Raw genomic sequence first — 113,450 nt, forward strand, 5'->3', positions numbered from 1 at the left:
CAGGACCGCGCTTCAGAGCCGGCATGCTGGCATACCTCATCCCGACGATACCCATCCCGTTCAAAAGCGCGTCCGACAGGCTCGCTGCCATCGCCGGCGTGACGCGATGCATCTCGCCGCTGCGTCAGAAATTGTAGCGCACAGCGTCCTAGAGCATTTCCGCGTTTCTTCGAATCGCGGAAATGCTCTACCTCCTTGTTTTATCGCATTGTCTTCACGCGAACCGGTGTCCACTTCGCTCGACAATGCTCTAGCAGAGCCTTGTCGCAAGGATCCTGACGACTCATAGTTCAGTCGACGATTGTCGATCCGCTCGGAACAACTCGTGCGCCGCGTCCTGCCTTCCCTGCCTTCGCTGACGATCTTCGAGGCTTCGGCCCGTCATTCAAGCTTTACGCGCGCGGCGGAAGAGCTGAATCTTTCGCAAAGCGCGGTCAGCAAGCAGGTCCAATCACTTGAAACGTTCCTGGGGCTTCGCCTGTTTGAGCGGATTCGGCAACGCATTGTTCTGACTGAGGCTGGGCAACTCTATCTCGCCCGGATACGCGAGGCGCTCGAAATCATGGAATCGGCAACCATGGAAGCACTCGCCTTTCAAGGCGGGGGCGGACTTTTGAACATCGCCACGCTCCCAACCTTCGGTTCCCGCTGGCTGGCTCCAAGAATCGGTAGGTTCCAGGCTCTCTACCCCAACATCGCCCTGAGCCTGACAGTTCGGACTTGGCCCTTCGATCTTGTCGAAGAGAACATCGATATCGCGGTCTATTTTGGTGAGAAGCCGTGGCCCGGAGGTCCGTCCGATTTTTTGATGGAGGAAATGGTCATTCCCGTCTGCGCTCCTTCCCGGCTATCGCCCAAGGGGCCGCTCAGCACCGTTGCGGATCTGGGCCAGCTCGCTTTGCTCCACCATCGCGCGCGGCCGCGTGCCTGGAAGGATTGGCTGCAGATGGCCGGCGGGAATGAGGTCAACCCCTTTCACGGTGTTCGCTTCGAGCATTTCGAGATGATCATACAAGCCGCGGTCAGCGGAATGGGGATTGCTATCGTGCCTCGCTTCATGATCGAGGCAGAGCTGCTCGACGGCCGATTGATCACTCCGTTTCCGCAGACGATGAAAAGCGCGGAATCTTATTACCTCGTTTGCCCGGAGCGTAAGCGCAGCCTGCCGGCGGTCGAGGCCTTCCGTCGCTGGATCATCGATGAGATGCGGCTGTTCCGGCAGCGCTCGGGCAACGAGGTCGCGCCGGTCGCATGACGTGAACTGAAGTTCATTCCTCCAGGGAATGATTTGACGCGATCTTATCGTTTGGGTCGGCGCGCACCGCCACCGTAATATTCGGCAATCGCTCGCAACCTGATTGGTCTTTGCGCCATGGCTGCCGTTCATGCCCTCGCCTCTTCGACGTCAGCCGCGCCAGTCCGCCACGGAGCCGCAGCTTCGGTTCCTCCCGTCGGAGCCAACTGACTCATGTCTCCAATCGAAGTTACGCAGATTTTCCATGGTCAGGACGTGCCGGATGGGCTCTCGCCGGCAGCCGCGGAAAGATTGACGGGTTTCCTGTCTGCGCGCGCCGGGCTCGTTTTGGTCGCAAGACGTGACGCGGTCGTCGTCGGCCTGCTGGCTGGGCTTCGCCGCCGGACCTCTGCGATGCTGCGCGTCGTCTGGTTCTGGGTCGCTCGGCCGGAGGCCGACGGGGATGAGACCGAGGTGGGGCGCGCCTTGGTTGCGGCACTGGAAGAGATTTCATTCGGCAATGACGTGTTGACCTGGCGTGTTGCCGACACGACTGGGGACGGCGATGTGCCGTCGAATTTGCGAGGGCTGCTGGGTGTCGCGGCTGCGGCAGCGACACAGCGCTATTCCGAGCGCAGACTCCGCAATGAGACCGTACCTCCCAGGCCGATCGCGCCGCTCTACCCGCAATCGACCGGCTTCACATGCGGCCCCGCCTCGCTTGCCATGGCTTTCGCGGGTTTGGAACCGGAATGCGTCCCGGACCGCCAGCTCGAAATCGCATTGTGGCGGGAAGCCACGACGGTGATCGGCCTGAGCGGTCCCGGTGGATGCGATCCATACGGCCTCGCCCTTGCGGCCGCCGCACGCGGCTACGCATTGCGGCTGTTCATGAGCACCTCCGAGCCGATCTTACTCGATCGCGCGGATACCGAGGCCAAGCGTGCGCTGATGACTTTCGTCCAGGCCGACTTCAAAAGCCGCGTGCTCGGATCAGGCATCGCTGTCGAACATCGCGCCATCGAGGCTGCGGAATTGAAGGATGCAATCGATGCTGGTTTCATCGGTCTCGTCCTGATCGATCAAATGGAAACCCATGGCCGCTCGGCGCCCCACTGGATCGTCGTCCACGCCGTGCACGGGGAGCTGTTCCTGGTCAACGATCCCTGGATTGAGACTGCATCGCTGGAAACGGAGGTCGACGTGCTCGACCTCCCCATCCGCTCCTCAGTCCTCGAACGCATGTCCGGGTATGGCGAGCCGCAGTATCGCGCGACCTTGTTGATCGGGCCGCGAGCAGCCTGAGCCCTTCGCCTTGGCACGCGATTGTACCGCGTCCGAACGCGCTCAACCCTTTGACGTCGATTCGAAACAGAAGCAGGCGGAGAACAGATGAAACGACGGACCTTCATCGCTGGCGTCAGCGCTGCCGCGGCCGGCCTTGCTCTCCCGGCGCGGGTGCGATCGCAGTCGCAGACGACGCTGCGTTTCATCCCGCAGATTGATCTCGTCTACCTCGACCCTGTCTTCACGACCGCCTCGGTGACCCGCAATCACGGCTATCTCGTTTTCGACACGCTCTACGGCATGGATGGAAACTTCCGCATGTCGCCGCAGATGCTCGAAGGGCATAGCGTCGAGGAGGATGGCAAGGTCTGGAACCTGAGCTTGCGTGCGGGGCTGCTGTGGCACGATGGAGAGAAGGTTCTGGCGCGCGACTGCGTTGCAAGCATCAGACGATGGGCGCGGCGTGATGCCTTCGGGGGCACGCTGCTACAGGCAACGGACGAGCTTTCTGCCATCGACGACCGCACGATACGCTTCCGGCTGAAGCGACCCTTCCCCTTGTTGCCGGGGGCTCTCGGCAAGACGGCGGCGCTGATGTGCGCGATGATGCCGGAGCGGTTTGCGAATACGGACCCGCAGCAGCAGGTCACCGAGATGGTCGGGTCTGGCCCCTTCCGCTTCAAACCAGATGAACGTCTTCCGGGAGCGCGCAACGTCTATACTCGCTTCGAGGGCTACAGGCCGCGTGAAAGCGGTGCGCCCGACTGGACCGCAGGTCCCAAGGTCGCGCATTACGAGCGGATCGAGTGGCACACCATGCCCGATACCAGCACGGCAGCGTCCGCGCTGCAGACCGGCGAAAGGGACTGGTGGGAGTTTGCCAATCACGAGTACCTGCCGTTGCTGAAGCAGGCGCGTGGCGTCCAAACCAGGGTTCTCGATCCCACCGGCATCGTGACGATGTTACGGCTGAACCATCTGCAACCGCCCTTCAACAACCCCGCCATCAGGCGCGCGCTCTTTGGCGCGATTGATCAGGCGAGCTTCATGCAGGGCGTCGTCGGCGACGAAGCCGCCCTCTACCATACGCCGCTCGGCTTTTTTTGCCCGGGCACACCGATGGCCAGCAATGTCGGGCTCGATATCCTGTCCAGTCCGCGTGACCTTGCCAAGGTCCGCACCGCGCTGCGCGATGCGGGCTATGCTGGCGAGAAAGTGGTGCTGATGGTGCCGGGCGACTCGACTGCCTTGAAGGCGCTAGGCGATGTTGCAGCCGACATGTTCAAGCAGGTGGGCATCAATGTCGATTACCTGGCGCTCGATTGGGGGACGTTGCTCGCGCGGCGCAATCGAAAGGGGCCCGCGGACCAAGGCGGTTGGAACGCCTTTGTGACAAGCTGGACTGGAATGGATTGGCTCAATCCTTCGAGCCACGTCGCAATCCGCGGCAATGGCGAGGCCGGTTACGCCGGGTGGGTGTCCAGCCCGCAGCTGGAGGCGCAGCGCGAAGCCTGGTTTTCGGCGCCAGATCTCGCCGCGCAGCAGCGCCTTTGCCAGGAGATGCAGAGCCAGGCATTTGTCGATGCCCCGTACTATCCGCTCGGGCAGTACATCCAACCGACGGCCTACCGCACCAGCCTGACTGGAATCCTTAACGGCTTCCCGACTTTTTGGAACGTGCGGCCTGCCTGACAGGCCAACCACAGTCCCTAACGGCCTCTAGGCGGATGCCTGCGCTTCCGAGAAGGTAGCTGATCCGGGCCGGAGGTGCTGGCGATCAAGAGCCAGAGCGAGAAGGCTCCTGACGATATCGACAAGGGTACCTGGCTGGGGTGGGCGCTCCTCCGGGTCGAACGCAAGCCCGACGACGGCTCGGCCTCCTGCCGACGTCGTCACCGGCCAGAAATCGAAACGCGAGGCATCGAAGGGGTAGACGTCCGCGACGGAAATCTTGCCCGTGGTCAGCGACGATCGCGCCGCCTCGATCTCCACTTCGCTAGGGTCGATCTTGCCGCGTCTCTCGACCACGTCGACAGCGACGTCCGACACCAGCATCACGACGACAGGGACCCGGAAGAGTGCCTCAAGCGCATTGGCGGTGCTGGAGAAGATCGCCTTTAGATCGTCGGCTGCGATGATGTCTCTGCTGTAAGACTGCACGACCGCTGCCTGCCGCTTCGCAAGCGCCACATCGTCTGCCTTGTGTCGGGCGGTCGAGGCCACGGCGCTCGCGATCGCTCCGACGACGAAGAGCAGCCCGATCGCCCAGATATTCGCAGGGTCGTCGACGCGAAGCGAGAAGCGCGGCTCGGTCAGAAAGAAATTATAGGAAAGAGCCCCAAGAAGCGCCGAGCACAGCGATGGGCCCAGGCCGAAAGCAACGGCCGCGATGATCACGGGCACGACAAAGACGAGAGACAGATTCGGAATCGTCACCGCGCTGTCCAATCCGACGGCCACCACCGTTGCAATGGCGGTCATCACGAGTGCAACAAGATATCGAACGATGATCGGCAGGTCGAAGAGTTGCAAAGCCGGCAGCGGATCAGTGTCCGATAGAAGCTTGAACTCGCCCGAAGACTCCTGAGTGCTCATGGCAATGTCCCCTTATGCCGGTGCGCATGCTCGTCATACAGCGCCATCGTTGCTCGCGCGCTCGGCATTCGCTTAGCGCGGTGCCGCAGAATGAACCCACACGGCCAGGATGCCGGCCAGCAGAAGCAGTACGGCAAAGGACTGCAACAGGGCGCGCGCGATACCGTCGAGTGGTTTGTTGCGGCGTGTGGCTTGATATGCCGCCTCGCGCCGTCGCCTCAGGGAGGCTTCATAGGTGGCCATTTCGACCTCCGTCTTCGGCAGCGGATGATCGGCGATCTCTGCGTTAAATCGCTATGCAGGCCATCGTCCAGCTGCATAAAACCGATGTAAGGATCCCATGGCCAAACATTGCGCCCATCTAGAGATATGGATGGACGCTGTCGTGCCCAAGTGGCGGAATGGTGGCTGCCCGCACGACCGTCAATGGGCCGTTCGCGCTCGCCGCGGCATGACTGCCGGATCCGCAATCTCGCGATGTTGAAGCTCGCGATCGACAGCAAGCCACGCGGATGTGACCGCGTTCGCCTTCGCGTGGCCGATGCCGTTGGGCTGCGATGCCTTGCATGGACCGCCCGGGCAAACGCTGCCGCGAACGGCTTTGGGCCCTGCGGAGGAGCGTTTTCGGCGTCCCGCGGATGCTTTCAATGTCGGCGGCTTTTGACGCCTGAGTGGCGACGACACGCGGCCCTTGCCAGGCTTGATCCGCTTTCAAAGGCGGCTCGCCGCCGTCGGCGCACTCCGGCGATTTACCATCTGTTAACCATCCGCCGATACACCGGAGCTACCGAAAATTTACCAAGATGACCGCCGTGTTAACGAAACCCAGGCCGATCCGCCTCAAGGGGCGCTCCTACCTTGCGCTCACATTGACCCCCGAGCTGCCCATCGAGGACTGGCTCGTGCGGCTCGATGAGCTGGCTGCGCTGTCCGCCGGGTTTTTCCTGAGGCGGCCGGTGGTGCTCGATGTCGAAGGCATCGACCTCGACCGTACGCAGCTCCGCGAACTCGTCGGCGAGCTGTGCACGCGCAATGTGCGAATCATGGGTATTGAAGGCGCCCGCACCTCATTGCTCGGCGCGGATCTGCCGCCCGCGATATCCGGCGGGCGCTCGACATCGGATATCGAAGCGCCGGTCGCCGAGCCGATCAAGGAAGCGGCCGTGTCCGAGAGCATCATTCGCTCCGACCCGCTTCCGATCAAGACCACGCCTTCGATCATCGTGACCCAGCCCGTACGCTCCGGTCAGTCGCTGTTCTTTCCCGAGGGCGACGTGACCGTCATCGGGTCGGTCGCATCCGGCGCGGAAATCGTCGCGGGCGGTTCCATCCATATCTACGGCACGCTCCGGGGACGCGCGCTGGCCGGCACGATGGGCAACGCATCCGCGCGCATCTTCTGCAGCAAGCTCGAAGCGGAACTCCTAGCCATCGACGGCTTCTACAAGACGGCTGAGGACATGGGGCCGGAACTGCGCGGCAAGGCCGTCCAGATCTGGCTCGAAGGCGAAACATTCAAGGTCGGGTCGCTCACCTAGAGCATTGCGCGTCGATACAAACAGGAGAGGTCTATGGGTAAAGTCATCGTGGTCACATCCGGCAAAGGCGGCGTTGGCAAGACGACGTCCTCCGCGGCGTTGGGAGCGGCTCTTGCAAAAAGCGGCGACAAGGTCGTGGTCGTGGATTTCGATGTCGGCCTGCGCAATCTCGATCTCGTCATGGGCGCCGAAAGACGGGTCGTCTACGACCTCGTCAACGTGATCCAGGGCGAAGCCAAGCTGACGCAGGCGCTCATCCGCGACAAGCGGGTCGAGACGCTTTACCTGCTGCCGGCTTCGCAGACGCGCGACAAGGACAACCTCACGCCGGAGGGCGTCGAGAAGGTCGTCAATGCCCTGAAGAGCGTCTTCGACTGGGTCATCTGCGACAGCCCGGCCGGTATCGAGCGCGGAGCGACACTCGCGATGCGCCATGCCGACGTGGCCATCGTCGTGACCAATCCGGAGGTCTCCTCGGTGCGCGATTCCGACCGCATCATCGGCCTGCTCGATTCCAAGACGCTCAGGGCCGAGAACGGCGAGCATATGGAGAAGCATCTCCTGCTCACCCGCTACGACTCGGCCCGCGCCGAACGTGGCGACATGCTGAAGGTGGACGACGTCCTCGAGATCCTGTCGATCCCGCTGCTCGGCATCATCCCGGAAAGCATGGACGTGCTGCGCGCGTCGAATCTCGGCTCTCCCGTCACCCTGGCCGATGATCGCAGCGCGCCGTCGATCGCCTATTTCGAGGCGGCGCGCCGGCTGAAGGGTGAAAACCTGCCGATCATGATTCCGGGCGAAAAGCGCGGCTTCTTCGGCAAGATCTTCGGAAGGAAAGCGGCATGAATTTGCGTCGCCTGTTTTCCCGCACTCAGTCGGCCCCTGCCGCCCGCGAGCGCTTGAAGGTTCTCCTCGCCCATGAGCGCGCGGCGGTCGGTGATTCCGACCTTGTCTCCAAGCTGCGGGACGAAATCCTGCGCGCGATCTCGATGCATATGCAGATCGATCACGACAAGGTCACTGTGAAGATGGAGCGCGGCGCGCAATATTCGACGCTCGCCGTCGACGTCGAGATCCCGTTCGACGCGGCCAAGAAGGCGGCCTGACGGCCGCTTTCCCCTACGGTATGAAAGCCGGTAGAGGGACCTCCTCGCCTCGCAGTTTCGGGGATAGCCTCCGACAGCTGCGAGGCGTTTTGGCTCTGGGCGGAGCCTAAACGGTAAAGGCCGCCCTCAACCGTCGATCTGACGATCGCGCTTCATTGCAGCTTCTGGTTCAGAGCATCGCGCAGGCCGTCGCCGAGGATGTTGAAGCAGAGCACGACGACGAAAATGGCGAGACCCGGAAACAGGGTCAGGTGATCGGCGACGCCGAGATAGCTGCGCCCATCCGCCAGCATGGCGCCCCATTCGGAGCTTGGCGGTTGCGCCCCCAGCCCAATGAAAGACAGCGCCGCGCCGACGAGGATCGCCGAGCCGATGCGCAGGCTCATATAGACGATCACCGCCGGCAGGGCTCCGGGCAGGATATGGTGAAGGATCAGCCTGAACCTGGATACGCCGATGCTGCGGGCGGCCTGAACGTATTGGGTCTGCTTCAGCACCAACGTGCTGCCGCGCACGAGCCGGGCGAAAACCGGCACGCTGAACACGGCCACCGCCCAGATGACATTCCCCACTCCCGGCCCCAGCAGCGCCACCACGGCGATGGCCAGCAGGAGACCGGGAAATGCGAACAGCACGTCGCATAGCCGCATCAGCAGCGTGTCGACCCAGTCGCCGCTCCAACCGCTGACAAGCCCCATGATCGTACCGATGAAGCCGCCGGCAAAGGCCGAGATCAGGCCCACGGCCAGGGAGACACGGCCTCCCCAGATGATCCGGCTCAGGATGTCGCGGCCATAGGAGTCGGTGCCGGCAAGATGGGCCCATGTCGGCGCTTGCAGGAGCGCATCGTAGTCGGCGGCGGCCGGATCGTAAGGTGCAATATAGGGCGCAAACACGGCTGCGAAGACGATGAGCGCGATGATGGCAGCGGCCAGAAGCGCTGTGTGCCTGCGGCGAAAACGCCGCCAGAATTCCCGAGCGGGCGAGCGGATGGCAGACGTCGTCATGATCGCAACCGGATCGCCGGGTTCAAGACGCCGTAGAGGACGTCGACCACGAGGTTTATCAGCACGAACTCGGCGGAAAGGAGCAGGATCAGCGCCTGGATCACGGGGTAGTCGCGGAAGGAGATGCTGTCGACGAGCAGGCGGCCCAGGCCCGGCCAGGCGAACACCGTCTCGACCACGATCGCGCCGCCCAGCAGCGTTCCGAATTCCAGCCCTGTCAGGGTCACGACCGGGATCAAGGCGTTGCGCGCCGCGTGGCGCCAGATCACGCGGCGTTCGGTCAGGCCCTTGCTGCGCGCCGTGCGGACAAAATCTTCGCCGGCGACATCGACGAAGGCCGAACGCGTGAAGCGGGCAAGCACCGCAGCCACCCCGACGCCGAGCGTGAAGGAGGGCATGAGCAGCGAACGCCAGCCGTCATAGCCACCAGTGGGCAGCCAGCCGAGATGCACCGAAAACAGATCGATCAGCAGCAGCCCGAGCCAAAAGCCGGGAAAAGACAGGCCGCCGATCGCCACCAGCATGGCCGCCTGGTCCTGCCATCGCCCGCGTTTGACCCCGGCCCAGACGCCGAGCAGGCCCCCCGTCAGGGTTGCCCAGCCCATCGCTGCCAGAGTGAGCCACAGCGTCGGCAGGAAGCGCGCCCCGATAACCGCCATCACCGGCTCATGCGTGCGGCTGGAGACGCCGAAATCGCCGTGAAGCGTCGCTCCGGCGTAACGTAGATACTGCTCCCAGATCGGCCGGTCGAGCCCGAGCGCTGCGCGCGCGGATGCCACCTCCTGTTCCGTCGCATCCGCCCCCGCCACCAGGCGCGCCGGATCGCCCGGCAGCAGCCGGACGAAGCCGAATACGAACAGCGATACGGCAAACAGCACCGGCACCGCGCCGAGCAGCCGCTTCAGAACGAAGACGGGCATCGGCTCTCATCCTTTCCGCGGGTCAGTACGGCGCGCATCGCATCGTCCTCAATAGAGACCTCCCACGCGGTGCCGCGCGACATAATGGTCGGGCCCGACCTGAACCAGCGGTGCCACCTCCGGCACGTCGTCCAACGCCCGCAGCGGGCTTGGCACTTCGCTGTCGTCGATCGCGATCTCCTCGCGGCGCCGCGCAGGATCTGGCACCGGGACCGCGCTGAGCAGCCGCCGCGTATAGGCGTGCTGTGGCGAGGCGAGCACGGCCTGACGTGGTCCGATTTCGACGATCTGCCCGAGATACATCACCGCGACACGGTGGCTTATCCGCTCGACCACCGCCATGTCGTGGGAGATGAACAGGCAGGCGAGGCCGAGCTTTCGCTGCAAATCCATCAGCAGATTGACGATCTGCGCGCGGATCGACACGTCGAGCGCCGCGACCGCTTCGTCGGCGATGATCAATCGCGGCTCCGAGGCCAGCGCCCGCGCGATACCGACGCGCTGGCACTGGCCGCCCGAGAGCTCGTGAGGATAGCGCGAGACGAAGGCGCGCGGGAGGCCGACGAGCTCGAGCAGCTCTTCGACCCGGCGGATGACGGCCGTGCCCGCGAGGAGGCGATGGGTGCGTATCGGCTCCGCCACGGAGAAGCCGACCGTGAGGCGCGGATCGAGCGCGCTGAACGGATCCTGGAAGACATATTGGATGCCGCGTCGCAAAGCGCTGTCCGCGGCGCTATTCGCGGTCGCGGCGAGAACATCCTCGCCCCGGAACAGGATGCGCCCCGAGGACGGCTCTTCGAGGCGCACGATGCTGCGCCCGAGCGTGCTCTTGCCGCAGCCGCTCTCGCCGACCAGCGCGAGCGTCTCGCCGGGGCGGATATCGAGGCTCACCTGCTCGACGGCGTGGACCCGGGCCCGGACGCGGCCGAGCATGCCCCTGATGTCGAAGCGCGTGACGAGATCGCGCAGCTCAAGCACCGGCGCTGCGGCCGCCACGGTATCCTGCGGCCCGGTCGGCGCAGGCGGTTCCGGGAACGGCACCGGCAGGGCCTCTTCGTTGAGGCTGCCGAGCACCGGTACGGCCGCGAGCAGGCTGCGCGTATAGGGGTGGGAAGGCGTGGCGAAGAGCGCGCCGACCTCGCCCTCTTCGACACGTTCGCCGGCACGCATCACCACGACGCGGTCGGCGAGTTCGGCGACGACGCCCATGTCATGGGTGATGAACAGCAGGCCGGTGCCGAGGTCGCGCTGGAGTTCGCGCAGCAGGCGCAGCACCTGGGCCTGGACGGTCACGTCGAGAGCCGTCGTCGGCTCATCCGCGATGAGGAGCCGCGGCCGGCTCGCGAGCGCAATGGCGATCATCGCGCGCTGTCGCATGCCGCCCGAGATCTCGAACGGATAGGAGCGCAAGTGCCGGTTTGCATCGGGGATGCGGACACGCTCGAGCAGGCGCTGCGCCTCGGCGAGAGCTGCCGTCCAGTCGAGCTGGCGGTGCTGCACGATCGCCTCGGCGATCTGGTCGCCGATCCGCATGACCGGGTTGAGCGAACTCATCGGCTGCTGGAACACCATGGCGATCTCGGGGCCGCGCAGCCCCCGCATCGTCTCCGCATCTTCCTGCGCGAGATCGAAGACCGTGCCGCCATTATCGCGATAGAGAATGCGGCCCGTATCGATCCGGCCGGGCCCATAGTCGAGAAGCCGGGTGATCGCCAGCGAGGCGACGGACTTGCCGGAGCCTGATTCGCCCACCAGCGCCACGGTCTCGCCCGGCCTGACCGTCAGCCCAAGGCCGCGAACCACGGTTGTCCGGCCTCTGTCGGCGGGAAAGCTGACAGAGAGATCCTGGACGTCGAGCAGTTCCGGCTCGCCCATGGGGAGCAGCCCCTATTTCAGGTCTGCGTCCTCATAGGTCAGGGCCGTATCGGGCTGCTGGGTGAGACCTGTCAGCCGCTTGTCGCGGCCGGCCACCAGCGTGTTGACCGAGAGGAAGATCCAGGGCGCCTCTTGCCAGACCACTTTCTGGACTGCGTCATAAGCGATCTTGCGCTCCGCGGGATCGGCCGTGGACAGCCCCTTCAGCAGCGCCGCATCGACCGCGTCGTTCTTGAAATAGGCGAGGTTGTAGAGCGCCGGCGGATAGCTGCGGCTCGACAGCAGCGGCCGCAGTGCCCAGTCGGCGTCACCGGTCGAGGGTGCCCAGCTGCCGAAGAACATGCGCACCTCGGCTTCCTCCGGGGTCTTGGCGCCCCAGAGCCGCGTGGTCGCGACGCCGGCCTCGAGCGGATTGACCGCGACTTTCACGCCGACGAGGGCGAGCTGCTGCTGCAGGAACTGCGAGGCCCGGTTGTTCAGCGTGTTGCTGAAATTCCAGATCTCGGTCTCGAACCCGTTCGGATAGCCCGCTTCCGCCAGCAACTGCTTGGCCTTGGCGGGATCATAGGGCCAGACGCCTTGCTTGCTGTAGAAGGCGATGCCCGGCGCCACCGGCGCATCCATGGGGATGCCGAAGCCGTTATAGGCGACCTTGATGAAAGCCGTCTTGTCGATCGCATAGTTCAGGGCCTGACGGACGCGCGGATCGTCGAACGGCTTCTTGCGGGTGTTGAGAGCGACATACTGGATCACGATCGACGGCGTCTTGTCGATGGCAAGGCGGTCGTCGCGTTCGATGAGCTGCACCGTCTCAGGCGGCAAGGGGAACACGAACTGCGCTTCGCCCGAACGCAGCAGGGCCAGCCTTGCGCCGCTTTCGGGCACGCTGCGGATTGTGACGCCGTCGAGCCGCGGCAGGCCCTGGCGCCAGTATTGCGGGTTGCGCGCGGCTTTGAGCGTGTCCGGCGTCCAGCTGGTGAAGACAAAGGGGCCCGTGCCGACCGGGTGGCGCGAGATCTCGGCGCCGTATTGCGCGATGGCCTTGGGGCTCAGGATGGAGGCCCCGGTATGGGCGAGATAGTTGAGCAGCACGCCTGACGGCGCCTTCAGGACGAGACGGATGGTGAATTCGTCGACGACCTCGACCTTGTCGACGGCTTCCAGCAGGCTCTGGCGCTTGAGATGGTTGGCCGGGTCGCGCAGCCGGTCGTAGTTCAGCTTGACCGCAGCGGCATCGAAGGACGTGCCGTCGTGGAATTTGACGCCGCGCCGCAGATGGACGGTGTACTGGGTCGAGTCGCTGTTGACCTCGGTGCTCTCGGCCAGCACCGGGACAAGCTTCAGCTCGCGGTCGAAGCCATAGAGCCCTTGGAAGAAAAGCCGGCTGGCCGAGAGCGAGACCGAGTCATTGAGATCGGTCGGGTCGAGACCGAGGATATTGTCGCCGACGCCGACCGTGATCTGCCCGGCCGCAAGCGACGGGCTTGCAAGCCCCAGCGCGGCGGCAACGGCCAGGGACCGAAATGCAGTGCTGATATGAGCGAACGATATCGGCATGAAAGCGACTCCAGATCGTTCTTAAAAAAGAACAGCTGTGAGGTTTTACGATTTCGACGCAGCTGAAGTCCATGGCGGTACGCGCAATGGCGCTTCCAATTTTCAACATGCCGGAGAAAAATGTTCTTTATGTCGACCGAGGCGCGGGGACTAGGCCGCTGGGCGCGGGGAACCCCTCTCCTGCATCGAAGTAGGGTTTACCCGACTTCGACACTTTGAGTGCTGAACTCGGGCAGGCCCGAGTTCAGTGAGAGGGGCAGGGGTGAGGTGTCGGCCCCTGGACCAGTTGTGTGACGACCTTGCCGTCATTGCGAGCGCAGCGAAGCAATCCAGAAGACGTAGAGGGAGTCCTCCTGGATTGCTTCGCTGCGCTCGCAATGACGAGGGAGCAGCGGGCGGCTCACAGCCGAAACGTCAAACGGCCAACCCCTCACCCTGCCCTCTCGCTACGGGAGAGGGTTCTACGCCGAGGTTTCGGACTAGCTCCAATCCGCAGGCGGAAAGCTCGGGTTGCCGTAGGGATAATAGTCCGTCAGCGCGAGATTTTCGTAGGGCAGTGCCTGGAGATGCACGGTGCCCATGAAGGGTTGAGGCGGTTCGACCAGAAGGATCGTCGGGGCAAAGCCGCTATCGTCGAAGCCGCGGCGGAAATGCGCGCGCGACTTGATCGCGATCACATCGAATTCATCGGGCTTGAAGCCGAGCTGCCAGAGCTCCGACGGCTCCATGATCTGGACGAGATAGGGGCTCAGCACCACGACATTGCCCTTGCCGAAGCTCACGCAGATCCATTCATTGCCAGTGCCTCGTGCCGTCGTGGCGTGGCTGAGATAGCGTATCGTCCCGGCGATGCGGACGGGCTCGCCGGCCGATTCATCGAACAAGCCGCCGATCTCCGCATCGAACGCATCACCCGGCTTGGCGCCGGCGGCCAGCACCGAACGAATGATGTCGGGCGAGGCGATCGTGGCGATCAGGGTCCGTTCGAGCTTTTGCTCGATGATCTCCTGCAGCAGCCAGGTCGCGTAGCCCGAGCGGTCGCTGTAGTCGGCGAGCACGACGGGGGCTTTGCCTGCTGTCACAGCCTCGCGGGCCAATGCGACGCCCTGCTGCATCGTGTGGATTTTGACGGTGTTGAGCAGCGCCTCGCGCCGCCGCCAGGTCCATTCCGCCATGTCGCGGATGACGCGGTCGGCAAGCGCCGGGTCGTTATTGGTCAGGACCTGGAGCCCCATGCCGGCATCGGGCACGTCCGACCAGGGAAAGCCGAAGAACACATTGACGAAGACATCGGGCTCCCGCGCCTCCCAGATCAGCGCCCGCTGGATGAGGTCGGACCAGGGCGAGGCGCCGGTCCACATCACCACGGTCGGAGCGATGATCGGAATTCGAACCGTTCGATGCAGCGGTTTGAAGCTGCCGCGGATCGCCCTGACCAGCATGCGCGCCGCGCGCTCGCCCTGCAGGTGCATGTCGTAATGGGGGAAGTATTTGACGGTGAAGGCCATGTCGGCCTGCTGCAGAAACGCCTCGTCCTCATTGCCATGGGGGTCGAAGGTCGCAGAGATGAAGACTTGCCGGCCGACCACCTCGCGGACCCGCCGCGCTATATCGGCTTCGGGACGCGGCACGCCGCGCACCGCCAGTGCGCCGTGAAGCGCCAGATAGACGCCGTCGAGCCTCTGTTGCGCCTTCAGTTCCGTGATCATGATGCGCAGGAAATGCTCGTAGGCATCCCGGGTGATCCAGCCCGACCCGGTGCCGGTGCGCGGCCAGAGCGGGGAGGTGATGCCGATCAGCTCGACATCGCCATATTCGCGCGCGACCTGTACGAAGCCGCCCATATAGCCCTTTGGGTCGGTGGCGAGCAGCGCTTCGCCGCCGGCCGGCGAGCCTGGATAGATGAAATCCTCCCGCGTCGTGTCGTTGGGGAGGAAGGTGACGGTCTCATGGGCAAATTGCAGGACTGCGATACGCATAGGGAGCTGCCTCACGCCGGCTTCACGTCGTAGAACTGGGCGAACCCGTTGCGCATGCCGGTCAGCCCGCGATAGGCCGTTTTCTCGTAATAGGCGCCCAGCGGGATATAGGGCACGTCGGCGAAGAACTGTTTCTGGATCTCGGCGCAGATCGCCTTCTGGGCAGCAAGATCCTTGGCAACGAACCACTCGGCGCGCAGATCCTCCAGGCGCTGCGATTTCGGCCAGCCGAACCAGGCCTGGTCGCCATTGCCGCGAATGCCGAGCTGACTGGCCGGATCGAAATTGTTGGTACCGTTCAGATAGGTGAAGAAGATATTCCAGCCGCCCTTGTCGGTGGGCTGCCGGCTGGCGCGGCGCTGGACCACGGTGCCCCAGTCGCTCGAAACCAGATCCACGTTCATGCCGCATTTCTGCAGCGCATCGGCCGCCACCATCGCCAGCGCGTGGGTCGAGGGATAATCGGTCGGGTCGAGCATCACCACGCGCTCGCCCTTGTAGCCGGCCGCCGCGAGTTCGCGCTTGACCTTCTCGAAATCCCGCTTGCCGACCAGGACGTCCGTGCCGACCGTCGTCGCCAGCGGCGTGTCGGGGCTGAAGACGCCGACATGGTCCTTCCACATCGAGCGTTCGTCGCCGGCGACTGCCGTCATGTATTCGGTCTGGTCGATGGCGCCGAGCAGAGCCCGCCGGATGGCCGGATTATCGAACGGCGGATGCAGGCAGTTGAAGCGCAGGCAGCCGATGCCGCCAGCGGGATCGAGCCCTTCGATCTTGACCCCGGCCCGGCTCTTCAGCACGCCCAGCAGGTCCGGTGTCGGGTTCTGCCACCAGTCGATTTCGCCGGCGCTGAGCGCATTGGCCGCCGTTGAAGGGTCAGGCATGATGCGCCATTCGACGCGGTCGAAGAAGACGTGCTTGGGACCTGCGGTAAAGCTGGCGGAGCCGCCCGAGCGCGGAACATAGCCGCTGAACTTCTCATAGACCGTCAGCGCGCCGGAGACCCGCTCATCGGCCTTAAAGCGGAACGGGCCGCTGCCGACCATCTCGGTCACCTGCTTATTGGGATCGGTGACCGCGAAGCGTTCCGGCATGATGCAGGGCATCGAGGTCCCGGTCTTGCCGAGCGCTGCCGGCAGCAACGGGAAAGGCCGTTTCAGACGGAATTTCACGACGCGGTCCGATTCAGCCGACAGCTCATCGGTCGCATCCATTAAGGCGCGACCAAAGGCGTCGCGGGCGGCGAAGCGGCGCACGCTCGGCACGACATCCTGCGCCCGCACCGGCTCGCCGTCGTGGAAACGCAAGCCCTCGCGCAACGTCAGCCGCCACAGCTTGCCGTCATCCTCGACCGTATGGCCGGCCACCATCTGGGGCTCGAAATTATAGTCGCTGGTCTGCCCGTAGAGCGTATCGAAGATCAGATAGCCGTGGTTGCGCGTCACCGTCGCCGTCGTCCAGACCGGGTCGACAATCGCGACATCCGATTCAGGCACGAATTTCAGCAGCCTCGCCGGTTGTGCGATGCTGGGCTTGGCCAGCGCCGATACGGCGGCGCCAGCCGCGGCGCCAAGAAATGTCCGACGCCTCATGCCTGGAACCTTCCGTTTGAGCAGATGGAATGGTCGCGAATAGAGCGTCGCCGCGATGCCGGCCGATCCTAGAGCGCCGGAAATGACGGGCGCAAGCCATGCGCCGACTGGGACCCCCGTGAGCCGGGCATGGCTTGCGAGCCTCCCGCATCTCACGCGGTTTTGGGCCATTCCGGCTCGGTGGCTCGCTGCCAGTTTCGTGGACACCGAGATCGCTGCAGTCCTCGCTCCCAGGGGGGATGAAACCGAGGCGCTGCTTTATTCGCCGCTCGCTGTCGGCAGGTCGCTGCGCCCGGCCCATTCGTGCCAGGATCCGACGAAGACGCGGACATCCTCGAAGCCAGCTTGCCTGAGCGCGTAGAGTGCGGTCGCTGCCCGCGCGCCGCGATGGCAATAGGTCACGATGGGCTGATCCTTGCGCAAGCCCGCCTTGAGCGCGAGTGCGGCGACCTCCGCGGATGTGCGATAGGCACCACCCTCGACCAGATCCTCCCAGAAGATGTGATTGCAACCGGGAATGCGGCCGGCGCGAGCGCAGCAGGGGTGGACGAATTCGCCGGTGAACTCGCTGCGCCGGCGCACATCCAGCAGCATCGTGGATTGGCCAGCTTCCTCGATCGAGGCGATCAGCTCGCGCCGGAACGGGCGGCTCGGCGCAGCGCCTGCTTCTGCCGGGGCGATGATCGCAGCCGGGCCATGGCCGGGCTCGACTGCGAAGCCAGCGGCGCGCCAGGCCTTGATGCCGCCATCGAGGATCAGACCGCCTTCAAGCCCAAGGAACTCATGGAACCAGAGGCCGCGCGGCGAGATCATGCCGGTGTCCTCCTCGAAGAAGACGACGGTCTTCGCCGCAAACAGGTTCAAGCTCTCGAACGCCGCCTCGGTGGCCGCAGCGAGCGAGGCGATGCCGGCCTCGTCGCTTTGCGGGATGAAGTAGTCGTAGACGTTGAGATGCATCGCGCCGGGCAGGCTCGCCTCGCGCCAGGCTTCGATGCCGCGCACATCGACGAGGACGAGCCCGGCTTCGCCGAGCCGCGCCTGCAGCGCCTTGGCGTCGATCGTTACAGCCATGGCCAGTCGCTCCTGTCCTGATGCGTGTTGGGCGTTGAATTCGCAGCCCCCGCCGTGGCGGTGACGCGGGCGGCGAGCGCGATGTCGAAGATGTTGAGCCCAAAGCTCGAGAGATAGACGAGGCTGCCGGGCTTCGGCGTAAAGCCGCCGGCGAGCGCCGTGCCGAGATCGGCCGCGACGCGCTCCGCGGGGAAGCGGCCGGCGCGGTGCATCTGGAACAGGCTTTTGGCGCTCTTCAGCCGGAACTCGCCCCAGAGATCGACCACGACATGGTCGGCCTTGTCGATCGCCTCGAAGGAAACCTCGTGATAGCCGACCTGGACGACCAGCCGGCCGGGTGTCAGCGCGGCAGCGTCGAGGATCGGCTCCTTGGCATTGGTGCAGGTCAGGACGGCGTCGCTGCGCGCAGCCTCCTCCGCGCTCTCTGCCACCTCCACAGGGAAGGGCCAGTTCCGCGCCGCCAGCGCCTCGGCCCTGGAACGCGTCCGGTTCCAGATCAAGACGCGCCCCAGCCCCGGATGCAGCGCCGCCAGCATCTCCAGATGCGTGCGGGCATGGAAGCCGGCGCCGAGCACCGCAGCGCTGCGCAGCGGCACCGGCATCAAGCTCTCCAGCGCCAGCGCCGAGACTGCAGCGGTGCGCATCGCAGTCAGCAGCGCGCTCTCGACGATGCCGAGCGGCAGGCCGCTCCGGCGATCATTGACGATGGTAGAGGAGGTGATCATCGGCTGCCCGTCGCCGAGCGCTGGCCGATGGGCTGTCCATTTCACCCCTGCGACCTGAAAGCGACCGCCGAGCGAGGCGGGCAGGGCATAGGCCCGGCCGGGCACATCGGGGATGCCTAGCGCAACCGAGGTCTCGGCCGGCATCTCGGCCTCGCCCGCGCGCAGCAGCGCGAAGGCGTCGCGGACATCGGCCAGCGCGAGGCCGAAATCCGCACCGCCGGCCGCGATCACCGCCGCGCGATCGAGCACGGGCAGGCTCAGAGTCATGCTGGCAAGGCTTCCGGCGCCTCGGTCAGCACTTTGGCGAAGGGGTAGAGCGCCGGGCTGCCGCCGCAATGCACGAAGAGCACGTCGCTGCCGGCAGGGATCTTGCCGCTCGCCGCCAGCGCGAGCACGCCGTCCATCGCCTTGCCGGTATAGACCGGGTCGAGCAGCACGCCGTCGCTCTGGGCGACGCGGTTGATCGTGGCGATGCCGCCCGGGCTTGGCACACCATAGGCGGAACCGACAAAACCGTCCTCGATCCAGATATCGGCCGGCTTGAAATCCTGCGCCCAGCCGAGCAGCGCGGCGCAATCATTGGCCATGCCGGCGATGCGCTCCTGGAACCAGGCGGCGTCGCGGCTGACGCTGATGCCGACGATCCTGGTCTTGGGCCAGTACCGGCGGATGCCGACATAGAGGCCCGCCAGCGTGCCGCCGGAGCCGGTGGGCGCGGCGACGATGTCGGGCGGCTGGCGCCCGGCCGCGTCGAGCTGGCGCGACATCTCCTCGACCGCGCGGACATAACCGAGCGCGCCAAGCGGGTTCGCCCCGCCGAGCGGGATGACGTAAGCCGTCTTGCCGGCGGCTTCCGCCGCTTTCGCATGGGCGGCCATGCGCGGATCGACCTGGGTGAAATAAGCTGTCGGCTCCAAGAATTCGAGCGTTGCACCGAGGAGACGGTCGAGCAGGAGATTGCCCTGATATTCGGTCGGCGGGTTGCCGCGCAGCACCAGCACGGCTTCCATGCCGAAGCGCCGCGCCGCGGCCGCGACCATGCGAGCATGGTTGGATTGATGGCCGCCGGTGGTGATCAGCACGCTGGCCTTCTTGGCCAGCGCGTCGGCGAGCAGGAACTCGAGCTTGCGCACCTTGTTTCCGCCGCCGCCGAAGCCGGAATAGTCGTCCCGCTTCATCCTGAGCGTGATACCGGCTTCAGCCGAGAGGTTCGGCAAATCGTCGATCGGTGTCGGGAAGAAGCCGAGCTCGACGCGCGGGAAATCGTCGGGTGTCATCGCGAGATACTCCGGATGGTGATGGTGTAGTTCATGATCGGCCCTTGGCTGCGATCGCCGGCAGCCAGAGCAGCAGCGACTGGATGAAGCGGTCGATGCCGGAAAGTTCGACGAATTCGTCGGGGCCATGGGCGTTGCCGCCATGGCCGAGCCCGCCGATGATGAAGGCGTCGCTGACCCCTGCGAAAGCATAGGCCGGCGCTGCGCCGATGGCCCAGGGCCAGGATTGCGGGTTTGCGCCGAGCGCCCGGTAGCTCCCCGCGAGTTCGGCGAAGCCGAGCGCGGCGGGATCGAACCAGCAGCCGGGATAGGCGTCGTCGAGCGAAAGCACGGCTGGAGCGCAATCCCGGGCGAGGCGGGCGATCTCGCCGTCCGGGTCGAGCCCGGCCGGCAGGCGCATGTCGAAGCGCGCGCTCGCGCCTGTCGGGATGACGCTGCGCCCGCCCAACGGAGACGACGAGACCTCCGCCAGATTGAGATGAGCGGCCGTCAGCACATGCTCCAGCAATTCGCGCGGCGTGCCGTCGCGGGAGAAGCGGCTGGTCGCACGGAAGGAGAGTTCGGCCTGCGGATCGAAGGCGGCCGTGAGTTCGTCGAGCACGGGTAGGAGCGGTGCTGGCAGCACGACCTTGCCGCGCGAGCCGCTATCGAGGCCGGCGAGCGCCTTCACGAGTTCCCAGATCGGGTTGGCGATCCAGGGTGAGTTCGAGGCGTGGCAAGGCTTCACCGGCCCGCCCCAGGCGCCGCTTTCGACCGATATCCTGCCCTGAGCCAGGCCCTTGAAGCCGAAATAGATCCGCGGCGGCCCGCCGCCATATTCGCAGAAGGATGGGAACAGTGCTGTCGAAGCTCGGCGCACCGGCGTGTCCTGAGCGGTCAGGTAACGCCTGAGCGCAGCGCTGCCGGTCTCTTCCTGGCCTTCGAGCAGGATTTCGATATTGGCATCGAGGGCGGAGGTCGCGATGAGATGGCCAAGCGCCACCAGCATCGCTGCCATCGGCCCTTTGTTGTTCTCCGCCCCGCGCCCGACATAACGCGGCCCCATCGGCCCCTTGATCACGCCGCCGATGAAGGGATCGACGCTCCAGCCCTCGAGCGTGGCCGGCATCACGTCATACATGTTGTAGAGCAGGATGGTGACGGGCGCCCCGCGTTCGATCCGGGCATGGACGACCGGCGGATCGAGTTTCAGCCCGTCCGCGACGATGGTCGCACCGAGATCGTCGCGCAGATGGGCAATGAGGGTCTGCGCCATCACCTTCAACCCGGCCTCGTTGCCGGCGAAGGAGCGGATCGGCGTCCATTCCGCGAGCAAGTCGAGCGTGCGCGTGCGCAGGCCTGCGATCACATCGGGCCCGGTCACAGCCTGATCCTCGGATTCAGCAGCACATAGGCGATGTCGACCATGAGGTTCGCCAGCACGAACACCGTCGAGGCCAGCAGCACCACTGCCTGCACCAACGGGAAATCGCGGTTCTGGATCGCCTGCACCGCGAGCCGGCCGATGCCGGGCCAGGCGAAGATGATCTCGGTGACGAGCGCGCCGCCGAGCAGGGCGGCGAAATACATCGCCTGCACCGTGAGCACTGGGATCAGCGCGTTGCGCAGCGCATGGCCGATGATGACGCGGCCCGGCGACAGGCCCTTGGCGCGGGCGGTGCGGATATAGTCCTCGCCCATCACGTCGATCAGGCTCGCACGCACGAGGCGGGTCACCGCGCTGGTGTAATAGGCGCCGAGCGTCAGGGCCGGCAGGATGAGATGGCGCGCCTCGCCATAGCCGCCGGTCGGCAGCAGCCGCCATTTCATCGCAAAGAACAGGATCAGCACGAGGCCGAGCCAGAACACCGGCACGGCCTGGCCGGCCAGCGCCACGGTTCGCACCAGGAAGTCGACGAGACCGCCGGGCTTGATCGCGGCCAGCACGCCGAAGACGAAGCCGAGTGTCGTGCTCCAGGCCAGCGCCGCCACCGCGAGCAAGGCGGTCGCTGGCAGGCGCTCCAGCACCAGTTCCATTACAGGCCGCTGGAAGCGCAGCGAGATGCCGAAATCGCCGGTCAATGCCTTGCCGAGATAACGCAGATATTGGACCAGGACCGGATCGTCGAAGCCCATTGCCTTGCGGAAGGTGTCGATCTCGGCGCGGCTGGCATCGGGCGACATCATCAGCGCGGCCGGGTCGCCCGCCAGGAACAGGCAGAAGAACACGATCGCGGAGACGCCGAGCAGGACGACGGCCGATTGCAGCAGGCGGTTGCCGAGGAAGCGCAGCATGGCTCAGTCGACCCGCACTTGCGTCAGGCGGATGAGGCCGTCGCCGAGGAAATTGAAGCCGATCACCAGCGCCGCGATGACGAGGCCGGGATAGATCACCAGCCAGTCCGCGACCAAGAGATAGGAGCGCCCTTCGCCGATCAGGTTGCCGAGCGTCGGCACCGGCGGCTGCACGCCCAGGCCCAGGAAGCCGATCGAGGCTTCGAGCACGATCAGGCGAGGAAGATCGAGTGTCAGCAGCACGATCTGCGGCGTGACGATGTTGGGCAGGATATGGCGCAGCACGATGCGCAGGCGCGAGGCGCCGAGCGCGCGCGCCGCCTCGACATAATCGAGCTCGCGCACCTCCAGCGTGCGGGCGCGGGCGACGCGGGCGAAGATCGCCCAGCCGGTGACGCCGAGCACGATCACGACATTGGCGATGCTGGGGCCCAGCACCGCGATCACCAGCAGCACCAGCAGGATGAAGGGGATCGAGAGCTGGATGTCGACGAGCCGCATGATGACGATGTCGATCCAGCCGCCGGCATAGCCCGCCAACAGCCCGAGGCCGGTGCCGATCAGCGCCGAGATCAGCCCTGCGATCACGACGATACCGAGGGAAAGTTGCGTCCCGGCCATGATCCGCACCAGCAGGTCGCGGCCGAGCTGGTCGGTGCCGAGCGGGTGCCATTGCCCGGCGACGATGGTTCCGGGCGGCTTGAAGGTCGCGGTCAGCACGCCCTTGATCGGGTCGAGCGCCCAGAGCTGCGGGCCGAGCACGGCCAGCAGCAGGACGGCGATCAGGAGTATTGCGCCGACGCAGCCATCAATGCCGGCAAAAGAGCGTCTCAGCTCAGGTGTCACGGACCGAACTTCAGGTCGAACAAGGGCAGGCGAGCATCGGGGCGTCCCTTGAAGACGAGGTCCTTGCGCGCCGCATAGAGCGAGTCTTCCTGGTAGAGCGTCAGCAGCGGCACATCCTCGACCATCTTGTCCTGGATCTCCAACAGCACGGCTTTGCGCTTGTCGGCGTCGACGATCTTGCGGCTCTGGTCGAGCAGCGTATCGAGCGCCGGCATCGAGACGGTCGAATAGGGCTCGCCCGTGCGCAGGATGGCGAAGAGCGCGGCGTCGGCGTCGAGCGTCTGGGTCGAGCCCCAGGCCAGCATGTAGATCGGCGCCTGCTTGCCGGCCGGAACCTGCTGCGCATAGACCGACCATTCCGGCACTTCGAGCTCCGCCTTGACGCCGATGGCGGCGAATTGCTGCGCGATCGCCTGGCCGACCTCGGCCGAGGAGATGTAGCGGCGCGGCACCTGCATCTTGATCGAGAAACCGTCGGGATAGCCGGCTTCCGCCAGCAGCGCCTTGGCCTTGGCCGGATCGTAGGCCGGCGGCTCGATCGCCTTGTAGCCGAAATCGGCCGGGCTGGTCTGGCTGCCGGTCGCGGTACCCAGACCCTTGAGGATCTCCGCGACGATGGTCTTGCGGTCGATCGCCATCGAGAGCGCACGCCGGACCTTGACGTCGGAGAGCGGCTTCTCCGTCGATTTCAGGCCGAGATAGATCGTCAATCCGCCATTGCGGACCTGCTCGAGATTGAGCTCGGGGCTTGCCTTGACCAGTCCGACGAGCTCGGCCGGCACACCCTCGATCAACTGCACCTCGCCGGAGACCAGCGCCGCGATGCGGGCCGTCGCCTCCGGAATCGGCTTCCAGACGACACGCCCAATCGTGGGCTTGCCGCGCCAGTAATCGGGATTGGCGACCATGACGACCCGGTCGTCCTGGACGAATTCGGTGACCTTATAAGACCCGGTGCCGACCGGCTTGCGGGCGAAGACGTCCTTGCCGACCTCGGCGATGTATTTCGGCGGCACGATGTAGGCGGGGTAGCGGCTCATCCGTGTCGGCAGCAGGGGGTCGGGGCCGTTGGTGCGCACGCGTACGGTCAGCGGATCCACCACGTCGACGCCGACCACGGAACGGACATAGGAAATCGTCGGCGATTTGGCGTCGGGGTCGATCACGCGGTCGAAGGTGAATTTGACGGCGGTCGCGTCGAACGCCTCGCCATTGTGGAATTTCACGCCCGGCCGGAGCTTGAACTCCCAGGTCGTGTCGTCGATCGCGGCCCAAGACAGGGCAAGGCCCGGGATCAGCTTCATCTCCGTGTCGCGCAGGATCAGCGTGTCGAAGATATTGTCGACCAGCGTGCCCGCCTCGCGCAGGAAGCCGGGGTCGAGCGTTGCGGCGGAGGCCGCGCGCCCGATCACGAGCTCGTTGGGGGCAGCGAGGACGGGCGATGCGGCGGTTGCCGCCAGCAGGCCCAAGCCCAGCATTCCAGAGCCCAGCACTCCAGATAGGATCCGTCGCATGCCAATCCCCTTTTTTATGGCGGCCTTGTCGGCCGCATCAGAATTCCGTCGCGCTGCAGAATATATTCTGTAACATCGACCGCAAGAGATATTGCGTCTGAATTTGCGGCAGGCAGGAGAACGTTTGATGGGCAGATCAGCCGTGTTCTGGCAGGCCGTGACGAAGGCTCCGCGCCGCGCCACCAGGCGTTGCAGCCAGCCATTGCCAATCACGAAGCGCCGCGACATCTTCCGCGCTTCCGCCGACGGAGCCGCTTCGTGAGCCTTGACCAATTGCCGATCGCGCCCAAAGGCGGCCTGACCGGGCATGTCGAAAGAACGCTCAAGCAGGCGCTGATGGAAGGCAGCCTGAAACCCGGCGAAAGGCTGGTCGCGCGCGATCTCGCCGCCAGGCTCGGCACCAGCCCCACCCCGGTCCGCGAGGCGCTGCTGAAACTCGTCGCCAGCGGCGCGCTGGAGATGGCGCCGGCGCAGTCCTTTACCGTGCCGGCTCTCTCGCTCGAGGGTTATCGCGAGATCATCGACATCCGCATGGTGGTCGAGAGCCTCGCCGTCGAGCGCGCAACGCCATTGCTGACCGAGCAGGATCTTGTCGACCTGCGCGCGATCAACGAGCGCTTCAAGGATGCCCGGGCGCGCAACGCGGCGCGCGAGGCGCTGCATGAGAACAAGGAATTCCGCTTAATGCTCTATGAGCGCGCGGCGATGCCGGCGCTCTATGCGGTGATCGAGTCGCTCTGGCTCAAGATCGGGCCGAGCCTGAATTATCTCTTTCCGGTCGATTCCACCCGGCTGGGCGAGCCGCACAACCATGACCTGCTGCTGGAGGCGCTGGCCCGGCGCGACACCGAAAAGGCGGTCAGGCTGATCCGCAAGGCAATCGAGGACGGCGCGGCGGTGATCGGCGAACATTTCGCCGAAGATGAGCGGATTGGGGCGTCGGCTGCGGCAAGCCGTTCTCGCGCCGGCTGAGCCGAAACGACCCGCAAACGGGTGGAGCGTCGCTTTCGTCGATCGTCCAAGCGCGCCTCTGCGAAACGCTCCGGCGGGTCAGGCGGCAGCGTGTGATTTGTTGCTGGTGATGTTGTCAATCTATGGATTGATGCGATTGTAGTCCGAGATTAATTCGAAATAGCGAATAAAATTTTCGTATAGATTTAATAAATATACTTGTAGTTTTCACAGTATCGACTTGATGTTTGCTGATTCGTCAATTTAAGCTGCCTTCGTATCCGCAGGGGGTACGTATGGCCGGCGATGAATTATGGTAATTGCAGGGATATTGTTCCTGGTCGGCATATTGATTGGGCTATCGTACAGCTATATCGCAATTCTGGCGGCCAGCTTCGTGCTGGTGGTCGCCATGGTGCTGCTATGGCTGATATTGGGCAGCCTTACGCTGTTCAGCATCTTCGTCCTGATTGGCTATCTTGCCGCGCTTCAGAGCGGCTATCTCCTCGGAGCCTATCTCGGCACCAAGGACGATGCGTGATCACCAGAACCAGATGGCGCGGCCGGCGGCCACGCAGAGCGAAATCCAGAACAGGATCGTGAAGCTGATCCAAATCAGCACGGTGGAGAGCGATGGGCGAGGACGCCTGGACGCTGCACGGAGCATATCTGTTTCCCGATGAGCCAATTGGTTGATGCCATCGGAGAAGCAGCAAGATAGCCGCCGCATTGGTGCCTAGAGTATCTTCGGGCGAAGTGGACACCGGTTCGCGTGAAGACAATGCCTTAGAATAAGGAGGTAGAATATTTCCGTGTTTCGAAGAAACGCGGAAATATTCTTGTGATGAGGGGAGCGTCGGCGCTCCCCTCATCTGGGAATCATGTCGAAGAGGCTCCGTTACACCGCCTGCCTGACGAAATGGCCGGGCGCGACCTCGACCAGCGCCTGCGCCGGAGCGCGCCAGTCCAGCGAGCGGATCGGGCTTGGAATCTCGTCGATCGCGAGTTCGCGGCGCAGGGATCGCCGCGCCGGATCAGGCACCGGCACGGCCGAGAGCAGCTTGCGCGTATAGGGATGGCGCGGGTTGGCGAAGACGGCCTCGCGCGTGCCGAGCTCGACGATCTCGCCGAGATACATCACCGCGACGCGATGGCTCACCCGCTCGACCACCGCCATGTCATGCGAGATGAAGAGATAGGCGAGGCCGAACTCGGCCTGCAGGTCGAGCATCAGGTTGAGCACCTGCGCCTTGACGGAGACGTCGAGCGCCGAGACCGCCTCATCCGCCACGACCAGCTTGGGTGAGAGCGCGAGCGCACGCGCGATGGCGAGGCGCTGGCGCTGGCCGCCCGAGAACTCATGCGGGAAGCGCGTGCCCATGGCGGGCGAGAGGCCGACGCGGCGCATCAACTCCGCCACGCGCTCCCTGGCCTCCGCGCCCCTGGCGAGACCATGGACGACGATCGGCTCGGCGATGGCCGCGCCCACGCTCTTGCGCGGGTTCAGGCTGGCGAAGGGATCCTGGAAGATCATCTGCATGTCGCGGCGGACATTGAGCAGATCGCCCTTGCCGAAACCGGTCACGTCGCGGCCCTCAAAACGCACCGTGCCCGCCGTGGGCTCGATCAAGCGCAGGATCGAGCGCCCGGTCGTCGACTTGCCGCAGCCGGATTCGCCGACCAGCGCCAGCGTCTCGCCGCGCTGCAGCGTGAAGGAGACGTTCTCGACCGCATGGACCCGGCCGCGCAAACGTCCGAGCAGGCCGCCGCGAATGCCGAAGCGCGTCGTCAGGCCGGAGACCTCCAGCAGGGGCGCCTCTTCGGCCTTGACCGTGTCGGCCGCCTCGACCGGCTTGCCCCGCACCTCGCCATTATCGGGGTCGATATGGGGGAAGCGCAGCGGCCTGCCATGCCCCTCCATGTCTCCGAGCCTGGGCACGGCGGCGAGCAGCGCCTTGGTGTAGCCATGCACCGGCGCGTTGAAGACCTGAGGAGCGGGCGCATCCTCGAGTTTGCGCCCCTTCCACATCACCACGACGCGGTCAGCGATCTCGGCGACGACGCCCATGTCATGGGTGATGAAGAGGACCGACATGCCCTCCTCGTCCTGCAGCGTCTTGATCAGTTCGAGGATCTGCGCCTGGATCGTTACGTCGAGCGCCGTCGTCGGCTCGTCGGCGATCAGGAGCTTTGGCTTGCAGGCGAGCGCGGTCGCGATCATCACACGCTGACGCATGCCGCCGGACAACTGGTGCGGATAGTTGCCGAAGCGCGTCTTGGCGGAAGGGATGCGCACCTTCTCCAGCATGCGCAACGCTTCGGCTTCGGCGGCCGCCTTGTCGAGCCCGCGATGATAGCGCAGCGCCTCACAGATCTGGTAGCCGACGGTCAGAACCGGATTCAGGCTGGTCATCGGCTCCTGGAAGATCATCGCGACATCATTGCCGCGGACCTTGCGCATCTCTTCTTCCGAGAGCGCCAGCAGATCGCGACCTTCGAGCGCGATCTTGCCTTCGATGCGGCCATTCGCGGCCGAGACCAGCCGCATGATCGAGAGCGCGGTGACGGATTTGCCTGAGCCGGATTCACCGACGATCGCGACGGTTTCGCCCGGCGCGACGTCGAAGCTCAGATCTTCGATCGCCCAGCGCCATTGCCCGCCGACACGGAAGGCCGTCTGCAGATTCTGGACGGAGAGGACAGGCCGGCTCATCGTTCACCCTTCAGCTTGGGGTCGATGGCGTCGCGCAGACCGTCGCCGAGGATATTGAGGGCGAAGACGATGATCAGGATGGCCAGGCTTGGCGCCAGCACGAGCCAGTAGCTGTCGAGGATGTTCTCGAAACCCTCGCGGATCATGCCGCCCCAGGTCGCGGTCGGCGGCTTGACGCCGAGCCCGATGAAGGCGAGCGAGGCCTCGGTGCGGATCGCATTGGCGAGCCAGAGCGAGCCCATCACCAGGATCTCGGGGAAGATGTTGGGCAGGATATGGCCTGCCATGATCCGGGCGTCGGAGAAGGCGAGCGCTCTTCCGGCCTCGATATAGTCGCGCTCCTTCACCGAGATCGTCGGCGCGCGCGCAATGCGGGCGAAGGAGGGGATCGAGGTCAGCGCGATCGCGATGGTGATGTTCTCCATCGAGGGGCCGAGCATGGCAACCAGGATCAGGCCGAGGATGAGCGAGGGGAAGGCGAGCAGGATGTCCATCGTCTGCATCACGACGACATCGAACTTCCCGCCATACCAGCCGGCCAGGATGCCGATCAGCGACCCCAACACCAGTGCGATCACGGTCGAGGCGACGCCGATGACGAGCGAGATCCGCGCGCCGTAGAGCAGGCGGGAGAGGATGTCGCGGCCGAAATAATCGGTGCCGAGATAGTAGTCGTCATGCGGCGGCTGCAGCCGCGACAGGATGTTCTGCTCCAGCGGGTCGTGCGGCGCGATGATGGGCGCAAGCACGGCGGCCAGGATCACCGCGACGACGATGACGAGGCCGACCCAGGAGGTCTTGTTGGCGTTGAAGGCGCCGATGATGGCGGCGAGCCAGCGCAGCCGCGGCGGGGCGGCCTGGCCGGCATCATGGACCGAGGCGCTCATGACAGCTTCACCCTTGGATCAACGAAGGCATAGGTCAGGTCGGTGGCGATGTTCACCAGCACGACGATCAGCGTGTAGATCACCATCATGCCCTGCAGCATGGTGTAGTCGCGCTGGTTCAGCGCGCCGACGATGAGCTTGCCCAGGCCCGGCCGGTTGAAGACGATCTCGGTCAGCACCGAATTGCCGATCAGGATACCGAGATACAGGCCGACGATGGTGATGACCGGGATCAAGGCGTTGCGCAGCGCGTGCCGCCAGACGACGACACGCCAGGGCACGCCCTTGGCCCGCGCGCTGCGGACATAATCCTCCTGCATCACCTCGAGCATCGCCGAGCGCGCCACCCGGGTGATGTAGGCCGCCATGATCAATCCGAGATTGAGCGCCGGCAGCGCCATCGACTGGAACCAGGCGGAGGCCGAGCCGGAGCGGGCGCTGATCACCGGGAACCAGCGCAGCATGATCGCAAACAGGATCAGCAGGATGATGGCCGAGACGAAGGGCGGGAAGGACAAGCCGAGCAGCGAGGCGATGCGCGTCACATAATCGGGCATGCGGTTGCGGTTGATCGCGGCCCAGACGCCGAGCGGCACGCCGATGGCGACGCCGATCAGCATCGAGACCACGGTCAGCTCCAGCGTCCAGGGCAGGACGGAGAGGATCTCCTGGATCACCGGCCGGCCGGTGACGAGCGAGACGCCCCAGTCACCCCGGATCGCACCGCTGAGGAAGGTCCAGTATTGCTCGATGAGAGGTGCGTCGAGACCGAGCCGTGTCCGCATCGCCGCGATCGCGGTGGCGTCGGCCTGGTCGCCGAGGATGACCTGCGCCGGGTCGCCCGGCACGATCCGCACCACGACGAAAACGAGGGAGAGCACGGCCCAGAGCGTGACGACCGCAAAGCCGAGCCGTTTGACGAGAAAGGCGCCCATGATGCCGCCATGTTGGAGGAGAAGGAGCCCGCAGTAGCTGCCCGCTGCGCCTAAGCCAATTCCAGTACCCGCGTCATCCCGGGCGGAGCGTAGCGGAGACCCGGGGATCCATGCCGGAACGGCTCAGGCATGGATCCCGGATCGGCGCCGCTACGCGGCTTGTCCGGGATGACAGAGGTGGTTCATCTCACTTGGTGAAGTGCGTCGTCTCGAGCACCGGCGGGCCGAGATTGAGCGAGGCCTTGAGGTCGTAGCCGAGGTCGAGGCTGTCCTTATAGGCCCAGAGCTGCATCATCTCGTTGACCGGGATCGCGCAGACCTCCTTGATGATCTTCTCCTGCGCCATCTTCCAGAGCGCGAGCTGCTTGGCCTTGTCGGTTTCCGAGCGGGCCGCATCGATCTCGGCATCGGCGACCTTGCAGTGCGAGAAGTTCGTCACCGCCGTCGGCGTCTTCACGATCGCGCGCGAATGGAAGAACTGCGAGAGATAGACATCCGCGATAGGGAAGCGCGCCGCCTGGAAATGCACCACCTGCGACAGGTCCTGCCGGATCTGCTGGTGGAAGGTTGCGTGCTCCACGGGCTGGATCTCCAGCGTGATGCCGGCCCGCTTCAGGAGCGCCTGCGTCGCCTCGGTGAAGCTCAGCATCGAGGGCAGCGTCGTGTTGATCGCCTTGACCGTGACGCCGTTGGGGAAACCGGCCTCGGCCAGCAGGGCCTTCGACTTGGCGAGATCGAACGGGTAGAGCGGCGCCTTCTCGTCTGTGCCGAGATAGCCCGAAGGCACGACCGAGACGGCCGGCCGGGAGATGTTCTTGCCGCGGAACTGCCAGATCGCGTTGCGGTCGATCGCATAGGCGATGGCCTGGCGGACCTTGAGGTTGTCGAGCGGCGGCTGGCTCATATTGAGATGCAGCATCGACATCTCGGCCGGGCCCATGGCGACGACCTTGACCCCGGGCAGCGCGTTCATGCGGTCGACCCAGGCCTGTTCCTGCCGGCCGAGCATCATGTCGAGCTCGCCGGACTGGAAGGCGAGATCGCGCGAGGAATCGGACGGGATGAAGCGGTAGAGGATCTCGGTCAGCTTCGGCTTGCCGCGGAAATAGTTCGGGTTGGCGACGAGCTTGGCGTATTGCTGCGGCACATATTCCTGGAACATGAACGGGCCGGTGCCGACAGGCTTCTTGGCGAAGCCGTCCTTGCCCAGCTCCTCGGCGGCCTTCTTACAGACCATGTTGCCGCCATGGTAATTCATGACGATGCCGAGCAGGCTCGGAATAGCCTGCTTCAGCGTGATCTTGACCGTGTATTTGTCGGGCGCCTCGACCTTGTCGAAGGCGGCGTAGTCGGAGGAGAAGGCCGAAGAGTCCTTGTTGGCGGCGCGGGCCAGCGAATAGACCGCGTCCTCCGCGGTGAATTCGCCATAGCCGTGATGGCACTGCACGCCCTGGCGCAGCTTGAAGGTCCATTCCTTGCCGTCGGTCGAGGAAGTCCAGCTTTCCGCCAGATCAGGCTCCATGAATTCCGGCGAGAGTTCGCCCGGCTTGATCCGGACCAGGCCGTTGAACATCCATTGCAGCATCGCCTTGCCGGGCGTGCCGGAATTCAGATGCGGATCGAGCACGCCAGCATCGGTGCTCTGCATGCCGACGGTCAGCACCGTCTTCTGAGCCAGTGCGGGCGAGCCCAACAGGGCCCCCGCGAGCGCGGCGGCGATCACCAGTCCGGTTTTTTTCATCGTTATTCCCCTGCTTTTCTTGGGTATGCGATTTTCTTGGATATTCGATGCGTCCGGCGGTTTCGCCGATCCCTGTCCGCAATCTTCGGGCCAGAATCTTCGGGCCAAGATCTTCGGGCCAAGCCCGTCTAAAGCGTATCCTCCAGCCGGCAATTCACCAGCAACTCCGCGACTGATGCATTGTTAGGCAGAGCGAGGACAGTAGCAACCAGTTGCGCGAGATCGCCCGGTTGCGTCATGTCCTGGCGGTTCATCGCATTGCTTGCGGCCGTCATGTCGGTGGGCACGAAGGAGGGGCAGAGCGCGGTTGCCCGCACGCCCTTGTCCCAGGAGATTCGGCGCGCCGCATGGGTCAGCGCCACCATCGCATGCTTGGTCATGTTGTAGGCGACGGCGTCGTTGCGCACGCGCTTGCCCGACATCGAGGCGATGTTGACGATGCGCCCGGCCCCGCTCGCTTCCAGATGCGGCAGCGCGCAATGGATCAGGCTGAGCGGCCCCTTGCAATTCACGGCCCAGATCGCGTCGAGCACGGCCTCATCTGGTGCGCGCAAGGTAATGGCGCTGTGCATGCCGGCATTGTTGACGAGCCCGTCGATCCGGCCGAAGCGCGCAACCGCCGCATCAGTCCAGGCCCGATGCGTCGCCCAATCCTGAGCGTCATAGCGTGCGATATGGATGCGGGTTTCATCCCAATCGGCGCTCATCGCCTTGAGCGAAGCGAGATCGCGCCCGCCCAGGCTCAAGGCATAACCTTGCTCATAAAGCGCCTGCGCGACGGCGCGGCCAATGCCGCGATTGGCGCCGGAGATCAGGATCACGCGTTTGGTGGGGGCAAGCATCGGACAGTCCTCTAGCCTCTAGCCGTGCAGGGTCAGCACGGAATCTGGGGCGGTGGAGCCGGCGAAGCGGCCCAGCCTGAAGGGGCTGAGATCGAAGCGCGGCTGCCGCATCAGCGCAAGATCGGCAAGGATTTCGCCGGTGATCGGGCCGATGCCGAAGCCATGCCCGGAAAAGCCTGCCGCGACGACCAGCCCGTCGATCCCGGTATGGGCGTCGATCGCCGGGAGCGCGTCGGGCGTGAGATCGATCAGGCCGCCCCAGATCCGCGAGACTCCGGCATCCGCCATCGCCGGCAGAACCTGCGTCACCCGATCGATCAAGGTGGCGATGTCGGCTGCGCGCGGCGCCAGATTGTCGGCGCTCCAGGAGCCGGGCTCGTGCGGCCAGTCGCCGATGCCGGTGGTGACGCGCAGGCGCCCGTCAATCTCCTGCCGGCCGGCGGCGTCGGCATTGGCGACGCCGAAGACCTGCTCGAACAAGGGCGGCAGCGGCACGCTCTGCAGCACGCAGACCAACCTGATCCGCAGGGGCAGGTCGAGCCCGAGCGGCCGCAGCAGTTCGGGCGCATGGATGCCTGTCGCCAGGATGACGCGTCCAGCGGAGACGATCTCGCCATCGTTGGTCTCGACGCCGGTGATCGTATCGCCGGAGCGGATCAGCGCCCGCACGCCGATGCCGTCACGGATCACCGCGCCATGGCGCGCTGCCGCGGCGGCGAAGGCCCGCACCGCCGGGATCGGGTCGGCATGGCCGTCGCCCGGGCAGAAGGATGCGGCGAGGACTGACGGAGCAATCGCCGGTGCGATCGCCATGATCGCGGCATTGTCCGGCAGATAGTCGATCTCGAGTCCAAGCCCGCGCTGCTGGACGACAAGCTCGCGAATCACCTCGACCTCGGCTTCCGTCCGCGCCAGGCGCAGATTGCCGCGCCGGCGATAGCCGGTCGCGGCTCCAAGCTCCTCGTCGAGCCCGCTCCAGCGCGCCACCGCCGCCTTCGCCAGCGGCAATTCGGCCGGGTCGCGGCCCGATTGCCTGACGCCGCCAAGCGTCCAGCCGGAGGCCATCGCCGCGAGGCTGCGCGCCTCGAACAGCGTCACGGAATGGCCGGCGCGCGCGATCTCATAGGCCGCCGCCGCGCCGCTGATCCCGCCTCCGACGATGACGACGTCAGGCATCGGACCGAACCTCAGGAGAGGTCGACGCTGATGCGCTTTTCGGCCTCGTCGGGCTTGCGGCGCTTATAGGCGGTGACCTCGAACTCGACCTTGAGCTCGGGCTGGCCGAGCGGCGTGCAGGTTGTGGTGTTGGCGGGGTCGATGCCCCTGAACTTGCGCCCGACGACCTCGTTGACCTGTTCCATATCGGCGATATCAGGCACGAAGACCTTGATCGCGACGACATCCTTCAATGAAGCGTCGACGGCGGCGAGCGCGCCCTCGATATTGCTGAAGGCCTGCTCGGCCTGGCCCTTGGCATCGCCGGCGATGGCCCGGGTCTTGTAATTGCGGCCGGCGGTGTTGGAGACGAAGATCATGTCGCCGGCGACGACGACCCGCGAGTAGCTGTTCAAATCCTCATATTTGCTGCCGGATTTGACTTTGATGATCTCGCTCACGGGAGGCCTCCTTCAGGCATGGTGCGCCGGGCCAGACGGGTTTCGTCATGCGGCCGGCGATCGGTTGGCCGGCTCGGGAGGAGCGGCTTGGTGTATACCATTCAAGCCTTTGACTGCTGTCAAGACGATCAAGCGCGAGGCCAGGCGGCGCCGAGCCGTGTTCGATGAGACCGTTTTCGCCTGTAGCGGCCCGTCTTTGGCGGCGCGTGAAGCCGAAGCGCTCGGGAATGGCCTTCTCCGCGGCGCGGCTGGCTTGGTCGATTATTTCGTGATGGCATCCATGACGGAGAAGAATAGGCTGCCTGTGGTTGTCGGCTCCGGTCGATCGCCGTGATGCAATGGCACGCCCGATGCAGGGCGCGCCGCGCCAGTCGAGGGCCGCAATTGACAGTTTGGTATACACCAATCCATGCTGGCTTCAGGCTGATAAAAAAAGGGGATTTCCGATGACGATGATTTCGCGCCGTGCCCTCCTTGCCGCTGGGGCGAGCCTGCCGCTGGTCCGAGGCACCGCCTTTGCGCAAGCTTCAGGGAAGGTGCTGCGCTTTGGCCTGTCGAGCTTCCCGCCGAGCATGCAGCCCTGGGTCCATACCGGCACCGCCGCGTTGACGGTCAAGCTCCTGATCTTCCGCGGCCTGACCGGCTTCGACGAGAATGGCGAGGCCAGGCCCGAACTCGCGGAATCCTGGACGCAGGACGGACCGACCGGCTGGCTCTTCAAATTGCGCCAGGCCACCTTCCACAACGGCAAGCCGGTCACGGCCGAGGATGTGAAGTGGACGCTGGAGCAGGTCGCGGCGCCGAATTCCACAGCCTTCCTCAAAGCCGAGTTCGGCGGCGTCGAACGCATCGAGACTCCTGATCAGCACACCGTGCGCATCGTCATGAAGGAGCCCACCGCCACGCTGCCGATCTGGCTGGCGAGCCCGCATATGCCGATCATCGCCAAGGACTCGATCGAGGGCCGGACCGGTCTGGGCGTCGGCGCCGGGCCGTTCACGCTGAAAGACCAGGAACGCGGCGTCTCGATCGAGGTCGCGAAGTTCGACAAATACTACAAGCCCGGCTTGCCCAAGCTCGCCGGCGTGAAGCTCGTCGCCTATGCCGACGAGAACCTGCGTGTCGCGGCGCTGCAGGCCGGCGATATCGACCTGATCGAATATGTGCCCTGGCAGCATATGGGCGTGATCGAGAAGGATCCGCGCCTGACGCTCGTCGCCGCCGACGGCCCCTTCATGGGGCTGAACTTCAACGGCGGCAGCGGGCCGTTCAAGGATGTGCGCCTGCGCCAGGCGGTCGCCCATGCCATCCGCCGCGAGGAGATCGTCCAGGCGGCCTTCTTCGGGCGCGGCAGCAAGCTGGAGAGCATCCCGATCCCGCCCTCGAGCCCCTATTTCGACAAGGCTCGCTCGGAATTCTGGAGCTACAATCCCGACAAGGCCAAGAAGCTGATGGCTGATGCCGGGTTCGCCAAGGGCTTCTCCTGCACCCTGCTCTCGACGGCCCAGTACGGCATGCACAAATCCACCGCCGAGGTCGTGCAGGCCCATCTCGGCGAGATCGGCATCGATGTGAAGCTCAACCTGCCGGACTGGGCAGGGCGCGTCGATGCCGCCGGCAAGGGTCGCTACGAGTTCATGATCCAGGGCACGGCCGCCGACAACAACGATCCTGACGGCCTCGCGCCATTGATCGACGGCGAGCTGCCGGCGAACATGGCGCGCAGCTGGCAGATGCCGACGCCCGAAATCCACGCCCTCTTCGTCAAGGGCCGCTCGGAGTTCGATCCCGCCAAGCGCAAGGTGATCTATGCCGAGCTCGAGAGGGTCGCGCAGCAACAGGCGCCGCTGGTCGGCCTGGCCTGGCGCTCGCAGGGCTACGGCATGGTCAAGGGCGTGACCGGCTTCAAGAGCCTGCCCGGCGGCACGAACTTCTTCTCGGCCTATTCGATGGAAGAGACGTCGTTCTCCTGACGATTCCAGCCAAGCCGTCACGATCATTCTTGTGGTGGTCATGAAGACGAGGGCGCGGGGAACCCCTCTCCTGTAAGGAGAGGGGCAGGGGTGAGGTGTCGGCCCCTGGACCAGTCGAGCGCCAACCTTACAGCGAAGCAGCGGTGAGATCACGGCCAAAGCATCCGGGGGCCTACCCCTCACCCTGCCCTCTCCCTACGGGAGAGGGTTCCCCGCGCTGAACGGAGCTTCCTTCCCTTTCCGTAGGAAAGATTCCGGTCGTGTCCGACCATGACGCGCTTTGCTCACACCGCCCGCGTCGTCCGCTCCAACCGCGCGAAACGCTCCAGCCGGAACGGCTTGGCGTCGATCATCGACGTTCGACCCGCGACGAGATCGGCGATCAGCCGGCCCGCTCCCGGGCCGATGCCGAAGCCATGGCCGGAGAAGCCGCTGGCGATGAAGAAGCCGGGCAGGCGCGGCACTTCGCCGATCACCGGCACGGCGTCGGGCGTCGCATCGACGAAGCCGCCCCAGGCCTGTGCGACCTTCATGCCCTTGAAGGCGGGGAAAGCCGCGACGAGATTGGCCTGCGCTTCGCTCAGGATCGAGTCGTAAGGCGCCGGGTCGAGTACGCGGGTTTCTTCAAAGGGCGTCGTTTCGTCGAGCGACCAGCGCCGCGTCGTCTTCGCCTCCTCCAGGAAGCGCTGGCCGAGCCGGAGCTTCAATTCGTGCCGCTGCTTGACGAGGGAGGGCAGGAAATCGGTCATCAGGCGGAAGCTGTCTGGCACGATCTCGGCAACGCTCGCGCCGCGATGGGCGATGGTGTAGCCGCCGTCCTGGCGTTTGCGGAAGGCGAAGTCTGAGCCGCCGACGGCATGGGTCGGCGGCCCGTCCAAGGGTTCTGTACGCAGGACCGAGCCCAGCACCTTGAGCTGCGGGAAGTCGATGCCGAGGTTGCCGAGGAAGAGCCGCGACCAGGCGCCACCGGCGAGCACGACGCGCTGGCAGGCGATCGTGCCGCGCTCCGTCACCACGGCGCTGACCCGGCCGGCCTTGGTCTCGATGCCGCGCACGGCGCAGCGCGTCAGAACCTGCCCGCCGAGCCGCTGCAACGCCCGCGCCATGGCCGGCACCGCCTTTTGTGGTTCGGCGCGGGCATCGCTTGGCGTGAACAGGGCGCCCGCGAAAGCGCGCTTGCAGCCGGGCAGCACGCTCTCGATCTCACGCGAGCTCAGCAGGCGTGAATCGAGCTGATACTGCTTGGCATGGTCGAGCCAGGCCTCGTGCTCGGCGAGTTTGCCGGGCGTGTCGGCGACATAGACGATGCCCGAACGGGTGAAGCCGGTATCGCCGCCGACCAGCTTGTCCATCTCCGACCAGAGCCGCATGCTTTCCAGCCCGAGCGGAATTTCGCTGGCGTCGCGGCCCATGATGCGGACCCAGCCCCAGTTGCGCCCGGACTGTTCGTGGCCGACCTCACCCTTTTCGCAGACGGTGACGGAAACCCCCTCCTTGGCCAGGAAGATCGCCGTCATGATGCCGATGATGCCACCGCCGATGACGACGACATCGCTGCTCCCAGGCAATGTGGCGTCGGGGTCGATCGTCTCGATGGTGATGCCCATCAGATAGTCTCTCCGGTCGAAGGAAACGAGCCGGCTTCTCGGCGGGGGCGGGGCATGAGCGGCGGCATGGTCAGTCCTGCGGGGTCGGCGTGGAATTGCGGAAGACGACGTGGTGAGGGTGGTTCACCGATTTCATGTATTCGATCGGCGCGCCGCTGCCATCGCGCGCCACCAGCCTCAATACGAGGGTGGGCGAGCCGGGCTTGAGCGAGAGCAGGCGGGCTTCCATGTCGGTTGCGATGCCGACGCCGATCTCGCGATCGCGGGCGCTGGCCTCGACGCCGTAGCGGGCCTTCAGCAGCGCGTAGAGCGACTGCCCGGCGACGAGATCCTCCGCGACCAGCCCGGCGAAGCGCGCGGCCGGCAGATAGCTCGTCTCGATGCAGAACGGTTCGTCATTCACCGTGCGCAGCCGGCGGAACATGATGAGGTCGGCGCCAGCAGTGAGATCGAGCCGGCGCGCGATGCTCTCGGTCGCCGCCTCCTCGCCGAAATGCAGCAGCTTGTTGCCGGGACTGCCGCCGGAGTTGCGGATAATCCGGGTGATGCCGAGCGAGGAGCTGACCTCGATCGGGCGCGTGACCTGGACCAGAGGGACGCGCGTGCCGCTGGTGCCGTTGCGCTCCAGCACATTGCGCTCGACCAGCTTGTCGATCGCCTTGCGCACGGTCATGCGGTTGATGCGCAGCGTGTCGGCCAGAACGCGCTCGGACGGAATCCGGTCTCCCGGGCCGCAATCGGGCCCGTTGATGAGGTCGAGCAGGTAGTCTTGCACCTCGACATAGATCGGCTTGGCCCGCTTCACGGGTTCGCGCATGGCTGGCGTCTCTCGGATTCCCGTCGTCGCAGTTGAACTGGGATAGAGCATCGGCCCGAAAAGTGGAATCCGGCTTTCGGAAGAAGCCGATGCAAAATCAAAGAGCTACAGCATCAGACCGAATACGATATTCGGTCTGATGCTGTAGCGCCCGGTTTCCATCACTGGAAGCCGAAAAACGCGCCAGACCAACCCACGAGCCGACATATCCGTGCTGATTGGACTATGCTTGACAGCAATTGGTATAGCTGTTTGGTATATACCAATTCTCGCTTGTCAGGAAATGGCTTTCTCTCATGTCCATCGCTTACGACCGCATCCGCGTGCTGGACGGCCTTGTGCAGACGCAGGCTGCCGTGCCCGAGGCTTTCGCGCTCGGCCGCAAGCTCGCCGCCGGCGTCGACCGGATCTATCTCGTAGCCGCTGGCTCGGCCAACCGCGCCATGCTCGGCATCAAATACTGGCTCGAGCATTATTCGCCCGGCATCGAGGTGCGCCGCTACTTTCCGGCCGAGTTCATGGCGATCGACCCGCCCCGGCTCGATGGCCGCACCTTGGTGCTGCTCGCCTCGAAATCGGGCACGACGCCGGAGACGGTGGCCGCCGCGCGGTTCCTGAAGGACAAGCCCTGCCAGGTCGTGGCCTTCAGCCAATATGCCGACAAGCCGCTGGCGCAGGCCGTGCCGCAGCATTTCATCGTCGGTGACACCAGCGAATCCTTCATCGCCATGTTCATGCTGATGCAGGCTCTGGTCGGTGGCATCATGACGGAGAAGGACGGCTGGCCGCTCGGCGACAAGCTGCTCACCTCGCTCGATGCCTTGCCCGGCGCGATTGCCGACGCGGCCGAGCAGAACGAGGAGCGCGCCGCGGCCGATGCGGTGCTCTACGCCAAGGACCGGAATTTCTATCATGTCGCCTCGGGGCCGGGCTTCACCACGGCCTATGTCTTCGGCGTCTGCATTCTGATGGAGATGCTCTGGCTGCACAGCTACCCGATCGAGGCGGCCGAGTTCTTCCACGGCCCCTTCGAGATCGTCGACCGCTCGACGCCGCTGATCCTGATCACCGGTGAGGATCCGAGCCGCCCGCTGATGGAGCGCGTCTCGAGCTTCTGCGACACCTATGCCGAGCGCGTGATGAAATATGATTCCCGCGATTTCGCGATGAAAGGCATCGCGCCTGAAATCCGCCCGATCGTGGCACCCTATATCCTGCAATCGGCGCTGAAGCGCTTGTCGGTGCATCTCTCGGTGCTGCACAACCAGCCGCTGACGACCCGCCGCTATATGTGGAAAGTGGCTTACTGAGCGGAGCGCGGCGATGGCCCACAGGCTGCTCGGCCTCGGCGACAACACGGTCGACACCTATGTCGATCGGGGCCTGCAGTTCCCCGGCGGCAACGCCGTCAATGTCGCGGTGCTTGCCCGCAGGCTTGGCGCGCAGGCCGGCTATCTCGGCTGCATCGGCACGGACGAGGCCGGCATGCTGTTGATCGGGGCCTTGCGGCAGGAGGGCGTCGACACCGGGCAGTGCCGTGTCCTGCCCGGCGGCAATGCGCGCGCCTTCATCGGCCATGACGGCAATGACCGCCGCTTCCTGCGCTCGGAGCGCGGCGTGCGCGGGCAATGGGGCAGCTTCGGCGCCGCCGACCTCGCTTATGTCGCGGGCTTCGATCTCGTCCATTCCAGTGTCTATAGCGAGCTGGAGGCCGAGCTTGAGACGATACGGGGCGCCGCCCGCCTGCTGTCCTATGATTTCTCCGAGCGTTGGACCGACGCCAATCTGGCAGCGACGCTGCCGGCGCTCGATATCGCCTTCCTGTCCTTTCCCGGCGGCTCGGATGCGGAGTGCCGCGCATTGCTGGAGCGCTGCATCGGTCAGGGCGCGCGGATCGCGGTCGTGACCCGGGGCGCGCAGGGCTCGATGGCCTTGTCTGACGGAGCCTTCCACGCGCATGGCATCAGCGCGGCGCGCATCGTCGATACGTTGGGCGCTGGAGACGGCTTCATCGCCGCCTTCATCCTGCGCCTGCTGCATGGCGCGGGTCTGGCCGAGGCGCTTGCCGCCGGCGCCGATCACGCCGCTATGGTCTGCGGATATCAAGGGGGCTTCGGCCACGGCGCGGCATGGTCGGTGCCGCCCGGTTTGGCTATCGCATGACATCGAATTGAAGGCGGGAGTGGCTTCATGGCTTGGCGGATCGGGATCGATTCCGGGGGAACTTTTACCGACGTTTGTCTCTTCGACGACGCGACCGGCGAGGTGGCGGTCTGGAAAGTGCCCTCCACGCCGGATGATCCCTCCCGCGCCATCGCGCGCGGCACGCAGGAAGGCACCGAACGCGTCGGCGCCAAGCCGAGCGAAGTCGCCTATTTCGGCCATGGCACTACGGTCGGCACCAATGCCCTGATCCAGCATCGCGGCGTCAAGACCGGTCTCATCACCACCGAGGGCTTCCGCGATCTGATCGAGATCGGCCGCCAGAAGCGCCCCGATCTCTACGATCTCCAGGTCGACAAGGCACCGCCTCTGGTGACCCGCGATCTGCGCTTCGGTGTCTCGGAGCGCCTGCGCCATGACGGTTCGGTCGAGATTCCGCTTGATGAAGAGGGCGTGCGGGTCGCCGCCCGCGCCCTGAAAGCGGCCGGTGTCAAGGCGGTGGCGATCGGTTTCCTCTACGGCTTCGTGAATCCCGCCCATGAGCAGGCCGCCAAGCGCATCGTCGCCGAGGAGTTTCCGGAGGCCTTCATCTGTACCTCGCATGAGGTCGCGCCCGAGTTCCGCGAATATGAGCGCATCTCGACGGCGGTGGTGAACGCCTATCTCGGCCCGGTCATGCAGGGCTATATCCGCCGCCTTGCCGACCGGCTGATGGAGCTCGGCGTCACCACGACACCGCATCTGACGCAGTCCAATGGCGGCGTCATCGGCTTCGACATGGCCGCCCGCCTGCCGGTGCGCACCGTGCTGTCGGGACCCTCCACCGGCGTCGTCGCCGCGCAGGCTATCGGCCAGATGACCGGTATCGAAAACCTGATCACCTTCGACATGGGCGGTACATCCTCGGACGTCGCGCTATTGCGCGGCGGCGAGGCGAAGTTCGCCAGCGACGCGATCGTCCATGGTTACCCGATCAAGGCGCCGATGCTCGACATCCACACCGTCGGGGCCGGCGGCGGCTCGCTCGCCGCGATCGATTCCGGCGGGCTGCTCAAGGTCGGTCCGCGCAGCGCCGGCGCCGATCCCGGTCCGGTCTGCTATGGTCGCGGTGCGACCGAGCCCGCCGTCACCGACGCCAATGTCGTGCTGCAGACGCTGAACCCGACCCATCTGCTCGGCGGCCGCATGCCGATCCGGCAGGATCTCTCGAAACAGGCGATCGGCCGGCTCGCCGACCAGCTCGGCCTGGACGTGATGGCCACCGCCCAGGGCATCATCTCGGTCGTCACCGCCAACATGGCCAAGGCGATCCGCGTCGTCTCGGTCCAGCGCGGGCATGATCCGCGCGACTACGCGCTCGTCGCCTTCGGCGGCGCCGGTCCGCTGCACGCGGCGCGGCTCGCGCGCGAATTGGAGATGAAGCGCATCGTCGTGCCGCGCAATCCCGGCATCGGCTGCGCGCTCGGCCTGCTGCTGACCGACCTGCGCGCCAATTTCGCCACCACCCGCCTCGCCACATTGGGCGACGGCCTGGTTGGCGCGATGACAGAGGCCTATGCCGGCCTGGTCGCGCAGGGCGAGCACTGGTTCGCCGAGGAAAAAGTCGCGCCTAACGATCGCAAGCTCCGGCGCACGGCGGATCTGCGCTATCAGGGCCAGAATTACGAATTGTCGATCGACGTGCCGGAAGGCCCGATCTCGAGCGCGACCATTGCGGCCCTCGCCGATGGCTTCGCCGAGGCGCATAAGCGGCTCTACGGCTTCGTTGCCGAAGGCGAGGCGGTGCAGCTCGTGACCTACCGCGTCGAGGCGATCGGCTTCGTGCCTAAGGCCGAGTTCCGGCCGCAAGCCGATGCCGGGCCGGAGTCGGATCATGCGATCATCGGCAGCCGCGAGGTCTGGTTCCCCGAGGCCGGTGGTTTCGTGGCGTGCAAGATCTATGATCGCGACAAGCTGAAATCCGGCAATGTCATCGCCGGGCCGGCGATCATCGAGCAGATGGATTCGACCACCGTGCTGCTGCCGGGGATGATCGCGACCGTCGAGCCTTACCTCAACCTGATCCTGGAGACGCCGTGATGAACGTCACCGCCACCGTCACCGTCGATCCGATCACCGTCGAGGTCATCGGCTCCTCCTTTGCCTCGATCACCGAGGAAATGGGCGAGGCGCTCGTCAAGGCGAGCTATTCCACCAACATCAAGGAGCGCCGCGACTGCTCGACCGCGCTTTTCGACATCGCTGGCGACACGCTCTGCCAGGCCGAGCATATCCCGATGCATCTCGGCTCCTTCATCGGCATCATCCCGCATATCCTGAAGCGCCATCCCGTCGCCGAGATGAAGCCCGGCGACGTCTTCATCGGCAATGACGCCTATGAGGGCGGCGGCACCCATCTGCCCGACATCGTCCTGGCCGAGCCGATCTTCCATGACGGCACCATGGTCGCCTGGGCCGTCAACACGGCGCATCATTCCGATTTCGCCGATCGCGGCCACGCCCATATCTATCAGGAGGGCCTGCGCATCCCGCCGATCCGGCTTTATGACGGCGGCGTGCTGATGAAGGACGTGCAGGAGCTGATCCTGCTCAACTGCCAGGTTCCGCGCGAGCGCCTCTCCGATCTGCGCGCCCAGATGGCGGCGAACCGCCTCGGCGTCGAGCGCGTGCGCGCGCTCTGCGACAAATATGGCCGCACGACCGTGCTTTCGGCCGGCAAGGCCTTGCAGGATTATGCGGAGCGCAAGATGCGCGCCGGCATCGCCTCGATTCCCGATGGCGTCTATCGCTTCGCCGATCTCTTCGACAATCCCGAGGTCGAGCAGCCGATGGAGTTCTCGGTCGAGATCACGGTCGCGGGCGAGGAGATGAAGCTCGCTTTTGAGTCCCCGCCCCAGGCGCGCGCCGGCTTCAACATGGTCTACACCGCGCTGCTCTCGACGGTGTATTACGCGGTCAAGACCGTGGCCGATCCGACGATCCCGCCCAATGCCGGCCTTGCCCGGCCGCTGACCATCACGGCAACGGAAGGCACGGTGCTGAACTGCCTGCATCCGGCGGCGGTGAACGGGCGCATCGCGCCCTGCCAGCGCGTCGTCGACCTGATCCACGGCGCGCTTGCCCAGGCCGTGCCGGAACGCGTCATAGCCGCCTGCTCGGGCGCGGTCGCCTCCGCCACCTTCATGGGCGCGAGGCCTGGCAGCGGCGAGCTCTGGGTCTATCTGGAGACCATCGGCGGCGGCTCGGGCGCGCGTGCGACCAAGGACGGTCTCGACGGCGTCCATGTCCACATGACCAACACCTCGAACCTGCCGGTCGAGGCGCTGGAGGTCGAGTATCCCTTGACCCTGCTGCGCTACGAACTGGTCGACGGGTCCGGCGGCCAGGGCCGCCATCGCGGCGGCATGGGCCTGCGCCGCGTCTACCGCGCCGAGGCTCCCTGCCGCCTCAATGTCGACAATTCCCGCCTGAACTCGCGTCCCTGGGGCATCGCCGGCGGTGAATCCGGGCAGGGCGGTTCCTTTGCCTTCAGCGACGGGGTGGGTCCTTTCGTCAGGGGCGATGGCGCGCTGGAAGCGGGGCAGATCGTCGAGATCATCACGCCGGGCGCCGGCGGCTACGGTCCGCCCTCGGAACGCAGCGCGGAGGACAAGGCCCGCGACGTCGCCGAGGGGCGATTGCTGCCGGCTTAGAGCATTTTCGAGCGAAGTGGACCCCGGTTCGCGTGAAGAAAATGCGGTAAAACAAAGAGTTAGAGCATAATGTCGTCCGAAAACCGGTTCCCACTTTTCGGCATCATGCTCTGAGCGCGGTCACAGCCGCATGCCGCCATCGACGGCGATCTCGGCGCCGTTGATATAGGCGCCTTCGGGCGAGCACAGCAGCCGCGCGATCCCGGCGCAGTCCTGCGGCGCGCCGATCCGTCCGAGCGGGATGCGCTCCAGCGCGAGCGCCTCGCGACCGGGCTCGGCCAGGACCGCGCGATTGCGTTCCGTCCGGATGGCGCCGGGCTGGATGACGTTGCAGGTCACCTCCGGCGCGCGCAGCGTGCGGGCGAGGGTGAGGATCATGCTGGTCTGCGCCGCCTTGGTCGCGGCGTAGTAGATGCAGTCGGCATTGGCGCGCGCTTCCTGCACCGAGCCGATCGCGATGATGCGGCCGAAGCCGCGCACGACCATGCCGGGCAGGAAGCTGCGGATCAATCGCATGGTCGCGTGCAGGTTGACCTCGCTCTGGACCCGCAGGGCCTTGTCGCTGACCGCATCCCAGCTCTCGCGGATTTCCGCGGAGGCGCAGAGCACGAGAATGTCGGGCTCGTTTCCGCGCGCTTGGAGCTCCGTCAGCATGGCTGCGGGAGCCAGCGGTTCGGCGAGATCGGCGATCAAGCTGGAGGCCGAGGCTCCGCTGCCGAGAAGTGCGGCTGTCGCGGCCTGGGCCGCCTCCCGGTCGCGATCATGCAGGATCGCATGGGCGCCGGCTTCCGCCAGCGCGGTGGCGATCGCCAGCCCGATCCCGCGCGCTGCGCCCGTGACGAGGGCGACGCGTCCTGACAGCGTCTCGCCCATCAGCCGAGCAGCGGCTTCACGCGCTTGACCGCGTCATCCATCGCGGCTTGCGGCGGCTTGATGCCGAGAACGGCGGCCTGCGTCTCCTCCAAGAAGATGTCGTGGGCGCGGGCCTGCTCGTCGAAGGCGGGCAGATGGATGCGCGAGGCCTTGAGCGCGGCAGCCTCGTCGGCGGCATAGGGCATGGCGGCTTTCAGCTTCTCGTCGCTATAGGTCGAAACGCGCGTCGGGCCGTTGCCGTTCAGGGCCATGGCCAGGGTTCCGGCCTTGGACGACAGCGCCCGGATCAGCTCCCAGCTCAGCGGTTTCTGCTTCGCATTCTTCGGGATCACCAGCGACCAGAATTCGGTCGTCGGCGCATAGGCCACCTTGCCGGCCAGATCCGCGGCCATCGGCGGCAGCAGCGATTTGAAGCGCCCGCCATATTTGCCCTTGGCCGGGTCGTTATAGGTCACCAGCCGCGCGAAGGGGTTGATCGTCATCGCGGCGCGGCCCTGCTGCATCCAGGTCGTGATCTCTTCATTGTTCACGGTCGCGAAATTGCGCGGCAGCACACCGGCCTTGTAGAAATCGGCCAGCAGCGTCAGCGCCTTGACCATGCCCGGCTCATTGGCGACGAGCTTGCCGTCGGGGGTCATGTAGTCGCCGCCGAGACAGCGCGCGAGCGTCAGGAAGTTCGAGGCGAAGACGGCGGTGAAGGCGAGGCCGTTCACCTGCGTGCCGTCGTCGCGCTTGAAGGTCAGCTTGCGGACAAGCTCCGCCAATTCCTCGAAACTGGTCGGCAGCTTGCTGACGCCACGCTCCTCCAGGATCGCCTCGTTGTAGATCAGCGCGTTGGTGGCGTGGCGGATGGGGATGCCGTGCAGCGCCCCGTCGAGCTTCATCGGCGCGATCAGGCCCGGTGCGAAATCATCCATGGCCTCGATGGCTGAATCCTTCAGCAAGGCGTCGAGCGGCTCGAACAGCTTGAGATTGCGCGGTACGGCCCGCCCGTTGAGCAGATAGGCAACATCGATCGTGGTCTCGCCCAAAGTCGCCTCGCGCAGTAGCCGCTCATGGATGGCGTTGACGTCGCCGAAGGTGACCCAGTTGACGGTTGCGCCTGATTGCTTGCGCCAGGCTTCGGTTGCGTCACCGCCCGGCCCGGTCGTGGCGGAGGTCTGGTGGACGCGGTGGCCGAGTGCGGTGACGGTTTTTGCCTGGGCGCGGGCGATGCCTGGCAAGGCGAGTGACGCCGCGGCGCCGCCCGAGATCAGGCCGAATGCGCGGCGGGAGATGGATGTGGTCATGGCTTTCCTCCAAGGGTTTGGTTCGCGCTGTCTCGCGCGTTGTGATGTGTTCGATCTCAGGCGGGCAGCAGTGGCTGCACGCGCTTGACCAGCGAGGCCATCGCCTCCTCCGGCGTCTTCAGCCCGAGCACGGCGGCTTCCGCTTCTTCCTTGAACAGGTCGCCGGCACGTGCGGCTTCGTCGAAGGCGGGCATCGGCACGCGAGCCACCTTCAGCACCTTCAGCTCCTCGGCCGCATAGGGCACGGTGCCGGCGAAGCCTGCATCGGCATAGGTCGAGGCGCGCACCGGGCCATTGCCGTTGAGCGCTGCCTTCAGCGTCGCCTCCTTCGAGACCATGGCCTTGATGAAGCTCCAGGAGAGCTCCTTGCGCCTGGCGTTCCTGGGGATGACGAGACCCCAGAACTCGACCTTGGCCGGCGCGGCCTCGTATTTCCCGGCGAGCGTCTTCGAGGCCGGTACCGCGACCGTCTTGATCCTGCTAGGGAATTTCGACTTCTGCGGGTCGTTGTAGATGCGGTTGCGGCCCATGCTCTGCAGGCTCATCGCGGCGCGGCCGGTCTGCATCCAGACATTGACGTCTTCGGGCGAGAGCGTCGCGAAATTGCGCGGGAACGCCCCGCTTTCGAAGAGTGCGCGCAAGAGCTTGATCGCGTTCAGCATGGCCGGCTGGTCGGCGACGCATTTGAAGTCGGCGGTGATGAAATCGCCGTCCCAGGCGCGCGCGATGTCGATCACATTGGGATAGGTCACGCCTGGCATGCACAGGCCCGTCACCGCCGTGCCATCGCTGCGGCGATAGGTGCAGGCGCGGGCGATCTCGACCATCTCCTCGATCGTCGCCGGCGGCTTGCTGAAGCCCTTCTCGGCCAGAATCTCCTCATTGTAGTGCAGGCCCGAGGAGGCATGGCGGAAGGGGATGGCGAGCTGCTTTCCGCCGACCTTCATCCCCTCCATCAGCCCCGGGAAGATGTCGGGTGCATCCTCCAGCGGGTCGCGCTTCAGATAGTCGTCGAGCGGTTCGAACAGATTGGTGGCGCGCGGGATCGCCTGGGTGTTCAGGAGGAAACCGACATCGACCGAGGTCTCGCCGAGGCTCGCTTCGCGGAACAATCGTTCCTGCAGCGGCCCGGTGTCGAAGGTCGTCCACTGGATCGCGGTGCCGGTCTTCTGGCTCCAGTCTTTGGTGATGTCGCCGCCCTGCGCGCCGGTCGCGACCGTCTGCATGACGCGGTGGGCGAAGACGTTGAGCGGACCGGCCTGCGCCAAGGCGGGTGCAGCCATCGGCCCGGCGAAGCTCAGACCTGCGATGCCCAGGCCTGCGATGCCAACGAGCAGGTCTCTACGGTCGAGCCCTTGTCCTGCCGTCATGATATTCCTCCCGGGATGCCGCGATTTCCGCGATGGCGGCTTCAGCCGCTTCGAAATGCTTGTTCATGGCGGCCTGGGCCGCAGCAGCGTCGCCGATGGCGATGGCCTCGACGACGCGGACATGCCGCTCATAGGTCTGGCGCCAATCGGCCTTGGTGCGGGCCTCGCGCGAATTGAAGATCTCCATCACCTGCCGGATCACCGGTCGCAGGCCCCTGATCTGGAAATCGAGCAGGCGGTTGCCTGCTGATGCGGCAACGGCCTCGTGGAAATCGAGATCGGCCTCGATCCAGAGCGGCACGTCGCCGAGTGCGGTTTCCATGCGCTGCAGAATTTCGCGCAGGCGCTCGAGATCAGCCTCGCTGCGGCGCTCGGCGCTATGGGCGGCGATCGGCGGCTCGAGGATGCGGCGCAGTTCGACCGCTTCGATCAGCCCGGTCTTGCTGCCGCTGACGGCGAAACGGAAGAAGCGGTCGAGCGGGGCGGCGTTCAGCGCCTGCACGCGCGTGACCTTGCCCTGCTGGATATGGACGACACCCATCGCCGCGAGCTGGCGGATGGCCTCGCGTGCGATCGGCTTGCTGACGCCGAAGGAGGCGGCGATCCGCGATTCCGAGGGGAGCGCGTCACCCGGCTTCAAGCGCCCGTCATGGATCGCCTGGGTGATGCGCGCGATCAGCGCGTCGCCGAGCCGCGTCGGCACGACATCGGACCCGCCGAACGGGTCGTTGTCGATCGCGGCTGCAAGGGCGGCGTCGTTCATCATCGTCTCCATGAATTGATGATTGACAGATGCTGCTCATCTTTGCAACTGATCAACCTATCAGATAAGTTTAATGTCTCAGATAAGTTCAATGTCCTGGGGAGGACAGCGCCGCCATGACGGCAAACCGCATCACGCAGATCATCGCGCATCCCTTGCGCGCCACGCTTGCCAAGGTGCAGCGCACCTCGCAGGGCGACTATCCCGCCATCGAGCTCGTCGTCGTCGAGGTCGTGACCAGCGACGGCGTGGTGGGGTTCGGCGAGGCCTTGGCGCGGCGCGGCGCGGCCGGCTATGCGCGGCTGATCGAGGAGGTGCTCGGCCCCCGCCTGATCGGCAAGGCCCCCGCCGACCGGCGCGCGCATTGGAAGGTGATGCGTGCTGCGCTTTCTGGCCGCCCCGGCGGGCAGTTGGTCGAGGCGATCGCGGGCGTCGACATCGCGCTCTGGGACATCGCCGGCAAACAGGCCGGCCTGCCGATCCACAAGCTGCTCGGCGGTATCGGGCGCACGCAGGTCGCGGCCTATGCCTCCTCGATCAACTGGCTGGACGACGCGACGGTCGAGGCGGAGGTCACTGCCGCGCTGAAAGCCGGCTTCCGCGAGATCAAGGTCAAGCTCGGCCACCCGCTGAAGGATGCGATCGCCAGGGCGCGCTTCATCCGCAAGCTCGCGGGCGACGACATCGCCCTCTATGTCGATGCCAACTGGGCCTATGATGTCGATGACGCGCTGATCGTCGGCCGGGCGCTGGCCGATCTCGGCTATGGTTTCTTCGAGGAGCCGATCGCGCCGCATGATCGCGAGGGCTATCGTCGGCTCGCCCAGCATCTGCCGATCAGGCTCGCGGCGGGCGAAAGCGACTATGTCGCCTCCGAGGCGCTGATCATGCTGCAGGACCGTTCGCTGGGACTGATCCAGCCCGACGTGACGCGCTCGGGCGGCATCACCGAGACCTGGCGCATCGCCGAACTCGCCGCTGCCTTCAACACGGCCTACGCCCCTCATGTCGGCTGGTCGGGCGCGATCTGCGTCGCCGCCAGCCTCCAGCTCGCGGCCGCCGCCGAGAGCTTCCGCACCTTCGAATGCATGGTCTATGAGAACCCGCTGCGCGATGCCTTCACGCATCCTGTGGTGGGCGAGGGCTCTCAGCTCGCCGACGGCAAGCTCGCCGTGCCGCAGGGCCCGGGCCTCGGCATCGAGATCGATCGCGACGCGCTCCAGCGTTTCCGGATCGCCTGATGACCGCACGCACGCCCCTTTCGGCCATCGCGCTGGTCGGCCCCGTCCAGCTCATGGTCGGCGGCATCATCTTCCTGCCGGCGATCTACGTGTTCTGGCTCAGCCTGAATCAGTCCTCCTTCGGCCAGGCGGCAAGCTTCGTCGGCCTCGCCAACTACGCCAAGGTCCTGAGCGACCCCTATTTCTGGCGCGCGCTCGTCAACACGGTGATCGTCGTCGCCGTGGTCGTGCATATCGAATTGCTGCTTGGTCTCCTGATGGCGCTGTTCTTCGCCTCGGGCGTGCCGTTCCGCCCGATCCTGCTCGCCATCGTGCTCGCGCCCTATGCGGTCAGCGAGGTCTCGGCCGTGGTGATGTGGCGCTATCTGTTCGAGCCCGATGTCGGGATGATGAGCCAGATGCTCTCGTTCCTGGGCCTGCCGCCGATCGAATGGGCGGTAAAGCCGAGCCACGGCTTGTTCATGGTCTCGCTGCTCTCGATCTGGCTGCACCTGCCCTTCTCGTTCATTATCATCTACGCCGCCAGGCTCTCGATCCCGAGCGACCTCTACGAGGCCGGCGCGATCGACGGCGCCAGCAGCTGGACGGCGTTTCGCCGCATCACCTTGCCGCTCCTCATGCCGGCCCTGCTGATCGCGGCCTTGTTTCGCTACATCTTCGCCTTCCGGCTGTTCTCCGAGGTCTGGCTGATGACCGGCGGCGGGCCGGCACGCACCACGGAGGTGCTGGCGGTCTATCTCTATCTCGAGGCCTTTCGTTACAACGCCTTCGGCTCGGCTGCCGCCACGGGCTGGCTGCTCGTGCTCGCCTCGCTCCTGCTCGCGCTGTTCTATCTGCGCCGGCTCTACAGGGAGATGTTCGGCAAGCATGTCTAAGCCACCCTCCCTCCTTCGCGCGGCCCTGAAGCTGCTGGGCGTCCTTGTCATCGTCGCCTGGTCGGTCCTGCCGATCGCCCTGATCGCGATGTCCTCCTTCAAATCGGACCGCGATATCTTCTCGCTGACCTCGCGTTTCAGCTTCGCGCCGACATTGGCGAATTACGAACTGCTCTGGAGCCGCTGGGGCGACTTCTTCTTCGGGCTCTGGAACAGCTTCATCGTCACGGTTGGTGCAACCGTGCTCGCGGTCCTGGTCTCGTTGCTCGCCGGCTTCGCCTATTCGCGCCATGCCTCGAAGGGTCTGCAGGCCAGCGCCTTCTTCCTGATCTTCATCCGCTTGATCCCGCCGATCGTGATCACGCTGCCATTGTTTCCGGTGGTGAACTGGCTTGGGCTCAACGACACGCATCTGATCCTGATCGTGCTCTACGCCACCTTCTTCGTCTCGCTCGGCACCATCGTGATGCGCACCTTCATCGACCAGATCCCGCGCGAGCTCGACGAGGCGGCGATGATCGACGGCGCTTCGCAGATGCAGATCGTCTGGCGCGTCATCCTGCCGATGGCGGCCCAAGGCATGCTCGCGGTCGCGGTCTTCGTCATCGTCTATGCTTGGAACGAGTTCCTCTTCGCCTTCATCTTCACCACCACCAAGGCCAAGACCGCGCCTTTGGTGATCTCGGAGATGATCGGCGCGGTCGAGGGCGTCGAATGGGGCGTGCTCTTTGCCGCCTCGACCGTCCAGCTCCTGCCGGTACTCGCCTTCGTCATCCTCATGCAGAAGCATCTCGTCGCCGGCCTGACTGCCGGCGCGGTGAAGGGGTAGAAACCAATGACCTCACCCAATTCGCAGCTCGACGACATGCGCCGCGCCATCCGCGAGGCCGATCCCAGCCTGAGCCGCTTCGACCCGTTGCCGCGCATCATCTGCCTCGATGATTTCGACCGTGGCATGTGCGGCTGGACCCAGCTCGTCGGCAATTACGAGCACTCGCTCGATGCGATGCTGCCGGGCTACGCCCAGCACAGCCATGCCATGCTCTCGACCCTACCGAACTGGGATTTCGGCTCGCATGGCGGGGTCGACGGCTCCTATGCGCTGAAGATCGCGACGCGGCCGAAGACGGGTGCGCAGAACGTCGCGATCAAGCGCCTGACCTTTCGCAAGGCCGGCCCGATCCGGCTCGAGACCTATTTCACCTTCAAGCCCGAGGCGACCGAGCTCCAGCTCTCCGAGACCGACATCCGCTCCTTCGGCTTCCTCTATGACCTCCAGGTCGGCGACCAGCATGGTGCGGGCGGCAATCGCGTGATGCCACATCTGCGCTTCCTCAACGCCGAAAACGGCGTGCATCTGCAGAAATGGCAGTTCAAGCGCGAGACGACGCCGATCAAGCCGATCGGCACGGCCGGCAAGACGATCACGCATTACCATCTCGCCCCGACCGACTGGGAGGACCTGCCCGGCGGCGAGCAGCGGCTCTGCTACAACGAGATCCCGACCAAGGTGAACTGGCACTATCTGCGCTTCGACTTCGATCTCGCGACGATGCAGGCGACGCGCTTCCAGGTGAATGACCGCGTCTTCGACATGTCGACCTATGACTGCATCCGCATCCCGGCGATGAAGAACCTTTGGTGCATGCTGAACATCGGCTTCTTCGCAGAAACCGACACGGACAAGCGCGCCTTCGCCTATCTCGATTCCGTCTGCCTGTCGGGAGACTTCTGATGCTGCCCGAAAACCTCACCGCCATCGTCGCCCGCAACGAGATTTGGACGGGGATGAGCGCGACCGAACCCTATGAGGCCGGCTGGGCGAAGGAAGCGATCATCTTCGTGCGGGCGCTGAAGCCACCCAAGGGCAAACTCCCCAAGGCGCGCATCGAGATCTCGGCCGACGGCATGCATTGGGCCCCGGAAGGTTCGGAATTCGACCTGCCGGCGGCGGAAGACGCCGTCACCTTCCAGCGCGTCGCCCATTTCGGCAATTTTTTGCGTGTCGCGGCGTCCTTGCCTGCGGGGGCGCAGATCACCGTGCTGGTCAGCATGCACTTCAAGGCTTGAGGCCACCGTCGCTCACGGCAGGTTCTCGCGCAGGATGATCTCGGTGCGCGGGCTTGCCGTGCCATGCAGGGCCGGCCGCCCGGCGCGGAGATTGGCGAAGATCGCGACGCAATCCATCAGCGCCGCCTGCGGATTCTGGGTGATGACCGCGTCCATCGCGCCCTCGATGAGCAAGGCCCGCGTCTCCGCCGTCAGGCCATGGCCGACGAAGACGACCTCATGCTGCCGGCCGGCTTCCTTCAGCGCCCTGGCGATGCCTTCGGGACCGCCGCCGATATTGTAGATGCCGGCGAGATCGGGGTGCTGCGCCAGGAGGGTCTTGGTCTGGCGATAATTCCTGGCCTCGTCGTCATGGCCCTCGCGCAGGCCGACGACCTCGATTGCCGGGAAGAGCTCCTCGAACAGATGCAGGAAGCCCATCTCGCGCTCTTCATGGGCGCGGTAGCTCAGGCTGCCGGCGATCATCGCGACCTTGGCGGGCTTGGGCCCGATGAAGCGGGCGATGAGGTAGCCGGCCGAGCGCCCCGCCGAGCGGTTGTCGAGCCCGACATAGGCGACGCGCCGCGTCTTGGCGATGTCGGAGATCAGCGTCACCGTCGGCACGCCGCGCTCGGCCAGCCAATCGACCGCCTCGCGCACCGTCGGATGCTCCAGCGCCATGAAGGCTATGCCGTCGACGTCGCGACCGATGCGGCGCAGATGCTGGGCCAGCAATTCGGGCTTGAAGCTCTCGATATAGTCGACGCGCGCCCGCATGTTGAACGAGGCGAGCTGGTCCTGAGAGCTGCCGATCAAGCGCCCGAGCATGCCGAGGAAGCGGTTCGTACCGGCGGGGATCAGGAAGGCGAGACGCAAGGGCTTGAGCGCGCTTGCCGGCAGGGCACCATCCATGACGTAGCCGAGCTCGCCGGCCGCCTTCAGGACGCGCTGCACCGTGACCGCGCGCACGCCCGGGCGCTGATTCAAAACCCTGTCGACGGTCGCGCTCGAGACGCCGGCGAGCCGCGCCACATCGTCCATCCGCGCCATGAGGCGGCGGCGCGGCGGGCTCTCCGCGCCCTCGTCCATAGCGTTGTCATTCTGAGAGAGGGGCATTCAAATCCAATCAAAAACCATCAGAGAATGAGTTTGACGGACCTCATCGGCAATTCCTATCGTTTTGGCAAGAAGACGACGATCAATCAGGTCGCAAGGCGATCCAGGGAGGATACAATGACGTCATTGACCCGCCGCACGGTGCTGCGCACGCTTGCCGCCGCGCCGGCCATTCCTCTCATCGGCATGCCGCATATCGCGCGCGCCGCCGAGATCGAACTGAAATACGGCAATAACCTGCCGCTCAGCCATCCCTTGAACGTGCGCGCCGCCGAGGCCGCTGAACAGATCAAGGCGAAGACCAACGGCCGGGTCGAGATCAAGATCTTCCCCAACAACCAGCTTGGCGGCGACACCGACATGCTGAGCCAGGTCCGCAATGGCGGCATCACCTTCTTCACGCCGTCCGCGCTGGTGATCGCGACGCTGGTGCCTGTCGCTGCGATCAATGCGGTGGGCTTTGCCTTTGCCGATTACGACCAGGTCTGGAAGGCGATGGACGGCGCGCTCGGCGCCCATGTCCGCGCCGCGATCTCCAAGGTGAACCTCTTCGCCTTCGAGAAGATGTGGGACAACGGCTTCCGCCAGATGACGACGTCAGGCAAGCCGATCGAGACCGCCAAGGACATGGCGGGCCTGAAGATCCGTGTGCCGGTGAGCCCGCTCTCGATCGCGATGTTCAAGGCGCTGGAGGCCGCTCCCGCCAGCCTGCAGTTCAGCGAGGTCTATTCCTCGCTTCAGACCAAGATCGTCGACGCGCAGGAGAACCCGCTGCCGATCATCCAGGTCGCCAAGCTCTATGAGGTGCAGAAGAACTGCGCCATCAGCAACCATATCTGGGACGGCTTCTGGTTCATCGCCAATGGCCGCGCCTGGAACGCCCTGCCGGCCGACGTCAGGACGATCGTCAGCGACGCCATCAATGAGGCCGGCGTCAAGCAGCGCGCCGACATCAAGGGCCTCAACGAAACGGTCCAGGCCGATCTGCAGTCCAAGGGCCTCGCCTTCAACAAGACCAATCCCGACTCCTTCCGCGCCAAGCTGCGTGAGGCCGGCTTCTACAAGGATTGGCAGGGGCGCTTCGGGGACGAGGCCTGGGGGCTGCTCGAAGGCGCCGTCGGCAAGCTGGCCTGAGGCCGGCGCGTCGCGCGGTCGAGCCGATGGAGGATCCCGTCATGCATGGTCACGCGACGCTGTCGCCTGCGCCTGCCCCCGAGAACGGCATTGCGCATCTTGCCGGCAAGCTCGATCGCCTGGTCGGCGGCCTCGTCGAGGCCGTGGCGGCCGCGCTCGTCCTGATCGAGATCGTCATCCTCGGGGCGGGCGTGACGGCGCGCTATGTCTTCCACAAGCCCTTGATCTGGTCGGACGAACTGGCCTCGATCCTGTTCCTGTGGCTGTCGATGCTGGGCGCGGTCGTCGCGCTCCGGCGCGGCGAGCATATGCGCATGACCGGTCTCGTCAGCCGTGTCGGGCCAGGGGCGCGCAGCCTTCTGGAGGCGCTGGCGATCACCGCCTCGATCGCCTTCCTGCTGATGATTTTGCCCCATGCGCTGGAATATGCCGAGGAGGAGAGGTTCATCGTCACCCCGGCGCTGGAGATCACTAATGCCTGGCGCGCGGCGGCGATTCCCGTCGGCATGGGGTTGATGCTGCTGGCGGCGTGTTTCCGGCTGCTGCGTTTCGGCTCGCTCAAGCCCGTATTGCTGGCGCTGGGGCTGACGGTCGCTCTCGTGCTGCTGTTCTGGCTTGCCGGCCCCATGCTGAAGCCGCTGGGCAAGCTCAACCTCGTGGTCTTCTTCGTCGGGGTGGTGGCGCTCAACGTCTTCTCCGGCGTGCCGATCGCCTTCTCCTTTGCGCTTGCCACCTTCGGCTATCTCGCGCTCACCACCGCGACGCCATTGATCGTCATGGTCGGGCGGCTCGACGAAGGCATGAGCCATCTCATCCTGCTCGCCGTGCCGCTTTTCATCTTCCTGGGCGCGCTGATCGAGATGACCGGCATGGCCCGCGCCATGATCCAGTTCCTCGCTTCGCTGCTCGGCCATGTCCGCGGCGGTCTGTCCTATGTGCTGGTCGGGGCGATGTATCTCGTCTCGGGCATTTCGGGCTCGAAGATCGCCGACATGGCCGCGATCGCGCCGGTGCTCTTCCCGGAGATGCAGAAGCGCGGCGCCAAGCCCGGTGATCTCGTCGCCTTGCTCTCGGCGACGGGCGCGCAGACCGAGACGATCCCACCCTCGATCGTGCTGATCACCATCGGCTCCGTGACGGGTGTCTCGATCGCCGCGCTCTTCACCGGCGGCATGCTGCCCGGTGTCGTGCTCGGCGCCGCGCTCTGCTTCGTGATCTGGTGGCGCTATCGCGGCGAGGATCTCAGCCATGTCGCGCGCTACTCGAAGCGCGAGATCGGCAAGCTCGCTTTGGTCGCGCTGCCGGCCGTCTCGCTGCCTTTCGTCATTCGCGCCGCGGTCGTCGAGGGCGTGGCGACGGCGACCGAGGTCTCGACCATCGGCATCGCCTATTCCGTCGTGATGGGGCTTCTGGTCTACCGCCAGTTCGATTGGCGCCGGCTGCCGCGCATGCTGGTCGACACCGCCTCGCTGACGGGTGCGATCATCTTCATCGTCGGCTGCGCCACGGCCATGGCCTGGGGCCTGACCCAATCGGGTTTCTCGCAGGATCTGGCGAAGATCATGGCGGTCATGCCGGGCGGAACCTGGGGCTTCCTGGCGATCTCGATCGTCGCCTTCATCATCCTCGGGAGCGTGCTGGAGGGCATTCCGGCGATCGTGCTGTTCGGGCCGCTGCTGTTCCCGATCGCCAAGCAGGTCGGCGTCCACGAGGTCCATTACGCCATGGTGGTGATCTTCGCGATGGGCATCGGCCTCTTCGCGCCGCCCTTCGGCGTTGGCTATTACGGCGCCTGCGCGATCAGCAAGATCAATCCCGACGAGGGCCTGAAATACATCTGGGGCTACATGCTGGCCCTGCTGATCGGCCTCGTCGTGGTCGCCGCCGTGCCGTGGATCTCCACCGGCTTCCTGAAATTCTGACCCTTCACCGCTCTTCGAACGCGAGGCATTCCCATGAGCCGCTTCTTCGGCCAGATCCGCCAGGCTGGCTATGTCGTCCCCGATATCGAGGCGGCGATGGACTACTGGAGCCGTGTCCTCGGCGTCGGACCGTTTTTCTACAATCCGAAGGTTCCGATCAGGAATTACCGCTACAAGGGCGAGAGCTACGAGCCGCATAATTCGATCGCGCTGGCCAATTCCGGGCCGCTCCAGATCGAGCTGATCCAATGCCGCAACGACGTGCCCTCGATGTATCGCGACTTCACCCAAGCCGGGCATAGCGGTCTGCAGCATGTCGCCTACTGGACCGACAGCTACGACGCCGATCTCGAACGCCTGATCGCGCAGGGCTTCAAACCGGTGATGTCGGGCGAAGTCGGCGAGCGCGGCCGCTTCATCTATTTCGACACGCATTACCACCCCGGCACCGTGATCGAGCTGTCGGAGGTCGCCGGCCCCAAGGGCGAGATGTTCCGCCTGATCCGCGAGGCCTCGGAAGGCTGGGACGGCAAGGATCCCGTGCGTCCCTTCCCCGATCTCAGCAAGCTCTAAGGGCGGGCCGGCGAGACGGCGCTTTCCCCGTCATTGCGAGCGCGGCGAAGCAATCTCGCGTCCCGCAGGCGGTTCCCCGGATTGCTTATTCGGCCGCGCCTCCGTGTAATGGCGGCAGGCCGAGCGATGGCAGGCCGAGCGATGGCGGGCCGAACGATGGCAGGCCAAACAGTGGATCGACGAGATGACCAGCGAACGCTTCGAGGCGACCTATCTGATCGAGACTCCGCTCGATCCGATGAAGGTGGCGCAGGTGATGGCGGGCGAGCAGTCCAGCGGCACCTTCACCCGCGTCGCCGGCGAGACCGACGAATTGCGCGAGCGCGCGAGTGCCGTCGTCACCAAGGTCGAGGAGCTTGAAACGGTCGCCACGCCGAGCTTGCCCAATGCCTGGCTCGCCCGCAAAGGCGTCTCTGGCCCTTGGCGGCGGGCGCGTGTCGCGATCTCGTTTCCGGTCGACAATGTCGGCGCCAATCTGGCGACCCTGGCTGCGATCGTCGCCGGCAATCTCTTTGATCTCGGCGAGGTCACAGGCCTCAGGCTCGATACGATCACGCTGCCCGCCTCCTTCCGGGCCCGCTTCCCGCTGCCGAGCCAGGGCATTGCCGGGACGCGCCGGCTGACGGGTGTTCCGCAAGGCCCGCTGGTCGGCTCGATCATCAAGCCCAATGTCGGCTTGAGCGTGGAGGAGACGGCGGCGCTCGTCGCCAAGCTCTGCGAGGCGGGGCTCGATTTCATCAAGGATGACGAGATTTCGGCCGATCCCGTCCATGCGCCGCTGGCGCAGCGCGTGCCGGCGGTGATGGCAGCGGTGCGCCGCCATCAGGACCGCACCGGCAAGGCGGTGATGGTCGCCTTCAACATCACCGACGAGACCGACGCGATGCGCCGCCATGCCGATCTGGTGGCGCGCGAGGGTGGTACCTGCGTCATGATGAGCCTGAACTGGTGCGGGTTCTCGGCCATGGAGACGCTGCGCCGTTCGACCGATCTCGCCTTACACGGCCATCGCAACGGCTATGGCGCGCTCTCGCGCCATCCCATGCTCGGTATCTCCTTCCCCGCTTATCAGACGCTCTGGCGGCTTGCCGGCGTCGATCACATGCATGTCCATGGCCTGCAGGGAAAATTCGCCCAGGAGGACGAGGAGGTCGTCTCCTCCGCCAGGGATTGCGTGACGCCGTTGAGCGCGGGCATCGACGACCGCGTCATGCCGGCTTTCTCGTCAGGCCAATGGGCCGGGACGGCGCAGCCGACCTGGGATGCGATCGGCCATTCCGACCTGCTCTTCATGGCCGGTGGCGGCATCCTCGCTCATCCCGGCGGGCCAGCGGCCGGCGTGGTCAGCATCCGCCAGGCCTGGGATGCCGTAGCGACCGGCACTTCGCTGGCGGAGGCCGCCAGGACGCAGGGCGAATTGCGGCAGGCGCTCGATTTCTTCGGCAAGCTTGCTGGTTGAGGCCCTGATGGCAAACCCATCGCCGCTCTATGGCTGGTATGGCGACGATTTCACCGGCGCGACCGACACCTTGTCGGCGCTGGCGGAACAGGGACGGCGCGCGCTGCTCTTCTTGCGGATTCCAACGCCGGAGCAACTGAGCGCTGCCGGCCCGCTCGACGCCATCGGCATCGCCGGGGCGACCCGCTCGATGGAGCCCGTCGCGATGGCGGCAGAGCTCGACGAGGCCGGCCGCTTCTTCGCCGGGCAAGGCGTCGCGCTGCTGCACTACAAATGCTGCTCGACCTTCGACAGCGCCCCACATGTGGGCAGCATTGGCGCGGCGGTGAAGGCGCTGCGCCCGTATTTTCAGAATCCGTTCCTGCCGATCATCGGCGGTCAGCCCAATCTCGGCCGCTACTGCCTGTTCGGAAACCTCTTCGCCGCGGCCGGCATCGGCGGCGTGGTCCACAGGATCGACCGCCATCCGACGATGAGCGTCCACCCGGTCACGCCGATGGCGGAGGCGGATCTGCGCCGGCATCTCACGGCGCAGGGGTTGGAGCAGATCGCCCTGCTCGACTATCGCAACTGGGAGAGCGGGGCGGAGGATGCGCTTGCGGCCTGCCTTGCCACCGAGCCTGGCGCAGTCCTGCTCGATGTCGCCCGCGCCTCAGATCTCCCGGTCATCGGCAAGCTGATCGCGCAGCGGGCCGAGGCGCAGCCGATGCTTGCGGTCGGTCCGAGCTCCGTCGCCCAGGCGCTGGCTGGCCTGTGGGGTGTCCAGGAGGAGGCTGCGGATGCGAGCGCCGTTCCGGTGCGGCGCGATGGTCCCGTGCTGGCGCTGGTCGGCAGCCTTTCGCCGGTGACCCGGGCGCAGGTCGAGGTGGCGACGGGCTTTGCGAAACTGGCGATCGAGCCGCGCAGGCTCCTCGATGACGCAGCCTATGCCGAGGCGCTGCGGCAGGAGGCTCTCCGGCGACTGACGGAGGGCCATGTCATGCTGATCACCGAGCGTCCGTCGCAGGCTCCGGAGAATGCCGGCAGCGTCGCGGCGGCGACCGGCCTGCTGCTGCGCGACATCATTGCGCAAGCGCGCCTGTCCCGGCTCGTCGTCGCCGGCGGCGACACGTCGAGCCTCGCCGTCAAATCGCTCGACATCTGGGGGCTGTCCTATCGGGGGCCGCTGGCTTCGGGCGCGCCGCTCTGCCGGACTCATAGCGACGATCTTCGCCTGGACGATCTCGATATCGTCCTGAAGGGCGGCCAGATGGGACCGGTCGATTTCTTCGCGAGAGCGACCGCCGGCTGATCGCTGGAGCGTTTTCGAGCGAAGTGGTATCCGGCTCTAGGAAGCCTGCTCTTCCGCTGCCGCGGTTTCGTCCTGCTCATGCAGAACAGTGCGGTCGAGTTTCGGCGTCATCGTGTCAAGCAGCGGCAGGGCCGCTGCGCCAAGCGCGGCGGTGAGCCGCCCAGTCGCGCCGCGCTGCACGCGCGGCACGCTGCGGCCGGAGCGGTTCGAGACCGAGACGGCCATAGGCGACATCGCATCGATCAAGGCGTCGATGACGCCATCGGGCAAGCCGCCGCCCAGGATGATCGTCTCCGGGTCGAACAGGTTTTCCAGCATCACCAGCATCGGCGCGAGCAGCCGGGCCGCTTCCATGATCCAGTCCAGCACGGCGGGGTGCCCGGCCAGATGAAGCCGTGCGACCTCGTCGGGGCTGGTATCTGTGATCCCGGCAGCGCGCAGGGCCTCGCTCAGCGCATGGGTCGAGGCATAGCGTTCGAGGCAGCCCTGGCCGCCGCAGGCGCAGGCGAGCCCGTTCTGGACGACCGGGATATGGCCGATCTCACCGGCATTGCCGAAGGCGCCGCGATAGGGCTGCCCGCCGATGATGGTGCCGAGCCCCAGGCCCGCGCCGAAATAGATCAGGCAGAAATGCCTGAGGTTTCGCCCCAGCCCGTGCAGATGCTCACCAACGGCGGCGGCCGTCGCGTCGTTCTCGATCGTGACGGGTGTCTGCAGCGCCGATGACAGGAGCCGACCGGCATCGTGCCCGGCCCAACCCGGTAGCGGCAATGAGCCGACCGAGCTCATCCCCTCGATCTCGAACGGGCCTGGCATCACCACGCCGCAGCCGAGCAGGCGGCGCGGCAATCCCGTCCCGGTGCGGGCAAGGGCGAGCTCGGCAGCGGCGAGCGCCTGCACGGCCTCGAGCGCGGAATCGCTCAAGGGCACGATGCGCTGCGCCCGGACTTCGCCGGCGAGATCGACCAGGACGGTGGTGATGTGGTCGGCCGCGATCTCCATGCCGGCGGTCATGCCGCCATCGGCATTGACCGCGAGCTCCATCGGCGGCTGGCCGCGCGCCGTGCGCCGGCGCCCCAACTCGATCAGGAAACCTTCGCCGACCAACTCCGCGACGATGTTCGACACCGCCTGCGCCGTCAGCCGCGTCAGGGCGGCGATATCGGAGCGGCCGAGCCGGCCGTGCTGGCGCACCGTCTCCAGCACCACGCGGCGGTTATGGCTGCGCGTTCGCTCGGGATTGGTGCCGACGGCGACGCTGCGGGACGGGGAAGAGCGGCGGTGAGGCATGATGGGCCAGTGCTTCTTGAGATAGACAGGCTGCGCTTTCGATTAATCCAACTCAAGTGAATTAATCGATTGACAGGATGGTGGGGCCGGAGCGAGCATGACGGTCGCACGCCTTGAATGCCGAATTTGAGGGCAAGGGCACAGGCGTCGTCACGACAGGGGAGAGGATCATGCGCGGCTTTCGAGGAATGCTGTTGGGTCTGCTGGTTTCGTTCGGTGCGGTCACCGGCGCGGCGGCTCAGACCGTTGAGATCGAATACTGGCAATATGTCTTCGACGCCCGCATCAAGGCGATGAACGAGCTGATCAAACGGTTCGAGGCTGCCAATCCCAACATCAAGGTCAAGCACACGACCTTCCCCTATGCCGATTACCAGACCAAGATCGCGGCCGCCGTTCCCGCCGGACAGGGGCCGGACGTGGTGCAGCTGTTCTATGGCTGGCTCGACAATTTCGTCGCCGCCAAATTCATCCAGCCGCTGCCGCGCGACGCATTTCCGCCGGCGATGATCGAGAAGGAATTCTATCCGATCGTCTCCGCGATGAAGCGCGATGGCGAGTATTACGGCCTGCCGACCGCGGTGCGCTCGCTGGCGCTGTTCTACAACAAGAAGCTGTTCCAGGAGGCCGGGCTTGATCCCGCCAAGCCGCCAGCGACGATCGACGAACTTCTCGACATGGCCAAGAAGACGACCAAGCGGGACGCTGCCGGCAACATGCTCTCGGCCGGCATCACGCTCGATTTCCCCGGGCAGGATTATCATTGGTGGCGCGAGACGCTGCTGCGCCAGAATGGCGGCGCGCCTTATAGCGACGACAACCGGAAGGTCACTTATGACAGCGAGGCCGGCGCCAAGTCCCTGAACTGGTATGCCGATCTCCAGCGCGTCCACAAGGTCGGCCAGGTCGGCTTCATGGATGAAGGACAGGCCGCCTTCCGCGCCGGCCGCGCCGCAATGACCATCGACGGCTCGTTCCGGCTCGGCGGGTTCGGGGCGATCAAGGCCTTCGAATGGGGCGTCGCCGAACTGCCGGCAGGCGCTGACGGCAAGAAGGCGAACTTCGCCAGCTACTGGGTCAATGCCATCACTGCCAAGCCGACCGGCGAGAAGCTCGAAGCCGCCAAGAAGTTCATGGCCTTCGTCACCTCGCCCGAGGCGATGCAGCTCTGGCTCGAGACTGTCGGGGAACTGCCGGCCCGCAAGGCCGCGGCCGAGACCGAGAAAAACCTGAATCACCCGATCTACGGGCCCTTCCTCAAGGCGCTGAACTATTCCTATGCCACGGTCTTCGTCGACGAGATGGGCCAGCGCCAGGTCTCGCTCGACATGATCAACCGCGTACTGATCCAGAACCAGGACGCCAAGGCCTCGCTCGCTGAGGCGGCCAAGGCCGAACAGGCGATCCTCGACAAGTTCTACAAGAAGTAGGGCGAGTTTCCTCGGAACCGCATCGTCTTTCCGGACAAGTGGCCCTCGGGTCCGGCCTTCGGCCGGCCCAGGGACAGGCTCCGCCGAGCCGATCCGGAATCCATCTTAGAGATCCGGAACCCTCCGATGGATTCCGGGCCTCCGCTTCGCTCCGCCCGGAATGACGTGGCGGGGCGAGCCAAAACAGTTTCCCCGTAGAGTCAGATCTCGTCGCGATGAGCATGCCAATCCAACAGGAAACCTCCGGCGGCCGCTTTTGGGGCGGGCTCTCGCTGCGCCGGAAGCAGGTCGTCTGGGCCTGGACCTTCCTGGCCGTCCCGATTCTGTTCTATGCGCTGATCCGCTTCTATCCGACCGTCGAGGCGTTCTATCTGTCGACGACCAATTGGAACCTGTTCTCCAAGCCCGGCTTCGTCGGGCTGGCGAACTTCCAGCGGCTTTGGGCCGATGTCGTGTTCTGGCAGGTCTTCCGCAACACCGTGCTCTATCTCGCCATCGGCACGCCGGTGAGCCTGATCCTGGCCTTCACCATCGCCTATCACCTCGACCGCGTCCGCTTCCTGCACGGCTTCATCCGGGCGCTCTATTTCCTGCCCTTCCTGACGACGGCGGCCGCCATGGCCTGGGTCTGGCGCTGGTTCTATCAGCCGGTGCCGATCGGCATGATCAACGATCTGCTCTCAAGTTTCGGCCTGCCGCAGCAGCCCTTCCTGCGCTCGACCAGCCAGGCTCTGCCTTCGGTGCTGGCGCCGGCGATCTGGGCGGGCTTAGGCTTCCAGGTGGTGATCTTCCTCGCTGGCCTGCGCGCCATCCCCAACACCTATTACGAGGCGGCCCGCATCGACGGCGTCTCCAATCTGACGATCCTGCGCCGGATCACGATTCCCCTGCTGAAGCCGACGATCATCTTCCTGGTGGTGTTCTCCTCGATCGGCTTCCTGCGCATCTTCGACCAGGTTTACAACATGACGAGCGGCGATCCCGGCGGGCCTTTGAACGCCACCAAGCCGCTGGTGCTGATGATCTACCAGACCGCCTTCTCCTCCTTCGAGATGGGCTATGCGGCGGCGCAGACGGTGGTGCTTTTCCTCGTCCTGCTCGCCGTCTCCTTCCTGCAATTGCGCCTGCTGAGGGACCGCTGATGACCGCGCTGTCCCTCGCCCTGCCCAGCCGTTTCCAACCGGGCCGCATCGCCATCTGGCTGCTGCTGCTCGCGGGCGGCCTGGTGATGATCACGCCGCTGCTCTTCATGTTCTCGACCTCGCTGAAGGACGCCTCCGAGGTCTATGATCTCAGATTGGTGCCGGCCCATCCGACGCTCGACAACTATGTCACGGTGCTGTCCGACGGGCGCTTCCTGCGCTGGTTCGGCAATTCTCTGGGCATCGCCACGGCGGTGACGTTGTCGAACGTCTTTTTCGACAGCCTGGTCGGCTACACCCTGGCGAAATTCCGGTTCCGCGGGCGCTACATCGTCTTCCTGGCGATCCTCTCGACCCTGATGATCCCGACCGAGATGCTGGTCATTCCCTGGTACGTCATGGCCCGGAATTTCGGCTGGCTCGACACCTATTGGGGCATCATGTTCCCGGGTATGATGACGGCCTTCGGCACCTTCCTGATGAAGCAGTTCTTCGAGACGGTGCCCGACGACTTCCTCGAAGCCGCCCGCGTCGATGGGCTCAACGAATTTTCGATCTTCTGGCGCATCGCCATGCCGCTGGTGACGCCGGCGCTCTCGGCGCTCGCGATCTTCACCTTCCTGAGCAACTGGACGGCCTTCATCTGGCCGCTGATCGTGACGACCAGCAAGGAACTCTACACGCTGCCCGTCGGCCTCTCGAGCTTCGCCGTGGAGTCGCAGATCCAGTGGGAGCTGATCATGACGGGCGCGGCGCTCGCGACGCTGCCGACGCTGACGGTCTTCCTCGTGCTGCAGCGCTACATCGTGCGCGGCGTGGTGATGGCCGGTCTGAAGGGTTGATCCGATGAGTAAACATGCAGATCCGCGCCTGAGCGATACCTCCGTCTTCCCCGATCCGGTCTACAAGGAAACGGTGCTGCGCCCGCTTTTTGATGGGGCCAAGACGCATCATGTCGAGGGTTTCCGCGCCATCGATCGCGCTCATCTCGTCATGCTGATGGAGGCTGGCATCCTGCCGCGCGAGACCGCCGGCCGGATCGCCAGGGCGCTCGATGAGATCGACGCTGAGATCGACCCGGCCGCGCTGAGTTATACCGGCGAGGTCGAGGATTTCTTCTTCCTGATCGAAGCGGAGCTGCGCAAGCGGCTCAGCCCCGACGACACCGGCCGTCTGCACACCGGCCGCTCGCGCAACGACATCGACCATACCTTGTTCAAGCTGGCGCTGAAGCCGCGCCTCGACGGGCTTGCGATTAAGCTGCGCGCGCTGATCGCCGCGACGCTGATCTTGGCCGAGCGCGAGAAGGCGACGCTGATCGTCGCCTACACCCATGGTCAGCCGGCCCAGCCGACGACCTTCGGGCATTATCTGGCGGCGGCCATCGAGGTGATGCTGCGCGACCATGAGCGATTGATGCAGGCGCGCGACTTGCTCGACCTTTCGCCGATGGGCGCGGCCGCGATCACCACCTCCGGATTCCCGCTCGACCGGGCCCGCGTCGCGCATCTCCTGGGTTTCGCCGCACCGCTGGAAAACTCCTATGGCTGCATCGCCGCGATCGACTATGTCACCGCGACCTATAGCGCGGTCGAACTGGTCTTCCTGCATCTCGGCCGGTTGATCCAGGACCTGCAGGTCTGGACCGCCTTCGAGGTCGGCCAGCTCTATGTGCCCAACGCCTTCGTGCAGATCTCCTCGATCATGCCGCAGAAGCGCAATCCGGTGCCGATCGAACATCTGCGCCATCTCTCTTCGCAGGCGATGGCGCGCGCCCGGCTGGTCCGGGACGTCGTCCACAACACCCCTTTCACCGATATGAACGACGCGGAAGGCGAGACCAACGAGGCCGGCTACCAGGCCTTCGCCACGGGCGAGCGCGTGCTCGATCTGCTCGCCGCGCTGCTGCCATCGATGAGCGTCGACGGCCGCCGCGTCGCCGAGAACATCCGCCGCTCCTGCATCACCATCACCGAACTCGCCGATACGCTGGTGCGTCGCGAGGGGCTCTCCTTCCGCGCCGCGCATGAGATTGCAGCCAGCGTCGCGCGCGCCGTCGTCGCGCTCGACGGCGATCTACCGCGTGATGGCTATGCCCCCTTCCTTGAGGCCTTCCGCCATCACACCGGCCGTGAGCCGGCGCTGACGGCAGGCGATTTCGCGGGCGTGGTCTCACCGGAAAACTTCGTCGCGGTGCGTGAGCGCTTCGGCGGGCCGGGACCGCAGGCGCTGGGCAAGGCGCTGGCGGGCTATCGCACCAAACTCGATGCGGCCGATGGCGCTGCAGGCGACATCGCCAGGCGCGAACAAGCCGCGCGGCAGGAACTCGACGCGGCCTTCGCCGCTCTGATGGAAACGGCGTAATGGCGGGTATCGAACTTCAAGGGCTGGTCAAGCGCTATGGCGCGACGCAGGTCGTCCACGGCATCGACCTCACTGTCGCCGATGGCGAGTTCGTCGTCTTCGTCGGCCCCTCCGGCTGCGGCAAGTCGACGACCTTGCGCATGATCGCGGGGCTTGAGGACATCGACGGCGGGCAGATCAGCATCGGCGGCAAGGTCGTGAACCGGCTGGAGCCGAAGGATCGCAACATCGCGATGGTGTTCCAGAACTATGCGATCTATCCGCATATGAGCGTCGCCGAGAATATCGGCTTCGGCCTCCATACCGCCAAGCTCGACAAGGCCGAGAAGCGCAAGCGGGTCGAGCAGGTCGCCGGCATTCTCGGGCTGGAGCCGTTGCTGGAGCGCAGGCCCTCGGCCTTGTCCGGCGGCCAGCGCCAGCGCGTCGCCATCGGCCGCGCCATGGTGCGCGATCCCACGGTCTTCCTCTTCGACGAGCCGCTCTCGAACCTCGACGCGCAATTGCGCGCGCAGATGCGGCTGGAGATCAAGCGCCTGCACCAGCGGCTCGGCACCACCATCGTCTTCGTCACGCATGACCAGGTCGAGGCGATGACCCTGGCCGATCGCATCGTCGTGATGCGCGATGGCCGCATCCTTCAGGTCGGCGCGCCGATGGAGCTTTATGAGAAGCCCGCCGATGTCTTCACCGCCCGCTTCATCGGCTCTCCGACCATGAATGTCCTGCCCGGCCGGGTGGCGACCCAGGCCGGCATCGCGACGCTTGCCCTGGGCGAGAAGCCTGTCGTTTTGCCCGCCACCGCCGGAACAGTCCCTGCGGATGTCCTTGTCGGCGTCAGGCCGCAGCAATTGCGCGTTCTGGCGGGCGACGATCCGGCCGATCTCGTGCTCAGCGGCACCGTGGCGGTGATCGAGCCGCTCGGTTCCGAGACCTTCGTCCATGTCGAGTTCGGCGGCGGGTTGATCCTGGCCTCGGCTCCCGCCAAGTCGCCGCCTGCTGTCGGCGAGGCCGTGCGGCTTGGCGCAACTGTTGCCGCCCTGACGCTGTTCGATGCCGTAAGCGAGCGCGCGCTATGAAGGGCGGACGCAATCTCGTCCTCAGCATTGGCCGGCTCTATTGCGATCTCGTCTTCCGCGGGCTGGAGGCGCTGCCCAGGCTCGGCGAGGAGCGCTTTGCCAAGGAGGTTTCGGTCGTGCCTGGCGGTGGCGGCTTCATCACGGCGGCCCATCTGGCGTCGCTGGGCGAGCGGGCGGCGCTGCTCGCGCGCATTGGAACCGATCCCTTGTCGGAGGCTATCGCACCGGCTCTGCAGCAGAGCGGTGTCGATCTGCGCTGGCTCGAGCGGGCGCCCGATGCCGGGCCGCAACCCACCGTGGTGATGGTGCAAGCAGGCGAACGCGCCTTCCTGTCGCGCCGGGCCGGCAAGGCGCGGCCCACCACGCTCGAAGCCGCCCTGGCGAATGCCGAGGCGCGCCATCTGCATATCGCCGAATTCGCGACGCTCGCCGAGAGTCCGGAACTGGTCTCGCTCGCCAAGCTCGCAGGCCTCACCGTCTCGCTTGATCCGAGCTGGGACGACGCCCTGATCCACGATCCCGATCTGGTCCTGCGCTCGACCGGCACCGATATCTTCCTGCCCAACGCCTCCGAGGCCCGGGCGATTGCCGGTTGCGAGGATCTCGACCAGGCGGGCCGCCGGCTCGCCCGTCATTTCCCCGTCGTTGTCATCAAGGATGGTGCGGCCGGTGCGCGCCTGTTCCAGCGCGAGCAGAGTTTGAACCTGCCCGCGCCACAGGGCGGCCCGGTTCTCGACACGACCGGCGCGGGTGATGCTTTCAATGCCGGCTTCGTCGCGGCCTGGATCGCGGGCCGTCCACCGAGCCAGGCCCTTGCCGAGGGGATCGCGTGCGGGACGCTGTCTGTCCAGGGGGTGGGCGGCGCCGGTGTGCGGCTCGCTCGTGGCCGGGTCGCCGCTATCAGCAAGACGCTGCTCGAGGAGCATGGTCGCATCGATGCCTGAAGCACTTCTGACGAGCGAGGCCGCCGAGGCCGCCCTGGTCGCCGAAAGGCAGATCACGGGCAATGCCGTGGTCATGGCACAGCTTGGCGAGCGCTTGCGCCGGCAAAGACCCGCCTTCGTCGCGAGCTGTGCGCGCGGCTCGTCGGACCATGCCGCGACCTATGGCAAATATCTGATCGAGCGGACCTTGGGCTTGCCGGTGGCGTCGCTCGGCCCGAGCCTCGCCTCGGTCTATGGCGGCAAGCTCGATCTCTCCGGCGCGTTGTTCATCGCCGTCTCGCAATCCGGCCATAGCCCCGACGCCTTGCGCTTGACCGAGGCGGCCAAGCGCGGCGGCGCGCTGGTGGTGGGCTTCGTCAATGACGAGGCGTCGCCGCTGGCGGGTCTGGTCGATGTGCTGATTCCGTTGCGGGCGGGGCCGGAGAAAAGCGTCGCCGCGACGAAGAGCTTCCTCGCCACCTGCATCGCCTTCCTTCATCTCACGGCGGCCTGGAGCCAGGACGAGGCGCTCGTCTCTGCCTTGGAGCAGGCGCCGCGGCGGCTCACTGAGGCGGGCGATTGCGACTGGTCGCCCATGTTCTCGGGGCTGAAGGATGCCGCCAGCCTCTATGTGATCGGCCGAGGCCTCGGTCTCGGCATCGCACAGGAAATGGCGCTGAAGTTCAAGGAGACCTGCCGCATCCACGCCGAAGCCTTCAGCGCGGCTGAGGTGCTGCATGGCCCCTTGGCGCTGGTCGGCCCCGGCTTCCCGGCGATCGTGCTCGATCCTGCCGATGAGGGGCGCGACAGCACCTTGTCCGTCGCGGCGGCGCTCGCGCGCTTCGGCGCCGAGATCGCCTATGCCGGACATGGCTCGAATCTCGGCACAGCCCTGCCGATGCCGCCTGACGTCTCTGCCGCGCTCGCCCCGCTGGTCCAGGCGCGGGCTTTCTATGGCGGCATTGCCGCGCTTGCGGTCGCGCGCGGGCTCGATCCCGACAATCCCCCGCATCTCAACAAGGTGACCCGGACGCTCTGAGCCGGATTGGCCGCGCATGGAGCACTTCCGACGCAAGCCGACAAAACCGTCCAATCACGGCCGGGCCATTCGCGTTAGCTCGGGACCATCTCGAATGATGGAACAGCGGCTGATGTCCTCAGGAATTCTTCTTCTCAATCGGGCCGGCGATGCGCCGCTCGCCACGCCCTTCCGGTCGGCCGAGCTGGGCGCGAACGACCCCTTCGGCGCCGGGCGCGAGATCGCCTGGACGGGGCCTGACGCCATGGCTGCCGGCCGGGTGACTCTGGCAGGAGCCTATGAGAGCGCAGCGTTTCCGCATACCGAATTCGTCGTGGTCGTCGCCGGCCATCTGCGTCTTGCCGAGCCCGGCAAGGCCGCCCTGGAGCTTTCGCCCGGCCGCGGTGCCGTGATCGCGCGCGCAACCGCGTTGAAGGCCGAGGCTGCACCCGGCACGCGCCTTGTTTTCTGCGCTGCGACCGGCACATCTTCGGCGGTGCCGGGTCTGCAGGAGATCCTGGCGGACGCGCCGCTTTCGCCCTCCGCTGCACCGCCGGCCGAGGCGCTGGTCGGGCCGACGCCGCAGTGCCGCAGCTTCAACGCCTTCACCGACGAGGCCACGCGCTTCCGCGCCGGTACTTGGGATTCGACGCCCTATCGCCGGATTTTGCGCCCGCACCGCCTCAACGAGCTGATGCATGTGGTGGCGGGCAGCATCGATCTGACCGGGCCGGATGGAACCGTCACGCGCGTCGATCAAGGCGACAGCGTCTTTGTCGCCCATGGCGCGCCCTGCGCCTGGGACAGCAGCGTTCATGTCGCCAAATTCTATGTCGTGCAGGAGGTCGCCGGCTGAGCGTCAGCGCTCGCGCCGCGGTCCCGGCCCTGGAGTCCGTCATGTCCGACACTGTCCCTCAAGAGGCACTGGTCCTGCGCGAGGTTGCGCTGGCCGATGCTGTCGCCTGCCAGAGGCTGTCGCACGCCGTCGGCTGGCCGCATCGCGCCGAAGACTGGGAGATGTTGATCGATCTCGGCCATGGCGTCGTTGCGACGCAGGGTGAGGAGATCGTGGCGTCGGCGCTGTGGTGGCCCTATGGCGAGACCCACGCCACGCTCGGCTCGATCATCGTCTCGCCCGCGCAGCAGGGCGGCGGCATCGGCAAGCGCTTGATACGCGCGCTGCTCGAACAGACGCAGGGGCGCTCGCAACTGCTCAACGCCACGGTGGCGGGCGAGCCGCTTTACGCCAGGAACGGCTTCGTGCCCTGGGGCGGCGTGCTCCAGTATCATGGCGTCTCGCGCGCCGACGCCGCGCCGGTGCTGCAACCCGGCGAGACGCTGCGCCTCGGCGGCCCCGATGACCTGCTGCTGTTGGAGCGGTTCGATACGCAGGCGACGGGACTGCCGCGCAAACCGGCGCTCGAGGTGCTCCTCGCTTGCGGCGAATGCATCGTGCTGGAGCGAGACGGCGAGCCCGTTGGCTTCAGCGTCTTGCGCCGCTTCGGCCGGGGGCATGTCATCGGCCCGGTGGTCGCCGCCAATGGCGGCGATGCGCAAACCCTGATCGCGCATTGGCTGCATGAGCGACGCGGCCAGTTCCTGCGGATCGATGTTCCCTTGGATACCGGGCTGGAGGATTGGCTGACGCAGAGCGGCCTGAAACCTGCAGGCCCCGTGACCTCGATGGTGCGCGGCGAAAAACCGGTTCCGTCAGGTCCCGCACGGCTTTACGCGGTGATCAACCAGGCACTCGGCTGAATCTCGGCCAGCCGGGAGCGAAAGGATCAATGCGGATATGATGGCGCTTCACTCCAAATCCGACCAGCCGGACATCGTCGATGGCATGGTCGAATATGTCACCATGTCGGTGCTGGCGCTGCATCGCGACCTCGTGCCCTATATCGCCATGCAGCGCAGCCAGGGCTGGCAGCAGATGCGGATATTGCCGGCCTCGATCCGCCATGTCGGCGTTCTCGGGCTGGGCGCGCTTGGCGAGGCCGCTTGCCGCAAGCTCGCGGGCTTTGGCTTCCAGGTCGCGGGCTGGAGTGGTTCGCTGTACGAGATCGACGGCGTCGCCTGTTCTGCCGGTCCCGACGAGATGGCGGAATTTCTCGCCCGCAGCGAGATCCTGGTGTGCCTGCCGCCACCGGCCGGAGAGGTGCGCGTCGGGCTCGATGCCGCGCTTTTTGCAAAACTGCCGCGTGGCGCGCGGCTGCTGAGCGCGGGTGGCCGCGATCATCTCGATCAGGATGCGCTGCTTGCAGCGCTCGACGATGGCCAGATTTCGGCCGCTGTGCTCGATGTCTCCTCCGAGGCGCAGCTTCCAAAGGGCCATGTGCTCTGGAGCGACCCCCGCGTGCTGATCACCAGCCATATCACTGGCACGATTTAGCGGGCGACGCCGTGCTTGACGCCTTGCGGCGCTGTTGCGCCGGGGTAGCACTGCCTGGATCGGTCGATCGTCAGCCGCGATTGAGAGAGCTCGAAGCACGATCTGCTGTCGCCGCGAGCCAATAGCGCAGGGGATATCGCCGCGGCCCGCCACACCACGCCGACAGCATGGCGGCTTGCCTCTAGCCTTGTGACGAAGCGGCGTCAGCGCCGTGAGCAAGGAAAGCGGATCCATGCAAGAGCCCGTTCTTGATTTCGGCGAAAAGCTCCCGCCCGGGATCAACCCCGGAATCCGGCGTGCGCTTGTCCATATCGAGCGGAATTTCACCGACAGCGTCTATCTTGAGGACCTCGCCGTTCTCGCAGGCCTGAGCGTCTGTCGCTTCGTCACGGTGTTTCGCCGGCAGGTCGGCCTGACGCCGCATCGCTTCATCTGTCACCGGCGCATTCGCCATGCCAAGGCGCTGCTGCGCGAGGGCGTGCCGATGGCGCAGGCCGCATCCGAAGCCGGTTTCTTCGACCAGAGCCATCTCTCGCGCCATTTCAAGAGCATCTGCGGCGTGACGCCCGGGCGCTATCTGCGCGACCTCACGCAGCCCGAGAGGCCTCGGGCCGCGCGCGGCGGCTATGTCCAGGCCGTCGCGGTCTGACGCGCCCGATCCTTCGTTTTCCAGAGCATCCACTCATCAAGGCCTATGTCCATGACCGTCAATTCGCTCGAAGCCCTCGACCGCATGCATTGGGTCCACCCGGTGGCGAACTGGGCCGGTCATGAGAAGCGCGGCGTCACCATCATGAAGTCGGCCAAGGGCGCCTTCATCACCGATACGGACGGGCATGAATTGATCGACGGCTTCGCCGGCCTCTGGTGCGTCAATGTCGGCTACGGGCATGAGAGCATCGTCGAGGCGGCTGCGGCGCAGATGCGTGAACTGCCCTATGCGACCGGCTATTTCAGCTTCGGCAGCGAGCCGACGATCCTGCTCGCGGCCAAGCTCGCCGAGATCACGCCCGGCGACCTCAACCACATCTATTTCTCGCTGGGCGGGTCGGACGCGATCGATGCTGCGCTGCGCCTCATCCAGTTCTACTACAATGTCACCGGCCGGCCGACGAAGAAGGCGATCATCTCGTTGGAGCGCGGCTATCACGGCTCGAGCTCGACGGGCGCCGGCGTCACCGCGCTGCCAGCCTTCCACGCGAATTTCGATTTCCCCTCCCATGTCCGGCACTACGTCGCCGCTCCTTATGCCTATCGCAACCCGACCGGTTCCGACGATGCGGCGGTGATCGCAGCCAGCGTCGCCTCGCTGCGCGCCAAGGTCGAGGAGCTCGGAGCGGACAATGTCGCGGCCTTCTTCTGCGAGCCGGTCATAGGCTCCGGCGGCGTCATCGTGCCGCCGAAGGGTTGGCTCAAGGCGATGCGCGACACGGCGGCCGAACTCGACATCCTCTTCCTGGCCGACGAGGTCATCACCGGTTTTGGCCGCACCGGGCCGATGTTCGCCTGCGAGGCGGAAGGCGTGGTGCCGGACATGATGACGATGGCGAAGGGACTGACCTCAGGCTATGCGCCGCTGGGTGCGCTCGCGATCGGCGAGAAGGTTTACAACGGCATCAAGGACAATGCCCCCGACGGTGGGCCGGTCGGCCATGGTCAGACCTATTCCGGCCATCCCGTTTCGGCCGCCGTCGCCCTCGAAGTGCTGCGGCTCTATGACGAGGGCGGCATCCTCGCCAATGGCCAGCGCGTCGGAGCTTATTTCGAGAAGAAGCTGGCAACGCTCGCCGACCATCCCCTCGTCGGCGAGGTCCGGGCGCGCGGCCTGCTCGCCGGCATCGAGCTCGTCGCAGACAAGGCGAGCAAGGAGAAATTCTCCCGCGCGGCCAGGCTGCCGGAGCATCTCTTTGCGCGTGGTTACGCCAATGGCGTGATCTTCCGGGCCTTCGGCGACGACATCATCGGGCTCGCTCCGCCGTTGTGCTGCAGCGAGAGCGAGATCAACCTGATCGTGACGCGCCTGCGCCAGACGCTCGACGACATGCTCGCCATTCCCGAGGTCAAGGCGGAGCTGCGCTGAGCGTGGCGATGCCGGCATGATCCTCGCTTTGCCGAGGCCAGCGGAACCGTCTACGCTCTCCCGGCCGGTGAGACGAGACCCTCCGGCTTGAGGAGCGTGATGGTGAGGCTTTCGTCGTGACACCGGGCGTGCGGCTCGACCGCATCGACATGAAGATTCTGGTCGAACTCCAGAACAATGGCCGGATGACCAACGTCACCCTGGCCGATGCTGTGGGCTTGTCGCCAAGCCCCTGCCTGCTGCGGGTGAAGCGGCTGGAGCAGGCCGGTTTCATTTCCGGCTATGGCGCGACGATCAATCTGCAGAAGCTCGGCGAGACCATCACGGTCTTCACCGAGATCACGCTGGCCGACCATACCAAGGAGTATTTCATCCGCTTCGAGACCGCGCTGCGGCGGGTCGATGAGGTGGTGGAATGCCATCTGGTCAGCGGTGGCTATGACTATCTGGTCAAGTTCGTGACGCGCGGGCTGACGCATTACCAGTCACTGATCGAGACGCTGCTCGACCGTAATCTCGGCATCTCGAAATATTTCAGCTACATCGTCATCAAGACGCCGATCCAGAAATCGGGTTATCCGCTGCCGGTGCTGTTCGAGATCTGATCCCGTCGCATTCGGGCGCCTCGGCCTGAATGCGAAGAATGTGACCGATTCCAAGAGTTGAGAGCACTGCTCTTGCGAAAAATCGGTACCGATTTTCTCGCGCCAGACGCTGACCGCCTAGCGAGATCAGCCCAAGGCCTGGTTGACCAGCCCGAAGGTACGTGCCGCGCCCTGCGCACCGTGATTGCGCCCCCGAATCATCGTCGTCACGCTGTCGAAGATCGTCATGCCGCTGGCTTCGAGGAAGCCGCCGAACAAGCCTTGCTCCTGGGCGGTGTCGACGCGTAGGAAGGCGCCTTCATGTGCAGCCACATGCGGCCGCGTCAGCGCGATCGCCATCGCGTCGTCCTCGGCGACGATCGGCCCGACGACATGGCCGCGGCCGAAGCGCCGGCACAGCGCAAAGCCGACGGCTTCACCATTGCGCTCGACGATCGTCCCGGCCGACTGGGCCATCAGCGCCACGATCACCCGCGTCCGGTCAGCGCCATAGGCCATGCTATCCAGCCGGGCGATCGCGTCGCGGTCGGCTGCGGCGATGTCGCGCACCGCGATGCCGTCCTCGGTTGCAGGCTCCGTCAGTTGGGCCCGGCCCTGATGCTGGAAGATGCGGCCGACCGGCTCGAAGCCGAGCGAGCGATAGAGCCGATAGCCGGCCCGTGTCGCATTGAGACGCAGATCGCGTGCGCCGGACTGCTCGAAGATGGTGTCCATCAAGCGCCGCCCCGCGCCTTGCGCCTGCAGCCTGGGCGAGGTGATGACCATGCCGCAGGTGGCGAAATATTCGCCAAAGGGCCACCACATCGCCGAGCCGAGCGCGCGTCCGATTGCGTCGCAGGCGACGAAGCCGTGCCCGACCTCGAGCGCCAGGCGCCAATCCTCGGGGCGGTGCGGCCAGCCGACACCGATCGAAAGCTGATGCGCCTGCACCAGATCGGCCTCGGTCATCGCCCGGATATCGATATCGTAGTCGAGCTTGCGCTTGGCCGTTCTGTAAACCACCGCTGCTGGCCTCGTGCGAAATGGAACGCAAGTATAGGTCCGTCGCGAGCATTCGAGAATAGTAAAATTCATACAATACAGGGGCTTAACTTGGTGCAAGCTGAGACGGTGGGGCTGGATCTGATCCAGGGTCGACATTTGCCCTGAATTGGCTCGATACGCTTCACGCTCCCTGATAACTCATGCCGACGCGCGGACCCGAACGCTTATGAAACTGGAACCCTATTGGCTCGATTCGGCGCCGCGTTTCGATGCGGATACGGCTGGACCTCTCGCCGGCAAGGTCGATGTCGCCATCGTCGGCGGCGGCTTCACCGGCCTGTCGGCGGCGTTGGCGCTGGCGAAATCCGGCGCGAGCGTGGCTGTCCTGGAAGCAGGCCGCGTCATTGGCGAGGCTTCCGGCCGCAATGGCGGGCATTGCAATAACGGTACGGCGCATGATCTCGCTGGCCTCGCCGCGAGCCTCGGCCTTGAACGTGCGAGCGCGCTCTACCGCGCTTTTGATACCGCCGTCGACCAGGTCGAGGCGCTGGTCGCGGAGGAGGCGATCGATTGCGATTTCCGTCGCACCGGCAAGATCAAGCTTGCCGCCAAGCCCGAGCATTTCGCCAAGCTCGAGAAAAGCGCCGAATTGCTGCAGCGCACGGTCGAGCCCGATCTCGTCATCGTGCGGCCGGAAGAGACCAGGACCGAGATCGGCTCGGACGGCTTCTATGGCGGCCTCGTCTTTCCGCGCGGAGCCCATATGCATATGGGCCGCTTCGGCGCGGGCCTTGCGAATGCGGCGGCGCGGCGCGGTGCCGGCATCTTCGAGAATGCCCGCGTGACCGGCCTTCACCGCTTGAACGGCAGCGCGCATCGGGTCGTGACGACGCGCGGCGGGATCGAGGCCGGGCAGGTCCTGCTTGCGACCGGAGCCTCCCGAGAGGGCCCTTTCGCCTGGCTGCGGCGGCGCATCGTCCCGGTCGGCAGCTTCATCATCGCGACAGAGCCGCTCTCGGACAATCTCGCAGCCTCGATCATGCCGACGCGGCGCACCGCGACGACGACCAAGAATATCGGCAACTATTTCCGCCTGACGCCCGACAACCGGTTGATCTTCGGTGGGCGGGCGCGCTTTGCGCTGTCGAGCCCGAAATCGGACGCCAAGAGCGGCGCGATCCTGCAGGCGCGGATGCTGGAGCTTTTCCCCCAGCTCGCCGGCACACGCATCGATTATTGCTGGGGTGGGCTGGTCGACATGACCTCGGATCGCCTGCCGCGCGCCGGCGAGCGCGACGGCCTGTTCTACGCGCTGGGCTATAGCGGCCATGGCACGCAGATGTCGGTGCATATGGGGCAGATCATGGCGCGCGTCATGGGCGGCGACGCCAAGGCGAATCCGCTGGCCGGGCTCGACTGGCCCGCCGTGCCCGGTCATTTCGGCCCGCCCTGGTTTTTACCCTTTGTTGGCGCCTACTACCGCTATCAGGACTGGCGGCACTGAGCCTGTCCCGAAACTCTACTCCGGCGGCCGTCTGACGCAGCTTTCTGCGTTTCCGGTGCTCACGGACAGGGAGCCGATCATCGCTGTTGGGACTGGCGCCACTGACGCCGCCGCTTCATCCGTCATTGCGAGGAGCGTAGCGACGAAGCAATCCAGGGGACGTAGAGCGTTGCCCCCTGGATTGCTTCGCTTGCGCTCGCAATGACGGCTAGGCAGCCGCCTTCTTCTGCCCACTCATCGCCAGCAGCACGAGCACGAAGGAGGCCGCCGTCAGCAAGGTTGAGATCGAGGCGATGGTCGGGTCGATCTCGTCGCGCAGCGCGGTGAACATCCTTCGCGTCAGCGTCTGATACTGCCCGCCCGAGACGAAGAGCGAGATGATCGTCTCGTCGATCGCCGAGATGAAGGCGAAGATGCCGCCGGCGAAGACGCTGGCCTTGATCTGCGGCAGCGTCACGGTGAGGAAGGCGCGCAGGCGGTTCATGCCGAGGCTGCGCGCCACCATCTCCTGCGCTGGATCGAAGCTCTGCAGCCCGGCGACCACCGAGGTGATGACATAGGGCAGGCCGAGCATGACATTGGCGAGAACGAGCCCGGGCAGCGTCGCGATCAGGCCGACCTTCGCATAGACGAAGAAGATGCCGATCGCGATGATGATGATCGGCACGATCAGCGGCAGCATCAACACCATGTGGAGCGAGCGCATAAGCCGGCTTTGCGAATTGCTGATGGCATAGGCGGCGGCTACGCCGAGCGGCGTCGCGAGCGCGACCGTCAGCGCCGCGATCGTCAGGCTCACCTTGGTCGCCTGCATCCAGGCCGGGTTGCCGAAATACTCCTCATACCAGCGCAGCGAGAAGGACGGCGGCGGGAAGGTCAGGAAGCGCGTGCCGGAGAACGACATCGGCACGATGATCGCGAGCGGCACGATCAGATAGGTCAGCACCAGCCCGACGAAGAGGCCGAAGGCGAGACGCGGGAGGAGGGGATGTTTCATTTCTGCCCCAGCATCTTGTCGAGCGGGATGATGCGTCCGACCAACATGAAGATCGCCAGCACGCAGACGAGCAGCACGACGCCGATCGCGCTCGCGGCGCCCCATTGATTGTAGAGCTCGACATTCCGGCTCACGACCATCGAGATCATGATCGTCCGGCCGCCGCCGAGCAGCTCAGGCGTGATGTAGAAGCCGAGCGTCAGTACGAAGACCAGCGTCAGCCCGGCGATGACGCCAGGCAGGGACAAGGGCAGGAACACGCGCAGGAAGCTATGGAGCGGCCCGCCGCCGAGGCTGGCTCCGGCCAGCATCAGCTCGCGCGGGATCTTCTGCATGGTCGAGTAGAGCGGCAGCACCATGAAGGGCAGCAGGATATGGACGGTCGCGATCACCGTGCCGAGCTCGTTATGCACCAGCGCCAGCGGGTCGCTGATCAATCCGAACCGTTCCAGTACCTGATTGGCCACGCCCGTGCGCTGCAGCAGCACGAGCCAGGCATAGGCGCGCACCAGGACGCTGGTCCAGAACGGCAGGATCACGAAGGACAGGATCAGCATGTCCCAGGGCCGCCTGGCATGGGCGGCGGCATAGGCGACGGGATAGCCGAGGATGAGCGTCAGCACCGTGACCGTGAACGCGATGCGGAAGGTCAGCAGAAAGCTGCGCCAATAGATGTCCTCGCTGAAGATGCGCTTGTAGTGCTCCAGCGTGAAGCCGCCATCATAGAAGGACTGGCCCATCAGCCAGCCCACGGGCAGCACGACGAGCGCCACGATCACGATCACGGCCGGCGAGGCGAGCAGGAGCATCAGCCCCTGTTCGCGGCGCTGGTAGCGAAGGGATGGGTCGATCGCGCTCATCTCGTCTCTTCCGTCATGCTCGGGCTCGACCTGAGCATCATTTCAAGAGGGTCTCGGGTCCGCGCCTGGCGCGGACCCGAGAATGACGTTCCTCACTTCTGGGTGAAGGCGAGCCAGCGCTTTTCCGCCGCTTCGCCGGCGGCCGAGGTCCACCAGGCATAGGACATCAGCGCCTGGGCCTTGGCGTTCGCCGGGGCACTCGGCAGCTCCGCGACGCGCGCCGCCGGGATCACGCCGGTGTCATAGGCTTTCGGGTTGGCTGGGCCGTAATCGATCTGCATCGGCAGATTGGCCTGGTGAACCGGGTCGACCGCCTCGTTCAGGAACTTGATCGCGGTCGGCAGGTTCGGCGCACCCTTGAGCACGCAGAGCGAGGTGCTTTGCAGGATGCCCTGGTTATAGGTGTAGGTGACCTTGGCGCCTTCCTTGACTAGCGCGCTGATGCGGCCGTTCCAGGCCATCACCATGTCGACCTCGCCATCGTTGAGGAGCTGGGCCGACTGTGCGCCCGAGGTCCACCAGACGGTGATGTTGGGCTTGATCTCCTCGAGCTTCTTGAAGGCGCGGTCGACATCGAGCGGGTAGAGCTTGTCGGGCGCGACGCCGTCGGCCATCAGCGCGGCTTCGAGCGTGGCGAGCGGGTGGTTGCGCAGCGAGCGCCGGCCGGGGAACTTCTTCACATCCCAGAAATCGGCCCAGGTCTTGGGCGCGGTGGCCGCATCCGGGTACTTCTTCAGGCTGTAGCCCATCACGCTGGAATAGAACTCGTAGGCGACCGAATAGTCGCTGCGATATTCCGCCGGCATCGCTGCTGCGTTCGGGATCTTGCTGAAGTCGAGCTTCTCGACGATGCCCTGCTCGCCGCCGCGCAGGCAGAAATTGGTGGCGACGTCGACGACATCCCAGGTCGGCTTACCCGTGGCGACCTGCGAGCGCATGATCGGCCAGGCGTCGGGCACGCTGTCCTGGTTGATGGTGATGCCGAGCTTCTTGGCGGCGGGGTCGAGGATCGCGATCGTCTGTGCCTTCTGATAGGCGCCGCCCTGCGAGACGAAGAGCATCTGCTCGGCGGCGAATGCCGGGACCGTGCTCATCAGCGCCATGGCGAGACCTGCAGTAGCGCAGGCAAGCCGGGTGTTCACGCGTCGTTTGGCCAAATCGTGCTTAAGCATGTCTAGTCCCCTGTTTTTGGATCGGATCTTCGAGCTACCGTCCGATCGCGTCTAGAAACTGATACCAGCCGGCAACCATGCGGACGGCCGGTTCTCGAAGCGGGTAGAAGGGAACGCGCCGCATACGGGCAGCGTCGAGCAGCCCGACATCGGGCGCCTCGCCACGCGCGAAGGCTGCAAGGTAGCGCCCCATCAGGCTCGACATCGCGACGCCCGCGCCATTGTAGCCCATGGCGAACAGCACGCGATCGTCGAGGCGCCCGACATGGGGCACCGAGTCGAGCGTCATCGCGACCAGCCCGGACCAGCGATAGGCCAGGGGCACCTCCGAAAGCTGCGGGAAGATGCCGGTCATCGCCTTGTGCAGGGCGCGGAAGGCGGTGGGAGAATCCTTCTTCCCGAAGGCGCCGCGTCCGCCAAAAATCACCCGGTCGTCGACCATGCGGAACCAGCGCATCATCCGCTTGGTCTCGGTATAGGTCCGCCGAGTCGGCATCACGCTCGCCGCCAGATTGGGCGAGAGCTTTTCGGTTGCGATGATGGCGCTGCGGAACGGGATCAGCGTGGTGCGGAACGCGGCCGTCGCCGGAGTCAGGTCGGAATAGCTGTTGGTGGCGATGATCGCCTGCCGCGCCCGCACGGTCCCGCCTGGCGTCTCGACCAGCACGCCGCTGCCCTCGCGCCGCAGCCGCAAGGCCGGCGTTTCGGCATGGATCGCGATGCCGCGCTTGGTGACGCCGCTGGCAAGGCCATGCAGGTAGTTCAGCGGGTGGATGCCGCCGGAGCCGGCATTGAGCACGCCGCCGACGAAGCCGTCCGAGCCGGTCTCCTCGCGCACCTGATCGGCGCTGAGCACCGACATGGTGGTGTCGCCGAGTTCGGCCTTCAGCCATTGCGCCTCGGTGATGGCGTAGTTCAGGGTCTCGTGGTTATGCGCCGCCTTGACCTGGCCCGAGCGTGTCAGCGCCGCGTTCTCGATGCCGAATTCATCGACGAGCTCGGAGACCATATCGGTCGCCTCAAGCGCGATATCATACATGCGCCGCGCCATGTCCCGGCCATAAGCGGCGGCAATGGCGGGGAAGGAGATGCGGAACTTCGCGGTGATGACGCCGCCATTGCGCCCGCTCGCGCCCCAGCCCGGCCGGTTGGCCTCCAGCACGATCGGCTGGAGGCCGCTTTGCGCCAGGTGATGCGCTGCCGACAGTCCCGTATAGCCCGCGCCGATGATGACGACATCGGCCTGCGTGTCGCCCTGCAAAGGCGGCAGGTCGCGCAATGGCGCAGCCGTTGCCTGCCAGAGCGACGGCGCGGGGTCGAGGGCTTGCCAGGGCGCTCGGCTGGACACTGGCACTTACGCCTTCTCAGCCTCGACCGCGTCGGCGAGCGCCGCCAGGGTCGGGAAATGATAGTCGGGCCTGGTCAATTCCGGCACGGCCGGCGTGCCGCCGAAACCCTTCTGGCCCTGGCGCCGCTCGATCCAGCAGGTCTTGTAGCCGAGCGATTTCGCGACGCCGATGTCGTGATACTGGCTCTGGGCTACATGCAGGATCTCCTCCTGCTTGTAGCCGAAGGCAGACTGGCGGCCGCGGTTGAAGGCGAAGAACAGCGGATCGGGCTTGGGGTGGACCGCCTCGTCGGCGGTGACGCTGTCGTGGAACGGGTTGCCGAGCGTGTGCGAATAGAAGGTGAAGGTCGAGCGGTCGGCATTGGTCATCGCGACCAGCCGGTAGTGCTTGCGCAGCCGCGCCAGCGCCTGGACGGAATCCGGGAAGGCCGGATGCTGCAGAATGGCGTATTGGAAGGAGTCGGCGGAGGCCTCGTCGGCAGGCAGGCCGAGTTCCTTGGCAAGGTGGATGTAGACGAGCTTCATCACCTCGCTGGAGCGCTCGTAGTTGAGCTCGCGCCCCCTAAGATAGGGCGCGAAGATCTCGTCGTCGCTCAGCTTCGCCGCCGCTGGCCCGCCGATGCGGCGCACGGCATTGAGAACGCCGCTTTCGAAGTCGATCAGCGTGCCGACGACATCGAATGTGAGAACCTTGAAATCACTGAGCGCCATGGCGTCGACTTCTCTTGGATAGTTGGAAGGATTTGGACAGTTGCAAAGACTTGGGCAGTTGGAAGGATAAAGGACTCGATCAGCCGTCCGTTTTCGGGACGATGATCGTGTCTTGCGGATGCAGGCTGACCGCGAGGCGCTCGCCGATCGGAGGAATGCGGCGGGCGGCCTCGTAATGGCTGGGCTGGCGCAGGCTTAAGGAGGCGCCGTCATCGAGCGCGAGAAAGACGCGCAGGCTCTCGCCCTGGAAGACGACATCGGTCACGCGGGCCGAGAAGCGGTTGCGCTCAGGCGCGCCGGCGCCATCCTCGATCAAAAGCTTCTCGGTCTGGATCGCCAGCACGAGATCACCTGTAGGCGCGATCGGGCGGCTGGTCTTGAGCACTGCGCCTGCGAGCGCGACGCTTGAGGCATCGACCCGCTTGACCGGCAGCAAGGTCGCCTCGCCGATGAAGCTCGCGACGAAGGCGTTGGCCGGGTGGTCGTGCAGGCGGGCCGGCGCATCGATCTGGACGAGCTTGCCGTCCTTCAGGATGGCGACGCGGTCGCTCATCGTCAGCGCCTCGCGCTGGTCATGCGTGACATAGATGATGGTGGCGCCGAGCCGCTTGTGGAGCTGGCGCAATTCGATCTGCATGGTCTCGCGCAATTGCTTGTCGAGGGCCGACAAGGGCTCGTCCATCAGGATCAGGCGCGGCTCGAAGATCATGGCGCGTGCGAGCGCGACGCGCTGGCGCTGGCCGCCCGAGAGCTGGGCGATGCCGCGCTCCTCATAGCCGGCGAGGTCGACCATCGCGAGCGCGCCCTTGACGCGCTCGGCATAGGTCGATTTCGGCAGGCGCCGCGCCCGCAGCGGAAAGGCGACGTTCTCGCCGACGCTCATATGCGGAAACAGCGCGTAGTTCTGGAAGACGATGCCGATGTCGCGCTTGTGCGGCGGGGTGAAGGTGACGTCGCGCCCGCCGAAATGGATCGACCCGCCTGAAGGCTGGATGAAGCCGCCGAGGATGCCGAGCAAGGTGGTCTTGCCTGAGCCGGAAGGGCCGAGCAACGAGACGAATTCATGGGGTGCGACATCGAGCGACACGTCGTCGAGCGCCCGCACCGATCCGTAGATCTTGCTTGCGGACCGGATCTCGACGCGCTCGCCGCCCAATTCAGCCATTTCGAACTCTCCCGTCATCAATACAGCGGCTGCTGGCATGCGCGGACAAGGACGGATTTCAGGCCACGCCATAAGGATGGCTTATGACCTGGCCGTGCCGTCCCGAGCATGCCGTCACGCGGCGCGGGCTTCTGTGAACCCGTCGCCACAAGCTGCATTCGACCCGCTCATGAAAGGGGTTTCGGCGAGAGACGGCAATTGCCAAATAATCAGGAAGATCATAACCTCATGTAATGTCTGATCTGCGCCGCATGGTGTCGTCTAGCAACGCGCTCTTCGTGTTCGAGGCGGCGGCCCGCGGCGGCAGCTTCACGCGCGCGGCGGATGAGTTGAACGTCACCCAGCCGGCCGTGAGCCGCATGCTGGCGCGCTTCGAAAGTTATCTCGGCGTCCAGCTGTTCGAGCGCGGCGGCAAGGGCGCGGTCCTGACGCCGGAAGGGGAGACGCTCTACCGTCGCGTCTCCGATGGTTTCCGCAGCATCGAGGTGGGATTGCGCGAGATCGAGCAATTGCGCGCGGGCAAGGAGACGGTGACGCTTTCGGTCTCGTCGGCCTTCACCACGCATTGGCTGATGCCGCGCATGGACCGCTTCCAGAAGCGCTTTCCGGCTGCTGATCTGCGTTTCCAGATGATCGCCGGCTCGCTGCGCGGCCCGGTCGAGAATGTCGATCTCGGCATGCGCTTCGCCGCAGCCGACGAGGTCGTCCAGCCCGGCTCGCTCGTCATCCGGGAAGTCATGCTGCCGGTCTGCAGCCCAGGCTATTGCCGGCCGCAATCGGCTGGGCCGGGCGCCGCCGAGGATGGCAACACCATCATCCAGCTGACCGACAGCCCGTTGGACTGGCCGAGCCAGTATCCACCCTTCGCCACGGGCCGCTCCGGCCCGGTCAAGACGCTGAGTTTCTCCGATTATGCAGTGGTCGTGCAGGCGGCGCTGCTCGGGCAGGGCATCGCCTTCGGCTGGAGCACGGTTGTGTCGCATGCGCTGATCTCGGGCGCGCTGACGCCGGCTTCCGACCGGCTGACGGCGGGAACGCGTGTCTGCGTGCTGGTCACGCCGCCCAACCGTCCCGCCCGGCCGATCGTGAAGGAGATCCGCGACTGGATCATCGCCGAGTTGCGTGCCGAGATCGAGGCGATCGACAAGCTTCACTCCACCCTCGGCCTGCTGCGGGCGAGCTATTAGGGCCGATCAGTGTCACACTCCTACGCCCAGTTCCCGGGGGACTTCGAGGCACTGTCCTCGTGAGATCATACGCGGGGAACCCTTCTCCCGGATGGGAGAAGGGCAGGGATGAGGGCCCGCCGCTGATTATTGAGGCGCAACGGAGCCGCAGCGCCTTCTACTGAAAGGGCACACCCTCACCCCTGCCCCTCTCCCATCCGGGAGAGGGGTTCCCCGCGACTATCTTGGCAAGGAAAGGCTCATGGCACGAGATGCTCGCCACGAGCCCGAGCATGGCGGATGAGGGAAAGAAGGCGCGGCGCTGACGAGAGCCTCACGCCCCGATATCGATCAGCACCGTCTTGTGTCGCAGATTGGCCTCGACAGCCTGCCGGCCGAGATCCTTGCCGATGCCGGAGCTCTTATAGCCGCCGGTCGGCAGGATGAAGTCGAGCGTCCGGCTATAGCGATTGATCCAGACCGTGCCGGCCTTGAGCTGGCGCACGGCCCGCAGGCCTCGGCCGAGATCGGCGGTGTAGACGCCGGCCGCCAGCCCGTATTCGGGATGGTCGGCGAGCTCGAAGCCCTCTTCCTCCGTCTCGAAGCTCTGGATGGTGAGCACCGGGCCGAAGATTTCCTCGCGCACGGCGGCATTCTCGGTCGTGACACCTGCGAGCAGGGTCGGCTGGTAGAACGCGCCGCCATGCCCCTCGATCCGGCTGCCGCCCAGCAGCAATTCGGCGCCTTGCTCGCGGCTGCGCGCCAGGATGGTGTCGATCCGGCGCGCCTGCAATTCCGAGATGATCGGCGCGAAGCCGGTCGAGGATTTCCAGGTCGGGCCAGGCGCGATGCGCGCGAGCCGGCTTTTCAACGCCGCCACCAGTGCGTCAGCGACCTGCCGCTGCACGATCAGGCGCGAACCCGCGACGCAGGCCTGCCCGGCATTGGCGAGCAATGAGCCGGCTATGCAGTCGGCCGCTTTGTCGAGATCGGCATCTGCAAAGACCAGCTGCGGGCTCTTGCCGCCGAGCTCCAGCGTCACCGGCTTGATGCCGCTTTCGGCCGCGGCCTTCATGATCGCGATGCCGGTGCGGGTCGAGCCGGTGAAGGAGAGCTTTGCGATGCCGGGATGGCGGCTCAGCGCATCGCCGGTGACCGCCCCGGTGCCCTGCACGACATTGAAGATGCCGGCGGGAATGCCGGCCTCGATGGCGAGCTGCGCCAGCCGCACGGTCGAGAAGGGCGTCAGCTCGGAGGGCTTCAGCACGATGGCGTTGCCCGCCGCCAGCGCCGGGCCGACCTTCCAGGACGCCATGCTGAGGGGAAAATTCCACGGCGTGATCGCGCCGACGACGCCATAGGGCTCGGAGACGATCATGCCGAAATGGTCGGTTCGCGTCGCCGCGACCTCGCCACCGAGCTTGTCGGCATATTCGGAGAAGAAGCGGATACCTTCCGCGGTGCCCATCACGTCTCCGGTCACGGCCTGGGCGATCGGCCGGGTCGAGCCCAGCGCCTCCAGCTGCCCCAGCTCCTCGGCCTTCGCCTCGATCAATTCGGCCCAGCGCTGCATGGCGCGCGCCCGCTCGCGCGGCGGCCGTGTCGCCCAGCCGCTGCGCTTCACCGCTTCGGTCGCGTCCTTGACCGCACGATCGACCGTCTCGACCGACGCGATCGGCAGTTCGGCATAATCCACCGCGTCGGATGGTCTTGCGACGCTCAATCGCTCGCCGGGCTCATCGACGACGGCGCCGGCGATGAAATGGCCCTTGGCGAAGGCGACGCTGTCGGGATTGAAATCGCGCATGCGCGTCAAAGCCCGAGCAGGCCGGGCAGGCCGCCAATATCCTTGATCTCGTGATAGCCGTAGAAATCGATGCCCGGCTCATGGCCGCGATTCACGAAGACCCGCTGGCCGATCTTCATGTCGTAGGCGGTCATCAGATCGTAACGCAGGCTCGACGAGCAATGCATGACGTCGGCCGGCCCACAGCCCAGCATGTCGAACATGTATTCGAAAGCCCGCTGCAGCGGCTTGTAGGCTTGCGCCTCCTGCGCCGTATAGGCGGCATGAAAGGGCGCGCCGAGCTTGGCCATGGAATAAGGGATAAGGTCCGTCATCGAATTCGAGAGGACGACGAGCGGAATTTCCTTGGCGACCTTGGCGAGGCCGGCCGGCACGTCGGGATGTGGAATCCAGCTCGGAATCTCGTCATAGATCCGCTGGGCATCGGTCGGGTCGAACGTCACGTTCCAGGCCTTGCAGCTGCGCTCGACCGCGTTGTGGACGACTTCGTCGAACGGCTTCCAGGCGCCCAGGACCTCGTCGAGACGATAGCCTCGGAAACTCTCGTAGAACCCGTCCATCACTTCGGGCGTCAGCCTGGAGCTGTAGACCCGCCGCGCGGCCGGCCCCATCTGGAAATCGATCAGCGTGCCGTAGCAGTCGAAGGTGATGAATTTCGGCCGAGCGGTGCTCATTGCGTCTCTCGTCTTCGGATGTGGCCGCGACGGCCCAATCCGCCACGTTGCGCCTAAGACTAGGGCGCATGCGCGGGCACGGAGATGGAATCGCGTCCGGCCCAACGAAGATTCTGCCGATCAGATGGCTCGGTTCGGCATGGATTGCCGCAGCGGGCGAAAGGATGCGAGGTCAAGCCGGCGGGCTCTGATACGCTCCTGCCATCGCCGCTCGACCGAGCGCATATGACCTGATGGCGGGGCTCAATGACTGTCGAATCCGTACTGGCCGATCTCGTGGCCTTTCCGTCGATCTGCCGCACGCCGAACGGCGCGATCGTCGAGCATGTCCGCAGCTTTCTTGCCGGCTACGGCGTCGAGAGCGCGGTCCTGCCCGGGCCGGAGGGAGACCGCTCGAACCTCTTCGCCACGATCGGGCCGCGGGTTCCCGGCGGCATTATCCTGTCGGCCCATCTTGATGTCGTGCCCGCGGCTCCCGAGGGCTGGCTCGGCGATCCCTTCAGCTTGCGGCGCGATGGCGAGCGATTGATCGGGCGCGGCGCTGTCGACATGAAGGGCTTCGTCGCCTGCGTGCTGGCGAGCGTGCCCGATCTCGTCTCGCGCAAGCTGGCACGCCCGGTCCATATCGCCTTGTCCTATGACGAGGAGGTCGGCTGCGTCGGCGTGCGCCATCTCATCGCGCGCCTGCCGGAGCTCTGTCCGCAGCCGGCCGGCTGCATCGTCGGCGAGCCGAGCGGCTTGCACCCGGTGTTGCGGCACAAGGGCAAAATCGCCCAGCGCGTCACGGTCGATGGCAAGGCCGGCCACTCCTCCCGCACCGACCTCGGCGACAACGCAATCCATTACGCCGCGCAATTGATCGCGGCCGTGCAGGACGAGGCGTTGCGGCATGCCGTGGCAGGCCCGTTCGCGCCCGCCTTCGCGCCGCCCTATTCGACGATCCAGGTCGGCACCATCCATGGCGGCACCGGCATCAATATCGTGCCGGCGCAATGCGTCTTCGAGATCGAGGCGCGCGCCATCGCCGGCCAGGAGCCGGCCAGCCTGCTGGCTTTCCTGCCGGGGGAGGCCGAGCGCATTCGCGCGGCAGCCGAGCAGACCGGCCATCGCGTCGCCTTCGGCTTCGAGACGATGAGCGATTATCCGCCGCTCGATCTCGACGAGGCCGATCCGCTGGTCGCGCTGACCGAGGCGGCGTCAGGGATGCCGCGCCAGCAAGCGGTCAGCTTCGGCACCGAGGCCGGGCTCTATCAGGCGGCGGGCATCGCTGCGATCGTGTGCGGGCCGGGCGACGTCAATCGCGCCCACAAGCCGGAGGAATACATCACCGACGGCGAACTCGCGGGCGCGATGGCGATGATCGCGAGGGTTGCCGATACGCTGGCTGCCTGACGGACCCTGCGCTTTCGAGCGATGCCGCTTGGAGAAAACCGAGTAGAAGACTGCTGCAGATCATCAGCAGGGAGCAGCGCATGCCAGACCGCAAGCGTGTCGAGGCCTTCGTCGCCGCCGTCGTCAGCGGCGATCATGTCGGCGCCATCCGGGACTTCTACTGCGAGGACGCCTCCATGCAGGAGAACGCGACCGAGCCGCGCCGGGGACGAGATGTTCTGATGGCCCATGAGGCCAAGGCCTTGGCCCGATTGCAGCGAATGCACACCCACCCCGCCCGCGCCGTCCTCGTCGATGGCGACAGGGTGGTGATCAACTGGGTGTTCGACGCGACCGACCAGAGCGGAGTGACCAGGCGGCTCGAGGAACTCGCCATCCAGCGCTGGCGGGGCGACCGCATCGCCGAGGAGCGCTTCTTCTACGATACGGCCACGGCCTGGCGCGTGGTTGAGCCGGGTTAGGCAATACTGCCTTGCCTCGGAATCGAGCATAGACGGCAGGCTCTAGAATTCGCCGACCTCACCCTTCGAGCCGTCGATCAGCCGCGAATGCCGGAAGGGGCTGGGATCGACGATCGGCGTGTCTCCGACTGCGAGGTCGGCGGCGAGATGGCCGATGCCGGGTCCGAGTCCGAAGCCATGTCCGCTACAGCCGGCTGCGAGCACAAAGCCCTTCAGCCCGGCGACGGGCGAGATCACTGGCACGGCGTCGGGCGTCGAATCGACATAACCGCTCCAGCTTTCGCGGATGCCGACATCCTTGAGCGCGGGATAGAGCGCGCGAGCCCGCGCCATCGTCAATGCAATGGCGCTGCGGCTGGGCGCGGGATCGAGCACGCGGATGCGTTCGAACGGCGTTTCCTTGTCGAAGGCCCAGTTCCCCATCATGGCTTCGGGCCCTTTGAAGAAGGAGGGGCCGATTCCGAATTCCAGCGCCTTCAGGCGCCGGACGAACATCGGCATGAAGTCGCGGGCATAGCGCAGGCCTTGCGGCGTCACATCGAGCGTCGCCTTGCCGCTGATCGCGATCGTATAGCTGCCGTCGAGCCGGCGGGTCAGCGCGCAGTCGGGCGTATAGAGTGCGTCGAGCAGTTGCGGCGCAATCTCCGTCCGCAAAATTGACTGCCGGGCGCTCGCCTGGGGGAAGCGAAGACCGTGGCGGCGGCAGAAGGCCGAAGCCCAGGCGCCGCCGGAGAGAATGACGGAGCGGGTCCGGATCGATCCCTTCTCGGTGATCACGCCCGTGACGGCGCCATTCGTGATGTCGAGCCCGCGCGCCGCGCAATCCTGATGGATCGTCGCGCCGTTCAGTCTTGCGCCATGGGCGAGCACGGGAGCCGCCAGGGCTGGTTCGGCCTTGCCATCGCTGACCGAATGCACGCCGCCGAGCCAGGACCGGCCGGTGCCGCTGGTCATGGCGCTGGCCTCGGCTCCTGACAGCATGCGCGTGTCGATGCCTAATTGCCGGGCCGTTCCGCGCCATTTCTCCCATTGCGCGATCTGGTCGGCATCGTTGCTGGCATAGACCAGCCCAGTGCGGCGGAAGCCGATATCGCGACCGATCTCGCCGTTAAAGCGCTCCCATAATTCCATGGCGCGCATGGCGAGCGGCAATTCGCGCGCATCGCGGTTCTGTTGCCGGCACCAGCCCCAGTTGCGGCTCGATTGTTCGGCGCCGACGATGCCTTTCTCCAGCAGCGCGACGGAATGGCCGCGCTTCGCCAGGTAATAGGCTGCGGCGCTGCCGACGATGCCGGCGCCGATGACCACGACATCGACCTCGGTCGGCAGGCGCTCGTCGCTGGCGACGCGTTCGATTGTCGGTGACATCAATCCAAGGCTCCGGGGGGCAGTCTCGTCGCGACGTTAGCGCGCGAACTGCTGCCGGCATTGGATCATCTTTGCGCCTGCGTCGGTCTCAATGCCGCAGGGCGGCCTCGATCCCGGCCGCGATCGAAAACAAGGCGTGGTCGCCGCCGGTCTCGCCCGTCAGCATCAATCCGACCGGCGCTTGTCCGGGCTCGTGGCAGGGCAGGCTGATCGAGCAGCGGTCGAGGAAATTGCCGAGGCTCGGATTGCGCAGGAGGAGTGCGTTGAGCCGGAAATACTCGGCATCCTCGACTAGCTCGTCGAGGCGCGGCGCTATGATCGGGCAGGTCGGCATCACCAACGCGTCATACTCGGCCGTCTGCGCATCCATCGCCGCAATGATAGCGCGCCGTGCCTGAACCAGATTGACATAGTCGGCGGCCAGCATCTGCGCGCCGGTCGCGATCCGGCTGCTCACGCGTGGATCATAGAGATCGCCCTTGCTTGCCAGCAAGGCACGGTGCCAGGCAAAGGCTTCGGGCGCCGCGAAGCCGCCCTTGGCGGTGACCATTGCCTGGCCGATCTCGGCAAGCGGCGCGAAATCGACTTCGACGATCCGCGCCCCGAGCCCGCTCAGCCGTGCGATCGCCTTGTCGAAGGCGGCGGAAACCGCTGCATCCATGCCGTCGCGCACGATCTGGGTCGGGATCGCCAGGCGCAGGCCCGACACAGGCCGCGTTGCGGGCAAGGCAGGCGTCTCGCCCGCCAGCACACCGTCGACGCTGGCGCAGCAGCCGACGCTGGCGCCGAGCGGCCCGAGCGAATCCAGGCTGCCCGATAGCGGGATGACGCCGTCGAGCGGCACCCGCCGCGCGGTCGGCTTGTAGCCGACGATGCCGCACAGCGCGGCTGGAATGCGGCAGGAGCCGCCGGTGTCGCTGCCGAGTGCGACAATCGCCATCCCATCCGCAACCGCCACGCCCGAGCCCGACGAACTGCCGCCGGGAATGCGGCGCGAGGCGCGGTCCCAGGGGCTGAGCGGCGTGCCGTAATGCGGGTTTGCGCCGATGCCGGAATAGGCGAATTCGGTCATGTTGGCGCGGCCGATGGGGATGAACCCGGCTGCCAGCATGCGCGCGATCGTCGGCGCATGGGCTTTCGCCGGCGCGCTGTCGGCGAGCGCGCGCGAGCCGGCCATGCTGCGTTCGCCGGCGACGTCGTAGAGATCCTTCACCGCGAAGGGGATGCCGGCGAAGGAGCTGGCAGCCCGGCCGGCGCGCCGCAGCGCGTCATGCGCGTCGGCGGAGCTGCGGGCTGCGTCCGCCGAGACGCAGATGAAGGCGCGTGCGCCCTCACCAGCGGGATCGGCGATCCTCTCCAGGCATTCCTCCACGAGGGCGCGGGCGGTGAGCGTCTCGTTTGCCAGTGCCTTGGCGGTGTCCTGCAGAGTGCGCATCTCGTCGATCTCCTTCGCCCACCCTCGCAGCACGATCTGCGTCAGACCAGGGCCTGCACCTGGATTTCGACGAGAATCGCCTCGGCTGCAAGCCGGGACTCGACGGTGGCGCGCGCCGGAGGAGCCTCGGGATCGACCCACGCGTCCCAGGCCGCGTTCATTTCATTGAACGCGCCGATATCCTTCAGCCAGATATTGGCGGTGACGATCTTCGATTTGCTGGTGCCGGCCAGCGCCAGGAAATGGTCGATCTGCGCCAGGATGTCGGCAGTCTGTTCCTTGGCGCCGCCGCTGCGATCCTTGGCCGTGATGCCGGAGAGGAAGGCGAAGCCGTTGGCGACGACGACGCGGCTCAGCCGGGCGCTCTTCTCGTGACGGGTGATCATGTCGAGGGATATCCGAGTTGTGGCGCGGTCCGGATGGGTCTGCGCCAAAGGGAAAAAGGGGGCTCTGACGCTGCTTACATCAATCCGGGTTCGCCGAGATCGCTGCCATCGACGAGGCGGCTATAGCGATAGGGATGGGGATCGACGATCGGCGCGTCGCCCGCGATGATGTCGGCCGCGAGCCGGCCGGCCGCCGGGCCGACGCCGAAGCCATGGCCGCTGAAGCCGGCCGAGACATGCAGGCCCGGCAATTTGTCGATGGCCGAGATCACCGGCACCCAGTCGGGCGTGAAGTCGATCAGGCCGCCATATTTGTGCGCAATCTTCACATCGGCGAGCTGCGGATAGATCTCGCCGATGCGCTTCAGCGCGAAGCTGATCAGCTTTTCCTGCGGCGGCGGGTCATAGGTTCGCATCTTCTCGAAGGGCGAGATGCTGTCATTGCTCCAGCGCATCAGGGCCTCGGGGCCCGAAAAGAAGGTCTTGTCGGCGCGGATGGTCAGCAGCCTGTGGCGTTTCTTGAAGGTGGCCCAGAACGGCTTGGCGTACATCATCCCCTGCGGGCTGAGTCGAAGCAGCCCGCGCCCGCTGATGCCGATCGTGTAGCCGCCGTCGAGCCGGCGCCTGAAGGTGACGTCCGGCGTCGAGATGCCACCTACGGTGACCTCCGGCGCCGGCGCGGTGAAGAACGAGGTCGACTGCACGCCGGCCAATGGCATGTCGATGCCATGGTGCCGACAGAACATCGAGGTCCAGACGCCGCCAGCGACGAGCACGGTGCTGGTCCGGATCGTGCCCTTCTCGGTGACGACCGCCGAGACGCGGCCCGCCGAGGTCTCGAGCCCGCGCGCCGCGCAATCCTGGTGGATGGTCACGCCGAGTCTGCGGGCCGCTTCCGCGAAGGCTGGGGTGGCGAGCGCCGGCTCGGCCTTGCCGTCGGTCGGCGAATGGATGCCGCCGATCCAGTTCTCGGTCGAGCCCGGCGACATCGCCTTGGCCTCGGCTGCGGAGAGCACGCGGCTATGCATCTGCATCTCGCGTGCCTTGTCGCTCCAGTTGGACCAGGCGTCGAGATCGGATTGCTTGGTCGTCACATAGACCAGGCCGGTGCGCCGGAAGCCCGTATCCGCGCCCAGCTCCTCATTGAGCCCGTTCCACATCTCGACGGCGCGCTGGGCCAGCGGCAATTCGCGCAGGTCGCGATTCTGCTGGCGGCACCAGCCCCAGTTCCGGCTCGATTGCTCGCCCGCGACATAGCCCTTCTCGACCACCGCGACGGAATGGCCCTTCTTGGCGAGATGATAGGCGGTGGTGATGCCGGCGATGCCGCCGCCGATCACGACGACATCGGCTGAACTCGGCAGCGTCTCATCGCTGCGAATGCGCGTGACCGGAGGCGACATGAGCTGGCTTTCCTTGGCGGTGGCGTAGTTCGGGGGAAGGGTTGGGTTCTAAATCGGGCTCTAGAGATGCGTGTCGAGGACGCTCATGATCCAGAGCAGCTTGGCGTCCGCATCCGAGCGGTTGGCGATGTGGTGCGGGGCATCGCTCTTGAACTGGAAGCTGTCGCCCTCGGCAAGCCTGGCCATGCGCTCGCCGACGGTCAGCTCGATGCATCCCGACATGACATAGCCGCCCTTTTGCCCGGTGCCGATGAGCACGTCCTCGCTGTTTCCGCCGGGCGGCAGCGTCACGATCATGAAGCGCAGATTCTCGTCATTGCGGGGCGAGAGCAGTTCCTTCACCAGCCGCGTCTCGCCGACGACGATGCGCGGCCGCTGTGCGCCGCGTCGCACGAAGGGTGGGTCTTCGGTCGGTTGCGGCTCGCGATGCTCCAGGAACTCCCAGAGATTCACGCCGAGCGCGGCCCTGATGCGCTGCAGCGTCTTCATCGACGGGTTGGAGTTGCCGCGTTCGATCTGGCTGATGATGCCGGCTGAGACGCCGGCCTTTGCCGCAAGATCGAGAATGGTGAGATTGCGCTCGCCGCGCAGGTTGCGCAGCCTCTCGCCAATCTGCTTGGCGCCGCCCTCGGGGGGAGACATCGCCTCGATCACCTTGATGTCGCGTGCGCTATTCGCGGGCATGGTGCTCATATTTCCATCTTAATGAATGAGATTCATATGGGATTGCGCGCAGCCATGCAATCGGCCGCAGAGCCTCAAGCCTCGAAAATCTCGTTCTTTCAACGGCATTGATACAAAAATTGCTTCAAGCCGTTCGACGTGGCGTTTTCCGCCAGGAGTAGGCGTCTCGCTTCACATCTGCGGTTCGTGCAATTGGCTTGACGTGAAAATCAATAAAATGAATATTTCAATCCGTGCGCGGATCGCCGTCCGCAGCAACAGGGGGCCATGCGATGACAGATCGCCGTGAAGCTGAGCCGTCCAAGGGCGGGGCCGTCTCCCGCCGCGCAATGCTGCTGGGTGTTTCTGTCCTGGCGCTCGCGCCCTGGGGCTCGCAACTCCAGGCACAGCCAGCGCCGAAGCCGAAGGGGCCGCCATCCGCGCCAAAGGGACAGGCGGTCATCGGCTATTCGCAGGAGATCACCGTCCTGCACCCGCTGATGCCGGCGAATGAGGTCGATCAGGGCGTCTGGTGGAATCTGTTCAGCCCGCTATGGGCGCTGGATCAGGCTGGCAAATTTGTCCCCGTATTGGCCAAGGACGTGCCGACCGTGGCCAATGGCGGGATTTCCGCTGATGGATTGGTCTGGAAGGTGACACTGCGCGAGGGTGTCAAATGGCATGACGGCCGGGATTTCTCGGCTGAAGACGTCCGGTTCACCTTCGATCTCATCCGGAATCCGCAGTTTCGTACGCGCAGCCGCTCCGGCTTCAGTCTCATCGAGGACGTCAAGACGGAAGGCAACACGATCAGCTGGCGGATGAAGGAGCCTTTTGCGCCGTTCCTGTCCTTCCTCGCCTGGACCTTCATCGTGCCCAGGCATCTGCTCGATGGTGCGGCCGATCCGAATGCGACGCCCTTCCATGCCAACCCCGTCGGCACGGGCCCGTTCAAGTTCGTCGAGCGCAAGACCGGAAGCCATGTCTTGCTCGCGGCCAACACGGCCTATTTCGGCGAAGGGCCTTATCTGGAGCGGCTGGTTTTCCGTTATGTGCCCGACCTCAACGCGATGTACACGCAGTTCCGGACGGGCGAGATCGACTATATCGGCCTCCAGGGCATTCCGCCGAACCACTACGCCGAGGCAAGCACGCTCAAGAACGTCGTCGTGCATCTCTGCCCAAGGGCTTCCGTCGAGAACCTCACGCTCAATCTCGCCCATCCCGCCCTGAAGGAGAAGGCGGTCCGGCAGGCGCTCTATCTCGCCATGGACAAGAAGGCGATCGTCGAGGCGCTTTATTACGGGCTTCCCCTTCCGGCTTCGAGCTTCATGCCGCCGCAGAGCTGGGCCTTTAACGACGCGCTTCCGCGCCATGTCCACGATCCTGCCAAGGCCAGGGCCATTCTCGACGCGGCCGGCTGGAAGCCCGGCCCCGACGGCGTGCGCGTAAAGGCCGGGGTGCGTCTCGCCTTCACCAACTCGACCACGACCGGGAATCCGACGCGCGAACAGGCCCAGCAGCTGCTGGTGCAGGACTGGGCCCAGATCGGCGCCGAGATGACCATCAAGAACATGCCGGCCGCGGTGCTCTGGGCGAAGTTCTGGGCGGAGTCTCAGTTCGACAGCCTGATGACCAATACGACCTATACGGTCGCCTCCGATCCCGACGTGATACATCGCTTCGGCGGTAACGCGATCCCGCTCAAAGCCGGTACGGGCTCCAATGTCAGCCAGTACGAAAACCCCAAGGTCGACGGCTTGCTGGCGAAAGGCATCGCCATGACCGATATGGCCCAGCGGGCCGAGATTTATCGGGAGGCGCAGGCGCTGATCCTCGACGATCTGCCGATGCTGCCGATCTTCCAATCTGTTCAGGTCGAGGGCACCAAGCTCGGGCTCACGGGCTTCGCCAACAACGTCAACGTGCTCTCCAACACCTGGAATGCCGGCAGTTGGTACTGGGCTTGAGACTGCGTCGGGAAAGGCTCCGGTGAGAAGCCGAGCCGGCGCAGAAGCCTATGCCGTCGATGGCGGTCGAATCGGCAGATTCTATCCGGCCTGCGGCCGCGATCAGTATCCGAATGAGGGCGCTGCAAGCCTAACCTAGGGGGAAGGTTGCAAGATCGGCCAACCAAAAGATCGGCCAACCATGAGCGACCCGCCAGACGAAGCGGGAGCGCGTGGCCAAGCGGTCGAACTGATCTGGATCGGGCCGGGGTGCGCGTCGCGCCGGTTCGGATTGTCTCCCGCCTTCGGCAAAACAAAGAACAGAGGGGTTTCTCGATGACCAAGCATTCCAACGAGACGGGCAGATCGGCTTTCCCGATGCCTGCCTTGCATCGCCGCGAAGTTCTCGCGCTCGGCGCGGGCGGCCTGCTCGCCGCCTCCGGCTTCAGTGCCCGCGCCCAGACCAAGGCCGCTCCGCCGCCGCCAGCCAAGCCGACCGGACAGGTCGTCGTCGGCCTGTCGCAGGAGCCGACCGCCTTCAACCCGCTGATGCCCGGCATCGAGGTCGACGAGACCGTCTGGATGCAGGTCTTCAACACGATGTGGCTGGCCGATCCGCAGGGCAATCTGATGCCCGACCTCGCGGTCGAGATCCCCAGCGAGGCGAATGGCGGCATCTCGGATGGCGGTCTGGCCTGGAAGGTCAAGCTGCGTCCCGGCGTCACCTGGCATGACGGCACGCCCTTCACCGCCGAGGACGTGAAATACACCCTCGAACTGATCAATGCGCCGGGCTTCAAGAGCCGTACCCGCGTCGGCCATGCCCTGGTCAAGGACATCAAGGTCACCGGGCCCCTGGAGATCGCCTGGCGCATGGAAAAGGCCTATGCGCCTTATCTCGCGCTGCTCTCCAACACCTATATCGTGCCCAAGCATTTGCTGGAGAAGGCGGCCGATCCCAATACGGCCCCCTTCAACGGCGCGCCTGTCGGCACCGGCCCGTTCAAATGGGGCACGCGCCAGCCGGGCGACAACATCACCCTGGTCGCCAATGAGAAGTACCACGGCAAGGGGCCCTATCTGGAGAAGGCCGTCCTCAAATACGTGCCCGACCAGACCGCGCTCTACGCCCAGTTTCGCACCGGCCAGGTCGATCTGATCATCGGCACCGGCATCCCCGCGAATTTCTACGAGGAAGCCAAGAAGCTGCCGGGCCGCAAGGTCGTGATGATCCCGAACGCCTCGCTCGAGATCCTGATGCCGAACCTCGAGAACCCGGTCCTGGCCGAGAAGGCGGTGCGCCAGGCGCTCTATGCCTCGATCAATAAGCAGGCGATCATCGACATCATCTACTACGGCACCCACAAGCCGACCGAATCCTTCGCGCCGCAGGAATCCTGGGCCTACAACCCGAACCTGCCGAAGCAGCAATACGACCTCGCCAAGGCCAACAAGATCCTCGACGAGGCCGGCTGGAAGCGCTCGGGCTCGGGCGTGCGCATGAAGAACGGTGTGCCGCTCGAATTTGCGGTCTCGACCACGACTGGTGCCGCGCTGCGCGAGCAGTGCCAGCAATTGATGATGCAGGACTGGCAGCAGGTCGGCGTCAAGATGACGATCAACAACATGCCGGCGGCCGTGATCTGGGGCGATTTCTACACCCGCTCGAAATTCCAGTCGCTTCTGGTCGGCACCGCCTTCCGCACCGTGATCGATCCCGATCCGGCCTCGCGCTTCGCGTCTGATGCGATCCCGGCCAAGAACGGCAGCGGCGCCAACCAGATGCAGTGGCAGAACGCCGAGGTCGACAAGCTGCTCAAGGCCGGCCAGGAGACCTTCGACCAGGCCAAGCGCAAGGAGATCTACTGGAAGCTGCAGGAGGTCGCCCGCGAGGAGCTGCCGATCCTGCCGATCTTCCAGTACGCTCCGATCGAGGGCTACAAGGAAGGCCTCATTGGCTTCGAGCCCAACATCAATGCCCGCCAGAACACCTGGAACATGGGCGTCTGGTACTGGGCGCGCTGAGACCATGACGCGCTCCGCCCGGAACCACGCACCATGAGCACGTTCCTCGTGCAAAGGCTGATGCAGGCGCTGGTCCTGCTGCTCATCGTCTCGATGATCGGCTTCGCCATCCTACATCTGGCTCCGGGCGGGCCGCTCTCGCAATTCGCGGCGAGCGGCGAGATGACCCAGGCCGATCTCGACCGCATCGCCGAGCAGCTCGGCCTCAACCGGCCCTTGCCGGTGCAATATCTCGAATGGCTCTGGCGCATGCTGCGTGGCGATTGGGGCCTGTCCTATCGCGACCAGCAGCCGGTGCTCCACATCATCGCCTCCCATATCGGGGCGACACTGGAATTGATGCTGACCTCGACGCTGCTCGCCATGCTGCTCGGCGCCTGGATCGGTATTCTGGGCGCGATCAAGCGCTATTCGCTGTTCGACAGCCTGGCGACGATCGGCGCGATGATCGCACTCTCGATCCCGACCTTCTGGTTCGGCCTGGTCGTGATCTACGTCTTCTCGGTCGGGCTCGGCTGGCTGCCTTCGGGCAATCGCTACACCATCGGTGACGGCTCCTTCCTCAACCAGATCCACCATCTGATCGGGCCCTGCATCGTGCTGGCCCTGGTCTCGACCGCGGTCTGGAGCCGCTATATGCGCTCGTCGATGCTGGAGGTGGTCAACCAGGACTATATCCGCACCGCCCGCGCCAAGGGGCTGCCCGAACGCAGCGTCCTGCTGCGCCACGCCTTCCGCAACGCGCTCCTGCCGATGATCACCATCACCGGCCTGCATGTGCCGACCCTGCTCAGCGGGGCGCTGGTGACGGAGACCGTCTTCACCTGGCCGGGCATGGGCCGGCTCTTCCTCGATTCGATCAGCTATCGCGACTATCCCGTCGTGATGGGCATCCTGATGTTCACCGCCGTGCTCGTCCTGCTCGGCAGCCTGATCGCGGATCTGCTCTACGGCATTGCCGATCCCCGCATCGCGAGGAACGGCTGATGAGCAACTCCGAACTGATCAGCACCGCGGAGCCCAGGCTGGCCCCGCCGCCGAGCTTCTGGAACAGCCCGGGCTTCCGCCGCTTCCGCCGCCACAAGCTTGCGGTCTTCGGCGCGACGGCGATCGTCGTGATGACGCTCGCCTGCATCATCGGGCCGATGCTGCTGCCCTATAACGACACCTTCATCGACATCCGCCAGCGCTTCGCGCCGCCCTTCTCCGGGCCGCATGTGCTGGGTACCGACCCACTGGGGCGCGACATCCTCGCGCGCCTGCTGATGGCGGGCCGCATCTCGCTCGCGGTCGGCTTCTCCGCGATGGTGATCAGCATGGCGATCGGCATCTGCGTCGGCATGGTTGCCGGCTTCTATGAAGGCGTGATCGGCGCCACGCTGATGCGCTTCGTCGACGCGATGCTGTGCTTTCCCTCGATCTTCCTGCTGCTTGCCATCTCGGCGCTGATCTCACCCTCGGTTCCCTCGATCGTGATGCTGATCGCGATGACCTCCTGGATGGAGGTGGCGCGCGTCGTCGAGGCCCAGATGCGCTCGCTGCGCACGCGCGATTTTGCCGTGGCCGCCGTCTCGATGGGGTCCAGCAATGCGCGCATCATGTTTCGCGAATTGCTGCCGAACGCGGTCGCGCCGATCGTCGTGGCTGCGACGCTGAACGTCGCCCATGCGATCCTGGCGGAAAGCTACATCTCCTTCCTGGGCTACGGCATCCAGCCGCCGACGCCGAGCTGGGGCAACATGCTGGAGGGCGCGCAGAGCTACCTCACCAGCGCGCCCTGGCTCGCGATCTTGCCGGGAGCCGCGATCACGCTCGCCGTCACCAGCTTCAACTTCGTCGGCGACGGCTTGCGCGATGCGCTCGATCCGCGCCTGGATTTGCCATGACGCGACCTGCCATGAGCGGCAGCATTGCGGCGCTTTGGCGCTATCCGGTCAGTTCGATGGCGGGCGAGCGGCTGGAGGTCGCCCCGCTCGACGCGTCCGGCGTCGTCGGCGATCGGCTCTGGGGCGTCGTCGATGCGTCCAGCGAGCGCATCGCCTCGCCCGGCCGCGAGAAGCATTTCATCGAAGTTCCCCGCGGCTATGCCCGCTGGACGGCTCTGGATGGCGCTGCTATCTCGGCTGACGGCACCTCCTGGGCAAAGCCGGATGATGCGGAGGTCATCGAGAGGCTGTCCTTACTCTTCGGCTTCCCAGCGCAGCTGAAGCCGTTCGTCCGGCGCGGGCAGGAGGGCTTTCGGCCTCGCTACGAGCATGCGCCGATCCATCTCCTGAGCACCGCTGCGATGCGAAGCCTGGAGCGCGAGATGCCGGGAAGCATCGTCGACGAGCGCCGCTTCCGGCCCAACATCGTCGTCGATTGGCCCGACGATCAGGAGCCGATTCCGGAGAATGGCTGGCTCGGCCGCGAAATCCGCATCGGCGATGTCGTCCTGAAGGGAAGCATCCCCTGTGGGCGCTGCGGCTTCATCACCATCGCGCAGGACGGCATCCCGCTCGATGTCGAGCTGCTGCGCACGGTGGTGAAGCGTCACAACCGCAATTTCGGAATCTACTGCGACGTCCTGGTCCCCGGCGAGATCAAGCCCGGTGATGCCGTGACGGTTGCTCCTGTCAGCGCCTGAAGGCGCCACGTTCCCAAGGGCAGCTAATCATGAGCCGTATCGTCATCATCGGGGCCGGCATCGTTGGCCTGTCGGTTGCTCGCGCTGCCCTCAAGCGTGGCCATGAGGTCATTGTCCTGGAGCAGGGGCCCGCGCCCAACCCGCGGGCGGCCTCCTTCGATAACCACCGCATGATCCGCTATCCCTATGGTTCGGCCGCTGGCTACACGCGCATGGTCACCGAGGCTTTTTTGGCCTGGGACCGGCTCTGGTCGGATCTTGGTACGGTGCATTTCGAGAATACAGGCGCGATCGCGATCTCGTTGGAGGCCGGCGACTACGCGCAGAAGACCCTCGACACTTTCAAAGCTGTCGGGCTGCCCCATGAGGTGCTCTCCCGCGACGGTGTCGAGGCCCTCTGTCCCCATCTGAGCTTGCCCGCTCATGCCTGGGGCGTGGTCTCCTTCCCCGGCGGGCCGCTCTTCGCCGGCCGTATCGTGACCGAGCTGGCGCAATGGGTGCGCGACCATGGCGGGATCATCGAGCATGATTGCCGCGTCGCGCGGGTCGATCTGGAGGCAGGCATCGCTGTCCGCGCCGACGGCTCGGAGGTCGCTGGCGATCTGCTTCTGGTCGCGGCCGGGGCCTGGCTGCCGGAGCTGCTGCCGGAGCGTTATGGCAAGGCCTCGGTCTATCGGCAGGGGCTCTGCTATGTCGAGCCGCCGGCACAGTACGAGCAAAGCTGGCGTGACGCCCCGGCGATCGCGGCGATCGGCGACCACACCGGCTATACGCTGCCCGATCGTCGCGGCGCCGGCCTCAAGATCGGCTATTCCGCGCATCGCCGCTTGGCGCGCCCCGAGACGGACGGCTTCGGCTCAGATCTGGAGAGCGAGAGCCGTGCTATTCTCGGCGCTTTCAAGCCTTATCTTCGCGATTTCGAGGCTTACAGGCCGACGCGCATCCAGGTTGGCTATTACGTGCTCGACGCCACGCGGCGCTTCGAGGTTGCGCAGACCGGGCGCGGCCTCGTCGTCACCAACTGCGACGGCCAGATGTTCAAATTCGGCCCGCTCCTCGGCGAGCGCATCCTGGGCATGTTCGCGGGCGAAGAGAGCGCAAACGATCTCGCCCATTGGGCGGCGGGGTATTGAACGGCCTCGGGAATGCGGCCCTCTCCTCAGAGGCTGGCCGATAACGATGCCGCCGTTTTCAAAAGCTTGAAAATTGGGGAAAAACGCGCCGTCATCCCGGACAAGCGGCGAAGCCGCGCCGATCCGGGATCCATTCCGGAGCACTTGCGAGTGAGGTTCCGGAATGGATCCCGGGTCTCCTTGCAGTCGCCCGGGATGACGGCGCGTTTCGGGACAAAATTCCAACGGACCGAAATCGTTGCTGACGTTTTCGGCCCGCCCCATCAGGGTGAAGGCACGCAATTGATCAATCGAGGCGGGGCCTACTCCGCCGCGAGCGCGATCTCCGGCACCTGCGGATAATCGCGCCGGACGCTGCCGAAGGCGCTCGTGACGTCGGCTTGCGAGCCGGCCTCGCGCATCGCCGCAAAGATCTTCGTCTTGGTGAAGAAGCGCCAATGCACCGGCAGGGCCGCGAGCAGGCGAGTCAGGGCCGCGTAGTTCCCGTCGTGCCAGACGCGCTCGAAGGCGTCTCGCTCCGGGCCGAAATGGAAATGTCCGCCATGCGCGTTCTGCTTCATCTCGGCCCTGAGTGCCGCCGTCGCCTCGGCATCGACCGCTCCGTCCCGGATCGCGACGCCATAGCGGTCTTTCGCCGCCGCCACGCTGACATAGCCGCGTGCGACGTCGAGCAGCACGCGCTCGGGTTCGCGCTCCAGCGGTGACCCACGGCCGCCGCCGCCCGGCGAATGGATATGGATGATGTCGCCGGGCTCGGTGACGGCGATGTCGGTGTTGCCGAGCACGCGCTCATTGGCGGCGCCGGGGTTGATGATGAAGTTCGAGGGCTCGGCCGAAAGCCCGCCCAGCGTGCCCCAGGGCCGGAAGATCGAGCGGTCGCGGTTGCGCGCGGTGATGCGGGTGTTGGGCGCGAAGACCTTAAACTCCATCACGGTCGCAAGCCCGCCGCGCCAGCGTCCGGCGCCACCGGAATCGGGCAGCAGGCCATAGCGGACGAACTGGATCGGCACCTCCGTCTCGGTGATCTCGATCGGCGTGTTCTTGAGATAGGCGGCGTCGGCGCCCGAGCCGTTGGGGCCATCGCGATGCGGCATGCCACCGCCGCCGCCGACCACCGGATTGATCGCGGCGATGATGCTGCGATGCGTCTTTTCGTCGGTCGTCATCACATTGACGATCGAGCTCGAGCCCGCCGGCGCGGCCGGCATGCGCTCGGGGATGGCGAGGCTGAAGGCGCCGAAGATCAGGCTGCGCACCCGTCCGCAGGTCAGGCTGCGCATGCCCACCGCCGCCGGGAAGGACGGGTTCAGCACCGTGCCCTCGGGCGCGATGCAGGTGAAGGGGCGCGTCAGGCCGGAATTGAGCAGGAGCTGTGGGTTGAGCGTGTAGAGCACGTAATAGACGCCCACGAGCAACAAGGTGTGGCGCGGGTCGCTGCCGGTGGGAACATTGAGCGAGGAGCCGAGCTGCGGGTCGGAGCCGGTGAAATCGAGCACCGCCTCATCACCCTTGATCGTCATCGTCAGCGCGAGCCGGCAGGGATTGCCGTCAACGCTGTCCTCATCGGCATAGTCGGAGAAGAAGTACTCGCCATCGGGGATCGAGCGCAGGATCTCGCGGGCCTGGTGCTCGGCATAGTCCATCAGCCCGTCGAGCCCCTCCATGAAGCCCTTGGCGCCGAATTTCGCGATCATCGCCTGGATCTTGCGCTCGCCAGTGTTGAGCGCGCCGGCCAGCGCCTTGAGGTCGCCCATGTTGAGGTCGGGCTTGCGCACATTCATCATCATGATGCGCAGCACCTTCTCGTCGAAGACGCCATCGCGCATCAATGTCATCGGCGGGAAACGGATGCCCTCCTGGTGGATCTCGGTCAGCGAGCGCGACAGGCTGGCGGGCACCGCGCCGCCCATATCGGTGTTGTGGACATGGCCGCCGACGAAACAGACGATCTCTCCCTCATGGAAGATCGGCTTCCAGAGATGCGTGTCGGGGGCGTGCGTCGCGAGATAGCCGCTATAGGGATCGTTGGTGAAGGCGATGTCGCCCGGCCGGTATTCGTCAACGAGGTCGATGGCGCGGTTGTAGTTCATGCCCGGATACCAGGTCGCGCCCAGATCCATCGGCACGGCGACGACGCGGCCGGTCTTGTCCATCACCATCACGGTGAAGTCCTCGGTCTCCTTGACGAAGGTCGAGTGCGCCGTGCGGTAGAGCGTGTAGGCCATGTTCTCGGCCGCGGCCCGACAATGGTTCGCCAGAACCTGCAATGTCACCTTGTCGACCATGCTCAAGCCTCCGTCCGCAAGGTGAGGTGAAGGTTCAGCCAGCCATCGACATGGGCCTCGAAGCCGGCGGGAATGCAGATGGTGGTGTCGTCCTGCGCCACGATGGCGGGGCCGGAAAAGCGGTGCCCATGGCGCAGTGCGTTGCGGTGATAGAGCGCAACCTCCTGGCTTGCCCCGTCGAGCCAGACCGGAATCATCCGTTCAGCTGCGACGGTCCCGGGTGCGGCCTCCGGTACGGCGGTGAGACCTGGCCGCTCGGTCGTGCCGCTGACGACGAGGCGCAGATTGACGATCTGGACCTCGCCGGCCTCGTCGTTGAAATCGTAGATCGCCAGATGCTGGCGGTGGAAGGCGGCGTCGATCGCGGCGATGTCGCCCTCCGCCAGCCAGGCCTCGCAGAGCGGCACCTCGATCTCGAAGGACTGGCCGTGATAGCGCATATCGGCCGAGAGGGTCTCGATGACCTGGCCGGTGAAGCCTTGCTCGTCCCTGATCCAGATCGAGCCGTCGGCCTTGAGCCGGGCAAGCGCTTCCCTGAGACGCGGCAAGGATTCGGCCGCGGAGGGCGCGAAGATCGTCTGGATGAAGTCGCCCTTCACATCGGCGATCAGGCCGCCGAGCGCGCTGACCACGCCCGGTCGTTGCGGCACCATCACATGCGGGATGCCGAGCTCTCGTGCCAGGAAGCAGCCCAGCATCGGGCCGGCGCCGCCAAACGGCATCAGCGTGAATTCGCGCAGATCGACGCCGTAGCGCGCGACGAGCTTGTTGACCTCGACGAACATCTCCGAGACCGCGACCGCAATGATCGCCTCCGCCGTCGCTTGCGAGGCGAGGCCCAAGAGCCCGGCGAGTTCGCCGATGACGGCCTCGGCGCGGTCGCGCCGCATGCCGATCTGGTCATAAGCGATCGGCGTATGGCCGAGGAAACCGCAACTGGCCATCGCGTCGGTGACGGTCGCGCGCGTGCCGCCGCGGCCATAGCAGGCCGGGCCCGGCGTCGAGCCGGCGCTTTCCGGCCCGACCTTGAGCACGCCGAAGGCGTCGGCCCAGGCGATCGAGCCGCCGCCGCTACCGATGGATGTGACGGAGACGCTGGGCACGAAGAGCGGGAAGTCGCCGACGGTCTCGCCGGTGCCGAATTGCGGCTTGCCGTCGATGATCAAGGCGAGGTCGGCGCTGGTGCCGCCGATATCGAGCGTCAGCACATTGGCGATGCCGGCCTGCTCGGCGAGATAAGCCGCGCCGATGACGCCCGACGCCGTGCCCGAGAGCAGCATGTTGACGCAGGCGCGCTTGCCGGTCTGCGCATTCATCAGCCCGCCATTGGATTTGGTCAGCATCGGCCCGGCGGGCACGCCGCGCGAGGCGAGAGCTGCCTCGAGCGCGCCGAGATAGCCCGCGACGCGCGGATGGACATAGCCGTTCAGGATCGCGGTCGTGCTGCGCTCATATTCGCGGATCACCGGCCAGACCTCGCTGGAGGTGAAGACGAAGAGTTCCGGCGCAAGCTCCGCGATCAGCGCCTTGGCCTGCGCCTCATGAGCGGGATTGCGATAGGCGTGCAGGAAGGAGATGACGACCCCGTCCACGCCCTTGCTACGGATCGTCGCGATGACATCGGCCAGCGCCGCGCGGTCGAGCTCCTCGGCGATCGCGCCATTGGCGAGCTGGCGCTGCCTGACGCCATGGATCAGGTCGCGCGGGATCAATTGCTCGGGCCTGGCGCAGAACAGCGAATACATCTCCGGCATGCGCAGCCGGGCGAGCTCGATCACGTCCTCGAAGCCGGCGGTGGTGATCAGAGCGAGCCGGCTGCCCTTGCGCTGAATGATGGTGTTGATGCCGACCGTGGTGCCGTGGACGAAGGAGATGACCTCCTCGGGCGCCACGCCATGGCGCTCCTGCAGGAGGCTCAAGCCGTCGAGCAGCTCCTTGCCGGGCTCGTTCGGCGTGGTCAGGACCTTGATGGTCTCGAACCGGTTGGTGCCGGTCTCCATTGCGCAGAAATCGATGAAGGTGCCGCCGATGTCGACGCCGATACGCCAGCTCATGAATCCGCCCGCTCGCGAGAATGCAATTGGCAATCTGAGGCCAGGAGGCGGCCCCGTCCAAGAGCAAAATGCGACAGGCGGATAAGCCTGGCTTATGGAATCAGGGTTCGTGCCGTTCGAGGCCGAGGCTTTTGCAGGCACTGCGCAGATGGGCCCGCAGCAATTCGTGGTTGCGCGAAAGCGGCCGGCGCGAACTCGTCAGCAGGCAAAGCGGCAAGGCGACATTCGGCCGGAAGGGGCGGGTCACCAGTCCCGGAAAGCTGTGCCAGGGCAAAAGCCCGTCGACGATCGCAATGCCCAGCCCCTGCTGCACGAAGGCAAGCGCGATGATCGAGACGTCGATTTCCATCTCCGGCTGGAAGCTGACGCCCTCGCGCCCCAGCGCGGCCCGCAGCAACTGCCCGGGAAGGGATTCGGCGCGGTAGGAGATGAGTGTCTCGCCACGCAGATCGGCCGGGCCGATCGCCTCGCGGGAGGCGAGAGGGTGGGCCGAGGGCAAGACGCAGACGATCCGGGTGTGGCCGATGATCTCCGTGTCGATCAGAGGGAACGATTGATCGGTCATCGCGATGCCGAGGCCGGCCTGGCCGCGATCCAGCATCGCTACGATCACCTCGGCCGGCACGACATAGGACAGGATGCGGATATCGGCATGGGCCGCCCGGAAATGGCGCAAGGCTTCCGGCACCAGCGCAAGCGAGGGCGGCGCGGAGGCTGCGAGCCGCACCACGCCGGATTTACCCTGGCGCAGGTCGCCGGCACGCTGCCTCAGCCCTTCCAAATCGCTGAAGAGCCGGTCGACTTCCGGGTAGAGTTCTTCCGCCTCCGGCGTCGGGATCAATCGGCCCTTGACCCGTAGGAACAGCTTGAAGCCGAGCTCGTCCTCGGTGTGCAGCAGGATCTGGCTCAAGGCTGGCTGCGAGACGTTGAGCGCCTCGGCCGCGCTGGTCAGCGTGCCGCAGCGCATCACCATGCGAAAGACTTCGAGTTGCCGCGCGCGCATCCGCCTCATTCCATAATGGGGCCTTATAGCATGAGCCTTGCGCCGGGATTGGATGAATCGATCGTGCGGGAGCCTCCAAGAGTGATTAGCCTGCGAAGGCTCCAGGGCGAATCGGGGCGGTCATCGACACGGAAAGGCTGATCCCGACATGCGGCTTGGCGTCATCGCGGATGTTCACGGTAACCTCCCGGCCCTGGAGGCGGTGATGGAGCGGCTCGCCGGCCTGGAGCTCGATGCGGTCGTCAATCTCGGCGATTGCGCGTCGAGCCCGCTCTGGCCGGCCGAGTCCGTCGCGCTGCTACGCAAGAGCGGTTTTCACCATGTTCGGGGCAATCACGACCGGGTGCTCGGCGCGCCCAGCCCCGCAGGGCTTGGCCTCTCCGACGCCTATGCCTGGTCGCAGCTCGATCAGGAGGCGCGGGATTGGCTGGTCGCGCTGCCCTTCAGCCTGTCCGTTGCGGGCGCATTGTGCATCCACGCCAGCCCGCAGGACGACAACACCTATCTGCTCGAGAGCGTCGTGGCGGGCCGCCTGCTGCCGGCATCCCTGGAGGAGGTCGAGGGCAGGCTGGAGGGGAACGCTTCGCGACTGATCCTATGCGCCCACAGCCATCTGCCGCGTCTGCTGCGGCTGGGGGGCGGCGCCACTATCGTCAATCCCGGCAGTGTCGGCTGCCCGGCCTATGATGATCCCGACGCGCCCGCCCATGTCTCGGAAAGCGGCTCGCCCCATGCCCGTTTCGCGCTTGTGACCGTGGAGGGTGACAGGGTCGAAGTCGCGTTCCAGGCGATTGCCTATGACTGGGACGCAGCCGCCCGCCGCGCACGGGCGAATGGCCGCGAGGAATGGGCGCAGGCCCTGCTCAAGGGCTGGATGAGCTAAGGCGCTCGGCCACGTCATTCGCCGGCCCCACATGCCGACGGGGCTTGCCATCCCCATGATTGGGGCATATACCCGCATCATGAAGGTTGATTGTTATTGCACCGTCCTAAGATCCGCCACCCGGCGGATGGCGGCGTTCTATGACGAGGCGATGGCGCCCTTGGGCATCAACATCGCCCAGTTCAGCTTGCTGCGCTCGATCGCGCGTCTGGAGCCCGTCATCCTGACCGAGCTCGGCCGGCGGATGGAGCTCGATCGTTCGACGATCGGGCGCAATGTCCGTGTGCTCGAGCGGATGGATCTGGTGAAGCTCGGCAGCGGCAAGGATCGGCGCGAGGCGACGGTGACGCTGGCCGAGGCAGGGCGTCGGGTTCTGCAGGAGGCCGCGCCGCTTTGGGAGGCGGCGCAAGCGGCCCTCGAAGCGCGGATGGGTGCCAAGGCCACGCAGGACTTACGCGAGATCCTGAATCGGATCTGATTTTCTCGACAATTTGCGGGTAGATACCCACAACAGGAGACTGCCATGGCGTCCTTCGCCGATAGTTTGACCCGGACCTCGGCGCTCGCGAAGCTGCTGGCACGACGCGGAATCCATTATGGCTGGGTCGTCGCCGCCGTGACCTTTCTGACCATGTTGGTGACGGCCGGCGCGGTTGGCGCTCCCGGCGTGTTGATTACCCCGCTGCAGCGCGAATTCGGCTGGGCGACCTCCGACATCTCCTCGGCCCTGGCGGTTCGCCTGATGCTGTTTGGTTTGATGGGTCCATTTGCGGCAGCCTTCATGAACCGCTTCGGCTTGCGCAGGGTCGCGAGCGTTGCGCTTACGCTGATCGGCAGCGGCATCCTCGGCTCCTTCTTCATGACGCAGCTTTGGCACCTCGTGCTGCTCTGGGGCATCGTCGTCGGGCTTGGCACCGGGCTCACCGCCATGGTGCTCGGCGCGACGGTCGCGACGCGCTGGTTCTCGCATCGGCGGGGCCTCGTGCTCGGCCTGTTGACGGCGAGCACGGCGACGGGCCAGCTCGTCTTCCTGCCATTGCTCGCGAGCCTGACCGAGCAGGTCGGCTGGCGCAGCGCGCTCGTCTTCGTCCTGGCCATGCTGGTCGTCGCGGTCGTCGCCGTGCTCGCCTTGATGCGCGATCGCCCCTCCGATATCGGGCTCGCCCCCTATGGCGCCGACGCAATCGTGCCGGCCCCGGCTCAGGCTACGAGTTTCGGCGCCATGCTGATGTCGCCGCTGGTGGCGCTCAGGGACGCTTCGCGCACGCACACCTTCTGGGTTCTGTTCGGCACCTTCTTCGTCTGCGGGGCCAGCACCAATGGTCTCGTCCAGACCCATTTCGTCTCGCTATGCGGGGACTACGGCATGGCGGCGGTGACGGCGGCCGGCGTGCTCGCGATGATCGGCATCTTCGATTTCATCGGCACGGTCGGTTCTGGCTGGCTTTCGGACCGCTTCGACAGCCGCTGGCTGCTGTTCTGGTATTACGGCCTGCGCGGGCTTTCGCTGCTCTATCTGCCCTTCACCGATTTCTCCTTCTACGGTTTGTCGCTCTTTGCCGTCTTCTATGGGTTGGACTGGGTCGCGACCGTGCCGCCGACGATCAAGATCGCGGCCGACCGCTTCGGCGAGAAGTCCAATCTGGTCTTCGGCTGGATTTTTGCCGGGCACCAGATCGGTGCGGCCTTCGCCGCCTATGGCGCCGGCTTCAGCCGGACGGTCTATCAGAGCTATCTGCCGGCCTTCTTCATCGCCGGTGCGCTTTGCCTGTTTGCTGCCGCCTTCGTGGTGACGCTGCGGGGCACGGCGATGCCGCGCCTGAAGCCCGTCGCGGCCTGATGTCATCAAACCTGTCGCAGGAGCCAGCCCATGACGAGCCTCCCCTATCGTACCGCGCTGATCGTCGGGGCCGGCCCCGGCATCAGCGCCTCGCTCGCCCGCAAGCTGTCGGCCAATGGCGTGCAGGTCGCGCTGGCCGCGCGCAATGTCGAGAAGCTTGCGCCTTTGGCGACGCAGACCGGCGCTTCGGTCTTCGCGGCCGACGCTTCGGACCCAGCCGGCGTTGCGCGGCTTTTCAACGAGGTCGAGGCCGGGCTCGGTGAGCCCGATGTCGTGATCTACAATGCCAGCATGGCCGTGCGCGGGCCGCTTGCCGAGCTTGACCCCGCGACGGTGGCGCAATCGCTGTCGGTCAATGCCCTGGGCGCCTTCCTGGTCGTGCAGCAGGCGGCGCGGCGGATGCTGCCGCGGGAGCGGGGGGCGATCCTGCTCACCGGCGCCACGGCCGGGATCAAGGGCTTTGCCCGCTCCGCTCCTTTCGCCATGGGCAAGTTCGCGCTGCGCGGCCTTGCCCAGAGCGCAGCGCGCGAGCTTGGGCCGAAAGGCATCCATGTCGCGCATTTCGTCATCGATGGCGGCGTGCGCAGCGCCAGGCGGCCGGATACGTCCGATAATACACTCGACCCGGATGCCATCGCGCAGAGCTATCTCGATGTGCTGCGCCAGCCGAGGAACGCCTGGACGATGGAGGTCGATCTCAGGCCATGGGCCGAGACCTTCTGAGGCCGGATCGTTTTTCCGCGACCCGTTCCGTCATTGCGAGCGCAGCGAAGCAATCCAGGAGCCGTCGAGCGAGCCCTTCTGGATTGCTTCGCTGCGCTCGCAATGACGGTCGAGCCGAACGGGAAAACGCTCTAACCTGCCGCGCGGGCCTCGCTATGCGGCAGGCTGGATTTGCGCTGGATCAGGTCGTTCTTGCCGAAAAGCTCGGCCAGCCAGTCGACGAAGACGCGCACCTTGTTGCTGAGGTGGCGGTTCGGCGGATAGACGATGTGCAGGGGCTTCGGTGCCGAGCACCAGCTCGAGAGCAATGGCACGAGCCGCCCAGCCGTAACATGCTCTTGCACCATGAAGCTCGGTGCCTGGATGACGCCGAGCCCCGCCACCGCCGAGGCGACATAGCCGGCGCCTTCGTTGAGCGAAACGATATAGCGCCCCCGGACCTCGATACTCTCCTTGGCGTCGACATAGGTGAAGGGCACGGTGCGGCTGGTGCCGGCGCTGCGGTAGCCGACGATGTAGTGGTCGGCTTCGAGCTCGCTGGGATGGCGTGGCGTGCCGTGGCGGGCGATGTAGTCGGGCGCGGCGCAGGTGATCAGGTACATCTCTCCGATGCGTCGTGCGATCAGGCTCTGATCCTGGATCTCGCCGGCACGGATGGCGCAGTCGAGATTTTCGGCGACGAGGTCTGCCGGGCGGTCGCTCAGGCCGAGATCGAGCTGGATCTCCGGATAGCGCGCATGGAAGCCGGGCAGTGCGGGTATCAGCACTGCCATCGCCAGCGAGGTGCTGCAATCCACGCGCAACCGCCCGCTCGGCCGAGCCTGCGACAGCGCCATGCTGGAATCGAGCTCGTCGATTTCGCTCAGCACGCGCAGGGCGCGCTCGTAATAGGCGGCTCCGTCCATCGTCACGGTCACGCGCCGGGTCGTGCGGTTGAGCAGCTTGGCGCGCAGATGCGCCTCCAGCTGCTGGATCTGCTTCGTCACGGTGGGCTTGGGCATATCGAGCAGATCGGCGGCGCGCGTGAAGGTGCCGGCTTCGACGACCCGGACGAAGGCGCGCATGGCGTTGAGCTGGTCCATCCCATTCTCCCAGGCCGCTCAGTCATTGTTTCTCTGTGGAAATAATGAATGAGCAGATTTGCCATTTATTGCTCCACGAGCATCACTTAAATCACGCTGCACTGCAACACCAATCGGCGACCCCAATCGGCAACCCCATGTCCGTCTCGCTCCTTCCGCAACCTCGTACCCGGCGCGCCGTCTTCTGGCGGCAGGAGACGATTGCGGCTGCGCAGGGCTCGCTCGCTGCCAGGCTCTATGCCCCGGCCGAGATCGAGCCCGAGGCCGGGCTGGTCCTGCATCTCCATGGCGGTTCCTTCAGCAGCGGTTCGCTGGCGGAAGGCGAGGCCGTCGCGACAGCGCTGGCCGAGGCCGGGGGTGTCGTTATGTCGATCGATTATCCGCTGGCTCCAGGCCACCGCTTTCCCGAAGCGCTCGAGACCGCCTATGCCGCGCTCCAGACGCTCGCCAAGGGCCGTGCCCGCTGGGCCTCGAAACATGCGCCGCTCTATGTGGCGGGTGAGGAGGCCGGCGGCAACCTTGCCGCTGCGCTTGCCCTGATGGCGCGCGACCGCCGCGGCCCGGAGCTGGCCGGCCAGATCCTGTTCTCGCCGATGCTCGATGCCTGCCTCGGCACCTACTCGTTGCGGGCGGCCGAGGCCGGTCCGGTTGGTTGCCGCTGGGCTGATGGCTGGGCCGATTATCTCGGCACGCCGGACAAGGCGGCCCATCCCTATGCCGCCCCGCTCAACGCCTCGCGGCTGGCGGGCCTGGCGCCGGCGCTCCTGATCTCGTCGCAGGACGATCCGCTGCGGGATGAAGCCGCGCATTATGCAGCGCGGTTGCAGGAAGCGGGTGTGACGGTCCGCCACCATGTGCAGACTGGCCCGACGCAATGGCCGGATGCCTATGCCGGCGCTCCCCAGGAAGGCTCCTGCCTCTGTCTGGCATGCAACCATGTCACTGAATTCTATGCCCTGACCGCGCCACCCTAGGCGCGCTGCCGGCCGCAATTCTCAATTTTTATCTCTTGGAAGGAATGGACCCATGATTCAGGGAACGAACCGTCGTCGCCTTTTGGGTGGCCTTGCCGCCAGCGTTTCGCTCGCGGCCGTCATCATCGTCAACGCCACCGCCAATCACGCGCAGGGCGACACCCCGCCTGCCGCCCCACCGGCGACACCGGTTTCGGTCGCGACCGTGGAGCAGCGCGATCTCGTCACCTGGGCCGAGTTCTCCGGCCGGCTGGAGGCGATCGAGCGCGTCGAGGTGCGTTCGCGCGTCTCCGGCGTGATCGAGGCCGTGCATTTCCGCGAGGGCAGCCTCGTCAAGCAGGGCGACCTGCTGATCAGCATCGACCAGGCGCCTTATCTCGCCGAATTCGAGCGGACGCAGGCGCAGGTGCTGGCGGCAGAGGCCCGCGTCGCGCTGGCTGCCGGCGAGAATGAGCGCGGCCAGCAATTGATGGCGAGCCGCAACGTCTCGCAGAAGGATCTCGACACGCGCTTCAATGCGCTGCGCGAGGCGCAGGCCAATCTGCGCGCCGCCCAGGCCGCCCAGCAGACCGCGCGGCTCAACCTCGACTACACCCAGATCCGTGCGCCGATCAGCGGGCGCATCGGCCGGCTCGATGTCACCATCGGCAACCTCGTCGCGGCGGGTGCAAGCGCGCCGCTGATGACGACGCTGCTCTCGGTCGATCCGATCTATGCGGCCTTCAATGCCGACGAGAAGACGGTGCTCGACGCTCTCGCCTCGCT

The 113,450-nt window shown here is 65.6% G+C and carries 101 protein-coding genes (1 of these 101 running past the window's edge); 52 read left to right on the plus strand and 49 right to left on the minus strand.

Annotated features, from left to right (window positions below; translation table 11 throughout):
• The first annotated feature begins 325 nt into the window (after window positions 1-325).
• The 3 genes from gcvA (at window position 326) to BMZ97_RS20945 (ending at window position 4,213) form a co-directional block, all read left to right on the plus strand.
• Window positions 326-1,255, plus strand: a complete 930-nt coding sequence (gene gcvA / locus BMZ97_RS20935; RefSeq protein WP_092174706.1) for a transcriptional regulator GcvA — start codon at window positions 326-328, stop codon at window positions 1,253-1,255.
• Between the two features lie 393 nt (window positions 1,256-1,648).
• Complete coding sequence (locus BMZ97_RS20940) at window positions 1,649-2,539, plus strand: peptidase C39 family protein (protein ID WP_175525654.1); 891 nt, start codon at window positions 1,649-1,651, stop codon at window positions 2,537-2,539.
• Between the two features lie 87 nt (window positions 2,540-2,626).
• Window positions 2,627-4,213 (plus strand): ABC transporter substrate-binding protein, encoded by a 1,587-nt coding sequence (locus BMZ97_RS20945; protein ID WP_092174151.1) that lies wholly within the window; start codon window positions 2,627-2,629, stop codon window positions 4,211-4,213.
• Between the two features lie 27 nt (window positions 4,214-4,240).
• Here the strand turns inward: BMZ97_RS20945 and BMZ97_RS20950 are convergent, their stop codons facing one another.
• Together BMZ97_RS20950 and BMZ97_RS31330 are read right to left on the minus strand one after the other, a co-directional pair.
• A complete protein-coding gene (locus BMZ97_RS20950) occupies window positions 4,241-5,116 on the minus strand; it encodes a DUF4118 domain-containing protein (protein WP_092174154.1) in 876 nt (291 codons plus the stop codon).
• A gap of 72 nt (window positions 5,117-5,188) precedes the next feature.
• Complete coding sequence (locus BMZ97_RS31330; RefSeq protein ID WP_175525655.1) at window positions 5,189-5,359, minus strand: hypothetical protein; 171 nt, start codon at window positions 5,357-5,359, stop codon at window positions 5,189-5,191.
• 560 nt (window positions 5,360-5,919) lie between these two features.
• On the opposite strand from BMZ97_RS31330, the gene minC reads away from it, so the two are divergent.
• The 3 genes from minC to minE are packed head-to-tail and all read left to right on the plus strand — an operon-like array spanning window position 5,920 to window position 7,763.
• Entirely contained in the window at window positions 5,920-6,654 is a 735-nt protein-coding gene (gene minC, locus BMZ97_RS20955; protein WP_092174157.1) for a septum site-determining protein MinC, read from the plus strand.
• 33 nt (window positions 6,655-6,687) lie between these two features.
• A complete protein-coding gene (minD, locus tag BMZ97_RS20960) occupies window positions 6,688-7,503 on the plus strand; it encodes a septum site-determining protein MinD (RefSeq protein ID WP_092174160.1) in 816 nt (271 codons plus the stop codon).
• Window positions 7,500-7,763 (plus strand): cell division topological specificity factor MinE, encoded by a 264-nt coding sequence (gene minE, locus BMZ97_RS20965; RefSeq protein ID WP_069689375.1) that lies wholly within the window; start codon window positions 7,500-7,502, stop codon window positions 7,761-7,763. Before minD ends, minE begins: the two co-directional genes overlap by 4 nt.
• Before the next feature lie 152 nt (window positions 7,764-7,915).
• Here minE and BMZ97_RS20970 read toward each other — a convergent pair whose 3' ends face one another.
• The 13 genes from BMZ97_RS20970 to BMZ97_RS21030 all read right to left on the minus strand — a co-directional run bounded on the left by BMZ97_RS20970 (window position 7,916) and on the right by BMZ97_RS21030 (window position 24,400).
• Window positions 7,916-8,770, minus strand: coding sequence for an ABC transporter permease (locus BMZ97_RS20970; protein ID WP_092174162.1), 855 nt, complete (start codon window positions 8,768-8,770; stop codon window positions 7,916-7,918).
• Window positions 8,767-9,690 (minus strand): ABC transporter permease subunit, encoded by a 924-nt coding sequence (locus BMZ97_RS20975; protein WP_092174165.1) that lies wholly within the window; start codon window positions 9,688-9,690, stop codon window positions 8,767-8,769. Before BMZ97_RS20975 ends, BMZ97_RS20970 begins: the two co-directional genes overlap by 4 nt.
• Window positions 9,691-9,738: 48 nt before the next feature.
• Complete coding sequence (locus BMZ97_RS20980) at window positions 9,739-11,565, minus strand: ABC transporter ATP-binding protein (protein WP_092174168.1); 1,827 nt, start codon at window positions 11,563-11,565, stop codon at window positions 9,739-9,741.
• 12 nt (window positions 11,566-11,577) lie between these two features.
• Window positions 11,578-13,122 (minus strand): glutathione ABC transporter substrate-binding protein, encoded by a 1,545-nt coding sequence (locus BMZ97_RS20985; RefSeq protein WP_092174172.1) that lies wholly within the window; start codon window positions 13,120-13,122, stop codon window positions 11,578-11,580.
• A gap of 479 nt (window positions 13,123-13,601) precedes the next feature.
• Entirely contained in the window at window positions 13,602-15,101 is a 1,500-nt protein-coding gene (locus BMZ97_RS20990) for a M81 family metallopeptidase (protein WP_092174175.1), read from the minus strand.
• A gap of 11 nt (window positions 15,102-15,112) precedes the next feature.
• Window positions 15,113-16,693 (minus strand): ABC transporter substrate-binding protein, encoded by a 1,581-nt coding sequence (locus tag BMZ97_RS20995; protein WP_092174178.1) that lies wholly within the window; start codon window positions 16,691-16,693, stop codon window positions 15,113-15,115.
• A 258-nt stretch (window positions 16,694-16,951) separates the two neighbouring features.
• Window positions 16,952-17,764, minus strand: a complete 813-nt coding sequence (locus BMZ97_RS21000; RefSeq protein WP_092174181.1) for a sulfurtransferase — start codon at window positions 17,762-17,764, stop codon at window positions 16,952-16,954.
• Window positions 17,755-18,756: an ornithine cyclodeaminase family protein gene (locus tag BMZ97_RS21005; protein WP_092174184.1), complete on the minus strand. Its 1,002-nt coding sequence runs from the start codon at window positions 18,754-18,756 to the stop codon at window positions 17,755-17,757. The genes BMZ97_RS21000 and BMZ97_RS21005 overlap by 10 nt, the downstream gene beginning before the upstream one ends.
• Window positions 18,753-19,766, minus strand: a complete 1,014-nt coding sequence (locus BMZ97_RS21010) for a 1-aminocyclopropane-1-carboxylate deaminase/D-cysteine desulfhydrase (protein ID WP_092174188.1) — start codon at window positions 19,764-19,766, stop codon at window positions 18,753-18,755. Before BMZ97_RS21010 ends, BMZ97_RS21005 begins: the two co-directional genes overlap by 4 nt.
• Window positions 19,767-19,797: 31 nt before the next feature.
• Window positions 19,798-21,129, minus strand: a complete 1,332-nt coding sequence (locus BMZ97_RS21015) for a M20 family metallopeptidase (protein WP_092174191.1) — start codon at window positions 21,127-21,129, stop codon at window positions 19,798-19,800.
• Window positions 21,126-22,040 (minus strand): ABC transporter permease, encoded by a 915-nt coding sequence (locus BMZ97_RS21020; RefSeq protein ID WP_092174194.1) that lies wholly within the window; start codon window positions 22,038-22,040, stop codon window positions 21,126-21,128. The genes BMZ97_RS21015 and BMZ97_RS21020 overlap by 4 nt, the downstream gene beginning before the upstream one ends.
• A gap of 3 nt (window positions 22,041-22,043) precedes the next feature.
• Window positions 22,044-22,886 (minus strand): ABC transporter permease, encoded by an 843-nt coding sequence (locus tag BMZ97_RS21025; protein WP_092174197.1) that lies wholly within the window; start codon window positions 22,884-22,886, stop codon window positions 22,044-22,046.
• Entirely contained in the window at window positions 22,883-24,400 is a 1,518-nt protein-coding gene (locus tag BMZ97_RS21030) for an ABC transporter substrate-binding protein (protein WP_092174200.1), read from the minus strand. Before BMZ97_RS21030 ends, BMZ97_RS21025 begins: the two co-directional genes overlap by 4 nt.
• A gap of 258 nt (window positions 24,401-24,658) precedes the next feature.
• Here BMZ97_RS21030 and BMZ97_RS21035 point away from each other — a divergent pair, with 258 nt between their 5' ends.
• Together BMZ97_RS21035 and BMZ97_RS21040 are read left to right on the plus strand one after the other, a co-directional pair.
• Window positions 24,659-25,372, plus strand: a complete 714-nt coding sequence (locus tag BMZ97_RS21035) for an FCD domain-containing protein (RefSeq protein WP_210188295.1) — start codon at window positions 24,659-24,661, stop codon at window positions 25,370-25,372.
• Window positions 25,373-25,700: 328 nt separating this feature from the next.
• On the plus strand, window positions 25,701-25,892 hold the full coding sequence (locus tag BMZ97_RS21040; RefSeq protein WP_139221283.1) for a hypothetical protein: 192 nt from the start codon (window positions 25,701-25,703) through the stop codon (window positions 25,890-25,892).
• On the opposite strand, the gene BMZ97_RS31765 is transcribed toward BMZ97_RS21040, so the two are convergent.
• The 8 genes from BMZ97_RS31765 to BMZ97_RS21075 form a co-directional block, all read right to left on the minus strand.
• Window positions 25,893-26,018 (minus strand): hypothetical protein, encoded by a 126-nt coding sequence (locus BMZ97_RS31765; RefSeq protein WP_280141768.1) that lies wholly within the window; start codon window positions 26,016-26,018, stop codon window positions 25,893-25,895.
• A 231-nt stretch (window positions 26,019-26,249) separates the two neighbouring features.
• Entirely contained in the window at window positions 26,250-28,064 is a 1,815-nt protein-coding gene (locus tag BMZ97_RS21045; RefSeq protein ID WP_092174206.1) for an ABC transporter ATP-binding protein, read from the minus strand.
• On the minus strand, window positions 28,061-28,951 hold the full coding sequence (locus BMZ97_RS21050; protein ID WP_092174210.1) for an ABC transporter permease: 891 nt from the start codon (window positions 28,949-28,951) through the stop codon (window positions 28,061-28,063). The genes BMZ97_RS21045 and BMZ97_RS21050 overlap by 4 nt, the downstream gene beginning before the upstream one ends.
• Window positions 28,948-29,886 (minus strand): ABC transporter permease, encoded by a 939-nt coding sequence (locus BMZ97_RS21055; protein ID WP_092174213.1) that lies wholly within the window; start codon window positions 29,884-29,886, stop codon window positions 28,948-28,950. Before BMZ97_RS21055 ends, BMZ97_RS21050 begins: the two co-directional genes overlap by 4 nt.
• A gap of 187 nt (window positions 29,887-30,073) precedes the next feature.
• Window positions 30,074-31,627 (minus strand): ABC transporter substrate-binding protein, encoded by a 1,554-nt coding sequence (locus BMZ97_RS21060; protein WP_092174216.1) that lies wholly within the window; start codon window positions 31,625-31,627, stop codon window positions 30,074-30,076.
• Between the two features lie 128 nt (window positions 31,628-31,755).
• Window positions 31,756-32,469: an SDR family NAD(P)-dependent oxidoreductase gene (locus tag BMZ97_RS21065; RefSeq protein ID WP_092174219.1), complete on the minus strand. Its 714-nt coding sequence runs from the start codon at window positions 32,467-32,469 to the stop codon at window positions 31,756-31,758.
• An 18-nt stretch (window positions 32,470-32,487) separates the two neighbouring features.
• Window positions 32,488-33,645 (minus strand): NAD(P)/FAD-dependent oxidoreductase, encoded by a 1,158-nt coding sequence (locus BMZ97_RS21070; protein WP_092174222.1) that lies wholly within the window; start codon window positions 33,643-33,645, stop codon window positions 32,488-32,490.
• An 11-nt stretch (window positions 33,646-33,656) separates the two neighbouring features.
• Window positions 33,657-34,085, minus strand: a complete 429-nt coding sequence (locus BMZ97_RS21075) for a RidA family protein (protein WP_092174225.1) — start codon at window positions 34,083-34,085, stop codon at window positions 33,657-33,659.
• 446 nt (window positions 34,086-34,531) lie between these two features.
• On the opposite strand from BMZ97_RS21075, the gene BMZ97_RS21085 reads away from it, so the two are divergent.
• A complete protein-coding gene (locus BMZ97_RS21085; protein WP_092174231.1) occupies window positions 34,532-36,058 on the plus strand; it encodes an ABC transporter substrate-binding protein in 1,527 nt (508 codons plus the stop codon).
• Window positions 36,059-36,342: 284 nt separating this feature from the next.
• Here BMZ97_RS21085 and BMZ97_RS21090 read toward each other — a convergent pair whose 3' ends face one another.
• Window positions 36,343-37,665 (minus strand): NAD(P)/FAD-dependent oxidoreductase, encoded by a 1,323-nt coding sequence (locus BMZ97_RS21090; protein WP_092174234.1) that lies wholly within the window; start codon window positions 37,663-37,665, stop codon window positions 36,343-36,345.
• Between the two features lie 70 nt (window positions 37,666-37,735).
• Window positions 37,736-38,482 carry a GntR family transcriptional regulator gene (locus tag BMZ97_RS21095; RefSeq protein WP_175525656.1) on the minus strand — a complete coding sequence of 249 codons (747 nt, stop codon included), beginning with the start codon at window positions 38,480-38,482 and terminating at the stop codon, window positions 37,736-37,738.
• A gap of 296 nt (window positions 38,483-38,778) precedes the next feature.
• On the opposite strand from BMZ97_RS21095, the gene BMZ97_RS21100 reads away from it, so the two are divergent.
• Genes BMZ97_RS21100 through BMZ97_RS21115 form a run of 4 tightly spaced genes read left to right on the plus strand, consistent with a single transcriptional unit; the run spans window position 38,779 to window position 44,337 of the window.
• Window positions 38,779-39,792: an SIS domain-containing protein gene (locus BMZ97_RS21100; RefSeq protein WP_092174240.1), complete on the plus strand. Its 1,014-nt coding sequence runs from the start codon at window positions 38,779-38,781 to the stop codon at window positions 39,790-39,792.
• Between the two features lie 13 nt (window positions 39,793-39,805).
• Window positions 39,806-40,645 (plus strand): PfkB family carbohydrate kinase, encoded by an 840-nt coding sequence (locus BMZ97_RS21105; RefSeq protein ID WP_092174243.1) that lies wholly within the window; start codon window positions 39,806-39,808, stop codon window positions 40,643-40,645.
• A gap of 27 nt (window positions 40,646-40,672) precedes the next feature.
• The gene (locus tag BMZ97_RS21110; RefSeq protein WP_092174246.1) at window positions 40,673-42,724 is read left to right on the plus strand and encodes a hydantoinase/oxoprolinase family protein; all 2,052 of its coding nucleotides are present in this window, start codon (window positions 40,673-40,675) and stop codon (window positions 42,722-42,724) included.
• Window positions 42,724-44,337: a hydantoinase B/oxoprolinase family protein gene (locus tag BMZ97_RS21115; RefSeq protein ID WP_092174249.1), complete on the plus strand. Its 1,614-nt coding sequence runs from the start codon at window positions 42,724-42,726 to the stop codon at window positions 44,335-44,337. Before BMZ97_RS21110 ends, BMZ97_RS21115 begins: the two co-directional genes overlap by 1 nt.
• Before the next feature lie 120 nt (window positions 44,338-44,457).
• Here BMZ97_RS21115 and BMZ97_RS21120 read toward each other — a convergent pair whose 3' ends face one another.
• From BMZ97_RS21120 to BMZ97_RS21135, 4 genes are read right to left on the minus strand one after another with little or no spacing between them, the layout of a single operon-like run.
• Window positions 44,458-45,210, minus strand: coding sequence for an SDR family NAD(P)-dependent oxidoreductase (locus BMZ97_RS21120; protein ID WP_092174252.1), 753 nt, complete (start codon window positions 45,208-45,210; stop codon window positions 44,458-44,460).
• A complete protein-coding gene (locus BMZ97_RS21125) occupies window positions 45,210-46,499 on the minus strand; it encodes an ABC transporter substrate-binding protein (RefSeq protein ID WP_092174255.1) in 1,290 nt (429 codons plus the stop codon). The genes BMZ97_RS21120 and BMZ97_RS21125 overlap by 1 nt, the downstream gene beginning before the upstream one ends.
• A 56-nt stretch (window positions 46,500-46,555) precedes the next feature.
• Window positions 46,556-47,869, minus strand: coding sequence for an ABC transporter substrate-binding protein (locus BMZ97_RS21130; protein WP_092174257.1), 1,314 nt, complete (start codon window positions 47,867-47,869; stop codon window positions 46,556-46,558).
• Window positions 47,841-48,632 carry a FadR/GntR family transcriptional regulator gene (locus tag BMZ97_RS21135; protein ID WP_175525657.1) on the minus strand — a complete coding sequence of 264 codons (792 nt, stop codon included), beginning with the start codon at window positions 48,630-48,632 and terminating at the stop codon, window positions 47,841-47,843. The genes BMZ97_RS21130 and BMZ97_RS21135 overlap by 29 nt, the downstream gene beginning before the upstream one ends.
• Window positions 48,633-48,748: 116 nt before the next feature.
• Here BMZ97_RS21135 and BMZ97_RS21140 point away from each other — a divergent pair, with 116 nt between their 5' ends.
• Genes BMZ97_RS21140 through BMZ97_RS21160 form a run of 5 tightly spaced genes read left to right on the plus strand, consistent with a single transcriptional unit; the run spans window position 48,749 to window position 52,818 of the window.
• The gene (locus tag BMZ97_RS21140) at window positions 48,749-49,873 is read left to right on the plus strand and encodes a mandelate racemase/muconate lactonizing enzyme family protein (protein ID WP_092174263.1); all 1,125 of its coding nucleotides are present in this window, start codon (window positions 48,749-48,751) and stop codon (window positions 49,871-49,873) included.
• Complete coding sequence (locus BMZ97_RS21145) at window positions 49,873-50,748, plus strand: carbohydrate ABC transporter permease (protein WP_092174266.1); 876 nt, start codon at window positions 49,873-49,875, stop codon at window positions 50,746-50,748. Before BMZ97_RS21140 ends, BMZ97_RS21145 begins: the two co-directional genes overlap by 1 nt.
• Complete coding sequence (locus BMZ97_RS21150) at window positions 50,741-51,577, plus strand: carbohydrate ABC transporter permease (protein ID WP_069689408.1); 837 nt, start codon at window positions 50,741-50,743, stop codon at window positions 51,575-51,577. Before BMZ97_RS21145 ends, BMZ97_RS21150 begins: the two co-directional genes overlap by 8 nt.
• Before the next feature lie 6 nt (window positions 51,578-51,583).
• A complete protein-coding gene (locus BMZ97_RS21155) occupies window positions 51,584-52,483 on the plus strand; it encodes a DUF6772 family protein (RefSeq protein WP_348272124.1) in 900 nt (299 codons plus the stop codon).
• Entirely contained in the window at window positions 52,483-52,818 is a 336-nt protein-coding gene (locus BMZ97_RS21160) for a hypothetical protein (protein WP_092174269.1), read from the plus strand. The genes BMZ97_RS21155 and BMZ97_RS21160 overlap by 1 nt, the downstream gene beginning before the upstream one ends.
• Window positions 52,819-52,830: 12 nt before the next feature.
• Here the strand turns inward: BMZ97_RS21160 and BMZ97_RS21165 are convergent, their stop codons facing one another.
• Window positions 52,831-53,886 carry a LacI family DNA-binding transcriptional regulator gene (locus BMZ97_RS21165; RefSeq protein ID WP_092174272.1) on the minus strand — a complete coding sequence of 352 codons (1,056 nt, stop codon included), beginning with the start codon at window positions 53,884-53,886 and terminating at the stop codon, window positions 52,831-52,833.
• A 144-nt stretch (window positions 53,887-54,030) separates the two neighbouring features.
• On the opposite strand from BMZ97_RS21165, the gene BMZ97_RS21170 reads away from it, so the two are divergent.
• The 5 genes from BMZ97_RS21170 to BMZ97_RS21190 all read left to right on the plus strand — a co-directional run bounded on the left by BMZ97_RS21170 (window position 54,031) and on the right by BMZ97_RS21190 (window position 60,292).
• Window positions 54,031-55,047 (plus strand): TRAP transporter substrate-binding protein, encoded by a 1,017-nt coding sequence (locus tag BMZ97_RS21170; RefSeq protein ID WP_092174713.1) that lies wholly within the window; start codon window positions 54,031-54,033, stop codon window positions 55,045-55,047.
• Window positions 55,048-55,088: 41 nt separating this feature from the next.
• Complete coding sequence (locus tag BMZ97_RS21175) at window positions 55,089-56,969, plus strand: TRAP transporter large permease (RefSeq protein WP_092174716.1); 1,881 nt, start codon at window positions 55,089-55,091, stop codon at window positions 56,967-56,969.
• 33 nt (window positions 56,970-57,002) lie between these two features.
• Window positions 57,003-57,542, plus strand: coding sequence for a VOC family protein (locus tag BMZ97_RS21180; RefSeq protein ID WP_092174275.1), 540 nt, complete (start codon window positions 57,003-57,005; stop codon window positions 57,540-57,542).
• A gap of 184 nt (window positions 57,543-57,726) precedes the next feature.
• Entirely contained in the window at window positions 57,727-59,001 is a 1,275-nt protein-coding gene (locus tag BMZ97_RS21185; protein WP_092174278.1) for a ribulose-bisphosphate carboxylase large subunit family protein, read from the plus strand.
• A 7-nt stretch (window positions 59,002-59,008) separates the two neighbouring features.
• The gene (locus tag BMZ97_RS21190) at window positions 59,009-60,292 is read left to right on the plus strand and encodes a four-carbon acid sugar kinase family protein (protein ID WP_092174281.1); all 1,284 of its coding nucleotides are present in this window, start codon (window positions 59,009-59,011) and stop codon (window positions 60,290-60,292) included.
• 36 nt (window positions 60,293-60,328) lie between these two features.
• Here BMZ97_RS21190 and BMZ97_RS21195 read toward each other — a convergent pair whose 3' ends face one another.
• Window positions 60,329-61,582: an ROK family transcriptional regulator gene (locus BMZ97_RS21195; protein WP_092174284.1), complete on the minus strand. Its 1,254-nt coding sequence runs from the start codon at window positions 61,580-61,582 to the stop codon at window positions 60,329-60,331.
• 188 nt (window positions 61,583-61,770) lie between these two features.
• Between BMZ97_RS21195 and BMZ97_RS21200 the strand changes: the two genes are divergently transcribed.
• From BMZ97_RS21200 to BMZ97_RS21260, 13 genes are all read left to right on the plus strand, one after another.
• A complete protein-coding gene (locus BMZ97_RS21200) occupies window positions 61,771-63,012 on the plus strand; it encodes an extracellular solute-binding protein (RefSeq protein WP_244546543.1) in 1,242 nt (413 codons plus the stop codon).
• Window positions 63,013-63,227: 215 nt separating this feature from the next.
• Complete coding sequence (locus tag BMZ97_RS21205; protein ID WP_092174286.1) at window positions 63,228-64,154, plus strand: carbohydrate ABC transporter permease; 927 nt, start codon at window positions 63,228-63,230, stop codon at window positions 64,152-64,154.
• Window positions 64,155-64,162: 8 nt separating this feature from the next.
• Window positions 64,163-64,996: a carbohydrate ABC transporter permease gene (locus tag BMZ97_RS21210; protein WP_092174721.1), complete on the plus strand. Its 834-nt coding sequence runs from the start codon at window positions 64,163-64,165 to the stop codon at window positions 64,994-64,996.
• A 4-nt stretch (window positions 64,997-65,000) separates the two neighbouring features.
• On the plus strand, window positions 65,001-66,518 hold the full coding sequence (locus BMZ97_RS21215) for an argininosuccinate lyase (RefSeq protein ID WP_092174289.1): 1,518 nt from the start codon (window positions 65,001-65,003) through the stop codon (window positions 66,516-66,518).
• Window positions 66,518-67,594: an ABC transporter ATP-binding protein gene (gene ugpC / locus BMZ97_RS21220; protein WP_092174291.1), complete on the plus strand. Its 1,077-nt coding sequence runs from the start codon at window positions 66,518-66,520 to the stop codon at window positions 67,592-67,594. The genes BMZ97_RS21215 and ugpC overlap by 1 nt, the downstream gene beginning before the upstream one ends.
• Window positions 67,591-68,538, plus strand: coding sequence for a carbohydrate kinase family protein (locus BMZ97_RS21225; protein WP_092174294.1), 948 nt, complete (start codon window positions 67,591-67,593; stop codon window positions 68,536-68,538). Before ugpC ends, BMZ97_RS21225 begins: the two co-directional genes overlap by 4 nt.
• Entirely contained in the window at window positions 68,531-69,556 is a 1,026-nt protein-coding gene (locus BMZ97_RS21230) for an SIS domain-containing protein (RefSeq protein ID WP_210188296.1), read from the plus strand. Before BMZ97_RS21225 ends, BMZ97_RS21230 begins: the two co-directional genes overlap by 8 nt.
• A gap of 112 nt (window positions 69,557-69,668) precedes the next feature.
• Window positions 69,669-70,391 carry a cupin domain-containing protein gene (locus BMZ97_RS21235; RefSeq protein ID WP_092174299.1) on the plus strand — a complete coding sequence of 241 codons (723 nt, stop codon included), beginning with the start codon at window positions 69,669-69,671 and terminating at the stop codon, window positions 70,389-70,391.
• Between the two features lie 41 nt (window positions 70,392-70,432).
• Window positions 70,433-71,293 carry a GNAT family N-acetyltransferase gene (locus tag BMZ97_RS21240; protein WP_092174301.1) on the plus strand — a complete coding sequence of 287 codons (861 nt, stop codon included), beginning with the start codon at window positions 70,433-70,435 and terminating at the stop codon, window positions 71,291-71,293.
• A gap of 40 nt (window positions 71,294-71,333) precedes the next feature.
• Window positions 71,334-71,927, plus strand: a complete 594-nt coding sequence (locus BMZ97_RS21245; protein WP_175525658.1) for an NAD(P)-dependent oxidoreductase — start codon at window positions 71,334-71,336, stop codon at window positions 71,925-71,927.
• Window positions 71,928-72,159: 232 nt separating this feature from the next.
• On the plus strand, window positions 72,160-72,576 hold the full coding sequence (locus tag BMZ97_RS21250) for a helix-turn-helix transcriptional regulator (RefSeq protein WP_092174307.1): 417 nt from the start codon (window positions 72,160-72,162) through the stop codon (window positions 72,574-72,576).
• A gap of 51 nt (window positions 72,577-72,627) precedes the next feature.
• Complete coding sequence (locus BMZ97_RS21255; RefSeq protein WP_092174723.1) at window positions 72,628-74,007, plus strand: aminotransferase class III-fold pyridoxal phosphate-dependent enzyme; 1,380 nt, start codon at window positions 72,628-72,630, stop codon at window positions 74,005-74,007.
• A 116-nt stretch (window positions 74,008-74,123) separates the two neighbouring features.
• Window positions 74,124-74,612 carry an Lrp/AsnC family transcriptional regulator gene (locus BMZ97_RS21260; RefSeq protein ID WP_092174309.1) on the plus strand — a complete coding sequence of 163 codons (489 nt, stop codon included), beginning with the start codon at window positions 74,124-74,126 and terminating at the stop codon, window positions 74,610-74,612.
• 126 nt (window positions 74,613-74,738) lie between these two features.
• Here the strand turns inward: BMZ97_RS21260 and BMZ97_RS21265 are convergent, their stop codons facing one another.
• A complete protein-coding gene (locus BMZ97_RS21265) occupies window positions 74,739-75,614 on the minus strand; it encodes a GNAT family N-acetyltransferase (protein ID WP_175525659.1) in 876 nt (291 codons plus the stop codon).
• A 208-nt stretch (window positions 75,615-75,822) separates the two neighbouring features.
• On the opposite strand from BMZ97_RS21265, the gene BMZ97_RS21270 reads away from it, so the two are divergent.
• The gene (locus BMZ97_RS21270) at window positions 75,823-77,100 is read left to right on the plus strand and encodes an NAD(P)/FAD-dependent oxidoreductase (RefSeq protein ID WP_092174315.1); all 1,278 of its coding nucleotides are present in this window, start codon (window positions 75,823-75,825) and stop codon (window positions 77,098-77,100) included.
• A 208-nt stretch (window positions 77,101-77,308) separates the two neighbouring features.
• Here the strand turns inward: BMZ97_RS21270 and BMZ97_RS21275 are convergent, their stop codons facing one another.
• The 6 genes from BMZ97_RS21275 to BMZ97_RS21300 form a co-directional block, all read right to left on the minus strand.
• Complete coding sequence (locus BMZ97_RS21275) at window positions 77,309-78,097, minus strand: ABC transporter permease (RefSeq protein ID WP_092174319.1); 789 nt, start codon at window positions 78,095-78,097, stop codon at window positions 77,309-77,311.
• On the minus strand, window positions 78,094-78,957 hold the full coding sequence (locus tag BMZ97_RS21280; protein ID WP_244546528.1) for an ABC transporter permease: 864 nt from the start codon (window positions 78,955-78,957) through the stop codon (window positions 78,094-78,096). Before BMZ97_RS21280 ends, BMZ97_RS21275 begins: the two co-directional genes overlap by 4 nt.
• Window positions 78,958-79,049: 92 nt before the next feature.
• Window positions 79,050-80,060, minus strand: coding sequence for an ABC transporter substrate-binding protein (locus BMZ97_RS21285; RefSeq protein ID WP_175525667.1), 1,011 nt, complete (start codon window positions 80,058-80,060; stop codon window positions 79,050-79,052).
• Window positions 80,061-80,163: 103 nt separating this feature from the next.
• Window positions 80,164-81,477, minus strand: a complete 1,314-nt coding sequence (locus BMZ97_RS21290; RefSeq protein WP_092174325.1) for an NAD(P)/FAD-dependent oxidoreductase — start codon at window positions 81,475-81,477, stop codon at window positions 80,164-80,166.
• Between the two features lie 6 nt (window positions 81,478-81,483).
• The gene (locus BMZ97_RS21295; protein WP_092174328.1) at window positions 81,484-82,188 is read right to left on the minus strand and encodes an HAD-IA family hydrolase; all 705 of its coding nucleotides are present in this window, start codon (window positions 82,186-82,188) and stop codon (window positions 81,484-81,486) included.
• Between the two features lie 79 nt (window positions 82,189-82,267).
• A complete protein-coding gene (locus tag BMZ97_RS21300; protein WP_175525660.1) occupies window positions 82,268-83,353 on the minus strand; it encodes an ABC transporter ATP-binding protein in 1,086 nt (361 codons plus the stop codon).
• Window positions 83,354-83,586: 233 nt separating this feature from the next.
• On the opposite strand from BMZ97_RS21300, the gene BMZ97_RS21305 reads away from it, so the two are divergent.
• Window positions 83,587-84,540, plus strand: coding sequence for a LysR family transcriptional regulator (locus BMZ97_RS21305; protein WP_092174333.1), 954 nt, complete (start codon window positions 83,587-83,589; stop codon window positions 84,538-84,540).
• 313 nt (window positions 84,541-84,853) lie between these two features.
• On the opposite strand, the gene BMZ97_RS21310 is transcribed toward BMZ97_RS21305, so the two are convergent.
• Both BMZ97_RS21310 and BMZ97_RS21315 read right to left on the minus strand, forming a co-directional pair.
• On the minus strand, window positions 84,854-86,326 hold the full coding sequence (locus BMZ97_RS21310) for an aldehyde dehydrogenase family protein (RefSeq protein ID WP_092174729.1): 1,473 nt from the start codon (window positions 86,324-86,326) through the stop codon (window positions 84,854-84,856).
• A 5-nt stretch (window positions 86,327-86,331) separates the two neighbouring features.
• The gene (locus BMZ97_RS21315; protein WP_092174335.1) at window positions 86,332-87,000 is read right to left on the minus strand and encodes a haloacid dehalogenase type II; all 669 of its coding nucleotides are present in this window, start codon (window positions 86,998-87,000) and stop codon (window positions 86,332-86,334) included.
• Window positions 87,001-87,246: 246 nt separating this feature from the next.
• On the opposite strand from BMZ97_RS21315, the gene argE reads away from it, so the two are divergent.
• Window positions 87,247-88,392 carry an acetylornithine deacetylase gene (gene argE / locus BMZ97_RS21320; RefSeq protein WP_092174338.1) on the plus strand — a complete coding sequence of 382 codons (1,146 nt, stop codon included), beginning with the start codon at window positions 87,247-87,249 and terminating at the stop codon, window positions 88,390-88,392.
• 80 nt (window positions 88,393-88,472) lie between these two features.
• Complete coding sequence (locus tag BMZ97_RS21325; protein ID WP_092174342.1) at window positions 88,473-88,853, plus strand: nuclear transport factor 2 family protein; 381 nt, start codon at window positions 88,473-88,475, stop codon at window positions 88,851-88,853.
• A 42-nt stretch (window positions 88,854-88,895) separates the two neighbouring features.
• Here BMZ97_RS21325 and BMZ97_RS21330 read toward each other — a convergent pair whose 3' ends face one another.
• The 5 genes from BMZ97_RS21330 to BMZ97_RS21350 all read right to left on the minus strand — a co-directional run bounded on the left by BMZ97_RS21330 (window position 88,896) and on the right by BMZ97_RS21350 (window position 94,138).
• The gene (locus BMZ97_RS21330) at window positions 88,896-90,221 is read right to left on the minus strand and encodes an NAD(P)/FAD-dependent oxidoreductase (RefSeq protein ID WP_092174345.1); all 1,326 of its coding nucleotides are present in this window, start codon (window positions 90,219-90,221) and stop codon (window positions 88,896-88,898) included.
• An 88-nt stretch (window positions 90,222-90,309) separates the two neighbouring features.
• Window positions 90,310-91,656, minus strand: a complete 1,347-nt coding sequence (locus BMZ97_RS21335) for an amidase (protein WP_092174348.1) — start codon at window positions 91,654-91,656, stop codon at window positions 90,310-90,312.
• Window positions 91,657-91,697: 41 nt separating this feature from the next.
• Window positions 91,698-92,042: a RidA family protein gene (locus tag BMZ97_RS21340; RefSeq protein WP_092174350.1), complete on the minus strand. Its 345-nt coding sequence runs from the start codon at window positions 92,040-92,042 to the stop codon at window positions 91,698-91,700.
• A gap of 74 nt (window positions 92,043-92,116) precedes the next feature.
• On the minus strand, window positions 92,117-93,445 hold the full coding sequence (locus BMZ97_RS21345) for an NAD(P)/FAD-dependent oxidoreductase (protein WP_092174353.1): 1,329 nt from the start codon (window positions 93,443-93,445) through the stop codon (window positions 92,117-92,119).
• 60 nt (window positions 93,446-93,505) lie between these two features.
• On the minus strand, window positions 93,506-94,138 hold the full coding sequence (locus tag BMZ97_RS21350; RefSeq protein ID WP_210188297.1) for a helix-turn-helix domain-containing protein: 633 nt from the start codon (window positions 94,136-94,138) through the stop codon (window positions 93,506-93,508).
• Window positions 94,139-94,401: 263 nt separating this feature from the next.
• Here BMZ97_RS21350 and BMZ97_RS21355 point away from each other — a divergent pair, with 263 nt between their 5' ends.
• The 6 genes from BMZ97_RS21355 (at window position 94,402) to BMZ97_RS21380 (ending at window position 101,841) form a co-directional block, all read left to right on the plus strand.
• Entirely contained in the window at window positions 94,402-96,078 is a 1,677-nt protein-coding gene (locus BMZ97_RS21355; protein WP_210188298.1) for a peptide ABC transporter substrate-binding protein, read from the plus strand.
• Window positions 96,079-96,393: 315 nt separating this feature from the next.
• Entirely contained in the window at window positions 96,394-98,082 is a 1,689-nt protein-coding gene (locus tag BMZ97_RS21360) for a peptide ABC transporter substrate-binding protein (RefSeq protein ID WP_092174359.1), read from the plus strand.
• A gap of 33 nt (window positions 98,083-98,115) precedes the next feature.
• Window positions 98,116-99,069: an ABC transporter permease gene (locus BMZ97_RS21365; RefSeq protein ID WP_092174361.1), complete on the plus strand. Its 954-nt coding sequence runs from the start codon at window positions 98,116-98,118 to the stop codon at window positions 99,067-99,069.
• Window positions 99,069-99,968 carry an ABC transporter permease gene (locus BMZ97_RS21370; RefSeq protein WP_092174364.1) on the plus strand — a complete coding sequence of 300 codons (900 nt, stop codon included), beginning with the start codon at window positions 99,069-99,071 and terminating at the stop codon, window positions 99,966-99,968. The genes BMZ97_RS21365 and BMZ97_RS21370 overlap by 1 nt, the downstream gene beginning before the upstream one ends.
• The gene (locus BMZ97_RS21375; RefSeq protein WP_092174367.1) at window positions 99,965-100,708 is read left to right on the plus strand and encodes an MOSC domain-containing protein; all 744 of its coding nucleotides are present in this window, start codon (window positions 99,965-99,967) and stop codon (window positions 100,706-100,708) included. Before BMZ97_RS21370 ends, BMZ97_RS21375 begins: the two co-directional genes overlap by 4 nt.
• Before the next feature lie 29 nt (window positions 100,709-100,737).
• Window positions 100,738-101,841, plus strand: a complete 1,104-nt coding sequence (locus BMZ97_RS21380) for an NAD(P)/FAD-dependent oxidoreductase (protein WP_092174370.1) — start codon at window positions 100,738-100,740, stop codon at window positions 101,839-101,841.
• A 302-nt stretch (window positions 101,842-102,143) separates the two neighbouring features.
• Here BMZ97_RS21380 and BMZ97_RS21390 read toward each other — a convergent pair whose 3' ends face one another.
• From BMZ97_RS21390 to BMZ97_RS21400, 3 genes are all read right to left on the minus strand, one after another.
• A complete protein-coding gene (locus tag BMZ97_RS21390; protein WP_092174376.1) occupies window positions 102,144-104,126 on the minus strand; it encodes a hydantoinase B/oxoprolinase family protein in 1,983 nt (660 codons plus the stop codon).
• Window positions 104,127-104,128: 2 nt separating this feature from the next.
• A complete protein-coding gene (locus BMZ97_RS21395; RefSeq protein ID WP_092174379.1) occupies window positions 104,129-106,180 on the minus strand; it encodes a hydantoinase/oxoprolinase family protein in 2,052 nt (683 codons plus the stop codon).
• 100 nt (window positions 106,181-106,280) lie between these two features.
• Complete coding sequence (locus BMZ97_RS21400) at window positions 106,281-107,183, minus strand: LysR family transcriptional regulator (protein WP_092174382.1); 903 nt, start codon at window positions 107,181-107,183, stop codon at window positions 106,281-106,283.
• Between the two features lie 148 nt (window positions 107,184-107,331).
• Between BMZ97_RS21400 and BMZ97_RS21405 the strand changes: the two genes are divergently transcribed.
• The 4 genes from BMZ97_RS21405 (at window position 107,332) to BMZ97_RS21420 (ending at window position 110,629) form a co-directional block, all read left to right on the plus strand.
• Complete coding sequence (locus BMZ97_RS21405) at window positions 107,332-108,066, plus strand: metallophosphoesterase family protein (protein ID WP_092174385.1); 735 nt, start codon at window positions 107,332-107,334, stop codon at window positions 108,064-108,066.
• 127 nt (window positions 108,067-108,193) lie between these two features.
• On the plus strand, window positions 108,194-108,544 hold the full coding sequence (locus BMZ97_RS21410; protein WP_244546529.1) for a MarR family winged helix-turn-helix transcriptional regulator: 351 nt from the start codon (window positions 108,194-108,196) through the stop codon (window positions 108,542-108,544).
• Window positions 108,545-108,589: 45 nt separating this feature from the next.
• Entirely contained in the window at window positions 108,590-109,906 is a 1,317-nt protein-coding gene (locus BMZ97_RS21415) for an MFS transporter (RefSeq protein WP_092174387.1), read from the plus strand.
• Between the two features lie 30 nt (window positions 109,907-109,936).
• Complete coding sequence (locus BMZ97_RS21420; protein ID WP_092174390.1) at window positions 109,937-110,629, plus strand: SDR family NAD(P)-dependent oxidoreductase; 693 nt, start codon at window positions 109,937-109,939, stop codon at window positions 110,627-110,629.
• Window positions 110,630-110,760: 131 nt separating this feature from the next.
• On the opposite strand, the gene BMZ97_RS21425 is transcribed toward BMZ97_RS21420, so the two are convergent.
• Window positions 110,761-111,711 carry a LysR family transcriptional regulator gene (locus BMZ97_RS21425; protein ID WP_092174392.1) on the minus strand — a complete coding sequence of 317 codons (951 nt, stop codon included), beginning with the start codon at window positions 111,709-111,711 and terminating at the stop codon, window positions 110,761-110,763.
• 137 nt (window positions 111,712-111,848) lie between these two features.
• Between BMZ97_RS21425 and BMZ97_RS21430 the strand changes: the two genes are divergently transcribed.
• Both BMZ97_RS21430 and BMZ97_RS21435 read left to right on the plus strand, forming a co-directional pair.
• Window positions 111,849-112,685 (plus strand): alpha/beta hydrolase, encoded by an 837-nt coding sequence (locus tag BMZ97_RS21430; protein ID WP_092174395.1) that lies wholly within the window; start codon window positions 111,849-111,851, stop codon window positions 112,683-112,685.
• Between the two features lie 52 nt (window positions 112,686-112,737).
• A protein-coding gene (locus tag BMZ97_RS21435; RefSeq protein ID WP_092174398.1) for an efflux RND transporter periplasmic adaptor subunit crosses the window boundary here: on the plus strand, window positions 112,738-113,450 show its 5' portion. Its footprint extends 493 nt past the window's final position; the window shows 713 of its 1,206 coding nt (coding positions 1-713); its start codon is at window positions 112,738-112,740; the stop codon falls past the right edge of the window.

The sequence above is a fragment of the Allobosea sp. OK403 genome, from assembly GCF_900113835.1.
Taxonomy (GTDB): Bacteria; Pseudomonadota; Alphaproteobacteria; order Rhizobiales; family Beijerinckiaceae; genus Allobosea.

Coding starts and splice junctions, on each gene's coding strand:
- BMZ97_RS21275 (WP_092174319.1), bottom strand. CDS start 78,097: ATGAAACATCCCCTCCTCCCGCGTCTCGCCTTCGGCCTCTTCGTCGGG.
- BMZ97_RS21170 (WP_092174713.1), top strand. CDS start 54,031: ATGACGTCATTGACCCGCCGCACGGTGCTGCGCACGCTTGCCGCCGCG.
- BMZ97_RS21145 (WP_092174266.1), top strand. CDS start 49,873: ATGACCGCACGCACGCCCCTTTCGGCCATCGCGCTGGTCGGCCCCGTC.
- BMZ97_RS21375 (WP_092174367.1), top strand. CDS start 99,965: ATGACGCGACCTGCCATGAGCGGCAGCATTGCGGCGCTTTGGCGCTAT.
- BMZ97_RS21340 (WP_092174350.1), bottom strand. CDS start 92,042: ATGATCACCCGTCACGAGAAGAGCGCCCGGCTGAGCCGCGTCGTCGTC.
- BMZ97_RS21115 (WP_092174249.1), top strand. CDS start 42,724: ATGAACGTCACCGCCACCGTCACCGTCGATCCGATCACCGTCGAGGTC.
- BMZ97_RS21065 (WP_092174219.1), bottom strand. CDS start 32,469: ATGCTTGCCCCCACCAAACGCGTGATCCTGATCTCCGGCGCCAATCGC.
- BMZ97_RS21285 (WP_175525667.1), bottom strand. CDS start 80,060: ATGGCGCTGATGAGCACGGTCCCGGCATTCGCCGCCGAGCAGATGCTC.
- BMZ97_RS21045 (WP_092174206.1), bottom strand. CDS start 28,064: ATGAGCCGGCCTGTCCTCTCCGTCCAGAATCTGCAGACGGCCTTCCGT.
- BMZ97_RS21365 (WP_092174361.1), top strand. CDS start 98,116: ATGAGCACGTTCCTCGTGCAAAGGCTGATGCAGGCGCTGGTCCTGCTG.
- BMZ97_RS21070 (WP_092174222.1), bottom strand. CDS start 33,645: ATGCCTGACGTCGTCATCGTCGGAGGCGGGATCAGCGGCGCGGCGGCG.
- BMZ97_RS21415 (WP_092174387.1), top strand. CDS start 108,590: ATGGCGTCCTTCGCCGATAGTTTGACCCGGACCTCGGCGCTCGCGAAG.
- BMZ97_RS21310 (WP_092174729.1), bottom strand. CDS start 86,326: ATGCGCGATTTCAATCCCGACAGCGTCGCCTTCGCCAAGGGCCATTTC.
- BMZ97_RS21140 (WP_092174263.1), top strand. CDS start 48,749: ATGACGGCAAACCGCATCACGCAGATCATCGCGCATCCCTTGCGCGCC.
- BMZ97_RS21135 (WP_175525657.1), bottom strand. CDS start 48,632: ATGAACGACGCCGCCCTTGCAGCCGCGATCGACAACGACCCGTTCGGC.
- BMZ97_RS21190 (WP_092174281.1), top strand. CDS start 59,009: ATGGCAAACCCATCGCCGCTCTATGGCTGGTATGGCGACGATTTCACC.
- BMZ97_RS21105 (WP_092174243.1), top strand. CDS start 39,806: ATGGCCCACAGGCTGCTCGGCCTCGGCGACAACACGGTCGACACCTAT.
- BMZ97_RS21300 (WP_175525660.1), bottom strand. CDS start 83,353: ATGGCTGAATTGGGCGGCGAGCGCGTCGAGATCCGGTCCGCAAGCAAG.
- BMZ97_RS21420 (WP_092174390.1), top strand. CDS start 109,937: ATGACGAGCCTCCCCTATCGTACCGCGCTGATCGTCGGGGCCGGCCCC.
- BMZ97_RS21010 (WP_092174188.1), bottom strand. CDS start 19,766: ATGACACCCGACGATTTCCCGCGCGTCGAGCTCGGCTTCTTCCCGACA.
- BMZ97_RS21100 (WP_092174240.1), top strand. CDS start 38,779: ATGTCCATCGCTTACGACCGCATCCGCGTGCTGGACGGCCTTGTGCAG.
- BMZ97_RS21360 (WP_092174359.1), top strand. CDS start 96,394: ATGACCAAGCATTCCAACGAGACGGGCAGATCGGCTTTCCCGATGCCT.
- BMZ97_RS21250 (WP_092174307.1), top strand. CDS start 72,160: ATGCAAGAGCCCGTTCTTGATTTCGGCGAAAAGCTCCCGCCCGGGATC.
- BMZ97_RS21125 (WP_092174255.1), bottom strand. CDS start 46,499: ATGACCACATCCATCTCCCGCCGCGCATTCGGCCTGATCTCGGGCGGC.
- BMZ97_RS21175 (WP_092174716.1), top strand. CDS start 55,089: ATGCATGGTCACGCGACGCTGTCGCCTGCGCCTGCCCCCGAGAACGGC.
- BMZ97_RS21020 (WP_092174194.1), bottom strand. CDS start 22,040: ATGCTGCGCTTCCTCGGCAACCGCCTGCTGCAATCGGCCGTCGTCCTG.
- BMZ97_RS31330 (WP_175525655.1), bottom strand. CDS start 5,359: ATGGCCACCTATGAAGCCTCCCTGAGGCGACGGCGCGAGGCGGCATAT.
- BMZ97_RS21345 (WP_092174353.1), bottom strand. CDS start 93,445: ATGTCGCCTCCGGTCACGCGCATTCGCAGCGATGAGACGCTGCCGAGT.
- BMZ97_RS21330 (WP_092174345.1), bottom strand. CDS start 90,221: ATGTCACCGACAATCGAACGCGTCGCCAGCGACGAGCGCCTGCCGACC.
- BMZ97_RS21230 (WP_210188296.1), top strand. CDS start 68,531: ATGCCTGAAGCACTTCTGACGAGCGAGGCCGCCGAGGCCGCCCTGGTC.
- BMZ97_RS20995 (WP_092174178.1), bottom strand. CDS start 16,693: ATGAGGCGTCGGACATTTCTTGGCGCCGCGGCTGGCGCCGCCGTATCG.
- BMZ97_RS21380 (WP_092174370.1), top strand. CDS start 100,738: ATGAGCCGTATCGTCATCATCGGGGCCGGCATCGTTGGCCTGTCGGTT.
- BMZ97_RS21410 (WP_244546529.1), top strand. CDS start 108,194: ATGGCGGCGTTCTATGACGAGGCGATGGCGCCCTTGGGCATCAACATC.
- BMZ97_RS20945 (WP_092174151.1), top strand. CDS start 2,627: ATGAAACGACGGACCTTCATCGCTGGCGTCAGCGCTGCCGCGGCCGGC.
- BMZ97_RS21315 (WP_092174335.1), bottom strand. CDS start 87,000: ATGAGCACCGCTCGGCCGAAATTCATCACCTTCGACTGCTACGGCACG.
- BMZ97_RS21055 (WP_092174213.1), bottom strand. CDS start 29,886: ATGGGCGCCTTTCTCGTCAAACGGCTCGGCTTTGCGGTCGTCACGCTC.
- BMZ97_RS21095 (WP_175525656.1), bottom strand. CDS start 38,482: ATGCGCGAACCCGTGAAGCGGGCCAAGCCGATCTATGTCGAGGTGCAA.
- BMZ97_RS21425 (WP_092174392.1), bottom strand. CDS start 111,711: ATGGACCAGCTCAACGCCATGCGCGCCTTCGTCCGGGTCGTCGAAGCC.
- minE (WP_069689375.1), top strand. CDS start 7,500: ATGAATTTGCGTCGCCTGTTTTCCCGCACTCAGTCGGCCCCTGCCGCC.
- BMZ97_RS21240 (WP_092174301.1), top strand. CDS start 70,433: ATGTCCGACACTGTCCCTCAAGAGGCACTGGTCCTGCGCGAGGTTGCG.
- BMZ97_RS20975 (WP_092174165.1), bottom strand. CDS start 9,690: ATGCCCGTCTTCGTTCTGAAGCGGCTGCTCGGCGCGGTGCCGGTGCTG.
- BMZ97_RS21235 (WP_092174299.1), top strand. CDS start 69,669: ATGTCCTCAGGAATTCTTCTTCTCAATCGGGCCGGCGATGCGCCGCTC.
- BMZ97_RS20950 (WP_092174154.1), bottom strand. CDS start 5,116: ATGAGCACTCAGGAGTCTTCGGGCGAGTTCAAGCTTCTATCGGACACT.
- BMZ97_RS21400 (WP_092174382.1), bottom strand. CDS start 107,183: ATGCGCGCGCGGCAACTCGAAGTCTTTCGCATGGTGATGCGCTGCGGC.
- BMZ97_RS21305 (WP_092174333.1), top strand. CDS start 83,587: ATGTCTGATCTGCGCCGCATGGTGTCGTCTAGCAACGCGCTCTTCGTG.
- BMZ97_RS21255 (WP_092174723.1), top strand. CDS start 72,628: ATGACCGTCAATTCGCTCGAAGCCCTCGACCGCATGCATTGGGTCCAC.
- ugpC (WP_092174291.1), top strand. CDS start 66,518: ATGGCGGGTATCGAACTTCAAGGGCTGGTCAAGCGCTATGGCGCGACG.
- BMZ97_RS20985 (WP_092174172.1), bottom strand. CDS start 13,122: ATGCCGATATCGTTCGCTCATATCAGCACTGCATTTCGGTCCCTGGCC.
- BMZ97_RS21295 (WP_092174328.1), bottom strand. CDS start 82,188: ATGGCGCTCAGTGATTTCAAGGTTCTCACATTCGATGTCGTCGGCACG.
- BMZ97_RS21325 (WP_092174342.1), top strand. CDS start 88,473: ATGCCAGACCGCAAGCGTGTCGAGGCCTTCGTCGCCGCCGTCGTCAGC.
- BMZ97_RS21165 (WP_092174272.1), bottom strand. CDS start 53,886: ATGGACGAGGGCGCGGAGAGCCCGCCGCGCCGCCGCCTCATGGCGCGG.
- minD (WP_092174160.1), top strand. CDS start 6,688: ATGGGTAAAGTCATCGTGGTCACATCCGGCAAAGGCGGCGTTGGCAAG.
- BMZ97_RS20980 (WP_092174168.1), bottom strand. CDS start 11,565: ATGGGCGAGCCGGAACTGCTCGACGTCCAGGATCTCTCTGTCAGCTTT.
- BMZ97_RS21390 (WP_092174376.1), bottom strand. CDS start 104,126: ATGGTCGACAAGGTGACATTGCAGGTTCTGGCGAACCATTGTCGGGCC.
- BMZ97_RS21060 (WP_092174216.1), bottom strand. CDS start 31,627: ATGAAAAAAACCGGACTGGTGATCGCCGCCGCGCTCGCGGGGGCCCTG.
- BMZ97_RS21050 (WP_092174210.1), bottom strand. CDS start 28,951: ATGAGCGCCTCGGTCCATGATGCCGGCCAGGCCGCCCCGCCGCGGCTG.
- BMZ97_RS21225 (WP_092174294.1), top strand. CDS start 67,591: ATGAAGGGCGGACGCAATCTCGTCCTCAGCATTGGCCGGCTCTATTGC.
- BMZ97_RS21270 (WP_092174315.1), top strand. CDS start 75,823: ATGAAACTGGAACCCTATTGGCTCGATTCGGCGCCGCGTTTCGATGCG.
- BMZ97_RS21000 (WP_092174181.1), bottom strand. CDS start 17,764: ATGGCTGTAACGATCGACGCCAAGGCGCTGCAGGCGCGGCTCGGCGAA.
- BMZ97_RS21405 (WP_092174385.1), top strand. CDS start 107,332: ATGCGGCTTGGCGTCATCGCGGATGTTCACGGTAACCTCCCGGCCCTG.
- BMZ97_RS21355 (WP_210188298.1), top strand. CDS start 94,402: ATGACAGATCGCCGTGAAGCTGAGCCGTCCAAGGGCGGGGCCGTCTCC.
- BMZ97_RS21005 (WP_092174184.1), bottom strand. CDS start 18,756: ATGACTCTGAGCCTGCCCGTGCTCGATCGCGCGGCGGTGATCGCGGCC.
- BMZ97_RS20940 (WP_175525654.1), top strand. CDS start 1,649: ATGCTGCGCGTCGTCTGGTTCTGGGTCGCTCGGCCGGAGGCCGACGGG.
- BMZ97_RS21120 (WP_092174252.1), bottom strand. CDS start 45,210: ATGGGCGAGACGCTGTCAGGACGCGTCGCCCTCGTCACGGGCGCAGCG.
- BMZ97_RS21205 (WP_092174286.1), top strand. CDS start 63,228: ATGAGCATGCCAATCCAACAGGAAACCTCCGGCGGCCGCTTTTGGGGC.
- BMZ97_RS21180 (WP_092174275.1), top strand. CDS start 57,003: ATGAGCCGCTTCTTCGGCCAGATCCGCCAGGCTGGCTATGTCGTCCCC.
- BMZ97_RS21350 (WP_210188297.1), bottom strand. CDS start 94,138: ATGAGCACCATGCCCGCGAATAGCGCACGCGACATCAAGGTGATCGAG.
- BMZ97_RS21030 (WP_092174200.1), bottom strand. CDS start 24,400: ATGCGACGGATCCTATCTGGAGTGCTGGGCTCTGGAATGCTGGGCTTG.
- BMZ97_RS21395 (WP_092174379.1), bottom strand. CDS start 106,180: ATGAGCTGGCGTATCGGCGTCGACATCGGCGGCACCTTCATCGATTTC.
- BMZ97_RS21195 (WP_092174284.1), bottom strand. CDS start 61,582: ATGCCTCACCGCCGCTCTTCCCCGTCCCGCAGCGTCGCCGTCGGCACC.
- BMZ97_RS31765 (WP_280141768.1), bottom strand. CDS start 26,018: ATGCTCCGTGCAGCGTCCAGGCGTCCTCGCCCATCGCTCTCCACCGTG.
- BMZ97_RS21160 (WP_092174269.1), top strand. CDS start 52,483: ATGCTGCCCGAAAACCTCACCGCCATCGTCGCCCGCAACGAGATTTGG.
- BMZ97_RS21215 (WP_092174289.1), top strand. CDS start 65,001: ATGAGTAAACATGCAGATCCGCGCCTGAGCGATACCTCCGTCTTCCCC.
- BMZ97_RS21090 (WP_092174234.1), bottom strand. CDS start 37,665: ATGGGCATCACCATCGAGACGATCGACCCCGACGCCACATTGCCTGGG.
- BMZ97_RS21085 (WP_092174231.1), top strand. CDS start 34,532: ATGACGATGATTTCGCGCCGTGCCCTCCTTGCCGCTGGGGCGAGCCTG.
- minC (WP_092174157.1), top strand. CDS start 5,920: ATGACCGCCGTGTTAACGAAACCCAGGCCGATCCGCCTCAAGGGGCGC.
- BMZ97_RS20970 (WP_092174162.1), bottom strand. CDS start 8,770: ATGACGACGTCTGCCATCCGCTCGCCCGCTCGGGAATTCTGGCGGCGT.
- BMZ97_RS21430 (WP_092174395.1), top strand. CDS start 111,849: ATGTCCGTCTCGCTCCTTCCGCAACCTCGTACCCGGCGCGCCGTCTTC.
- BMZ97_RS21155 (WP_348272124.1), top strand. CDS start 51,584: ATGACCTCACCCAATTCGCAGCTCGACGACATGCGCCGCGCCATCCGC.
- BMZ97_RS21245 (WP_175525658.1), top strand. CDS start 71,334: ATGGCGCTTCACTCCAAATCCGACCAGCCGGACATCGTCGATGGCATG.
- BMZ97_RS20990 (WP_092174175.1), bottom strand. CDS start 15,101: ATGCGTATCGCAGTCCTGCAATTTGCCCATGAGACCGTCACCTTCCTC.
- BMZ97_RS21185 (WP_092174278.1), top strand. CDS start 57,727: ATGACCAGCGAACGCTTCGAGGCGACCTATCTGATCGAGACTCCGCTC.
- argE (WP_092174338.1), top strand. CDS start 87,247: ATGACTGTCGAATCCGTACTGGCCGATCTCGTGGCCTTTCCGTCGATC.
- BMZ97_RS21110 (WP_092174246.1), top strand. CDS start 40,673: ATGGCTTGGCGGATCGGGATCGATTCCGGGGGAACTTTTACCGACGTT.
- BMZ97_RS21130 (WP_092174257.1), bottom strand. CDS start 47,869: ATGACGGCAGGACAAGGGCTCGACCGTAGAGACCTGCTCGTTGGCATC.
- BMZ97_RS21150 (WP_069689408.1), top strand. CDS start 50,741: ATGTCTAAGCCACCCTCCCTCCTTCGCGCGGCCCTGAAGCTGCTGGGC.
- BMZ97_RS21200 (WP_244546543.1), top strand. CDS start 61,771: ATGCTGTTGGGTCTGCTGGTTTCGTTCGGTGCGGTCACCGGCGCGGCG.
- BMZ97_RS21335 (WP_092174348.1), bottom strand. CDS start 91,656: ATGCGCACTCTGCAGGACACCGCCAAGGCACTGGCAAACGAGACGCTC.
- BMZ97_RS21370 (WP_092174364.1), top strand. CDS start 99,069: ATGAGCAACTCCGAACTGATCAGCACCGCGGAGCCCAGGCTGGCCCCG.
- BMZ97_RS21280 (WP_244546528.1), bottom strand. CDS start 78,957: ATGAGCGCGATCGACCCATCCCTTCGCTACCAGCGCCGCGAACAGGGG.